This window comes from Bartonella sp. M0192, assembly GCF_016102305.1.
Classification (GTDB): domain Bacteria; phylum Pseudomonadota; class Alphaproteobacteria; order Rhizobiales; family Rhizobiaceae; genus Bartonella; species Bartonella apihabitans.
On record NZ_JACFOU010000001.1, the window covers coordinates 1155931 to 1271273 of the forward strand.

The 115343-nt window shown below is 44.8% G+C and carries 103 protein-coding genes, 1 tRNA gene and 1 riboswitch (1 of these 105 running past the window's edge); of the genes, 47 read left to right on the plus strand and 57 right to left on the minus strand.

The genetic code is table 11. The annotated features are described in order from the left end of the window. Together H3S82_RS05060 and pepN are read right to left on the minus strand one after the other, a co-directional pair. A protein-coding gene (locus H3S82_RS05060; RefSeq protein WP_198232250.1) for a PAS domain-containing sensor histidine kinase crosses the window boundary here: on the minus strand, positions 1–1357 show its 5' portion. The gene continues 968 nt to the left of window position 1, outside the view; 1357 of the gene's 2325 nt are visible here — the first part of the coding sequence; the start codon lies at positions 1355–1357; its stop codon lies beyond the left edge, outside the window. A 288-nt stretch (positions 1358–1645) separates the two neighbouring features. Beyond that, a complete protein-coding gene (gene pepN, locus H3S82_RS05065) occupies positions 1646–4273 on the minus strand; it encodes an aminopeptidase N (RefSeq protein WP_198232251.1) in 2628 nt (875 codons plus the stop codon). A gap of 303 nt (positions 4274–4576) precedes the next feature. Between pepN and H3S82_RS05070 the strand changes: the two genes are divergently transcribed. Then, a complete protein-coding gene (locus H3S82_RS05070) occupies positions 4577–5491 on the plus strand; it encodes a DMT family transporter (RefSeq protein WP_198232330.1) in 915 nt (304 codons plus the stop codon). Between the two features lie 17 nt (positions 5492–5508). On the opposite strand, the gene H3S82_RS05075 is transcribed toward H3S82_RS05070, so the two are convergent. The 12 genes from H3S82_RS05075 to H3S82_RS05130 all read right to left on the minus strand — a co-directional run bounded on the left by H3S82_RS05075 (position 5509) and on the right by H3S82_RS05130 (position 17608). After that, entirely contained in the window at positions 5509–6339 is an 831-nt protein-coding gene (locus tag H3S82_RS05075; RefSeq protein ID WP_198232252.1) for a uracil-DNA glycosylase family protein, read from the minus strand. Between the two features lie 334 nt (positions 6340–6673). After that, positions 6674–7783, minus strand: a complete 1110-nt coding sequence (locus tag H3S82_RS05080) for an acyl-CoA dehydrogenase (protein ID WP_198232253.1) — start codon at positions 7781–7783, stop codon at positions 6674–6676. Positions 7784–7957: 174 nt separating this feature from the next. Next, on the minus strand, positions 7958–8974 hold the full coding sequence (locus tag H3S82_RS05085; protein ID WP_198232254.1) for an endonuclease/exonuclease/phosphatase family protein: 1017 nt from the start codon (positions 8972–8974) through the stop codon (positions 7958–7960). Positions 8975–9476: 502 nt separating this feature from the next. Continuing rightward, positions 9477–9998, minus strand: a complete 522-nt coding sequence (locus tag H3S82_RS05090; RefSeq protein WP_198232255.1) for an O-acetyl-ADP-ribose deacetylase — start codon at positions 9996–9998, stop codon at positions 9477–9479. Between the two features lie 137 nt (positions 9999–10135). Continuing rightward, positions 10136–10921, minus strand: a complete 786-nt coding sequence (locus tag H3S82_RS05095) for a hydroxymethylpyrimidine/phosphomethylpyrimidine kinase (RefSeq protein WP_246785238.1) — start codon at positions 10919–10921, stop codon at positions 10136–10138. Next, positions 10891–11496, minus strand: a complete 606-nt coding sequence (locus H3S82_RS05100) for a thiamine phosphate synthase (RefSeq protein WP_198232331.1) — start codon at positions 11494–11496, stop codon at positions 10891–10893. Before H3S82_RS05100 ends, H3S82_RS05095 begins: the two co-directional genes overlap by 31 nt. Continuing rightward, positions 11496–12266, minus strand: coding sequence for a thiazole synthase (locus H3S82_RS05105; protein WP_198232256.1), 771 nt, complete (start codon positions 12264–12266; stop codon positions 11496–11498). The genes H3S82_RS05100 and H3S82_RS05105 overlap by 1 nt, the downstream gene beginning before the upstream one ends. A 5-nt stretch (positions 12267–12271) precedes the next feature. After that, complete coding sequence (gene thiS, locus H3S82_RS05110; protein WP_198232257.1) at positions 12272–12469, minus strand: sulfur carrier protein ThiS; 198 nt, start codon at positions 12467–12469, stop codon at positions 12272–12274. 5 nt (positions 12470–12474) lie between these two features. Beyond that, positions 12475–13437: an FAD-dependent oxidoreductase gene (locus tag H3S82_RS05115; RefSeq protein WP_198232258.1), complete on the minus strand. Its 963-nt coding sequence runs from the start codon at positions 13435–13437 to the stop codon at positions 12475–12477. Between the two features lie 159 nt (positions 13438–13596). Continuing rightward, positions 13597–13723, minus strand: a riboswitch (TPP riboswitch). A 156-nt stretch (positions 13724–13879) separates the two neighbouring features. Further along, complete coding sequence (locus H3S82_RS05120; RefSeq protein ID WP_198232259.1) at positions 13880–14245, minus strand: DUF423 domain-containing protein; 366 nt, start codon at positions 14243–14245, stop codon at positions 13880–13882. Between the two features lie 5 nt (positions 14246–14250). Beyond that, on the minus strand, positions 14251–15372 hold the full coding sequence (locus H3S82_RS05125; RefSeq protein ID WP_198232260.1) for a pyridoxal phosphate-dependent aminotransferase: 1122 nt from the start codon (positions 15370–15372) through the stop codon (positions 14251–14253). Between the two features lie 979 nt (positions 15373–16351). Next, on the minus strand, positions 16352–17608 hold the full coding sequence (locus H3S82_RS05130) for a porin (protein ID WP_198232261.1): 1257 nt from the start codon (positions 17606–17608) through the stop codon (positions 16352–16354). Between the two features lie 591 nt (positions 17609–18199). Here H3S82_RS05130 and H3S82_RS05135 point away from each other — a divergent pair. The 3 genes from H3S82_RS05135 to H3S82_RS05145 all read left to right on the plus strand — a co-directional run bounded on the left by H3S82_RS05135 (position 18200) and on the right by H3S82_RS05145 (position 24473). Next, positions 18200–18290, plus strand: a tRNA-Ser gene (locus H3S82_RS05135). A 1315-nt stretch (positions 18291–19605) separates the two neighbouring features. Beyond that, a complete protein-coding gene (locus H3S82_RS05140) occupies positions 19606–21735 on the plus strand; it encodes a DUF262 domain-containing protein (protein WP_198232262.1) in 2130 nt (709 codons plus the stop codon). A gap of 5 nt (positions 21736–21740) precedes the next feature. Next, positions 21741–24473: a DUF262 domain-containing protein gene (locus tag H3S82_RS05145; protein ID WP_198232263.1), complete on the plus strand. Its 2733-nt coding sequence runs from the start codon at positions 21741–21743 to the stop codon at positions 24471–24473. Positions 24474–25559: 1086 nt separating this feature from the next. Here the strand turns inward: H3S82_RS05145 and H3S82_RS05150 are convergent. Next, a complete protein-coding gene (locus H3S82_RS05150; RefSeq protein ID WP_198232264.1) occupies positions 25560–26438 on the minus strand; it encodes an MFS transporter in 879 nt (292 codons plus the stop codon). Positions 26439–27397: 959 nt separating this feature from the next. On the opposite strand from H3S82_RS05150, the gene H3S82_RS05155 reads away from it, so the two are divergent. The 3 genes from H3S82_RS05155 to H3S82_RS05165 all read left to right on the plus strand — a co-directional run bounded on the left by H3S82_RS05155 (position 27398) and on the right by H3S82_RS05165 (position 29699). Continuing rightward, entirely contained in the window at positions 27398–28408 is a 1011-nt protein-coding gene (locus H3S82_RS05155) for a putative FMN-dependent luciferase-like monooxygenase (protein WP_198232265.1), read from the plus strand. A gap of 42 nt (positions 28409–28450) precedes the next feature. Continuing rightward, entirely contained in the window at positions 28451–29035 is a 585-nt protein-coding gene (locus H3S82_RS05160) for a CMD domain protein (RefSeq protein WP_198232266.1), read from the plus strand. 61 nt (positions 29036–29096) lie between these two features. Beyond that, positions 29097–29699, plus strand: a complete 603-nt coding sequence (locus tag H3S82_RS05165) for an alkylhydroperoxidase domain protein (protein ID WP_078039295.1) — start codon at positions 29097–29099, stop codon at positions 29697–29699. 47 nt (positions 29700–29746) lie between these two features. Here H3S82_RS05165 and H3S82_RS05170 read toward each other — a convergent pair whose 3' ends face one another. The 6 genes from H3S82_RS05170 to H3S82_RS05195 all read right to left on the minus strand — a co-directional run bounded on the left by H3S82_RS05170 (position 29747) and on the right by H3S82_RS05195 (position 36347). Further along, a complete protein-coding gene (locus H3S82_RS05170; protein WP_198232267.1) occupies positions 29747–30532 on the minus strand; it encodes a heme ABC transporter ATP-binding protein in 786 nt (261 codons plus the stop codon). Beyond that, positions 30529–31608, minus strand: coding sequence for an iron ABC transporter permease (locus tag H3S82_RS05175; protein ID WP_198232268.1), 1080 nt, complete (start codon positions 31606–31608; stop codon positions 30529–30531). Before H3S82_RS05175 ends, H3S82_RS05170 begins: the two co-directional genes overlap by 4 nt. Positions 31609–31738: 130 nt before the next feature. Continuing rightward, positions 31739–32587 carry a hemin ABC transporter substrate-binding protein gene (locus tag H3S82_RS05180; protein ID WP_246785239.1) on the minus strand — a complete coding sequence of 283 codons (849 nt, stop codon included), beginning with the start codon at positions 32585–32587 and terminating at the stop codon, positions 31739–31741. Between the two features lie 102 nt (positions 32588–32689). After that, entirely contained in the window at positions 32690–33733 is a 1044-nt protein-coding gene (locus tag H3S82_RS05185; protein WP_198232270.1) for a hemin-degrading factor, read from the minus strand. A gap of 14 nt (positions 33734–33747) precedes the next feature. Beyond that, positions 33748–33918: a hemin uptake protein HemP gene (gene hemP / locus H3S82_RS05190; RefSeq protein ID WP_078039299.1), complete on the minus strand. Its 171-nt coding sequence runs from the start codon at positions 33916–33918 to the stop codon at positions 33748–33750. 233 nt (positions 33919–34151) lie between these two features. Beyond that, complete coding sequence (locus H3S82_RS05195; protein WP_198232271.1) at positions 34152–36347, minus strand: TonB-dependent hemoglobin/transferrin/lactoferrin family receptor; 2196 nt, start codon at positions 36345–36347, stop codon at positions 34152–34154. Positions 36348–36831: 484 nt separating this feature from the next. On the opposite strand from H3S82_RS05195, the gene H3S82_RS05200 reads away from it, so the two are divergent. Then, on the plus strand, positions 36832–37506 hold the full coding sequence (locus tag H3S82_RS05200; protein ID WP_198232272.1) for a hypothetical protein: 675 nt from the start codon (positions 36832–36834) through the stop codon (positions 37504–37506). Positions 37507–38060: 554 nt separating this feature from the next. On the opposite strand, the gene H3S82_RS05205 is transcribed toward H3S82_RS05200, so the two are convergent. After that, complete coding sequence (locus tag H3S82_RS05205; RefSeq protein ID WP_198232273.1) at positions 38061–40130, minus strand: transglycosylase SLT domain-containing protein; 2070 nt, start codon at positions 40128–40130, stop codon at positions 38061–38063. Between the two features lie 320 nt (positions 40131–40450). Between H3S82_RS05205 and dapA the strand changes: the two genes are divergently transcribed. Further along, on the plus strand, positions 40451–41335 hold the full coding sequence (gene dapA, locus H3S82_RS05210; RefSeq protein ID WP_198232274.1) for a 4-hydroxy-tetrahydrodipicolinate synthase: 885 nt from the start codon (positions 40451–40453) through the stop codon (positions 41333–41335). A 21-nt stretch (positions 41336–41356) separates the two neighbouring features. Continuing rightward, a complete protein-coding gene (smpB, locus tag H3S82_RS05215) occupies positions 41357–41833 on the plus strand; it encodes an SsrA-binding protein SmpB (RefSeq protein WP_198224995.1) in 477 nt (158 codons plus the stop codon). A gap of 426 nt (positions 41834–42259) precedes the next feature. Here smpB and H3S82_RS05220 read toward each other — a convergent pair whose 3' ends face one another. Continuing rightward, on the minus strand, positions 42260–42958 hold the full coding sequence (locus tag H3S82_RS05220) for a uracil-DNA glycosylase (protein ID WP_198232275.1): 699 nt from the start codon (positions 42956–42958) through the stop codon (positions 42260–42262). After that, positions 42958–43551, minus strand: coding sequence for an NYN domain-containing protein (locus H3S82_RS05225; protein WP_077970916.1), 594 nt, complete (start codon positions 43549–43551; stop codon positions 42958–42960). The genes H3S82_RS05220 and H3S82_RS05225 overlap by 1 nt, the downstream gene beginning before the upstream one ends. A 196-nt stretch (positions 43552–43747) precedes the next feature. Here H3S82_RS05225 and rpoZ point away from each other — a divergent pair, with 196 nt between their 5' ends. The 5 genes from rpoZ (at position 43748) to hemN (ending at position 49479) form a co-directional block, all read left to right on the plus strand. After that, on the plus strand, positions 43748–44152 hold the full coding sequence (gene rpoZ, locus H3S82_RS05230) for a DNA-directed RNA polymerase subunit omega (RefSeq protein ID WP_077970917.1): 405 nt from the start codon (positions 43748–43750) through the stop codon (positions 44150–44152). Positions 44153–44285: 133 nt separating this feature from the next. Continuing rightward, positions 44286–46514 carry a bifunctional (p)ppGpp synthetase/guanosine-3',5'-bis(diphosphate) 3'-pyrophosphohydrolase gene (locus H3S82_RS05235; RefSeq protein ID WP_198232276.1) on the plus strand — a complete coding sequence of 743 codons (2229 nt, stop codon included), beginning with the start codon at positions 44286–44288 and terminating at the stop codon, positions 46512–46514. A 138-nt stretch (positions 46515–46652) separates the two neighbouring features. Further along, a complete protein-coding gene (pyrE, locus tag H3S82_RS05240) occupies positions 46653–47231 on the plus strand; it encodes an orotate phosphoribosyltransferase (RefSeq protein ID WP_077970919.1) in 579 nt (192 codons plus the stop codon). An 87-nt stretch (positions 47232–47318) separates the two neighbouring features. Beyond that, positions 47319–48071, plus strand: a complete 753-nt coding sequence (locus tag H3S82_RS05245) for a helix-turn-helix domain-containing protein (RefSeq protein ID WP_188317769.1) — start codon at positions 47319–47321, stop codon at positions 48069–48071. Positions 48072–48144: 73 nt separating this feature from the next. Then, positions 48145–49479, plus strand: coding sequence for an oxygen-independent coproporphyrinogen III oxidase (gene hemN, locus H3S82_RS05250; RefSeq protein ID WP_198232277.1), 1335 nt, complete (start codon positions 48145–48147; stop codon positions 49477–49479). Between the two features lie 131 nt (positions 49480–49610). On the opposite strand, the gene H3S82_RS05255 is transcribed toward hemN, so the two are convergent. Further along, a complete protein-coding gene (locus tag H3S82_RS05255) occupies positions 49611–50807 on the minus strand; it encodes an MFS transporter (RefSeq protein ID WP_198232278.1) in 1197 nt (398 codons plus the stop codon). Between the two features lie 175 nt (positions 50808–50982). Between H3S82_RS05255 and H3S82_RS05260 the strand changes: the two genes are divergently transcribed. The 9 genes from H3S82_RS05260 to panB all read left to right on the plus strand — a co-directional run bounded on the left by H3S82_RS05260 (position 50983) and on the right by panB (position 58157). Then, positions 50983–51594 (plus strand): DUF2062 domain-containing protein, encoded by a 612-nt coding sequence (locus H3S82_RS05260; protein ID WP_198232279.1) that lies wholly within the window; start codon positions 50983–50985, stop codon positions 51592–51594. Next, entirely contained in the window at positions 51591–52001 is a 411-nt protein-coding gene (acpS, locus tag H3S82_RS05265) for a holo-ACP synthase (protein ID WP_077970926.1), read from the plus strand. Before H3S82_RS05260 ends, acpS begins: the two co-directional genes overlap by 4 nt. A gap of 71 nt (positions 52002–52072) precedes the next feature. After that, positions 52073–52852, plus strand: a complete 780-nt coding sequence (gene lepB / locus H3S82_RS05270) for a signal peptidase I (protein WP_370541275.1) — start codon at positions 52073–52075, stop codon at positions 52850–52852. 8 nt (positions 52853–52860) lie between these two features. Then, positions 52861–53568, plus strand: a complete 708-nt coding sequence (rnc, locus tag H3S82_RS05275) for a ribonuclease III (protein ID WP_198232280.1) — start codon at positions 52861–52863, stop codon at positions 53566–53568. Continuing rightward, a complete protein-coding gene (era, locus tag H3S82_RS05280) occupies positions 53561–54466 on the plus strand; it encodes a GTPase Era (RefSeq protein ID WP_198232281.1) in 906 nt (301 codons plus the stop codon). The genes rnc and era overlap by 8 nt, the downstream gene beginning before the upstream one ends. Before the next feature lie 2 nt (positions 54467–54468). Beyond that, positions 54469–55200, plus strand: coding sequence for a DNA repair protein RecO (gene recO, locus H3S82_RS05285; RefSeq protein WP_198224981.1), 732 nt, complete (start codon positions 54469–54471; stop codon positions 55198–55200). A gap of 690 nt (positions 55201–55890) precedes the next feature. After that, entirely contained in the window at positions 55891–56379 is a 489-nt protein-coding gene (locus H3S82_RS05290; protein WP_077970936.1) for a heme-binding protein, read from the plus strand. 97 nt (positions 56380–56476) lie between these two features. Further along, positions 56477–57319 (plus strand): pantoate--beta-alanine ligase, encoded by an 843-nt coding sequence (panC, locus tag H3S82_RS05295; protein WP_198232282.1) that lies wholly within the window; start codon positions 56477–56479, stop codon positions 57317–57319. A 16-nt stretch (positions 57320–57335) separates the two neighbouring features. Further along, on the plus strand, positions 57336–58157 hold the full coding sequence (panB, locus tag H3S82_RS05300; protein WP_077970940.1) for a 3-methyl-2-oxobutanoate hydroxymethyltransferase: 822 nt from the start codon (positions 57336–57338) through the stop codon (positions 58155–58157). Positions 58158–58229: 72 nt separating this feature from the next. Here panB and H3S82_RS05305 read toward each other — a convergent pair whose 3' ends face one another. The 3 genes from H3S82_RS05305 to H3S82_RS05315 are packed head-to-tail and all read right to left on the minus strand — an operon-like array spanning position 58230 to position 60241. Continuing rightward, a complete protein-coding gene (locus tag H3S82_RS05305; RefSeq protein ID WP_078039312.1) occupies positions 58230–58745 on the minus strand; it encodes a tyrosine phosphatase family protein in 516 nt (171 codons plus the stop codon). Continuing rightward, entirely contained in the window at positions 58745–59365 is a 621-nt protein-coding gene (locus tag H3S82_RS05310; RefSeq protein ID WP_198224973.1) for a YfbR-like 5'-deoxynucleotidase, read from the minus strand. The genes H3S82_RS05305 and H3S82_RS05310 overlap by 1 nt, the downstream gene beginning before the upstream one ends. Beyond that, positions 59366–60241: a folate-binding protein YgfZ gene (locus H3S82_RS05315; RefSeq protein ID WP_198232283.1), complete on the minus strand. Its 876-nt coding sequence runs from the start codon at positions 60239–60241 to the stop codon at positions 59366–59368. A 65-nt stretch (positions 60242–60306) separates the two neighbouring features. On the opposite strand from H3S82_RS05315, the gene H3S82_RS05320 reads away from it, so the two are divergent. Next, the gene (locus H3S82_RS05320) at positions 60307–61644 is read left to right on the plus strand and encodes a dihydroorotase (RefSeq protein WP_198232284.1); all 1338 of its coding nucleotides are present in this window, start codon (positions 60307–60309) and stop codon (positions 61642–61644) included. A gap of 9 nt (positions 61645–61653) precedes the next feature. Next, positions 61654–62358, plus strand: coding sequence for an HAD family hydrolase (locus tag H3S82_RS05325; RefSeq protein WP_198232285.1), 705 nt, complete (start codon positions 61654–61656; stop codon positions 62356–62358). A gap of 91 nt (positions 62359–62449) precedes the next feature. Here the strand turns inward: H3S82_RS05325 and H3S82_RS05330 are convergent, their stop codons facing one another. The 3 genes from H3S82_RS05330 to H3S82_RS05340 all read right to left on the minus strand — a co-directional run bounded on the left by H3S82_RS05330 (position 62450) and on the right by H3S82_RS05340 (position 63845). After that, on the minus strand, positions 62450–63124 hold the full coding sequence (locus tag H3S82_RS05330) for a hypothetical protein (RefSeq protein WP_198232286.1): 675 nt from the start codon (positions 63122–63124) through the stop codon (positions 62450–62452). Positions 63125–63132: 8 nt separating this feature from the next. Then, a complete protein-coding gene (locus tag H3S82_RS05335; protein WP_198232287.1) occupies positions 63133–63390 on the minus strand; it encodes a hypothetical protein in 258 nt (85 codons plus the stop codon). 83 nt (positions 63391–63473) lie between these two features. Continuing rightward, the gene (locus H3S82_RS05340; protein ID WP_077970952.1) at positions 63474–63845 is read right to left on the minus strand and encodes a TIGR02301 family protein; all 372 of its coding nucleotides are present in this window, start codon (positions 63843–63845) and stop codon (positions 63474–63476) included. A gap of 350 nt (positions 63846–64195) precedes the next feature. Here H3S82_RS05340 and H3S82_RS05345 point away from each other — a divergent pair, with 350 nt between their 5' ends. The 4 genes from H3S82_RS05345 to rarD all read left to right on the plus strand — a co-directional run bounded on the left by H3S82_RS05345 (position 64196) and on the right by rarD (position 68310). Continuing rightward, entirely contained in the window at positions 64196–64987 is a 792-nt protein-coding gene (locus tag H3S82_RS05345; RefSeq protein WP_198232288.1) for an SOS response-associated peptidase, read from the plus strand. A gap of 102 nt (positions 64988–65089) precedes the next feature. Then, complete coding sequence (gene cysS, locus H3S82_RS05350; RefSeq protein ID WP_198232289.1) at positions 65090–66595, plus strand: cysteine--tRNA ligase; 1506 nt, start codon at positions 65090–65092, stop codon at positions 66593–66595. Between the two features lie 45 nt (positions 66596–66640). After that, on the plus strand, positions 66641–67309 hold the full coding sequence (locus H3S82_RS05355; RefSeq protein ID WP_198232290.1) for a DUF421 domain-containing protein: 669 nt from the start codon (positions 66641–66643) through the stop codon (positions 67307–67309). Positions 67310–67347: 38 nt separating this feature from the next. Continuing rightward, positions 67348–68310, plus strand: coding sequence for an EamA family transporter RarD (rarD, locus tag H3S82_RS05360; protein ID WP_370541227.1), 963 nt, complete (start codon positions 67348–67350; stop codon positions 68308–68310). A 94-nt stretch (positions 68311–68404) separates the two neighbouring features. Here the strand turns inward: rarD and H3S82_RS05365 are convergent, their stop codons facing one another. Then, positions 68405–68980: a TIGR00730 family Rossman fold protein gene (locus H3S82_RS05365; protein ID WP_198224955.1), complete on the minus strand. Its 576-nt coding sequence runs from the start codon at positions 68978–68980 to the stop codon at positions 68405–68407. A gap of 150 nt (positions 68981–69130) precedes the next feature. Between H3S82_RS05365 and H3S82_RS05370 the strand changes: the two genes are divergently transcribed. The 4 genes from H3S82_RS05370 (at position 69131) to pssA (ending at position 73698) form a co-directional block, all read left to right on the plus strand. Next, positions 69131–70138, plus strand: a complete 1008-nt coding sequence (locus H3S82_RS05370; RefSeq protein ID WP_198232291.1) for a LysM peptidoglycan-binding domain-containing protein — start codon at positions 69131–69133, stop codon at positions 70136–70138. Then, positions 70135–72015 carry an ABC transporter ATP-binding protein/permease gene (locus tag H3S82_RS05375; RefSeq protein WP_077970966.1) on the plus strand — a complete coding sequence of 627 codons (1881 nt, stop codon included), beginning with the start codon at positions 70135–70137 and terminating at the stop codon, positions 72013–72015. Before H3S82_RS05370 ends, H3S82_RS05375 begins: the two co-directional genes overlap by 4 nt. 120 nt (positions 72016–72135) lie before the next feature. Then, positions 72136–72834, plus strand: a complete 699-nt coding sequence (locus H3S82_RS05380; protein WP_077970969.1) for a phosphatidylserine decarboxylase — start codon at positions 72136–72138, stop codon at positions 72832–72834. Positions 72835–72840: 6 nt separating this feature from the next. After that, complete coding sequence (pssA, locus tag H3S82_RS05385; protein ID WP_198224951.1) at positions 72841–73698, plus strand: CDP-diacylglycerol--serine O-phosphatidyltransferase; 858 nt, start codon at positions 72841–72843, stop codon at positions 73696–73698. 461 nt (positions 73699–74159) lie between these two features. Here pssA and H3S82_RS05390 read toward each other — a convergent pair whose 3' ends face one another. The 10 genes from H3S82_RS05390 to rpsF all read right to left on the minus strand — a co-directional run bounded on the left by H3S82_RS05390 (position 74160) and on the right by rpsF (position 84410). Beyond that, positions 74160–74912 carry an SDR family NAD(P)-dependent oxidoreductase gene (locus H3S82_RS05390; protein WP_198232292.1) on the minus strand — a complete coding sequence of 251 codons (753 nt, stop codon included), beginning with the start codon at positions 74910–74912 and terminating at the stop codon, positions 74160–74162. Next, positions 74912–76402, minus strand: coding sequence for an amidophosphoribosyltransferase (gene purF / locus H3S82_RS05395; RefSeq protein WP_370541228.1), 1491 nt, complete (start codon positions 76400–76402; stop codon positions 74912–74914). Before purF ends, H3S82_RS05390 begins: the two co-directional genes overlap by 1 nt. A 92-nt stretch (positions 76403–76494) precedes the next feature. Continuing rightward, the gene (locus tag H3S82_RS05400) at positions 76495–77073 is read right to left on the minus strand and encodes a CvpA family protein (RefSeq protein WP_198232293.1); all 579 of its coding nucleotides are present in this window, start codon (positions 77071–77073) and stop codon (positions 76495–76497) included. Between the two features lie 139 nt (positions 77074–77212). Further along, positions 77213–78613: a DNA repair protein RadA gene (gene radA / locus H3S82_RS05405; RefSeq protein WP_198232294.1), complete on the minus strand. Its 1401-nt coding sequence runs from the start codon at positions 78611–78613 to the stop codon at positions 77213–77215. Positions 78614–78618: 5 nt separating this feature from the next. Next, the gene (locus tag H3S82_RS05410; RefSeq protein WP_198232295.1) at positions 78619–80121 is read right to left on the minus strand and encodes a replicative DNA helicase; all 1503 of its coding nucleotides are present in this window, start codon (positions 80119–80121) and stop codon (positions 78619–78621) included. A 295-nt stretch (positions 80122–80416) separates the two neighbouring features. Further along, on the minus strand, positions 80417–81775 hold the full coding sequence (locus H3S82_RS05415) for a cyclopropane-fatty-acyl-phospholipid synthase family protein (RefSeq protein ID WP_198232296.1): 1359 nt from the start codon (positions 81773–81775) through the stop codon (positions 80417–80419). 245 nt (positions 81776–82020) lie between these two features. Continuing rightward, positions 82021–82629, minus strand: coding sequence for a 50S ribosomal protein L9 (gene rplI, locus H3S82_RS05420; protein WP_198232297.1), 609 nt, complete (start codon positions 82627–82629; stop codon positions 82021–82023). Between the two features lie 22 nt (positions 82630–82651). Further along, positions 82652–83632: a hypothetical protein gene (locus H3S82_RS05425; RefSeq protein ID WP_198232298.1), complete on the minus strand. Its 981-nt coding sequence runs from the start codon at positions 83630–83632 to the stop codon at positions 82652–82654. A 119-nt stretch (positions 83633–83751) separates the two neighbouring features. Further along, complete coding sequence (rpsR, locus tag H3S82_RS05430; RefSeq protein ID WP_075870048.1) at positions 83752–84000, minus strand: 30S ribosomal protein S18; 249 nt, start codon at positions 83998–84000, stop codon at positions 83752–83754. Next, positions 84000–84410, minus strand: a complete 411-nt coding sequence (rpsF, locus tag H3S82_RS05435; protein WP_077970990.1) for a 30S ribosomal protein S6 — start codon at positions 84408–84410, stop codon at positions 84000–84002. Before rpsF ends, rpsR begins: the two co-directional genes overlap by 1 nt. Before the next feature lie 337 nt (positions 84411–84747). On the opposite strand from rpsF, the gene H3S82_RS05440 reads away from it, so the two are divergent. The 8 genes from H3S82_RS05440 to gmk all read left to right on the plus strand — a co-directional run bounded on the left by H3S82_RS05440 (position 84748) and on the right by gmk (position 92721). Then, positions 84748–85332: an undecaprenyl-diphosphatase gene (locus tag H3S82_RS05440; RefSeq protein WP_077970991.1), complete on the plus strand. Its 585-nt coding sequence runs from the start codon at positions 84748–84750 to the stop codon at positions 85330–85332. An 86-nt stretch (positions 85333–85418) separates the two neighbouring features. Then, the gene (gene fabD, locus H3S82_RS05445; RefSeq protein ID WP_077971008.1) at positions 85419–86363 is read left to right on the plus strand and encodes an ACP S-malonyltransferase; all 945 of its coding nucleotides are present in this window, start codon (positions 85419–85421) and stop codon (positions 86361–86363) included. A 15-nt stretch (positions 86364–86378) separates the two neighbouring features. Continuing rightward, on the plus strand, positions 86379–87116 hold the full coding sequence (gene fabG, locus H3S82_RS05450) for a 3-oxoacyl-[acyl-carrier-protein] reductase (protein WP_077971010.1): 738 nt from the start codon (positions 86379–86381) through the stop codon (positions 87114–87116). A 366-nt stretch (positions 87117–87482) separates the two neighbouring features. Then, positions 87483–87719: an acyl carrier protein gene (locus H3S82_RS05455; protein WP_075870044.1), complete on the plus strand. Its 237-nt coding sequence runs from the start codon at positions 87483–87485 to the stop codon at positions 87717–87719. Between the two features lie 105 nt (positions 87720–87824). Further along, the gene (gene fabF / locus H3S82_RS05460) at positions 87825–89087 is read left to right on the plus strand and encodes a beta-ketoacyl-ACP synthase II (RefSeq protein ID WP_078039331.1); all 1263 of its coding nucleotides are present in this window, start codon (positions 87825–87827) and stop codon (positions 89085–89087) included. A gap of 559 nt (positions 89088–89646) precedes the next feature. After that, positions 89647–90627, plus strand: coding sequence for an endolytic transglycosylase MltG (gene mltG / locus H3S82_RS05465; RefSeq protein ID WP_369459127.1), 981 nt, complete (start codon positions 89647–89649; stop codon positions 90625–90627). Between the two features lie 495 nt (positions 90628–91122). Next, on the plus strand, positions 91123–91995 hold the full coding sequence (locus tag H3S82_RS05470; RefSeq protein ID WP_198232335.1) for a YicC/YloC family endoribonuclease: 873 nt from the start codon (positions 91123–91125) through the stop codon (positions 91993–91995). Between the two features lie 57 nt (positions 91996–92052). After that, positions 92053–92721 carry a guanylate kinase gene (gene gmk, locus H3S82_RS05475; RefSeq protein WP_198232299.1) on the plus strand — a complete coding sequence of 223 codons (669 nt, stop codon included), beginning with the start codon at positions 92053–92055 and terminating at the stop codon, positions 92719–92721. A gap of 1122 nt (positions 92722–93843) precedes the next feature. Here the strand turns inward: gmk and rsmA are convergent. From rsmA to lptF, 6 genes are all read right to left on the minus strand, one after another. After that, positions 93844–94674: a 16S rRNA (adenine(1518)-N(6)/adenine(1519)-N(6))-dimethyltransferase RsmA gene (gene rsmA, locus H3S82_RS05480; RefSeq protein ID WP_198232300.1), complete on the minus strand. Its 831-nt coding sequence runs from the start codon at positions 94672–94674 to the stop codon at positions 93844–93846. Further along, a complete protein-coding gene (pdxA, locus tag H3S82_RS05485) occupies positions 94664–95686 on the minus strand; it encodes a 4-hydroxythreonine-4-phosphate dehydrogenase PdxA (RefSeq protein ID WP_198232336.1) in 1023 nt (340 codons plus the stop codon). The genes rsmA and pdxA overlap by 11 nt, the downstream gene beginning before the upstream one ends. Positions 95687–95688: 2 nt before the next feature. Continuing rightward, positions 95689–96660, minus strand: a complete 972-nt coding sequence (locus tag H3S82_RS05490) for a peptidylprolyl isomerase (RefSeq protein WP_077971023.1) — start codon at positions 96658–96660, stop codon at positions 95689–95691. 107 nt (positions 96661–96767) lie between these two features. After that, positions 96768–99131 (minus strand): LPS-assembly protein LptD, encoded by a 2364-nt coding sequence (locus H3S82_RS05495; RefSeq protein WP_370541230.1) that lies wholly within the window; start codon positions 99129–99131, stop codon positions 96768–96770. Continuing rightward, entirely contained in the window at positions 99132–100223 is a 1092-nt protein-coding gene (gene lptG, locus H3S82_RS05500) for an LPS export ABC transporter permease LptG (protein WP_077971026.1), read from the minus strand. Continuing rightward, a complete protein-coding gene (lptF, locus tag H3S82_RS05505) occupies positions 100220–101410 on the minus strand; it encodes an LPS export ABC transporter permease LptF (protein ID WP_077971028.1) in 1191 nt (396 codons plus the stop codon). The genes lptG and lptF overlap by 4 nt, the downstream gene beginning before the upstream one ends. A 339-nt stretch (positions 101411–101749) precedes the next feature. On the opposite strand from lptF, the gene H3S82_RS05510 reads away from it, so the two are divergent. Genes H3S82_RS05510 through H3S82_RS05525 form a run of 4 tightly spaced genes read left to right on the plus strand, consistent with a single transcriptional unit; the run spans position 101750 to position 104113 of the window. Continuing rightward, positions 101750–103237 carry a leucyl aminopeptidase gene (locus H3S82_RS05510; RefSeq protein WP_198232301.1) on the plus strand — a complete coding sequence of 496 codons (1488 nt, stop codon included), beginning with the start codon at positions 101750–101752 and terminating at the stop codon, positions 103235–103237. 2 nt (positions 103238–103239) lie between these two features. After that, a complete protein-coding gene (locus tag H3S82_RS05515) occupies positions 103240–103689 on the plus strand; it encodes a DNA polymerase III subunit chi (protein ID WP_198232302.1) in 450 nt (149 codons plus the stop codon). Then, positions 103689–103856, plus strand: a complete 168-nt coding sequence (locus H3S82_RS05520; RefSeq protein WP_188317772.1) for a hypothetical protein — start codon at positions 103689–103691, stop codon at positions 103854–103856. Before H3S82_RS05515 ends, H3S82_RS05520 begins: the two co-directional genes overlap by 1 nt. Continuing rightward, complete coding sequence (locus H3S82_RS05525) at positions 103853–104113, plus strand: hypothetical protein (RefSeq protein ID WP_198232303.1); 261 nt, start codon at positions 103853–103855, stop codon at positions 104111–104113. Before H3S82_RS05520 ends, H3S82_RS05525 begins: the two co-directional genes overlap by 4 nt. Positions 104114–104126: 13 nt before the next feature. Here the strand turns inward: H3S82_RS05525 and H3S82_RS05530 are convergent, their stop codons facing one another. Both H3S82_RS05530 and H3S82_RS05535 read right to left on the minus strand, forming a co-directional pair. Then, entirely contained in the window at positions 104127–105416 is a 1290-nt protein-coding gene (locus H3S82_RS05530) for an MFS transporter (protein ID WP_198232304.1), read from the minus strand. A gap of 642 nt (positions 105417–106058) precedes the next feature. Beyond that, positions 106059–107945, minus strand: coding sequence for an ABC-F family ATP-binding cassette domain-containing protein (locus tag H3S82_RS05535; RefSeq protein WP_198232305.1), 1887 nt, complete (start codon positions 107943–107945; stop codon positions 106059–106061). A 233-nt stretch (positions 107946–108178) separates the two neighbouring features. Here H3S82_RS05535 and ndk point away from each other — a divergent pair, with 233 nt between their 5' ends. Further along, positions 108179–108601 carry a nucleoside-diphosphate kinase gene (ndk, locus tag H3S82_RS05540; protein ID WP_078039347.1) on the plus strand — a complete coding sequence of 141 codons (423 nt, stop codon included), beginning with the start codon at positions 108179–108181 and terminating at the stop codon, positions 108599–108601. Positions 108602–108742: 141 nt separating this feature from the next. Here the strand turns inward: ndk and H3S82_RS05545 are convergent, their stop codons facing one another. From H3S82_RS05545 to H3S82_RS05575, 7 genes are all read right to left on the minus strand, one after another. Continuing rightward, positions 108743–109594 (minus strand): YbaY family lipoprotein, encoded by an 852-nt coding sequence (locus H3S82_RS05545; protein WP_198232306.1) that lies wholly within the window; start codon positions 109592–109594, stop codon positions 108743–108745. A 241-nt stretch (positions 109595–109835) separates the two neighbouring features. Beyond that, a complete protein-coding gene (locus H3S82_RS05550; RefSeq protein ID WP_198232307.1) occupies positions 109836–110309 on the minus strand; it encodes a molybdenum cofactor biosynthesis protein MoaE in 474 nt (157 codons plus the stop codon). 3 nt (positions 110310–110312) lie between these two features. Then, positions 110313–110564, minus strand: coding sequence for a molybdopterin converting factor subunit 1 (gene moaD, locus H3S82_RS05555; RefSeq protein WP_078039350.1), 252 nt, complete (start codon positions 110562–110564; stop codon positions 110313–110315). Between the two features lie 9 nt (positions 110565–110573). Continuing rightward, the gene (pgsA, locus tag H3S82_RS05560) at positions 110574–111155 is read right to left on the minus strand and encodes a CDP-diacylglycerol--glycerol-3-phosphate 3-phosphatidyltransferase (RefSeq protein WP_077971038.1); all 582 of its coding nucleotides are present in this window, start codon (positions 111153–111155) and stop codon (positions 110574–110576) included. A gap of 173 nt (positions 111156–111328) precedes the next feature. After that, positions 111329–113341, minus strand: a complete 2013-nt coding sequence (gene uvrC / locus H3S82_RS05565; protein ID WP_198232308.1) for an excinuclease ABC subunit UvrC — start codon at positions 113339–113341, stop codon at positions 111329–111331. 2 nt (positions 113342–113343) lie between these two features. Further along, a complete protein-coding gene (locus tag H3S82_RS05570) occupies positions 113344–114108 on the minus strand; it encodes an SDR family oxidoreductase (RefSeq protein WP_198232309.1) in 765 nt (254 codons plus the stop codon). 717 nt (positions 114109–114825) lie between these two features. Beyond that, positions 114826–115311 (minus strand): hypothetical protein, encoded by a 486-nt coding sequence (locus tag H3S82_RS05575; protein ID WP_198232310.1) that lies wholly within the window; start codon positions 115309–115311, stop codon positions 114826–114828. Positions 115312–115343 lie beyond the last annotated feature (32 nt).

A 115343-nucleotide genomic window follows, 5' to 3' on the forward strand; every position in this document is an offset into this window, starting at 1 on the left:
CATCATGTTCAACCGACATTTCATTGATGGCAGGTTTTGCCATTGCTTCGACTGTTGCCCTTTGAACACCGGGCTGTAGCATATGATCGGGCAGGGAAGCATATTCGCGGAATTTGCTGTTCGACATAACGAGACGCCCGTCCGAATCCCACAAAACAAAGGATTCGGAGATGTTTTCTATTGCATCGCGAATGCGCAGATCAGCTTGTGCTGTTTGCTCGGCAAATTGATGTTGTTCGCTTATGTCAAATGAAATGCCGACGAGGTGGGCTTCTTCCTCTTGGGCAACTTCGGCACGAATACGCATCCAGACATAGTGGCCATCGGCATGCCGCATAGGAAGATTGATATCAATGTGATCTTTCTCTCCACTCATCAAATCGCGTGCCAATTCGTAAAGATCGGCATCCGCCGGATTGATGATGGACGTGATTTCAGAGATGGACAGAAGTGCGTCTTTCGGTTTGAAACCGAGCATTTCATACATGGAACGCGACCAATAAACACGTCCGCTTGCCATATTCCAGTCCCATAGGCCGCAACGTCCGCGCATCATCGCCATGTCAATGCGGTTCTGGATTTTTTCGGAAATGAGATCGGTATCGCGAACCCGTGCAGCTTGTGCATAATAGGCATAGAGAATGGCTAATATGACCCCGACTGTTCCGGCAAAAATAGTAATATTGACCGATACGGATTTACGCCATTCAAGGTAAATTTCGTCTGTTTCCTCACCGACGAAAACGCCGTATTTTCCTTGCGCTGCCTGATCGAATGCAGCCAAAGAAGCTTTTCCATCAATCTTGACTTGCATCACTCCGGCACTGCGGCCGAGAACGAATAAAGCCTGACTGTCAGCGACAGAATCTGTGAGCGGGTGATTGATGTGTGTTTCCAGTCCGGAAGCGGCAATAACAACGCCCTGATCATCCACAATGGCGATACGCGCTGCATTTGTGATCAACCCTTGTGTGCGGAAATCGACAAGGATGTTTTCGAGATCATTGTTCGACAAGTCGGTAGTGTCCTTGCCGTCATTTGCTTTGCCGTAAATTGCACGATCAATTGAACTTGCAAGATGTCCGGTAGAAAGCATCATCGCAGATCGTGTATTTGTATCAATACTTTGCCGCCATTCATAAAGAAGCACGAGACGTGTTGCCGCGAGTATGACGAGAAAAACAAGGATAATCAGAGGAATGGCACGACGCAGCCATGGCTCAATGGCGAGCAGCCTTTTATAGGCTGGACCTGAGAGCAAATCGACATGCGCTGACCCGGCCTTGCGCTTTTTCAGCGAAGGTTTTGAATCAACAAACGTCCCTGTGGGCGCGTTAAACGCGTCCAAATGCGCCATTTCTGGCCCCCTCTAACATTAACGGATAAACTGGCGAACTGATTCGGTACGCAAAACACCCGAACAAGTCCAATGAATCAAAACTGATTCGTCCTGTCCAGTATTTTCTTTGCGTGGGACCTTTTTTCATTAATCAAGCTTAGAATAAAAGCTTTAATAATTTTTTAACGCTGTCATAGCGTACTCAAAGAAAAAGACCGTTTTAACGGGTAGTAACAAGGAATATTCCAGAAAATTTTCGAGAAAAAAGCGGGGAGAAATATCTTCTCCCCGCCAGAATTTTAATTGTTAGCCGAGTGTACGGCTTACGATGTCGGAAACGTCGACTGAAAGTTTTGGCTCTTTCAATATGCGTTCCAATTGTTCCTTGAGCTTGCTTTGGCGCTTCGGTTCCAGTTGTTTCCATGACCGCGTGAGCGTTGCAAGGCGAGCAGCAAGTTGTGGATTTTCTTTGTCCACAGTCAGGATAATATCGGCGAGTAACTTGTAACCCTCACCGTCAACCCGATTGAAGCCCGTCTGGTTCGAAGCTGCAAATGAAGCTATCAGTGCACGCGTCCGGTTCGGATTATCAAGCGAAAAGAGCGGATGTTTCATAAGCTCTTTGACATGTGCCAGGGTTTTCTCGCCCGGAACTGTTGCCTGAACGGAGAACCACTTATCCATAACAAGCGGGTCTTTGCCATAACGCTTTTCAAAATCGGAGAGTGCTTCTTTAGCTTCTTTTGTTTCATTGAAGAGATGAACAAGAATGGACAGTCCCCCCATCCGGTCTGTCATATTGTCAGCCTTCTTATATGCTTCGAAAGCACGTGTCGGAGTGTTTTCGGCAAGTGTGAGATAATTGAGGACAGTGTTTTTCAAAGCGCGTTTACCAGCCGGTTCGGCTTTTGGCGAATAATGACCTTCGGTCTTCATCTTGTCGAAAACGTGCAACATTTTCTGTTTCAGATGATCTGCCAAAGATTTCATGAAAGATTGGCGAACATTGTAAATGCGGTCGGGATCGACATTTTTGCCTATCATACGTGCAAGTTCGATTTCCGAAGGCAATTGCAGGCATAGCGAGCGGAAAGCAGGTTCCAATGTGTCATCGTCAAGAAGCGCTTCAATCAGTGTTTGAAGTTTTTCAGGCATAGCCGGTTTTTCAGCTGATTGATCGGCAATTGCATTAACCAGAGCCTTCCCCATTAACTGGTTGAGTGACTCCCAGCGATTGACTTCGTCGGCATCAAAGCGTGCACGGAAAGCAAGGTCATCATCGCTTTCTTCCATCTTCAGATTGATTGGCGCCGAAAAACCGCGCAGCAGTGATAAGACCGGCTTTTCTTTCAGATCACGGATATGAACGGTCTGCTTTGCTTCAGACAAAACAATAACATTATTTTCAATGTGGTTATCGGCCTGATAAGGCATATCTTTGCCGTTTTTGCCCAAAAGACCGAAAGAAAGCGGAATAACCATCGGTTTTTTATTCGATTGACCGGGAGTGTCGGGAACAGTTTGTGTCAAATCAAGTGTCAGGACACCATCTTTATAATGGCTATCAACGGTTACCGTCGGTGTTCCTGCCTGTTCGTACCACAGCATGAATTGTGATAAATCGCGTCCTGAAACATCGGCAAAACACGCGATGAAATCTTCAATTGTGCAAGCTTCACCATCATGGCGTTGGAAATAAAGATCCATGCCTTTGCGGAAAAGCTCGTCGCCAAGCATGGTATGAACCATGCGTACAACCTCTGCGCCTTTTTCATAGACGGTTGTCGTATAAAAATTGTTGATTTCACGATATTGCCGTGGGCGGACAGGGTGGGCGAGCGGCCCTGCATCTTCAGGAAATTGCGCAATTTTCAATACACGAACATCGGAAATACGATGAACAGGGCGGGAGCGCTGGTCAGACGAAAATTCCTGATCGCGATAGACCGTGAGCCCTTCTTTCAAACAAAGTTGGAACCAGTCACGGCAGGTAATACGATCGCCTGTCCAATTGTGAAAATATTCGTGTGCAATAACGCGTTCTATGCCGGCATAATCGAAATCGGTTGCTGTGTTCGGGTCGGCAAGGACATATTTATCATTGAAAACGTTCAGCCCCTTGTTTTCCATTGCGCCCATATTGAAGTCGGAAACAGCAACAATATTGAAAATATCAAGGTCATATTCGCGCCCGAACTTTTCTTCATCCCAACGCATTGCGCGTTTGAGTGAATCCATCGCATAGGCTGCACGTTCTCTTTTTCCTTTTTCGACATAAATTCCGAGTTTTACTTTCCGCCCCGACATAGTGGTGAAACTGTCGTCATAATGGTCAAGAGCGCCGCCAACGAGGGCAAAAAGATAGCATGGTTTGGGATGCGGATCTTCCCAGATTGCATAATGGCGCCCGCCTTCAACTTTGCCGGTTTCGACGAGATTGCCATTGGAAAGAAGTACAGGCTCATTCTTCTCATCAGCTTCGATCCGTGTTCTGAAAACCGAAAGAATATCAGGACGATCATAAAAATAGGTGATCCGGCGGAAGCCCTGTGGCTCGTTCTGTGTGCAATAGACGCCGTTAGAAAGATAAAGCCCCATTAATTGGCGATTTTTCTTGGGATTGATTTGCGTGGTAACCTGAAGAATAAATTTGCCTGAAGGGGGATTGTGAATTTCAAGTTTATCAGGTGTTGCCGAATAGTCTTTAGGCTCGAGCTTCTGACCGTTGATTGCCACTGACAACAATTTCAATTCATCCCCGACAAGAACCAATGGTGTTCCGGCTTTGGTGTTTTTACGTGGTGAAAGGGAAAGCTTCGATTTTACGATTGTTTCGGTAGGATGAAGCGAAAAATCGAGCTCGGTGTTGGAAATTGCGTAATCGGTGGGCTTGTAATCTTCAAGACGATATACTGGAGTGTCAGATTTGGTCATAAATCGTGCCTTTTTATAGAAGTTTATCATGAAGGTAAGCATATTTTGTCGAAACGACAACCGGCTCGAAAAGAAATCTCTGTTCATGCACACCAATGTGAATGGGAAATAGCATTTGCCCAACCTTCAATACGTTTATTTTGGTAACCAGCTTGTATATGAATGAAGAAAATGTCTCGTGCAAAGCAAACGGCAATTTTATTCGTTTAGTCTTATTGACTGCCGGATAAATGCTTTACCGACAGGAGAGAACTCGTGGAAAAACAGTCACCGGCTATTCCGGATGCCCCATCGGGAAATGTCATGCTCGGAATCTGGATGAAGATTTTATCGGTGGTCTGTTTTGTCGTTATGTACAGCTTTTTGAAATCGGCAAAAGGTGTTCCGGCAGGTGAACTGAGCTTCTTCCGGTCGTTTTTTGGTATTGTCCCGATCATCCTTTGGGTCATGTCATTAAAACAGCTTAAAACGGTGCTTTACACCAAAAATCTGACCGGACATGTTTTTAGGGGAATGTTCGGTACTTTTTCAATGCTATTCAGCTTTTATGCTTTGACCCTTCTACCGCTTCCTGAAACAGTTGCCATCGGTTATGGAGAACCGCTTATACTTGTGGTTCTATGTGCAATCTTTCTTCATGAAAAAGTTTATTTTTATCGTTGGAGTGCGGTTATTGTCGGCCTTATCGGTGTGTTGATCATTGTTTGGCCACGTCTCACTGTTCTCGGGTCAGCAAATGCCGATGTCGGAGCTTCAATTGGTGCGCTTTCCGCTCTTGGAGCGGCAATTATGGCAGCCATTGCTATGTTGCTTGTCAGGAAACTCGTGTTTACCGAGAAGACAACAACAATCACCCTCTATTTCATGATAACATCAAGCATTATATCGTTGATTACAGTTCCGTTCGGATGGGTCGTTCCGAATTTTTATCAAGCTTCCATGCTTATTCTGGCCGGGCTTTTCGGTGGTATTGCACAAATTTTTATGACGCAGGCTTACAGACATGCCGAACCTTCAACGGTTGCACCTTTTGAATATACGTCAATGTTGTTAAGCCTTTTGAGTGGTTATTTTATTTTTAACGAAATCCCGACGCTTGCAATGTTGTTCGGTGCGTGCCTCGTCATCGGCTCGGGTATTTTCATTATCCTTAGAGAATCCCATGTCATCGGGAAAAACCATACACGCCACCGTGCACTTTCGCATAAACACCGTTGAGCGCAAATTCGGAATGCTTAAACCTGCTGGTCAAGTGCATTGCGGATTTCCAGAAAATCTGCCCAGGCTAGTTTCTTCTGGCTTGGCGTGCGCAATAAATAGGCCGGATGGAATGTCGGCATCACCGGAATAGTTTTCCCGTTTTCCAAGTGATGCGAGAGCCATTGTCCTCTGGTGCGGATAATACCGTTTTTGACACCGGTCAGAACTTGCATTGCAGGTCCACCCAGAGCGACAAGAATTTCCGGCGCAGACAATTCTATCTGCCGTTCGATAAACGGACGGCAAAGTTCGGTTTCCATCGGTGTCGGAGTACGGTTACCAGGTGGCCGCCAAGGTATAGTGTTGGCAATATAAACGTCTTCCCGTTTCAAGCCGATTGCCGCGAGGATGCGGTTGAGCAACATACCGGAACGGCCGACGAAAGGAATGCCTTGCAAATCTTCTTCCCGGCCCGGAGCTTCGCCAACGAGCATAAGCTTCGAATGTGGTGTGCCATCAGCAAAACAGGTGTTTTTTGCTGTAAGTTTCAGTGTGCATCCGTTGAAAGATTTGAGCGCTTCGAAGAGTTCATCAAGATTTTTGGCGTTGCGGGCAAGTTCATTTGCTGTTGCAACTTGTCCTTCAACAGAAATGCGCTGAGGAGGAGCATGGCGGGGAGTGTGGCGAACATTTGCTCTTTCCTGAGGAACAGCTGTTTCACGCGCGGCGGCTACTTGTTTTATAATTTCCGCCGATTGTTTGAAACGGTCGATAGGTTTGTCATCAAGTGGCGTGTCAACGCCGGCTTCTGAATAGAAGCCAAGCAATTCTTCATATGAAATCGTGCCGTTTGAACGCTCTGACATTGTAACCTTTAGTCTTTCATAGCCAATGAATAGACCAAGCAATAGAGCTCTTCAAGACCGGATATCAGTTGCCTGACTGGCGGTGAGATCAGGCGACAGGAAAGGGTTACCCCCGAGTTTAAAGTTTAGGCAAAAACTACTTTAAGAGGAGAAGCCCTATTTAAAATTTCTCCTGTTGCAAATGAACGGGAGAAAGCCTGGCCAAGTCAGAGCGGGAACTTGAATCGTTCTTAAGAATTTTGTTTTTCAAAAAAGCATGTGATTTTTTATATTTCAATGCTCTAGAAAATAACACTGGAATATGAAGCTGTGATAGATCGCGCCGCAAATCGAGTTACCAGAGAGGCTCTCCGTGTCTTGCCATTAAAAACTCCGCAGCCTGCAAAAGACGGCCATCGGGAGCAATGTGCCGGATAAACATTGATAGATCACGGCGCATTCGTTCGATCGGACAACGTTCGATAAAAGCTTCCATACCAAGCGATTTCTCGCAAAGGTTAAGAATTCTTACGCAGACATCCTCCATCTGATCATGTGCGAGAAGGCAGGCCAAAACAGCATCGTCGACATTTTCCTTCGTCGGTTTTCGTGTTGCTTCTTCAACAAGACAAGCAGTTTTAAAAAGCATGGCCGAAGCCGCCAATGTTTCGGAACGTGCTTTTGCAAGGCGTGTTAGCTGGAACGGATCATCAAGCCGGTTTTTGCGAATAAGCATTTCGCGCCACGTATCAATAATCGCTTCTGCACCGCCAAGATGAGCGACACTATGGCGCCAGACGCCACCTATATAGTGTGGTTCCTGATGAAAATCCCCCGGTTTTCCAAAAAGATCACCTTCTTTAATTTCCATATCGGAAAAATCGAACGAACCGGTCAGCGTCGGACGCATGCCGGAAGCATCCCAATATTCGATATTTTGTCGTAAGGTGTCGGTGACATCTACCACAGCGAGTTGATCGGCATCTCTTTCGTTTTTTCGAAGACGTATAATTGCCAATTCAACCATTCCCAATCCGGTTACCAGACGTTTTACTCCATGGAGCCTGATTTTTCCGTTCGGCAAAGTGGTAAATCTCAAAGGTTGATTGAGACTGGCACCCCAAACTCCCAGAAGAGCACCTTCCTTGACCTTGGAAAAAATGGTTTTTCTCAAACGGTTTTCGGCATAGAGCTCGATAAGACGCACGGCATGAAGATGCCCCTCGAAAAGGCGTGCGAGTGACAGATTGGCTTTGCCAAGCCTGCGTAAAAAATCGAATGCGGCTTTGGTTTCATCTTCATTTTTTGTCAAAGCCCAATTGCTGCCGCCAAGTTTTTTGGGCAGACAAGCACGAAGTGCGCCACTTTCATTCAACCGTTGCAAGTCGACCGTCAGCCCGTATTCTTCTACATGATCGGCACTCTCCGAAATGAGGTCGAACAGGGCTTTATTATCCGTGGACATAGGTTTTTCCATAAACATTTCAGAAAATTTCGTTAGGAGAAAATGCTCGGAAGTTAAATGCGCAAAGGCTGAAGAAATTCAAAAACAAAACGGAAAAAGGGGAATTTAGTCGGGATTTGGCTTTGTTTTTCTCGAAACTTCATGGAAATGTCGGAATTTGGCAGATTGGTTGTATCAAAACCGGTCAGAATTGAAACTGATTTCCACAAGTACTGGCAGGTGATCGGAACCGAAAAAAGAAAGACGTTTAACGCTTATAGGTTCGATGTCCTCGGAAAGCAGAATCTGGTCAATAGGAAGTCCCAAATAAGGCCATAGACGAGCGGGGAAGCTATATGAAAGCCATGTTGCACCGATGCCTGAAATGTGCCGTGTACCGGTCAGTCTTTCCATTCTGGAAACGGTATTGCTCCACGTTACACTATTGAAATCGCCTGCAACAATCATTTGCGAAAATTTGTGCTTGAAGTCGGTTCTGAATGCACCGTTTTCCAGTTCGTCTAATTGTAAATTCTGCCCGAATGGCCACGGCCAGGCAAGATGGACAGAGATGACATCAAGGGGAGGGCGATTTGGTTTGTCCGACAGGAATTCTATTTTTGCTATATAACCATGGGTGGTTGTCGCATCGTAACAGGTAACAACGGGAGAATTGGTAAAACTGTAGCGGGATAAAAAACTATCTGACAGGATAACGCCTGTCGCGCCTGCGCGGTCATTGTCGGCCAAGCAACCGATAATCGTCAAATTGTTGTTTTGAAAAAATTCGCGCCATTTTGTGGAAGCTTCTTGTATCGTGATAATATCAGGCTTTTCTTTTTCTATGAGAGTCAGGAATTTTTCCGGAGTTTGATTGTCAAAACGCAAATTGGCTTGCAACAGTTTGAAGGTCGAGCTTTTAAGCATTCCGGAATTTGGTGAAACGCCGTCATCATTCAAGCTTAAACCGATAAGGGCAGCCGCAAATATTATCGGAAAAACCGCTTGTTGCCGAAGTTTTGTGAAAACAAGAGGAAAGGTAAGTAAAATAGTAAAAAATGCGAGTGGAATGCGGATATTGGCAAGTGAATCTAAAAGCGGATGAAAAGCTGTGAATAAACTCGCAAATAATGGCAAAGTCGACAAAACGACGACAATAAACCAAATAAGGGCAAGAGTCTGACAAACGGATTTTCCGGAATGTTTACCCATTTTGATTGCCGTCTAAAAAGCGGCACAAGCCAACCATTAATTCGTCGATTGACTTGTAAGGGGAGCAAAAATCGGCTTTGCATAGGCCGGAGTCTTGGCATGAAACAAAGCAAATGCGCCTAAAACCGCCACAAAAACCAAAGTCAAAAACAATATAGAACAGCGACGAATCAGCATAATTTGGCTCCCTTCGTTAACCATATTGCATAAATTATTTCATTTGAAACTAGTTATCTTTCATGAGGAAGCGAGATTTATTATTATATCAACTGTTCTGTTGTTTTCGGGCAATACCGTTTACTGATACCGTATTGATCATAAAATAGGTGGCGTCTTTTCCAAAAGGAACTATCCCTTTTTATCGCTTTATATCGCCAAACCCCAAAAATTTGGACTCTAAACAAGTAAAGTCGGGTTAGCTTTCATGTGAACTTTCCCGAAAAAAACGTCTAACAAATACACATGTGATCTGGCACACATAGTTGATAAAATTGACTATGTGTCATGATAAAATGTGAAGCTGATCGCGATAGATATCCATCATATCTTTGGAAAAACAACAAAAGATGACCCTTTGAGGAAAGTCATTCTTTTTTAAAAATTGACAAGTGGTGAAAACAGCAATTTTTGCAGCTTCCTTATGAGGATAACCATAGACACCGGCAGAAATTGCCGGAAATGCGATCGATTGGAATTGCTTATTTTCCGCAATCGCAAGTGAATTCTCGTAACATGATTGCAGTTTTTCCGCTTCATGGTCAACGCCGCCATACCAGATCGGTCCGACTGTGTGGATAATGTAGCGGGCGGGCAGGCGATAACCGTTTGTGAGCTTTGCTTCACCTGTTTTACAACCATTAAGCGCCTTGCATTCGGTAAGTAGTTCGGGGCCTGCAGCCTTGTGGATTGCGCCATCCACTCCACCGCCGCCAAGAAGAGTTGTGTTGGCCGCATTAACAATGGCATCGACATCAAGCTTGGTAATGTCACCACAAATGACGGAAATACGATTTTTGTCTATCATCAATGATTTCCCCTTCATTTCGAAATATCGATTGCTTCGATTGTGATCCTTTTCAAGCGAAGTGGAAATAGCCAAAAATTATTAGAAAAATCAGTAAAAACGAGCCTGAAAATCGTGCAGTGATTGAGAAGACCTGGTCAACTTTTTGAAAAAGAAGCGGCACGTTCCCGCAATAATTGATAGACATAGTTTTTGGCAGTTTTGACAGCATCTTCCAATGATTTACCTTTGGCTATCTCGCAGGCAATGGCCGTTGATAAGGTGCATCCTGTTCCTCGCATCGTTGCGTTGAGACGTGCATTCGAAAAATTGGTGGTACGGGAAGAGGAAACAAGGCTATCGATTGCAATCTCTCCCGTTTCATGCCCGCCTTTTGCAAGAACATATTTGGAGCCGGAGGCTAACAGTTTTTTTGCCTGCTCGATCGTTTGGGAATGATTTTCGGAAAGGTTTTTACCGGTTAAAGCGGCAAGCTCGGGAAGGTTGGGCGTGACAAGATAGCAATATTTTAACAACTTTTCTTTGATGGCTTTTACGGTTTTGTCGTCTGCAAGGACACCCCCCGATGAAGCACGGATGACCGGATCAAGTATAACCGGAATGTCGGAAAAATTGTCAAGAACGATGCAAATTGCCTCGACGATTTCAGGTGATCCCGTCATTCCCACTTTAATAGCCGAAATTTTATCCGACCGGAGTGCAGCCAACATTTGACCGCGGATAATGTCTCCATTCATCGGCAGCTTTGTTTCGACATGGTGGTCATCCTGCACATTGACGGAGGTGACAGCAAGCCCTGTTCTGACAGAAAAATGGCTTGCTGTTTCGATATCACGGACAATCCCTGCGCCACCCGTCGGATCGGTTCCGGCAACGATGAGTATTTTGGGCATCAGCGCCATTTTTGTGTTGCTTCCAGCCATTGTTTTACACGGTCTTCGGGATTTTCGTTCATGGCAATATCGGTTACCACAGCAGCACTATCGGCACCGGCTTCCAACACAGCCTTGGCACGTTCCGGATTCAATCCGCCGATTGCAACCAGAGGAAGATCACCAACGAGCTTTTTCCAGCGGGTCACTTTTTCCAACCCTTGAGGTTGCCACTTCATCTTTTTCAATATGGTTTGATAAACAGGCCCTAAAGCGACATAATCCGGCTTCACGGCAAGCGCTTTATTGAGCTCGCTTGCATCATGTGTACTGACGCCGAGCTTCAATCCTGCTTTCTTTATTTTGTCGACATTGGCATCAATAAGATCTTCCTGCCCGAGGTGAATAAAATCACATTTTTCCTCAATTGCCGCTTTCCAATAATCATTGATGATCAACTGACAATGAAATTGTTTGCAAACAAGTTTTGCTCTCTGGATATGCTGGTGAAGAACCTCTAAAGGCACATTTTTCATGCGCAATTGCACCAGTTTAACGCCAAGCGGTATCAGCTTCTCAATCCAGTCTGCACTGTCAACGATAAGATAAAAGGGGTCTAGTTTGATCAAAATACTGCCTTTCCAAACACCGGTGTTGAAGGAACAGCAACATCTCGTGGCTCCAACATTCCGGCTTTATATGCACTTTGCCCGGCTTTTATAGCATTTGCAAACGCCTCCGCCATCAATACCGGATCACCAGCCTTGGCGACGGCTGTGTTGAGCAATACACCATCATAGCCAAGTTCCATGGCTATTGCCGCATGAGACGGGCGACCAATTCCGGCATCCACAATCAAAGAAAGCTCCGGAAAATTGGCGCGGATTGAACGCAAGCCATCAACGTCCTTTGGTCCTTTTGCTGATCCGATAGGGGCACACCAAGGCATAATCACACGACATCCTGCATCAGCCAGCTTTTCTGCAACAATGAGGTCATCTGTGGTATAAGGAAAGACTTGAAATCCATCTTCGTTAAGGATGCGGGCAGCTTCGACCAAAGCAAACACATCCGGTTGCAGTGTGTCGGCATTGCCGATCACTTCCAGTTTAATCCAGGGCGTTTTGAAAATGTCGCGCGCCATATGCGCCGTTGTGACAGCTTCTTTTACTGTAAAGCATCCGGCGGTGTTCGGAAGAATGGATACGCCGAGAGATTTTATAAGGGAAAAAAATTGCCCCCCTTGTTTTCCACCAGCCGTTTCACGACGCAGAGATAATGTTACAACCTCTGTATGGGAAGCACGAATTGCATCTTCAAGAATTTTTGGCGATGGATATTGCGCCGTTCCTAACAGAAGATGGGATGAAAATTTTTTATCATAAAGTTCAAGCAACTTGCTCAACCTCCCTGCATAGGGCTTAGAATTTCTATTCTATCGCCGTTATTCAATTTGAAATCTTCGCGCTCGCTTTCACTCACAAGCTCGGCATTGACGGCTGTTGCCAGCCAATCGCCTTCATAATCGAGCTCGTTCAAAAGAGCCGAAAGCGTTTCAGCGCCTACATTTTTTTCTTCGCCATTAACGAATAACTGCATTTTAATCAGCCCATCACAATTTCAGTCACCTGACGGGCCATCTCCGGCGAGATGAGGTATCCGTGGCGGTGCATTCCGTTGACATAAATGTGGTTGCCGTCCTGTTTTACTCGCGGAAAATTATCTTCATAGGCAGGGCGAACGCCAACGCCGATTTCCACAATATCGGCCTCACCAAAGGACGGATGAATAGTGTAGGCGGCATTCAGAAAATCCATCATCGAATGCGCTGTAATCGGCCTATCATCATTGCTTTCGATCATAGTTGCGCCAATCATAAAAATTCCGTTGTCTCTGGGTACAATATATAACGGAATTCGCGGGTGAACGAGCCTGATCGGTCTTGAAAAGGAAATTTCGGTATTGTGCACAAGCAGCATCTCGCCACGAACGCCACGCATGTCTTTATCCTGTCCAAGACGGGCGATACCTGTTGCATCGACAATAAAATCAAAACCGTCTTCACTTGCTCCGACGTCAACAAAATGAGCGTTCATATCTGCCAATTTTTGTTTCAAAGCCAACAGCGCTTTGCGAGGATCAATATGGCCTTCGGTTTCGTAAAATAAACCGCGGTTGAAGCGACCCGCAAGATCGGGCTCCAATTTTGCAATTTCATCTCCGTCGATTATGCGATGCCCGCCCGTGCGTTCTGAAAAACGGTTCAATTCTGCGGCATCTCTTTGAGGCGCAACAACGAGGGTACCATTATGTTTTACGAGATCGGGGAGAGTCTCGGCCCACCATTTCATTGTCTGTAACCCCAGTTCTTCGACGCGTGCTTCGGCACTTTCGCGTTCGCAATAGGGGGCAAGCATCCCGCCGGCATACCAGCTTGCAGCTCCACGGGGAGAATCATCCGGAGCCGAGATCGTTATTTCAGCTCCCGCTTTTGCTAACATATAAGCGCTGGTCAAGCCGGCAACGCCACATCCTTTGACAAGTATTTTCTTGTTCGTTTTTTGCATTCGCATCATCCACAATCAAATGAGGTTGCAAGGAAAATTTGCAATCCCGTTAAGCCGGAATGAACCAGCTGTGTGATATCCAGAATGTAAATTCTTGGAACACAACATAAAACCGGATCGGAATGATTGAAAATCAAATGACTGCTCTTCGTCGAGCAGGTCAAATATAACCACCATCCCTCCGCCAGTCCTAACTGGTTCAGGTTCAATGGGTCACTGTAATGATCTGACTTAAATCAATCTCAATACAGACTCTCAGCCCCAAATGGCTCCCCAAGGTTGGTGCGCATGTTTGGCTTAAATGGTTATTTTGTCAACATCTATAAAACGTGATTGATGACTCTCTAAAAAGAACGCAGCTTATCGTTGAACATAGAAGTCCCAAAATACGGCATTCAAGGTGTTTAAAATGCAAGAGAAGTTTTGATAAGCAATAGAGATGTTAAACGTCTTCTTTTTCGAAAGGCAAAAATGCGGCAATGATCAGCAAAAGCCAGCCGAGAATGTTGATTGTGCCTCCGAGCGGGGCAGCATAAGGAAAGAGCCGTGTTTCGGCAAATTCGCGACACATGATATCCAAAGCAAAAAGCGCGACGCCAATAATGATAAGAACACCAGAAAGGCGCATGACGATATTTGTTTTTGTGGCAACCGAGAGGCCTAGAAGCGCTGCTGCATTGCCAAGAAGGACGGGTGCCACTGCTTCGTAATAGCCGCCGATATGCGAGGCAGCCGCGTAAGCAGCAATACCACCGGCGCCATAAAGGCCGGAAAAGCCGCATAATATACGTTTATTCAAATCAGACATATTTTTCACCCCTTATCTGCCGCAATCAGCGCGTATGAGAAAGCCTCTGCAAAGAGGTCCAGTTGTTTGCGAGGACCAACACTCACCCTAATGAGCCGATCAAGAACAGGCACAAAAGGTTTTCGTACGAATATTTGCCGTTTTATAAGTTCATTTAAAACATCTGTCGCAAATTTCCCGTCACGACCACAATCAATGGCAACGAAATTGGTTGCAGACGGCAAAGTTTTTAATCCGTTTTTTTCAGCGATTGTTACAATTTGCTGCTTTGCCGTTTCGATTTTCTTGATGACATCCTCGAGATATTTGCGATCTGACAGAGCTTGCAAGGCTGCAATTTGTGCCATTTTATTGACAGAAAAATGGTCACGAATTTTATCGAACATGTTGATCAGCTCGGAAAACCCGATTGCATAGCCACAGCGCAATCCGGCAAGACCATAAGCTTTAGAGAAGGTACGCATCCTCAAAACATTGGGCCATAATTTTGACATGGCAGGCAATTCGTTTTTTGGCGCAAGTTCGCCATAAGCTTCATCAAGAACCAATAGTGTAGTTTCAGGCAAACTCTTAATAAAGGCTTCAATCGCGTTTTCGTTATGCCATGTCCCCAAAGGGTTATCCGGATTTGCGAGATAAACAATTTTTGCTTTATATTTATGCGCTGCATCCGATAGAGCCTGAAGATCAGCCTTGTCATTTAGATAGGGGACTTCCACGAGTTTTCCGCCAAAACCTGCTACGTGATAGTTGAATGTCGGATATCCGCCAAGCGAGTTGATAACAACATCACCAGGCTCGATATATTGGCGTACAATCAACCCCAGAAGAGAATCCACTCCGGGACCGATGGTTAGCTCATTCGGCTTTAGGTCGTACAGCTCTGCGAGCGCATTGGTGAGATCGTAATTTTCAGGGTCACCATATTTCCAAACTTCATTAGGAGAGTTTTTAAGAGTCTCAATGACGGAAGGTGCAGGCCCAAAACCATTTTCATTGGCACCTAATCTTGCACGAAATAAATGCCCCGTTTTTCGCTCGATAGCTTCAGGACCTGTAAAAGGAACAGTCGAAGGTAATGAAGCGACAAGAGGCGTGACAGCCGGAAAAACATATTTGTCTGACATAGTCCAATCCAGTTACAGCGGGCGATATGCTACAAAGCTTTCTAAAACGACTAGCATAAAAAGGTTCTACCGTAGATATCAATAAATCGTTATGCCTATGATTTTAATCCGGAATTTTGAAAATTGAAGTTGTTTTTCGGCAATGGCATATTGCAACGAATGATATTCATTTTTTAAATATCAATTTATATAAAATATATAATGAAATATCAAATATTCATTATTAAAACATTATAATGAAATAATATATTTTATGAAATATATATAAAACGTTTATTTATAATTAAAAAATGAATTTTTATTCGTTAATTTTATTGCATTTAAAAATTAAAAATAATATAAATTTAAAAATTAAAATAAAAAAATATAAAATAAATTTTATATAAAAAATAATGATTATGAATGAAAACCTTGTGCGTTAGTTATTTTCATAATGAGCTTATCGGTTAGATTATCGGAGTGAATTTATTTGCGCTATACATGCCAGACATTAAGAAAAATTTTCCGCTTCTTCAAATGTGAAATGAACGATCTGGCAATTTATTATTGAGGCGCGATGATACTCTCGGTTTTCTTTAATATCGAAAGGTGGTCATCGACATCACGGTGGTTATTTCTATCACAATTTGAATATGATCAGGCGCAAATGGTCGGGTTTGTCGATAACTACGAAAATTCAAACTGTGTATTGAGTCCAATTGGTAGAAGATCTGAAATGATGATCAAAAAACAAACCGATTTTCTCTAAATCGCATCACAACAAATGTTGAAAAACAAATTGCCTGAAGGACCGGCATTCAAGCCGTGTTTTCCTATAACAGGCTTGTAACGCTCAAAATCAAAATGATCGAACGTGATTTAATACTCCAATCCGATTAATGACCCAATTTGATTGGTTTTTGACATAAAACTAAAATTATCTTTGACATAAAAAAACCGGTGGTAAAACCACCGGTTCTTATTTTTATTCTTTCAAGAATTAGAACGAACGTTGGATACGAAGCATACCCTGGAAAGCATCCTGACCTTTCAAAGAGTCAACAACCTTTTCAGTATTGGCAGCGTTACGGGCGCTGTAGTCATTTTCCCAAGAAATATATGACAATTCAGGAGTAATGACGAGACCCGGTACCAATTCATATTTTACGTTAACAGATGCAGCGAATGTATCTGTATCGTCGTAAGCAACCTGAGCGTTGAAGCTGGTCTTCTTGTTGAATTTGAAGGTTGTACCACCCCAAACAGCCCAATCGCCGCCCCAATCACCATAGATCGAGTTGACTTGGCGATAAACGCCTATTTTAGTTAAGCCATTTCTTGTACGTGTAGAAGAATTGGATTCATAACCGTATGTGTCGTCTCTATCATAGTAATCGTCAGCAGATTTATATCCACCCATGACCCAAACGCTCCACTGATCGGTAACGTTCAAATCCAAACGAGCCTTGGCAGCCCATTCTTCATAATAAGCATCATATGCGCCAACAACAGAAACACCACCCCAGCCTTGAACGAATTTCAAGCCGCCAACGACATTTGGTGTGTAATCATCAATTTTGCTGCTCAGTTTATGTCCTTTGACATTTGCAATATCAGCATAATCGTTGTGGTATCTATAGCCGTAACCGTCGGCGTCACTGTTGCCCTGTTCAACACCCAAGATAGCGGAGAAGCCGTTTCCTGCGTTGAAGGTGTAGCTGATGACGTTGGTACGTGAGTAAGCCATCGGGTTCAGGACATCATCATTGATGACATTACCATAATAACCTGTCCAATGGTGGAAAATCGATTCATCAAGACCTACGCGGATGCCACCGAGTTCGATGAATGCAAAATGGAGCTGTCCTGAAGCAGTATCGCCCTTTTCGTCCCATTCTGCACCTTCGTCCCACTGCGAACGCAATTCAACGAATGTGCGCAATGTGCCGAGTTCTGTTTCAGAAGCAGTGTGGAAACGGAGTGTTGCACGTGTACGCCAAGCGTAAGTATCACGGTCGATGTCACCACGCTTACGGGCATAAACATTGTCACCACCCTTGATGTCGGCACGGACATAACCCGAAATGCGCATGCAGGTTTCAGTACCAGGGATATAGAAATATCCTTCACCATAAGCGTCACAGACGCGTACATATTCAACGGGTTCCGGCTCTGCAACGACAACGTCGGCTGCACGAGCGCCAGAAACTGCAATGAGAGCTGCAGCGGAGCCGAGAAGAAGGCTCTTAATGTTCATATCTGACCTCCAGTCAAAGTTAAAATTGGGTCGGGTTCACGAAGTTCAGAAAGTTTGAATCCCGATCCCCTTAACCGAAAAAGTCGCACGCAAGCGCTCCTTCTTCATGGATCGAACATACCTGACGATATTTTTGATTCAACCGTGAAAAAGGAAAAAGCGGGGTTTTGAAGCGAGTATCGTCACGTCTTGTTGCAAAAATGACACAAAAAGATAGGGTTTCAGATGATTTGTTTGTGAATTATTAACCATATTTTTTGTGTTAAATTAACTTTAACCCAAAACTTTGACCGGTGATAAACCATTTTTTGAGTCGCTGTTGCTCTTAATCAAAAAGCGGCGGTTTGGTTATGTTTGAGCAACACTATGCGATTTATTGCTAGGCAGAAGGTTTTATAAATCTCACTTCGCGTAACGGAGGCTTTTCGTGAAAACGAGATTTTCTCACTGTCTTTTGTTCAAATGATCTCCTCTGTTCGAACGAACTTGGAGGAGGCAGCGGAACCTTCATTATTATATATTATGTATAAAAATCGATTTTTTGAGAAAATCGCTTGAACTTCCGTGAAAGAATGTTTATTGGCTGCTCTCGGAGAGGTGGCCGAGTGGTCGAAGGCGCTCCCCTGCTAAGGGAGTAGAGCTCAAAAGGCTCTCGAGGGTTCGAATCCCTTCTTCTCCGCCATTTTTTAGTTAAATTCTCCGCTATGTTCCGAAATCTCTGCAATATTCCGAAAGAGATAGAGTTGGAATAATATATCATGCCGGTTGAGCATTCTCGCTTTCCCTTGATACTGGCTGGCAATAAAATTTGTAACGAATTTATAAATGTCGCCGTTCTGTTCGTCTTGAAATGGAATTTAATCGGCACTTATTTTCTTATGTAGCTTTTTGTACATATTTTTGGTGGTAACCGGTTCGAATTTTCATCACATACGGATAAAAGCGGTGATGCAATCAAGCGGTGCTTTACGTCGGGGACTCTATTTAAATCCGTCAAGCCGGAAAACATTTATCCGCCAGACATAAAAATTGGGACAAAGATCAAATTTATCATATGAGTGCTACATTGCATTTATTACCTCGCAAAATCATCTCTTTGTCTCTTGGCTCCCCATGCTGTTTTTATTATCGATTGTTATCCGCATTTAAGAGCCGGAATTTCTCCGGATTTTCTTTTGCAACAATTGCCGATATCGACGGACAGTCTGAAAGAACAGATAAATAGGGGAACTCGAACCTCCTACCATTAGAGGATTTCATACGGAGTAGAAACCAGAAGAGGTGCGTAACGAAAATAGAACATTTTTCGAATGCTGTTGTTTGTAGCAGTTTGCAGCCATTGATCTATTGTTACGAAATCAACCAGTTTTGGTGAAGAGAAACGAATACAGCTTGGTTCCCGTGGCCGACTTTTTTCGGTGCTGTAAATAATAATCAGCCATACTTTTTTAAAAACTCTTCACTGCATGTTAGGAAATTAAATTATTGATCATTCTTTCTCCTGATTGAATTCCAAGATTAGCAGGGGAATTTTCATCAATGTCAACCCACTTCCAAAAGTGAGCTTGTTTAATTTTAATTAAAAGTATGAAAAATCAATAAGCAGGATATTACCCCGCGAGTAGGACTCAAGAATTAAATTTATTCGAAAATTGCGTTTTAATTTAATTTTTTAATGGAAACTCCATTCGATTTTATCAGATATTAAAAATATAGATAATTATTCTGGTAAAAACTTAATTAGTTTTTTTAATTTATTGAATATAGAATATATATACGAAAATTAATAGATATTAATATTATATTTTAATTTTAAACATAAAAAATAAAATTTAATGTAAATTAAAAATAAATGATAAAAATCGCTTACGGATAATATATAGAATTATAATTCGAAAAATTTTGCGTAATTTTTTTTGGAGTAATTGCGTAGCGAGACAAAACAATATAAATCTCGATCATATTTTTAATCTGTTAAAAATTGTCAGAAATTCAATATGCATACAGAGCAAAACACTGGAATTATAGACCACAAACATTCCAAACAACCATCTGGAAACAGTGGCGAATTACGCGCCCTCATTGAATTGGAGGGGAATTTTATTATTCCGGGTTATCAACGTGGTTACCGATGGAATGACCAGCAAATTTATGATTTTTTAAATGATATTTTCGAGTTTTACGAACAATTCAAGAATGGAAAAGAAAATAAAATCTATTTTCTTCAACCTGTTGTAGTTATGGAGAACTATAACGAGGGAACAGATAATGATGAAAAAGAAAACGAACCCGAAATAAACATTGTTGACGGGCAACAACGTTTAACAACAGTGCTTTTACTAAACGCAGTTCTGTTAAATCCGTCGAACAACTATGTTCCAAAAAATATTGATTATCGGAAGTCAATTAAAAAACAACTAGACCGCGACGCCATTTATTATGAGTTTTTTGACAAAGCTATTCATTACATTTTTTCCAACGAAGTCGAGGCAAAAAACGACAAACCACGTCGCAATATTAATAAAAACAAATTTATTAACTATACATTAACCATTAATACACGGAATGAAAGTGATGAATTTTTAAAACGTATAGCAAAGGGTATAGAACCGACCGAAAAGGAATGCGATAGTATCGATTTATATTTTCTTTTTAATGCTCATGATAAAATAAGACAATATATTGATGAGAAGAATAAGAAAGGCATCAATTGGATAGAATTTTATAGGATATTTGCTAATCAGGTAAAAGTACTTTGGTACGCGATTGATAATAGCGACTCCAGCGGTGAAATAGCGGCATTTACACGTTTGAATAGCGGAAAAATTCCCTTGACAAATGCCGAGCTAAGCCGCGCAGCACTCCTCAATCCTGCTTATTACAAATCGAAGGATAACAAAGACGATAATCAAAACTTGCCGGATATTGAAACGGAACGTGGCTTGATTAGCATTGGGTGGGATAACCTCGAATATGAGTTGCGAAAACCGGAATTCTGGGGCTTTCTCGGTTTTTCGGAAAATGACTGTTCGTCGAATGTTAAAGATCAACGAAACAAGAGCTTTGAAGACGAACGTTACCAAACGCGCATAGATTTTCTTCTGGATTTTCATTTTTCCCAAAAAAACAAAGATAATACCAAAAATAAAGATGAAGATAATACCGAAAATAGCAATCGAGATAGAAATCTTCCTCCTTTTATAAAACTCGAAAAAAAATTGAAAGACGCTAAAAAGAATAATTTTTCTACTAATAATGTAAAGCAGATATGGGAATCAATCCAGCTTGATCTATGGAAGTTACAAACCTGGTATGACGATAATGACCTTTATCATTGGATTGGTTATTTATTTGCTGAAAAACGAATGAATCCTGACCTGTTTTCGAAATTTAAAGATCTGAAAAAAGACGAGTTAAAGGAAGAAGTTAAAGGTTACATCGCAAGTTTTTATCGGGATTTGGATACAGCTCTGGAATATACTTACGATACCAATGAACCGGGATGCGAAAGGCTCCTGTTTTTATACAATGTAGAATATGTGAGAAGTATGAAAACAACCGGCACAAAGCACCGATATGACTTCTCGGCCCATCATCAAAAGAAATGGACAATAGAGCACATCAACGCGCAAAATGTTGAGGGACTCAACACAAAAGAACAATGGTTGATTTGGTTAAAAAGCCATCGGGGAGTGTTGGACAGTCGTGTTCAGATTGAGGAAAACAAGAAAAACGAACTGATCGGGCGCGTGAATGAATTGATCGATAAGCTCGAACGTTCCGAGCAGTCAAAATCGTCAGACCTGAGAGATGAGTTTTTGAGGCTGTCGAATGAGATAGTGGAAAAAATCAATGATGTCTATGGCATCAAGGACTTACACGAGCTGTCGAACCTCGCGCTTCTTGACGGTTCGGCAAACAGTGTTCTGAACAATTCGATTTTTCGTGTCAAACAGAACAAAATTATTGAAGAAATGAAACAAGGCAATTTCATTCCACCCGCTACACAAGCTGTATTCTTGCGCCTGTTTAGCATGGAAGAACAAGATCATCTATATTGGACAGCGAACGATCGCAAAGCATACCTCGGTGACATCAAAGAAAAACTAACGTACTTATTGGGATGAAAATAATGGGGAGTGGCAAGGTTCAAAGCTTTTATCAACTTTTGCAAGAAACTGAAGTTGTTATCCCGATGATACAACGTGATTATGCGCAAGGACGTCTTACCGAAAAAGTGAAGTCTATTCGCCACGACTTTCTGGATGCACTTTATAAGGCGTGTAAAGATAAAAAACCGCTACATCTCGATTTTATCTATGGGGAGGAAGATGAAGGATTTTTCAAGCCATTTGATGGGCAACAACGGCTGACTACATTGTATTTGTTGCACTGGTATGCGGCAGTAAAAGCGGAAAAATTAGCCGAGGAAAAGGAATTTTTTAACCGCTTTGGTTATGAAATTCGTGAAAGCACGAGGGTATTTATTAAAAAGCTTAATAATGAAGTCGTTTTTTCATCGGAACAGCTTTCCGACGGCAACGATATTTCGTCAATTATTAAAAATGCTCGCTGGTATGTTTCCAGATGGGAATTGGATCAATCAATATCCGGTATGCTGGTCATGCTGGATGCGATCCATAAGAGATTTAGCGATATTCCGGATCTTTGGAAAATATTAACTGACGAGCCACCGCTTATCACATTTTTTTATAAGCCATTGCAAGACCTGTCTTTGTCAAGCGATGAGCTATACATAAAGATGAACGCGCGCGGCAAACAGCTGACCGAATTTGAAAATTTCAAAGCAAAATTTGCGGAACTGCTGAGAGAAAAATCCTCCAAAGGAGAACTGGAAACCAAAACGCCATTGGACGAGATCGAAAGATGTTTTGATACGACATGGATACAAGTTTTTTGGGATAATGTTCGTCCACGCGGTAACGCCGGCAAAACTCGTTCAGACGGTAACGTCGACGAAAATGATGAAGCGATTTTATGCGACAAAGCATTTGCGCGTTTTTTGCGTTATATCGGCACCATTTTATATCTCTTGGCTGAACAGGAAGTCCCTTCCGAAGATAAAAAAGCAATAGATTCGCCAGACGATTTCCGAACCATGAAATTGTTCGAGATATTTAGACATGTGGTAGAAACAAAATCTTTTTTGTCGGATATAGACGGTAATAATATTGACGGGTTAAAACGTTTACTCGACGGAATAAATGACCTTGGTAACGATGAAATAGACAAGATATTAAAAGAAATTTTTTATAAAAAAAAGATGAATATTAAAGATGAAGACGAAAACGGCGGATCGTCTTTAAAAATTGCTCTCTATAACACAGACGAAAATTTATTTGAACATTTAATCGATCCGAATAAGGAAGATACAGTTGCTACACGCCTTCTTTTATTTGCGTTTTTATTATTAATATGGAGAAAAATTTCTCATGATAAGGGTGCCAAGTTGGCGATTAATGAGGATGATATAATAACGATGCGGGAGGCGCTGCGTCCCATTCGCAATCTTCTTGAGAATTCAGCCTCTGAACTTCGATATGAAAACTATGCGGATCAATTACGTGAACTGGTGAAGCTTATTTTAACTGATCGTTTAAGTGAAAAAGAGGATATTGTTTCACCCGATCTGTTGAGCATTGTTCCAAGGAACCAAGTTGACAATGAAAACGAATGGATCAAGGACACCAATTTCAATGTTTATCAAATAAATGAAGAAGCGGTAAAACAGAAACTTCGCCGACAACATAAGGGCGATAAAAAATTTCTGAACGCACTGAACCGGCTAGAAAATCATGAATTTTTTCGTGGTAATTTAGGCGCATTTTCTCTGTGTGAACAGCAGGAAACAGAAGGGCATGAACAGGCGGAAAAGAGTGTACGGAAGGAGCCGGAAAAGTTCATTTGCTTTGATCCCAAAATTATCGAGGCAGGAGATAAACTTTTCAGCCAATTTGCAGAAAATTCCGAAAGTGAGCTACTAAAGAATTCGTTATTGTGTGAGGATGATTATGCATTGCCAACGGGATCATATTTTACTTATGGAGCTTTACAGGACATCCCTCATAAGCAGTCTACCTGGAATTCAATTTTTAATAGAAGCTTATACAATCAGCGGATAAAATGTCGGCGAGCAGTCACAAAATTATGCAACTATATTGCAGAACAGGATTTTCTTTATCAAGAAGATCTTGATAAACAAAAAATAGAAGAAACGTTAAAAAATATACTTGAAGTTAAAAGAGACAACTGGCTTGAATATTGCGAAAAATATCGAAAATTTTTCTGGAGATATTATTTAGTAAAATATTCAAATTTTTTTATACCGAAGGAATCGAAGTATAAAATGTTGAAAGAGGAAATATATGGACATATATTTACTAGCAAGGTATATTTTAAACATAAGGTAAAAGTATATTGGAACCCTTTTCTGTTTTGTGTTGCAAAGATATTAATAGAAGCGGGTAAAAAAATAGAATTTTTACCATGTAACCTTCTTGATCAAAGACCGAAAAACGATTTTGAGGATGAAGGTCTGGAAATAGAAAAAGGAGTCTATCTCCATGGAGACGATACGGGTTGGCGGATATCATCTTCACCGACTGATAGCGCTGGCTGTGACGCAGATCTAAAAAATCGCTTCAAAGACGAAAATGATCTCGCTCCGTTATTCAATAATGATGATGTTGTGTCGTCGGACAAAGATAAAGGCATTATTGTATTGAGGAGGGAGGATAAGGATGTGGATTTTAAGATTGACGGATGGGACGAGACATGTCGATTTTATGACAAAGTCGATCGTATTGATTACATTGTCAACTTTTTCAAAAATCGTGTAAGTTAAACAATAATGATAGAGATCATGGCATAAATTATTTTCATTCTCAAAAAATATTCCGGATGCGCTTTGTCCAAATCCACTAGAATTATTTTGTAGATTTTGGAAACCAAGTATTTTGGATGATTTGCTGTTTTATTGAAAAGATATCGGAGTATTTACGTATATGTCGGGATTTTTATATCGTGATTTTTGCTGCAGGTAACTGCGGGGCCATGATCTTGAATTAATTTTCAGTTGTCGCTCTCACTTTTTCCATTCTGCCTGTTTTCAACGGACTTCAAGTCGAGAAAATTCATCTAACCCGTATATAGTCTGTTGTGATTAAGCTTATCTCCCGAATTTTCGGTTCAACAGTGCTTACGTGACAGGATGGCGGAAAGTATACTCATTCTTTCGTTGATTACCTGCTTGCCGCGGAGCCCTTTGTCATATCAACCAACAACAGTTTACGGAGCGCGTGTTAATGCCACTCCACACCGTTAATTCCACGCGTTATATCTGGCGAAGCCAATGAGCCCTTGATTGATAAAGAACAGTGACCGGCTTTGCCAAAATCGATCCGGCTTATTTTTAAGTGAATGTTGCTAACAATAAGTTTTTGCTCGTTGCATCTTTTCCTTGTGAGAAAACCATGGCGCGGTGTGTGGTGATTTTACGGATTGAAACAGAATGGACTTAGATAACGTGTTTATTTGTGAGAATTTTTGAAACCGCGCCGTTCTGATAAAGTATCAGTTAAAAGCGCGGTTATTCAAAATGATAAAGCAACAGGGAATAAAGCCCGGGCGCGCTCTGACGTTTGGTACTATCCGTCGACAGAAGACTTAGTTTTACTCGTCCATAGAAGAATAAGAGCAATAATGATAGGTAGCATAAAATAAGCGGGTAGTGCTGCCGGATTAACCCCGTACGAAACAAGAACGCCACCAATTAACGAGCCGATCGACCCTCCGAGGTACACGGATGACTGGTTTGAACCGACCGCCAGATTACCATCGACTTTATCCTCTCTGATTTTTAATAGCTCGTTGTTCTGGGGGACTTGCAGCGCCTAGCCAACCGCACCCCATATAACGAGGGGCAATGCGATCAACGGCAGATAGATATGTGACAGTAAAGCCAAACCGATAAATGATAGTAAAAGCAATCCGAGAATAACGAACAGGATTTTTTCAGATCATAGTCATCGACAAAATATCCGATCAGAATGCTTCCACAGACGCCCCCTAAGCCCCAATACCATAAATAAACCGTCACATATGCCCCTTTATTTACGGCGCTCACGAATGGAGATAGGAAAGTATACATTCCCAAGCTCGATATTGCTGCAAAAAGAGAGATCAATAAAACTCTCACAACGGGCCATTCGGATAAAAGGGCAAAACGGGATTTTTCGGATTTTATCATTGTTGATGGCAAAGTCGGTAAACATAGATATAAACCGATGAAAGCAGTACCGCCAAGAATGCTTACGATTATCATAGCGCTTCGCCAACCGAAATGATCGGCTATAATGAGCGAAGCGGGTACACCAATGACAGTTCCAATGGCCATACCCGCCATTATTGTTGAAATGGATTTGCCCTTTTTCTCGTTGCTGCTTAGTCGGGTCGATGCTGTTATTCCGCAGGCAAGAAACGTACCGGCAGAGGCTCCCGCTATAGCGCGAAGAAGAATTAAAAAATAAAATTCCGGAACAATCACACAAGCGGCATTGGCAATAACAAACACACCAAGATAAATACAGACGTTGTTTTTAAGATCACGATGCCCCGTCATTCCCACTAGAACAGGAGACAAAAGACCATATGGTAGCGTAAAAGCGGTTACCAACTGTGCAGCCAAGCCAATTGAGACGCCAAAATCGTTGCTAATCAGAGGTATCAAACCGGCAGTCATATAAGAAGAAAGCCCCAAGGCCAATGCCGACAAAGATAAACAGATTGACGATATTCTGACAGATGACATGTCACAACGCTTCTTCTCATTCCGGTATTTTTAGCTTTTAGCGTTGGGCGTATTAAAAATAATGAGGGCGGAACGGTTATTACTTGAAATAGCGAATGATATTTTAATCTTTCACAGGAAGATACCGCGCTATCGGACCTCTCTCGAAGGGAGACTTCGCTTATATGTTCCAGAGCAGTGATACCATTACAAGTGCATCAATTTGTAAAATCAAATAGTTTTTACTTAACTTTATTTATCAACTTTAACGGGAACTTTTGTAAAAGATAACTCACACATATGGTCAGATGACACCATAAAACCTCACAGAAAGTAAAAACCAACAAAGGGAGTTGATGAAGGAATGGCATGAATTTAATGATATGCGCGTTTATCATTATTCGATAAAGTTTAACGCGAAATATGATGTTTCTATCGTCAGCTGGAGGTCTAAAGAGGCTGGAGACCTCTGAAATTAGAGACGGAGCTGGTGCTTATTCGGATCGGGAAATTTTAAGACCCTATGCCGCATATTGTCTTTAATGTGCCCCGAAAATAGTATTTTCTAAATTGAATTTGATAACATTATCATATGACAATAAATCGTATTATGCTGTCTGAATTTTTAAAAATAAATAATAATTAAAATATATTTTTATTGTTTATTTTGATATTTTATATAAAACATTATATATATTTATAATTTTAAAAGATAATTTTCAACTTTGAAATTTTTATATGATTTTTATATCATCGTTTATTGAAAATATAACATTCAAATAGTGAAAGAGGGAAGGGACGTTCGGTCGGCACGAAAGCTATCTGAACTGGTTTGAGACGAATTTTCTAACAATCTTAAAAATTATGCCATTTAAATTTTTATCCAAGCTGAAATCGGAAAATCCATTCTTTGTCGGTCACGTGCCAAATGTTTAGGCTTTTTGTCGGAAAATGTTTCATTTTTGACAATGGATTTTATAATGGCAGATCATCAAAAAAAGCTCGGATTCTTTTCACGTGTTCTGGATGCTGTACCTGCGGGCGAGCGTTACAGGTTGGCTGAAGAACAAATAATTTATGCTGAAAAGTTGGGCTTTGAAACCGCATGGGTTGCTCAGCACCATTTCCATCCTCAAGAGGGTGGGTTACCGTCTCCTTTTGTCTTTCTTTCCAATATTGCAGCAAAAACAAAGAAGATAAGACTTGGTACCGGTGTCATCACTTTGCCAATGGAAAGTCCGGTAAGAGTGGCCGAGGATGCTGCCGTATTTGACCTGTTGTCGAATGGTCGGTTGGAATTGGGATTTGGCACAGGTGGAACACGTGAATCGTTTGAAGTTTTCGGCGTTGATCCGGATAAACGTGGCGAAGTTTATGCACACCATCTAAACGCGTTGCGTCAGGCCTTTGCCGGCGAAGATCTGTTGGATGGTAACCGGCTTTATCCGGCAGCTCCGCATTTGTTGCGGCGTTTCTGGATGGCTACCTTTTCACCTTTTGGAGGCAAACTTGCGGGCGAAAAGGGAGATGGGTTGATGTTGTCAAGGACACAACCGCGCCCGGCAGATAATCCCGAAGCAACGCTTGATGAAATACAAAACCCTATTATTGACGCTTATCTCTCTGCATTACCGGCAGGCGTAAAACCGCGCATCATGGCTTCTCGAAGCTTATTTGTATCGCGCAATCGTGCCCATGCTCTCGAATTGGCTGAAAAAGGATTAAGAAGCGCCGCCGAGCGATTGGGGAAAGCACTAACGAATGTTAAAGGGAGCTCGCTTGAAGATCTTATTGTCGCGTTTGACCAACATGTTGGAACGCCGGAGGATGTGATTGCATCGCTCAAAAAAGATACCTCGCTCAATCGCGCAACAGATGTTGTTTTTCAGGTCCACTCCATCGACCCGCCTCATGAAGAGATCTTGAAATCGTTAGAACTGACGGCAAAAGAAGTTGCTCCTGCATTGGGCTTGAGCCTTGCCTCACATTGAAGTGAAATATGCTACCGACTGTCCGCTATAAGGAACCAACAAATGTCCCAGTATGATATAATTGACGAGCTTGTCGGCTCGCCGTTAGAGCTACGCAAGCGTCGGCCATTTACCAAAGATCAAGCGCAAAAGAGTTATGAAGCGCTGTTTTCAAACGTCAAGGACAGCGACTTTGCTTTGAAAGATCGCCTTGCGATTGCAACTTTTGTTTCCCGACTACATGGTTTTGATAATGCAATCAATTTTTATGAAAATGAATTGAAAGAATTACAACCCGATTGGGCTAAAATTATAGAAGAGGCGGCAAACGCTGCAAAAAGCACAGGGCCATTCGGCAGATACCCCGATGGCCCTCTCACAAATGAGAATACGGTTGGAAAAAGCTGGAGTGCGGATGCAGAGTTAAAAAATTCCTTGGGAGAAAAATTGGCAGCCGCATTGAGCCATAGTCATCTTCTGGTTTTTCACCCACGCGATAGTGAGCCGACCCATCTTGAAGCTCTCAAGCAAGCCGGTTGGAACAATGATGAAATCGTCACTCTTTCGCAACTGGTTGCTTTTTTAAGCTTCCAGTTAAGACTTGCTCTGGGGCTACAAGCTCTGTTTGCCTTTAAAAGCGCAGATTAACGGCAATTTTTGTTGAAAAGCTTCTTAATAACCGCACCTCTACAATTGGAATTGAGCGAAAATGAACACAAAGTCAGATAATTCGACTAAAGAAATCAAAAGACCCAACGTCTTTACGCGCGACAATCTGGACTGGGTTCCGTGGATCGAACCGGTTGCAGAAGAGAGTTTGAGCGAACGCCAGCGTGACTCCTTGGTCGAAGCGGCTCGTGCAAAATCGGATTATTTCCGGTTATTGGCACGCGATCCCGACATATTGGAAGCGCGAACAAGGACAGATAAGGATATTTTTTACAATACTGTCGATGGCTTGCCCCGTGCTGAACGGGAACTTGCAGCCGCAGCAACATCGCGGTTTAACGGCTGTATTTATTGTGCTTCTGTGCATGCCCGACATGCGGCTGTTTATTCCAAAAAACCGGCCGATGTTGATGAACTTCTTGATAAGGGCATATCTGCCGATTTGGGAGAGCGCTGGAACGCTATTGTTAAGGCTGCTACCACGCTCAGCCAAACACCGCCGGCCTTCGGAAAAACAGAGATCAAAGCTCTTCGTGCAGCAGGTCTTGATGACGATGAAATTTTTGATGTTATTCACGCCGTCAGCTTTTTTAATTGGGCTAATCGGCTGATGTTGTCTCTCGGAGAGCCGAAAATCGGCTAAATCGGGATTTGTTCTTGATAATTCTTCCGTGAAAGTAACTTTTCTCATCAAAGAAAAGAGGATTGGGGGAGAACAAAAGGGATACCATCTGCCGGAATTTTTCCGACGGTCAATTTGCAATGATATACGTCGTGCAATAATTGCGTTGTCAGGACTTCGCGAGGTGCTCCCTCTTTGACGATGTGGCCGTGATCGAGAACGATTATTTTGTCGCTATAGTGCGCAGCCAGATTGAGATCGTGCAGAATAGTGAGAACGCCGCCACCAGCTTTTGCAAAATCACGGGCAATATCCATCACAATGAGTTGGTGGCGAATATCCAGACTGGCAACCGGTTCATCGAGCAGTAACCAGCAGGGTTTATCGTCAATGACCGGTTCCCAAATTTGGCAAAGCACGCGCGCAAGCTGGACGCGTGCTTGTTCGCCGCCTGACAGTTCCTGATAAAAACGCCCTTCATAGCCGCTCAGGTCGACTTTTTCCAAAGCCATTTCCGGCAAATTTTTTTTGATTTCTCTTGAATATAAACTGGCGGAAAGGCCGAGCTCGACGACTTCCCGAACAAGAAACGGAAAGCTTAACCCCGTGGATTGTGGAAGAACGGCTCGTATCAAAGCCATTTCGTCGGGTCTTTTCAGAGCGATATCAGCGCCATTAAATTTTATTTTGCCACTATATCGGAGTTCTCCGCTCAACGCTTTGACAAGCGTGGTTTTTCCTGACCCGTTGGTTCCGATAATTGAGGTTATTTGTCCGGCATGCGCCTGTAATGTCAAAGAATGAAGTATTTCGACTTTACCCAGAGTGAGTGAAAGATTTTCAACCTCGATCATTGCTCCAGAGCTCCCCGTCTTTTTAACAGAATCCACAAGAAAAATGGTCCGCCGATTAACGAGGTAATAATGCCGATCGGCAGTTCGGCCGGTGCTACAATTATTCTCGAAACGGTGTCGGTAGCGATTAGCAATGAAGCCCCAAAAAGTGCGGAACATGGAATAAGGTAACGATGGTCAGGGCCAATTGTAAGGCGCAATATATGGGGCACAATGATGCCGATAAAGCCGATACTTCCACTCACTGCAACGGCACCCCCGCACATGAATGCAACAACAAAAATTGTCATGTGTTTTATGCGTTGCACCCGAAACCCCAAATGTCCGGCAACCGCTTCATTAAGAGCCAAGGCGTTCATTGCACGAGCAAGGAACGGAGCCAGAATCAACCCGATAATGATAAAAGGCGATGCAATTGCTACGCGTGACCATGTTGCACCGGCAAGGGAACCGAGATTCCAGAATGTAATATCACGGAGCTGGTTATCATTCGCCATAAAAATGAGAATACCCAATAATGCGCCGCAAAATGCCCCGAGCGCTATTCCGGCAAGAAGCATTGTCGCAATTGATGTTTGTTTGTTACGGGTTGCTATGAAATAGAGTATGATAGTAGACGAAAGCCCGCCGACAAACGCTCCGGCTACCACATTAAAACTTCCAAGAAATTTGATGGCCGGAATAGGGAGCGAAGACGAAACCACGATCATCAACACCGCTCCCAAAGCAGCACCTGAGGAAACTCCCATAATGCCGGGGTCGGCGAGCGGATTGCGAAACAATCCCTGCATTAAAGTACCGGAAACCGCCAGTGCCGCACCTATCAACATGCCCAGAATAACACGCGGTGGTCTGATATTGACAAGGACAAGATAGTCGCGCGTCTTGATAATTTCATTCAAGCCTGATTGTCGGATCGAGGTCAAAAAATTCATAACCGAAACATCATAGGCACCGATTACAAGCCCGCAATATATCGTTATAAGCAGAACAAATATAAGCAAGATAATTGCCATTTTTCCTCTATGGCTGCGGTCTCCTTTAACGGGGCGGATTTTAAAAAATGCAGATATCATTGCTGCTTCTTTCAAGGTTTCGGGGAACGGATAAAACAATCACCCGAAAGCCGAAAAAAGTTGTTCTATTGTTTCGAAGTTTCATCCACGTCATAGATTTTTAAATAGAAATTGTTGGGTAGGGACGGGGTCATTGTCCGTTTTTATATAGCGCATCTATAACTTCACGAACCGCCAATGGCGTACGGGGTCCGAATCCGAGGAGATAGAGGCCATCCATCTGTTTTATCGCTTTGTGTTTAAAGGCGGGCGTCGTTTCTACTGCAGGTATTTTATAGAGATCTTCAACAGTTGCACTTATGCCCGAATGCCCCATCATCAAGATCAGATCAGGGGAGGAATTAATAATCGCTTCATCTGTTAGCAACTTGTAACCATTATAGCCGTCAATGGCATTCCGGGCGCCGGATAATTTGATTATACCATCGGCAGCCGTATCCTTTCCGGCAGCCATCAATCGGCCGTTTTGTACGGTAAGAACAAACAAAATGCGCTTTGCGTCACTATGATCTTTGATAAGCTGGTCATTTTTCGCAAATTCCCGCTCGACTTCTTTTATCAAAGCTTCAGCTTTGTCTTGCCTATGTAATGCCTGACCGATTTTTTCAATCTTTTCTCTGACACCTTCACGCGTGAAATGTTCAGGTACTTCCAGCATGGGGATTGAAGCATTTTCCAGAATTTCGACAGTGGAAGCCGGCCCACTGCCTTGATCAAGTAAAATGGCGTCCGGTGCGAGGGATAAAATGCCCTCCGGCGATAAATTACGCATATATCCGACATCCGGCAATTTTTGCACTTCATCCGGATAACTGCTTGTTGTATCGCGCGCGATGAGTTGCTCTCCAGCCCCCAAAGCGTAGACAATTTCTGTTACGGCACCGCCAACAGAAATAATTTTGGCACTTTCGGGAAAAACATCGGCTTTTTTTGCGCTCGCAGATTGCGGTGTTGTCGTGACAGCAAGAAATATACACATCACCACGCCGAGCCGGCTTATTACGGAATATGACAGCCAAGGGCAAAAACGAAAGTTAGAATGAAGAGAGAAATAATTCATTGTTCTGTCAGTGCCGTGTTATTATGCGACCGCCGTTTCCGGTGCCGGTGGCAAGCTCGCGAGCAAAGCGCGCCAATCTTCCCGTTCTTGTTCTCCTGCACTTCGTTTTCCAAAAAATTGGATGATCATTTCACCATTATGATCAAACACTTCAAGAGAACTCACATAGCCGTCGCTGGTTGGCTTTCTGACGTGCCAGATACGTGAAATACCGGATGTGAGGAGATGAAGATGGAATTTTTCATCAAGAATATTGAACCAGTCGTCGAGTTTTTTCAATTTCTCGACTGTGCCGGTGAATATCTGGATACAGCCATTATTGCCAACAAAACACATAATAGGCACACTGTTATCTACCGCACCATGAAGTAAAAGCTCTACCGAATTCGATCTCACCTCGTTGGCAAATTCACTACCGACGATTTTCACAGCCTCATGGCGACCGATTTTTAATTCCTTCAATATATCATGGAGTTGGTGCACGTCTGTCATTTGTCGCCAACGATTGCGAAATTCTTCTATATCGGCATTATGAGGAGGATGATCGCTCGAAGGATTAGGGACTAAAACCTCGATAGGTGCTTGTGGAGCGTCGACTTTAAAAAGATCAGTAAACTTATTCCATTCGTCAATATTCGTCGCCATTTCCGGATAAAGTTTGAAAACTGCCGAACCATAGGCATCGAAAAATTGAAGGCTTTTTACCGCGCGGTCATGAACCTGCATGTCTCTGACAAACGAAAATTTCCAATTTTTCTGAAAAATACGAAGGTCTATTTGACCGAGTGTCATTGAAACGTCATTACCGGGAAACACATTCTGGAAATGCCCCTTTTTCTCGCTCACGGCATAGTCATTGCGGGTGAGCGCCATGATTTCTCCGAGCTTGTGGGCATTTTTCAACAATAGCGGAATATCAACTTTCAATTGTTCGGCTTGACCGACTGTCGTGAGTGCCGAGACCAGTTCGGCTTCTGAAATACCGATTGATTTGGCAAATTCCCGATCACGCAAATCCTTGTGTTTTTCACGTAAAGAAAGAATTCTTTCGCTCTCCATAGCCATGAATGTTCGCCCTTCTATTTATTCAGAATAAGTTTACCAAAACGGGTAATTTTCAGCCGATATGTGGCCCCGTCATGAAGAATAAATATTTCATTATTCGCGCCGAATAATGCTTTGCTATCAATCGTTAACGGTGCCGCTTTCAGTCGCCCGTCCGATTGCCTTTTGGTGTTCGTTCCCATCATATTTTACCCAATAATTTTAAATATGATAATATTTATCATGTTTTATGGGGAAGTGCGACATATTTGTGAATTCGGAATTACAAAATGCCTTGAGTTATTTTTAGCTCTCTCTTTACCCATGTTGTTCTTCAAACGTCAGACAACCTTTTCGTGACATTTTCCGAACATTTAGCGTGTAAAATTGATAGAGAGATGCATCTTTCCTATTCATTGTCCCGATGTTTCTCACTCTGCTAGAATTTCTGGGTAAACGATATTTTGAATGTTCGACCCGGCTGGCTATAAGCATCTTTTGGTGACGATGGCGCTGATGGAAGATCGACAGCATTCCAATAACGTTTGTCGAATAAGTTGTAGATACCGGCTTGCAATCGTGGACCTTTTTTACCAACAGGTTCCCACCAACCGGTGAGATCAAGAAGGGTATATCCGGGGGTTTTTGCAAAATCGGAGTTTTCTTCGACCTTATTGCGTTTGCCTGCGGCTGTCAGTGAAAGATCGGAACCCCATTGTTCACGCGAATAGCCAACTCCGATAACGCCCTTCAAAGCAGGGATTGAATTCAGGTGTTCATCATTATCTGTGTCTTTGCCTTCGGCATAGGCGATTGCAAGATTGCTATGCCAGCCGCTAGAAAAAACAATATGACCTCTTGCTTCGACACCCGAAATCCGGACATGGGCCCGATTGATATAATTTAAACGTTGCAGCATGAAATCACGATCGGCACCGAGATCGATCTCGTCGATAAAATTGCGATAGTAATTGGAAAACAGACTGATAGAGCCACCGAGATTGTCATCGCCGAGATGGGCTCCGATATCGTAGCCATTGCTTGTTTCCGGTTTTAGATCAGGATTGCCGCGCGTATAATAGAAGCCGGGATTGGTGTAGTTCAGATAAAGTTCTGTAACACTGGGAGCGCGAAAGGCTTGAGCCCATTGCGCATATAATGTCACCTGTTGGACTGCATCCCATTCCAAGCGCAATTTCGGCGAAAGATGAGAATCGCTGTTGCTTGATGGGTAACCGTTAAAACCTGCTGCGTGCTCATAAGTATAAGTGTCTTGCGGGCGATGGTCATACCAATCATATCTCAGTCCCGGAGTTAACCGTAAACGGTTATTAATCATGCCGATTTCATCTTCAACAGATAAACCGAATATAACACTGTCGGTATCGGGAGAATCCGATTGGTTGGTGTGCATGAATTTACAGGCCATAAAAGGCCCTTTGAAAGGGGGCGGGGGGCAGTTATCGTGACCAGCAGCATATTGCTGAAATTTTGAAGACGAAGCTTCGGTTGCCAACCGAAGAGTATGGGTAGCCGAACCCGCGTCGAACTTTTTTAAACCCGCGAGATTAAGTCCGTAATCGGTATCGCGAATAAGATTGTCGCGCATATAATACCCCTTCGGGATAGATAAGCGGTCAGATTCCGATTTTTCATCATTTCGCTGTCGCTGCCAGTATAAAATGGCGTGGCCTTCATCGATAACGCCACCACCATTATAGTCATACGACATGGATAGGCGTTCCCGACGTTTTTCGTCTTCTTCTGTACCGGAACCGGGACGATAGGTTGTCGTCGAAAGGTTGTATGTATCGATATCTTTCGAAAGATTGAAACGTTCTGCGGTGAAGCCCAAACGCTGGCTTCCATCAATATGTTGGTAAAGTTTGAACAGCAAATTATCCTGATCAAAATTGGCAGGGTTGTTTTCTACTCTGTTTGTACCGTAGCCGCCTCCGTTACCGTTATTTTCGCGCTGTTTGCCGCGTGCGTATCCTCCCTGAAAGAGGGCATATGTCTGTTTGGCACGCATGGCGAAGGCTTCATTAATGCGCCAGCTACGATCGGTCGAATCGTAACTGCCTTTGGTCAGGCTTGCCCAATTTTTCTCGAGTGTCAGAAGATCCTCCGGGTCAAGCGTCCGGAGTGCCACAACTCCGCCCAAAGCGCCTGATCCATAAAGGCTGGAATCCGATCCGTGGATAATATCCAATGTCGAAAGCGAAGAAAAATCGAACATAGAGATGCCGCTTTTGACTTGTCGGGAGCCATCATAAAGCCAAGGAAGACGAATTCCGTCGATTGTCGTCAAAACGCGATTTTGATCAAGTCCGCGAATATTGAAACTGTCGCTATCCGAATTGTAACTGATAGATGGATCGAGACGATCAATGTCATGGACATCATCCACCTGTTTTTCAATAATATCTTCAGCCGTTTTACGAGTTGTCAAAATAGTCGGGCTGTTCCGTTTTAAAGAATTTGATGGTGACTTGACAATGACAGGATTGAGGAGCGGTGTATTTTTAGCCGTATCATTATCAACGTTTTCGGCAAAAACCGATAGCGGCATTGCGATTATGAGTCCCCCCAACGCAACACATGTTTTCAGTCTTGTCCCAATTTTCAGCAACATGCCTAATCCCTCGCTTTTGAGTGCTATCTAGTCAATAAAAAGCGCTTGGCTTGCTAGGCTTATAGGCTGGCTGGCTGAGCAAAATATCAACGCCCCGAACGTTGATGTTTTCGGTTATATAAAACATGACAATATTAATCAAGAAAAATTTGTGTTAAGCTCCTCCTGTCGGGGAGGGCGTGCATAAGCAATTTTTAGATGACAAAATTAAATAAATTCAAAAATACATTAATTCATAAAATATTTTTATTTTTAAAAAAATATATAATGAATTTTTATTAATTAATAAAATGAGTATTGTTATAATTTATATTAAAAAACTAATATTATCCCATGTATTATAAAATATTTTCTATATCATTTTACGGGAAACGGTTTTCTAAGAATTTATTTATAATCATTCAAATTGGGTTAAAAAGCCATTGTATGGGAAAAAAGCTTTGATTAAAACGGTTAACGGTGAGACCTCTGTCGGGAAATGTTCATGGTAATTCGTAAATTCTTCTGGCCTTTCATAACTATTGCTGTGTTTGTGGTTGTGATGGCAGTCTGGTTTGGTGTCGGCGGGCAGGAAAAGCATCTGTCGGAAGAGCTTGGGCAATTGCGCAGTGAAACAAACTGGCTATCTTATGACATTGACGGATTTGATGTCACTTTGCATGGATATGCTCCCGATAGCGGAGAACGTGACAAGGTGCTTGCCAAGGTTAAAGCCTTGAAAAATATCGGAACTGTCGAATCCGACATTATTTTGCTTTCAGACCAGACAAATAATTATCTTATGCTTGTGGTCGATCAGGATAGCATTACAATTCGCGGAACTATCCCGATTGGGCTTGCTCGATTTGGTTTGATCAACCAGATATCTGCCATAAAGCCGGGAATGATGGTGTATGACGAACTGGATGTAGGCGCCATTATGCCTGAAAAATTCAAACAGGCTTTTTCTTTCTTTCTGGATATATTGCCGGATATGACGACGGGTGTCATTGCCCTCAAAGGTGATAAATTGACGCTAGACCGCGCTACGCTCTATAAACTAAGAGACCGTCAAACTTCGGATAAAAATATTAAAATACCGGAAAATTACCAATTGGATGATAGATGTATCTGGGATAAACCCGAAGGCGGTTATTGGCAAAATTCTTGTTCGGAATGAAAAATCGGAGCCTAATTATCGAAACCGGCTTTGCTTGGCGCGGATAGAAAGAACTAAAGCATAACGATTATTTGCCAAACCATTTTGATAAATATTTGCTTCAACTTGGCAGTGTCATAACCGTTACTTCAAAGATGGTAGGTGTCAGAACCAATCCGTTAACAAGCCGGAATCCCTATGACCTCGATAATCCTGATAACCAATATAATCCATGTTATTATGTCGGTGCTGGATATGTTTTCATTTCATGACAAGCTCATTCAATCAGGGCTATAGTCTATACACGGTCTCGTTCGTATATATAGTATATAAAAATCATGATAAATTGCGATACAAAATAAACATTTAAGTAGCGGCTACCCAATGAAAAATATGATTATCTGAACACGTCTTTATTAAATACACTATTTTAGTATAATTATTTTATAAAAAAATTTAAGAAATAATTTTGACGAGTTTTACCAACATTATGAGATATATTATTTCATAAATACTCGGATTTATGGTCTATTGCGCCGATTTGACGGAATTGAAGAGCGAAATTCATTTATTCTTCAACTGTGACGACCGGCGGTTAGGTCAACATTAATATCGGCAGTGCCGGTAAGGCGTGCTTTATAAACCTGATAGTTTTCCATGACACGCATGACATAGTCGCGGGTTTCTGAATAAGGAATACGTTCGACCCAGTCGACAACCCAATCGACCGATTGCCCGCGCGGGTCACCATAGCGACCGATCCATTCATTGGCGCGTCGTGGACCGGCATTATAGCCGATAAAGGTCAGGATATAGGAGCCGTTGAAGCGGTCAAGTTGTTCGCCGAGGAAATGTGCACCTAAAGTCGCATTATAGCCGGCATCGGTTGCCAATTTTTCCGGTTGCCATTTTATCGAATTTTTGATTGCAACCGCTTTTGCCGTTGTCGGAAGAAGTTGCAACATGCCTTTGGCACCCGCACCTGAAACCGCATCGGTTTTAAATTCGCTTTCTTGCCTTGCAATGGCATAGGCAAGTGCCTTGCCGGAAGCCGAAATATTGGCCGTTTCGGGAATTGCTCCGACAGGGTGGGAGAGGGATCCGACATCCATACCCCTGATGACCGCACTTTTGCCGATCTTCAAGCTCGTATAATGGTCGCCTTTACGCTCTGCCATAACAGCGAGCATAGCAAGCTCACCCGGGCTATCAAGTTCCTCTCCGAGTTCACGATAAAGGACGCCTGCGCGATCGGAATATCCGATCGCTTCAAGTCTCTTTATAGCCATAACCGGTTCGCGTGATTCAAAACGCTGGCGATCACTTGCGGTTGGCTTCGGATAAGGAATTTCAAGCCTCTGTTCTCCAAGTCGGGCAGCCGAAAGTTGGCCATAAAAAGTAGTGCCATAATGGGCGGCGCGGCGGAAATATTGGATGGCGTTGCTACGATTTCCTTGTGCTTCGGCAGTTCTGCCCATCCAATAATACCCACGGGAGGCCGCAACCGGTCGTGAGGAAATTTGCACAATACGGGAAAAGTGTTGCATTGCCGTTTTATTATCACCTAAAAATCGCAGAGCATACCAGCCGGCATGAAATTCTGCGTCGGCTGCCAGTGTCGGACTTTCGGCTGAATGGGAGGCGGCCAGTTGATAGGCGATTTTCGGCTTGTTTTCATCAAGCATTTCGCGTGACAAAACACGCCGTTCAATCCACCACGCATCCGGGTCGACAAGCGTAAGTGCATCTTTCGGCGCTTTTAACATGAGCTTTGCCGCATCATCACATTGACCCGAGCGGCGCAAATATTGAATTTGGGCAAAAAGATAAAGCGAATCTTTGCGGAAGCTTTTATCAACGGCTGCAAGTTTTTGGCGGGCATTCGAGTCATTATTGGCAACAGCCGCATAACCGGCATAGAGAGACTGGGCATTTGCCAATTTTGCTACCCGTTCGGCAGAAGAAATACGATTGGCATAAAGCATTGCGCGCATGCGTTGGAGATGATCTGCCGGAAGCAATGCCGCGCCGGCTTTTTTCAACACGAGCTGTTCTTCCTGTGCACTGAGTTTTGCTTTATACCACCAAGGTGCAATGATTTGCCGTGCGCGTGCCGTTTGGCCGGTTTCAATCAGAGCACCGCCAAGGGCTGCCATGCCTTGTGCGGTTACAGGAACATAATTTCCAAAGCCGCTGATGATTGCTTGCGGGGAATTCATTTCACTGGCAAGCGCACGTTCTGAATTGCGGCGCATTGCTGTCATGCCGGGCCAGTCGTGCAATTCTTGCGCTGCGTTGAATATTTCGGAGCTCGGCACACCGGGAACACCGGATACACCGATTGCCCAAGTCAGAATGTGCCGATCCAGACTGTTTTTCGGCATATTGTTGCGGATTGCTATGGCATTCGATGCTTGTTTGCTGTAGAGCGCGTCGAGCCCCGATTTAAGACTTCCCGTGGCTATGCTGTTGACTGTCCGCGGAATGCCATTTGTTACAATAGCATCGGATTTTATCGTGACAGCGCTTTTCGATGTTGCAATGGACGGGCGGGCAAGTGGCACAGGCGCTTGACTTAAAGCCGAAGTCGCATGACTGTCAAAAATCGTGGAAAGCATGGTACTTGCCGCGAAGAATGAAATCATCGTTTTTTCTAGAACAGCTGATGTGTGATTGTGCATCATACTTCCAAAGACCCAATTTCCATCATTTTTGTAAGAGCATAAGTGCCAACTGTGAAAGACGGGTTAACGATTTTCTTCCTTTCGCCTATCAATAAAAAGAAAACATGTTATCGAATTTTTGTCTTGTTAAACTCTTTTGCAAGAGCGAATTATTTCGCTCGACCAAGACATGTCGGTAAGTTAAAATCAACTTGCGTCATTCGTATGGCGATACTATGGTTTAAAAGGCTTATTGAAGGGGCAAATGCCTTAATACCGAATATATAATCAGGGAGTTTACCATGCTCAAGGGAGCACTGACCGCACTTATTACACCTTTCGACAAAAACGGTAATGTTGCAGAAAAAACACTGTGTGATCTTGTCGAATGGCAGGTCAAACAAGGCATTAACGGTATTGTCCCCGTTGGAACGACCGGAGAATCGCCGACACTAAGCTATCAGGAACACAAACGCGTCATCGAACTATGTGTCCGGCAGGTCGCAAAACGTGTTCCGGTTATTGCCGGTGCCGGATCAAACAGCACAAAAGAAGCGGTTGAACTTGCAGAATTTGCAGAAAAGGCCGGTGCAGACGCGGTTCTGGTGGTTACTCCTTATTATAATAAGCCGAACCAGCGAGGAATGTATCAACACTTCTCGACTGTTGCTAAAGCTATTTCTATTCCGCTTGTCATCTATAATATTCCTGGCCGCTCGGTAATCGATATGACGGCCGATACAATGGCCAAGCTCCACCATGATTGTAAAAATATTATCGGTGTCAAGGACGCAACGGGCAAGATCGAGCGTGTTAGTGAGCAGCGCGAAAAATGTGGGAAGGATTTTGTTCAACTTTCAGGCGACGATAGCACGGCATTGGGATTTAATGCGCAGGGCGGTGTTGGCTGTATTTCTGTTACTTCCAATATTGCTCCTAAACAATGTGCCGAACTTTTTCAGGCATGCCGCGAAAACAATTTTGCCAAAGCACTTGAATTGAACGACCGCTTGATGCCGCTCAATCGTGCTCTCTTTTTGGAGCCGAGTCCTGCCGGTGTCAAATATGCCGCTGAAAAACTTGGTATCTGCACAAGCGTTGTCCGTTCGCCGATTGTACCAATCGAAGATACGACAAAACATATTATTGATGCTGCTTTGAAACATGCAGGTCTTGTCAACGATTAATAGCTGGCTATTTGGTAATTCATGAATAAAAAGAACACTTCCTCGGCCTATAAAGTTGTCGCTGATAACCGCAAGGCACGTTTCAATTATGAAATTCTGGACACATTGGAAGCCGGGGTGGTTCTGCAAGGTACAGAAGTCAAATCTCTGCGCTCGCATCACGGAAACATTGCCGAAAGCTATGCAAGTTTTGAAAATGGCGAGTTCTGGTTGATCAATTCCTATATCCCCGAATATACGCAAGGAAACAGATTCAATCACGATCCACGTCGATTGCGAAAACTCCTTGTTTCAAAACATGAAATGTCACGTTGGGCAAATGCCGTAGCACGAGAAGGAATGACGATTGTTCCTTTGAAACTTTATTTCAATGATCGTGGGCGGGTCAAACTGGAGATCGCGTTGGCCCGAGGCAAAAAGATTCACGACAAACGCGAAACGGAAAAGAAACGTGACTGGAATCGTGAAAAAGCACGCCTCATGCGTGAACGCGGTTAATGGTCTATATAACTCGAAAATTTGTCTGATGCGCTTGTTTATTATCTGATGCGCTTCTGTAAAAAGGTTTCATTCGCGGCTTTTCGTTTTTTAGATAGAAATCAATCCGCCTTGAAAGAAAATTAACTGACAAGAAACGGATGCCGGAAGAAAACCGGCCATTGGACGAGCCAAAAGACTTTTATAAGAGCACGCAATTGCCAACAGGCAAGGGGCGGCGCCAACAGGCAAGGGGGCACTTTAGCCTGAAACAGTCGAATGACGTGTAATATTCATATTCAAAAAGCGGTTTCGTCTTATCTAAAGACAAGACTTTTACTCAAAAAAATTGCCGCTTCGACGTTCCAAAGCAGGAAGATCGGTAGCGGACAAACAGCGTTTACGTTAATACAAAGCAAATCAATTACATTCGATCATTAAATCAGACTAGTTTTGATCAAGATAATCGCGTACTGCCGAAAAAATTTCATGAAACATCATCTCGGTCAGTCGGCCGGTATTGGTGTTATATCTTGAACAATGGTAACTTGGAAAAATGCGCAAATGTCCGATATCTGTGACCTTGCCATGTCCGAAGGGGTGCTGCGCAATTTTCGCACCAAGGGCGCGGACAGTTGATTGATGCGCAATTGATCCCAACGTTACAACGGCCTTTAATCTTGGCAAATTTTCAAGAAGCGGCGCAAAAAAGTGCCGGCATTGGTTGATTTCCGCTCCTGTCGGCTTGTTTTCAGGTGGAACACACCGCACAGCATTGACAATTGTTGTGTCAATAAGCTCCAAACTATCATCAACTCTTGCTTCAAAATTACCGCGGGCAAAGCCATATTTTTTTAACGTCGAATAGAGAAGGTCACCGGCATAGTCGCCCGTGAAAGGTCTGCCAGTGCGATTCGCACCTCTTAGTCCCGGCGCCAAACCGACTATGAGAAGTCGGGTCGAATCGGCGCCATCACAAGGCAAGAAAGGCTTAACCGGTCCATTATGCCAAAGTGGTTCCTTTTTTCGCCATTCTTCACGAAAATCGCGCAACCTCGGGCATAGGCCACAGTTTTGCAGAGGCTCCGGACAAATCCCCGCAATTTCTTTATTCCCCGCTATTTCTTTAATCAAAGTCCGAAGCATCAGTAGAGTTCATCGTCGTCCGTGTCATCGTCACTGCCGACCGGATATTCTTTTTGCGGTTTATCTGAAGGAGCACGACCAATTTCAGGCTTCAAGGTTGTAAGATCGATGAAGTGGTCAGCTTGTCTCCTGAGTTCATCTGAAATCATTGCCGGTTGCGTTGTCAGTGTCGAGACAACACTTACCTTGCGTCCGCGCCGCTGAAGCGCTTCAACAAGGGAACGAAAATCACCATCGCCGGAAAAAATGACAAAATGATCGACAGTGTCAGAAAGCTCCATGGCATCAACTGCGAGTTCGATGTCCATATTGCCTTTTACTTTACGCCGTCCTGCCGGATCGGTAAATTCGCGAGCATTTTTGGTGATTACACGATAGCCATTATAATCGAGCCAGTCGATCAAGGGGCGTATTGACGAGTATTCCTGATCTTCGATCAGGGCTGTGTAATAATAGGCTCTGAGCAAATAGCCGCGTTTCTGGAAAGCTTTTAAAAGTTTGCGATAATCAATATCGAATCCGAGTGTTTTCGAGGTCGCGTAAAGGTTCGCTCCGTCGATAAAAAGGGCTATTTTTTCTCTTGGGTCAAACATAATTTTATATCCATTTTACCATAAAGGTCTAATTAACAAATTATTACCGCTAGATATGTCAGCTCTGTGGGCACTTGCCAAGAGAGGTTTTTGGAAAAATTATCAAGTGAATGCGGTTTTTCTTGTTTTTTGATTTCAAATTGTATATGCCAAAAGCAATTCCATCAATTTGCGAACTCTGAGGAAAGGGGCATCTATGGCCCGCGTTACGGTAGAAGATTGTATTGATAAGGTTGATAACCGCTTTGAACTGGTGCTTTTGGCAGCCCATCGTGCGCGCCAAATATCGCAAGGCGCTCAGATCACTGTAGATCGAGACAATGACAAAAATCCTGTTGTGGCTTTGCGCGAAATTGCTGACGAGACATTGTCACCGGCAGATCTCAAGGAAGATCTCATCCACTCGTTGCAAAAGCATGTCGAAGTGGACGAGCCAGAGCCGGAACCGGCTTTGATTGGTCATAGCGAAGAGGCCAATGATGTATTCGGTTCGAATGGCGAAAAGTCGGACGACAAGGTCTCATTCGATCATATGTCGGAAGATGAACTTCTTGCCGGTATTGAAGGCTTGGTCGCTCCGGAAAAAAATGACGATTATTGATCATTTTTCCATATTTTAACTGTGAATATGCGCTTCCGGTTTGGCAGCGCATATTTTTTGTGCTTTTTGCTTGTTGTATTGTTATTTTTAGTTACATGATATGCATATCGCTTAAGAAGGGGAGTATGCCGGAATGATGCGTCAGTACGAGCTTGTCGAGCGTGTCCAGCGTTACAAGCCTGACGTCAACGAAGCATTGCTCAATAAAGCCTATGTTTATGCCATGCAGAAGCATGGTTCGCAAAAACGTGCGTCCGGTGACCCTTATTTCTCCCATCCTTTGGAAGTGGCCGCAATTCTCACAGATATGCATCTTGATGAAGCAACGATCGCTGTGGCGCTGCTCCACGACACTATTGAAGATACGAGTGCCACACGTGCGGAAATCGACCAACTTTTTGGCCCCGAAATCGGCAAATTGGTTGAAGGGCTGACGAAACTTAAAAAACTTGATCTGGTTTCGAAAAAAGCCATACAGGCCGAAAATTTAAGAAAGCTTTTGATCGCTATTTCGGAAGACGTTCGGGTTCTCCTCGTCAAGCTTGCCGACCGTTTGCACAATATGCGCACTCTTGGTGTAATGCGCGAGGAAAAGCGCCGCCGTATTGCAGAAGAAACCATGGATATCTATGCCCCGCTTGCCGGTCGTATGGGTATGCAGGATATGCGCGAAGAACTCGAGGATCGCGCTTTTTTCTATCTTAATCCCGAAGCTTATCGCGCGGTAACCGATCGGCTGGCCGATCTTTCGGAGCGTAATCGTGACCTGTTGTCGACAATTGAAAAAGATTTAACCAAGCTTTTTGCCGAATATGGCATAAAAGCCTATGTGAAGAGCAGGCAGAAAAAGCCTTATTCGGTTTTTAGAAAAATGGAAACCAAAGCGCTCTCATTCGAACAATTGTCGGATATTTATGGTTTCCGTGTGATTGTTGATAGTGTCGCCGATTGTTATCGTGCTTTGGGTATTATCCATACAACCTGGCCGATGGTCCCCGGACGATTCAAAGATTATATTTCAATTCCCAAACAGAATGACTATCGTTCGATCCACACAACCATTGTCGGGCCATCACGCCAACGCGTTGAACTACAAATCAGAACACGGGAAATGGACGAGATAGCCGAATATGGTGTGGCGGCTCATTCGATCTATAAAGACCGCGGTTCCAATAATTCCCCGAGCAAGCTCGAAAATGAAACCAATGCCTATGCATGGTTACGCCAAACGATACAATCATTGTCCGAAGGGGATAATCCTGAAGAATTTCTCGAACATACAAAACTGGAATTGTTTCAGGATCAGGTTTTCTGCTTTACCCCGAAGGGGCGCCTTATTGCCTTACCTAAAGGGGCAACGCCTATTGATTTTGCTTATGCTGTCCATACTGATGTCGGCGACTCCTGTGTCGGCGTAAAAATCAACGGACGCATCATGCCACTCATGACAGCGCTTAGAAATGGCGACGAAGTCGAAATTATCCGCTCGAAGGCGCAGGTACCACCGGCTGCCTGGGAATCACTTGTTGTTACAGGTAAGGCACGTGCAGCCATCAGAAGGGCAACGCGTGTGGCTGTTCGCAAACAATATTCTGGTTTGGGAACGCGTATATTGGAGCGGACATTCGAACGTGCCGGCAAGCAGTTTTCCAAAGAGGAATTAAAAAAGGTCTTGCCGCGCTTGGCACGGCTGGATGTCGATGATGTTCTAGCGGCTGTCGGACGTGGAGAATTGCCTTCTTCCGATGTTGTCAAAGCAGTCTACCCCGATTATCAGGATAACCGCGCCCAACAAAAGCCGAACGTCAATCCGCGTGAAGAAGGTTGGTTCAATATCCAGAATGCACAGGGTATGCTGTTTAAAGTACCTGAAGGCGATAAGAGCAAGCCGGTTGGTCCCTATCAGGAAGACCATGCTTTGCCAATTCGTGGTACACATGGTGATGTTCCGGTGCGTTTTGCGCCGGAAGGAGCGGTTCCGGGTGACAGAATTGTCGGAATTATGCAACCAGGAGCCGGTATCGTCATTTATCCTATACAGTCACCTGCTTTGAAGGCTTTTGATGACCAGCCGGAAAGGTGGATTGATGTGCGCTGGGACATTGATGCGGCAATGACAGAACGTTTTCCTGCCCGTATCAGTGTATTGGCAATTAATTCTCCCGGGTCATTGGCCGAGGTCTCGCAAGCAATAGCGGGCAATGATGCGAATATACAGAATTTGTCAATGGTACGAACCGCACCGGATTTTACCGAAATGATCATCGATCTAGAAGTTTGGGACTTAAAACACTTGAACAGAATTCTTACTCAACTTAAAGAGGCTGCATCGGTAAGTACGGCTGAGCGTGTCAATGGCTGAGTAATCCGGGGTTGAGTAATCGGGTGCTGAGTAATCGGGTTCTAAGCGGTTGCTCGTGATAGATGGAAAAATTGTCGGAATTTTATCGACTTGAAAATGCGAGGCGAATTGTTTCGCCTGAATGACTGAGGTTGATCTATGAATACGCAGGATGTGCTGGATATTTTTAAAAAAGCGGGTGCAATATTGGAAGGTCATTTCATTTTGACCTCCGGCCGACATAGCGCAATCTACATGCAGAAGGCAAAGGTCTTTATGCATGCCGATATGACTGAAAAATTGTGTCGCGCTCTTGCTGATAAAATACGCGAAAATGTAAAAGGCAAAATAGATTACGTTGTAGGACCTGCTATTGGCGGACTTATCCCTTCTTATGAAACGTCCCGTCATTTAGGCGTACCGTCTATCTGGGTCGAGCGTGAAAACGGAAAATTCAGATTGCGCCGGTTCGACATTCCAAAAGGTTCGCGTGTGGTCATTGTCGAAGATATTGTAACGACAGGCCTTTCCATAAGAGAAACCATTGAGGCTATGCGTGAAGCAGGGGCGGAAATTCTGGCTGCGGCCTGTATCGTTGACCGGTCGGCTGGAAAAGTAGACGTAGGTGTGCCGCTTATTCCACTTGCCGAATATGCAGTTCCTTCTTATCCGGCCGATCAAATTCCGGCCGAGTTGGCTAAAATTCCGGCAATAAAACCGGGGAGCAGAAATATATAATTGTTTTCTTTAAATGTCGCCTTATCTCATTTATCATAGGTTGAGTAAAAGCGGGCCGGTCAACAATTATCATTGATGGAAGAAGATTTGATTTCAAGCACTGACGCACATTGTCCGAATTGTTCGGGCGAAATCAAAAATGGTGAGCGTTGTCAATTATGTATGGTGCATGATTTGGCAATGTGCGCCCCGTTGCACGACGATGACTTGAACGAACTTGAAAGTTTGAAAAATCGTGAAAGCTTTTCGTCCGGAGCTGCCATTTTTCAGGAAGGGAGTGCACGCGAGAAGATTTACACGATTGTCTCGGGTGCTGTCCGGCTTGTCAAAACGTTGAACGATGGTCGTCGCTGCATTACCGGATTTGCTTTTGCCGGTGATTTTTTAGGCTTTGTCGAAGCGGGGTCACATATTTTAACAGCAGAAGCCATTACGCCGGTTATTGTTTGTTCTTTTGATCGAAGAATGATTGAAAACTATTTACGCCAACACTCCGAAGTGCGTGATCGTGTTCTTGATATGGCAAAGAATGCTTTGCAGCGTTCTTACGAAAACCAGCTTATTTTGAGCCGTTTGTCACCTGTCGAAAAAGTCGCGCGGTTTCTTTTTGATATGATAAGGCGGATGGAAAACAATCGCTTACGCGCTTCACCTCTTACTTTGTTGATGAATAGAACAGACATTGCCGATCATCTCGGTTTGACAATCGAAACTGTCAGTCGCTGTTTTTCAAAACTCAAAGTGCAAGGGGTAATAAAACTCCTCTCCGTCAATCAGGTAGAGATCGTTGACCAGACATTGTTGAAGCAGATTGCCGCGATTACCGGCGAGGTTGAATAGTGTCTGATCTATAACTATGTGTTAGAGAATGTGAAACGAAGAAATCTGCAAATCCAACATGGAAGGATAAAAGATGAAAACGGAAACACTGTTGCATTACGCGACATTGGCGGTCCCCCGTTACACGTCCTATCCTACAGCAGCAGATTTTGTTACTGTTACCGATCAGCAAAGGGCAGCTTGGCTTGGCAAGATAAAGGCTGACGAGGCTGTATCAATCTATATCCATGTGCCATATTGCAGGCAACTTTGCTATTATTGTGGTTGTCATGCCAAAGCCACGAAGAAAGATGATGCAATCGTCGGCTATGCTGAAAGTCTCGTGAAAGACATCAAGCTGCAAGCGCAACATTTACATGGCAAACCCCGCATTGTGCATTTGCACTGGGGTGGCGGAACACCGTCCATTCTGCCACGTCAATCGTTTCTTGCGATTATGGAAACCTTGCATGAATTCTTCACTTTCGATGAAAAAGCAGAACACGCCATAGAGCTAGATCCGCGCACTGTTACCCGTGATCTCGTCAAGACATTACTGGAAATAGGTGTCAATCGTGCAAGCCTTGGTGTTCAGGATGTCAATCCACAAGTTCAAAAAGCAATCGGCCGCATCCAGCCCGCATCAGTGGTTAAACGTTCCGTCGATAATCTCCGCGAGGCAGGTATCAAGCATATCAATTTTGATTTGATCTATGGGCTTCCACTTCAGACAATCGAGACGCTGAATGATACATGCCGGACAATCGGAGACTATCGTCCTGATCGTATCGCTTGTTATGGTTATGCTCATTTGCCGAAAAGGCGTGCCAATCAACGCCTGATCGATGCGGCATTGCTTCCCGGTCCGCTTGAACGTTTTCATCAGGCTGAAGCAGTTGAAAAAAATCTTGTCGCTATGGGGTATATTCCGATCGGTATTGATCATTTCGCACTTCCTGAAGACCATTTGGCGGTTGCGGCAAAACACCATAATCTACATCGTAATTTTCAAGGTTATACCGATGATGACTGTCCGGTTCTCATCGGGTTCGGTTGTTCTTCAATATCGGAATTTCATGACGGATTTGCCCAGACAGTCGCTGGAATTGCGCAATATCGCCGTACAATTGATGCAAATGAAATGGCAACGGTGCGCGGCATTGCTACAAATGACGATGACCGGCTCCGCGCGGTCATGATTGGCGAACTCATGTGCAATTTTAAGCTGGATCTTTCGAAATTTGGCGGAAAAGCGAAATTTCAGGATGCTCTGGACCGCCTAAAACCGATTATTGCCGACGGGATTGCCGTTGAACATGATGGTGTTATCGAGATGACAGAAGAAGGTCGGCCTTTCGTTCGGGCGGTTGCGAGCCTGTTTGATGCATATCGCCAGCAGAATATTGCCCAATTCAGTGCAGCCGTTTAGATTATCCTGAAAATTTTGTTGCCGGAAATTTTGTTACCAGTAATTTTGTTGCCAAGAATTTTGTTCTAAGACAAATAGCCGGTTGGCATATAGCCCGTTGCGGAAATAGCCGATTGCGAGAATTGCGTTTGTCAGGCTCGTCCGGTGCGTATTTTCGGAAGAAAAACCGCAATAAGGCCAAGTGCCGGCATATAAGAGCAAATTTCAAACATTGTCTGCGAACCGACAATATCCATGACACGACCGAGTGCGGCAGCAGATAAAGCTCCAATTCCGAATGAAAGACCGAAAAACAGCCCCGCCACCGTTCCGACTTTTCCTGGCATCAGTTCCTGTGCGAAAACCACTATTGCCGGAAATGCCGACGCCAGAATCATTCCGATAATAACGGTGAGAATTGCCGTGAAAGGCAAGCTCACATAGGGCAGAATGACGGTGAAAGGAAATACGCCCAGAATAGACACCCAGATGACGGTTCTGGCACCGATACGATCACCTATGGGGCCACCGAATATCGTGCCGATTGCAATTCCTCCGAGATAGAGGAACAGCAAAAGCTGGGCCTGATGGAGACTGACACCGAATTTTTCCATTGTGTAGAACATATAATAGTTCTGCATGCTGGCCATGTAGACATATTTGGCAAACATTAAGCCGACAAGAACGAATATGGCATTACGAACTTTGGCTTTGGGCAAGTGATGTTGATTGGCAGACGTTTTTTTGGTCAAACGTCTTTTGAGGTTATTGGCATACCAATGGCTTACAAAAGTCAGAATTATGATACCGAAAAAGGCAAGAAGGGAAAGCCAGCCGATGCGTTGTTGCTGGCTGATAAATGCAGCCGCTATCACCGGTCCGATTGCCGAACCGCAATTGCCGCCAACTTGAAATATAGACTGTGCGATGCCATATTTCCCGCCGGACGCCAGACGGGCAACACGTGAAGCCTCGGGGTGGAAGATGGATGACCCCAGTCCGACAAAGGCCGAGCCGATCAATAGAATGTAATAATGATGTGCATTGGCGAGCAAAAGCAGCCCGACCATGGTTGAAGCAGAAGCAAAAGGTAAAGAATAGGGACTTGGCTTCTTGTCTGTATAAAAGCCGATAAGAGGTTGTAGAACCGAGCCGGTCATTTGGTAAACGGCGGTGATAATACCGATCTGGAGAAAGGTCAGGCCATAATTGTAACGCAAAATGGGATAAATGGCGGGAAGCATGGATTGCATGACATCGTTCAAAAAATGTCCACAACTCACAGCGAAGATTATGGAAATAAAAGTAGTTTCCACTTGTCCGGCGGTACCGCTTTTCGGTATGGTCATGTCCTCTTCTCTCCCATGGATGAAGATTTTTTAACTTTTAAAATAATGGCCAGCAAGCTAAAAATCTGTAGGGTAAAGTGATTGTGTTGTTGAATAGAAGCGAAAAATTCAGGTTAGGACAATAATTTGAATATTAAAGATTGTCTCGTGCTGTCGGGGCGTTTATGAAGACAAAATGCTTTTTCGCCGAAGAAAACCTGTAAGTTTCTTGGAACGGATACGTGTGTGGTTGTGGCCACGGCGGTCATTTTCTCGTTCATTGAAATATTACGGAAAACGCTTGTTACGTATCTCTGCAACGCCGCATCAGGTGGCGTTGGGATTTGCTATTGGTGTTTTGGCTGCCAGTTCCCCATTATTCGGGCTTCATATCATTCTCGCAGGGGTGGTAACCTGGCTTTTGCGTGGAAATGTAGCGGCAGCCATTCTCGGCACAATGCTTTCCAATCCGTTGACATTTCTGCCGATTGTGATGCTTGATTATAAACTTGGACATTTCTGTTTTTCGTTTTTTGGCAATGCTGACGAAATACCATTGGCTGAAATACGTGCAATGTTTGAAGGTCTTTCAGTTTCTCAAGCCTGGGGAATTCTGCTTGAAGCGTGGGACACAGTCATGAAGCCCATTCTTTTTGGAGGATTGATCCTCGGATTGTTTTTGGGAAGTTTGGCCTATATTTGTGCTTATCGCGCAACCGCCCGCTTTCAAAAACACAGGCAGGAAAAAATGGCCGAAAAGGTGCGTGTGCGGCTTGAGAAGGAAGATAAACAAGGTGCTTGGCAGTGATTCTTGGTATTGGCAATGATATGATTGATATTCGCAGGGTTGAAAAAACTCTTGCGCGTCATGGCAGCCGTTTTACCGAACGGATTTTTACTTCTGTCGAAAGAATAAAATCGGAGGGAAGGAAAAATCGCGTTGCCTCATATGCCAAGCGTTTTGCAGCAAAAGAAGCTTGTGCAAAAGCGCTTGGCACCGGCATTTCTCGCGGCGTGTGGTGGAAAGATATGGGGGTTGTCAACCTGCCAAGCGGAAAACCCACAATGGAGCTCACCAATAATGCAAAAAGATTTCTTGAAAAAATGACACCCGAAGGGCACAAAGCGATTATTCATTTGACAATTACGGACGATTTTCCTTGGGCACAGGCTTTTGTAATTATCGAGGCGGTTTCTTTTCAAGAGATTGCTTGAAGTACGATATAAATAGAATTCATATTGAATAGAGCAATCTTTATTATAAGGGCGAAACAGAAATGAACGAAATGGAAAACACTCTTTCCCCCAAGACACAAAAGAGTGGAGGAGTTGGCGAACTTGTTTCTATCGTCATACAGGCGCTCATTATTGCAGTTCTGTTTCAAACACTTCTTTTCCAGCCCTTTAGAATCCCTTCCGGCTCGATGCGGCCGACTTTGCTTGTGGGCGACTATCTTTTTGTTTCAAAATATAGCTACGGTTATTCACGTTACTCGATTCCTTTTTCACCGAATCTTTTTTCCGGACGTATCTTCGGGGGTGAGCCAAAACGCGGTGATGTTATTGTGTTCCGCCCGCCGAACAGAATAAACGATTATTATATCAAGAGACTTGTAGGCCTGCCCGGTGACAGGATACAGGTTCGCGATGGTACGCTCTACATTAATGACGAAGCAGTACCGCGTAAACTCGTGGGACAAATTACCAATGCGGATGTGACCGAAGTCGCAAGACCGGTCGATGTTTACCGCGAAACCATGCCGAACGGGGTGACTTATAATACACTTGATATGGAGTATTATCCCCAACTGGACGATACCAAAGTGTTCGAGGTGCCCGAAGGCTATTATTTTATGATGGGAGATAATCGTGACCGCTCGGACGATAGCCGGTTGAGTATCGGTTATGTGCCTTATGAAAATCTTGTCGGCCGCGCCAATATTATTTTCTTTTCGATAGGAAACGGTGCAAGTGCATGGCAAATCTGGCGTTGGCCAGCAGATATAAGGTGGGACAGATTGTTTTCGTCTGTGAAGACAATCAAATATTTTCCGCCTGATAAATAGGTATCAAGATGAATCATCAAAAAGTCGAAAAACTGGAACAGGCGACAGGTCATAAATTTCTGAACGAAGAGCGTTTGAGACGCGCTTTAACACATTCGAGTGTTCAGGATCAGACACATGGCAATTATGAACGTTTGGAGTTTTTGGGCGATAGGGTGCTGGGACTTTTAGTCTCGGAAATGCTTTTCGGTTTTTATCCGCGTGCCAGCGAAGGAGAGCTTTCGGTAAGATTGAACGGCTTGGTCAATGCAGTAACTTGTGCAGCAATTGCACAGGAAATCGGCTTGCCCGATATCGTTTATGTCGGTGCGGAAATGAAAAATCTTGACGAGCGGCGTTTGGCAAATATGCATGCCGATGTCGTAGAAGCATTGATTGCAGCGATGTATCTGGATGGTGGCCTTGATGCGGTACGTCCATTTATACGCCGGTATTGGGAAGAACGCGCCCGCCAGTCAGGTGCTGCTCGCAGAGATGCTAAAACCGAATTGCAGGAATGGGCACATACCCAAAATGGTGCGCAGCCGCAATATCGTGTTGTAAAACGCCATGGGCCCGATCATGACCCGATTTTCGATATAGAAGTCCGTGTCGCGGGTTTTGCCCCCGAAACGGGGAGGGGGCGCTCGAAACGTGAGGCCGAGCGCAACGCAGCAGGAAAACTCCTTGTGCGTGAAAATGTCTGGGAAGAAAGCGAAAGCCAGAATAATGAATAATGATAATAAGACACATTCCGGTTTTGTTGCTTTGATCGGTGCTCCGAATGTCGGTAAATCCACACTTGTCAACAGGCTCGTGGGAACCAAAGTTTCGATTGTCACCCATAAGGTGCAAACCACACGTGCACTTATTCGCGGTATCATCATTCACAACAATACCCAGATTGTGCTCGTCGATACACCGGGTATTTTTACTCCCAAACGGCGACTTGATCGGGCGATGGTCACAACAGCATGGAGTGGCGCGAAAGATGCCGATATTGTCCTTGTCCTTGTGGATGCGGCAAAGGGACTGGACGAGGAAACCGAAGAAGTTTTTGCGTCTCTTTCCAAGGTAAAACAGGAAAAAATACTGGTCATCAATAAAGTGGATTCGGTACCGCGTCCTTCGCTTCTTGAACTTACGAAGAAGTTGAATGAAGGCCAAACATTTTCCGAAACCTTTATGATCTCGGCTTTAAAGGGAACCGGCTGCGATGATCTTCTTGATTATCTTGCAAAAAAGCTACCCGAGGGCCCATGGTATTATCCCGAGGACCAGATATCGGATATGCCGATGCGTCAATTGGCAGCCGAAATTACCCGCGAAAAGCTTTATATGCGGCTGCATAATGAATTACCCTATGCTTCCACGGTGGAGACTGAAAGCTGGGAAGAGCGGCCGGACGGATCGGTAAAAATTAACCAGATCATCTATGTCGAACGCGAGGGGCAGAAAAAGATTGTTTTGGGCACAAAAGGCGAAACGATCAAAGCAATAGGGCAGGCTGCCAGAAAAGAGTTGATGGATATCCTCGAACAAAAGGTGCATCTCTTTTTATTCGTCAAAGTGCGCGATCATTGGAGCGATGATCCGGAACGCTATCGCGAAATGGGATTGGACTATTCAAACTAACAATGGAATGGAAAGAACCGGCGTTTATTCTTGGTACCAGACAACATGGTGAAACGAGCGCCATAGTTGAAGTGATGACCCGCTCGCACGGTCGTCATATGGGATTGGTCAAAGGCGGAAGATCCCGCAAGATGAGCGCTGTTCTCCAGCCCGGAAACAGGGTCATTGCCGATTGGTGGGCAAGGCTCGACGAACATCTGGGAATCTTTAAACTCGAACCGGTTGATTTTAACGCTTCCCGTATGATGGTGGAACCGCATGCATTATACGCATTGCAATTGGCGGCAGCCCATATCAGACTCCTTCCCGAACGGGACCCTTATCCCGCCCTTTACGATATATTCGAGCTTCTGATCAACAATATCGACGACGAGCTTATTACCGGCGAATTGATGGTGAGATTCGAAATAAAGTTGCTGGAGGCGACGGGGTTCGGCCTTGATCTGTCAAAATGCGGGGCGACAGGAAAGCATGAAAACCTCAAATATGTCTCGCCAAAAACGGCACGAGCCATTTGTGAAGAGGCAGGGGAACCATGGAAAGATAAATTATTGCCGCTTCCGGAATTTTTGCTAAAAAGTTCGGAGCGCCCGAAAAATTTCGAAGACATCAAACAAGGCTTTTTTTTAACCGGATATTTTTTAACCCGTAATGTTTGGAATGCTCGCGGTATTGAACCACCGAAGGTGAGGGAGGGTTTTCTTGAATCACTTTCCCGTTTTTTAAATAAATAAATGGTTGGAAAGACCAACGGCATTTGAGAGGATCACTTTCTAAAGCAAACGCTAAGCAGAATGGGACTGTGATAATCTTGCCTTGGTTTTTGCAGATACTCATCAAAACAAGAAAGCGAAGCACCGAAAACTCTTGATAATGTTCATCCGGAACGACATGAAGAAAATTCGAAAAGGTGGCGGCAGACCGGAATACGGATGGGCTGCGAGCAGTTCTGATTGTGCGTTGGACCGAAGATAGTCAATTATGGGCGGTTTTTATTTTTTTTGTCTCGTGTTTTTGTGAAAAAAAGACATAAAAACAGCCGAAAACGTTTGTTGGATAGAGAAAAATTTATTTTAAATGTTTGATAGAGGAAATGGAAAAATTTTAAAAGCTCTGTGACATTTTTCTAAAAATATTTTTAGTGCGTCTTGTCCGAAAGTCTGTGTTTTGAGGTAGAGTTCAAGAAAAACGGCAATCTGGCCGATTGCCTGTCTAGCACTATTTAACTGATTTATATGGCTTGATAATGTTTATCTATCTAAAATCGAAATCGCGATCGTTTTTCTTTCAACCCTCTATTCAATCGGATAATCATGAAATCTCGGAGTTTTGATTATTGCAGCCACATAAAACCAGCTTATTGTTGCATCAAATCGCTTTCCTATTATTTTAAGTTCGTAAACATCACTGTTATGGAAAAAACAATGAAAAAACTGCTCAAGAAATTATTCTGTTTGGCGCTTGTCGTGCCGGTCTTATCCTCTGTAGCCATAGCCGAATATACGACATCAATGTTATCGCTTGATGACGCACGTGCATTGATTACCAAAGGACATGCCTCTGCAGATAGTTTGAAGGTGAATGTCTGCATGGCTGTCGTTGATCCGAGTGGCAGTCTGATTGCTTTTGACCGTATGGACCGCGCGCCTTATGGGTGTGTCGATGCGGCTATAGCAAAGGCCAAATCGGCTGCTCTCTTCCGTGTTAAAACGTCGGTTAATATGCAACGCGTGAATGGAGACGAACCGGCTATTGCAAGTATCCCTCATATGGTTCCTCTCGGCGGTGGTGTACCGGTCACGAATAATGATATTGTCGTCGGTGCGGTCGGTGTAAGCGGTGCTACCAACGCAATGGAAGTCAAGATTGCCGAGGCAATGGTCGCCGGATATGGTGTTATACCGACAAAATAAGCCGGTTCGGAAAAGTCTTTGAAATAATATCATTGCGATCGCGGACGAATGGGCTCCCCGACTGAACGGAATCCTTATTTAATGGACTCTTTTTCTCATGCAGATATTCGAAACGATTGATGATATCCGCCGCCAATTGATGGACGATAGACGAAAAGGTCTGGTAATAGGGCTCGTTCCAACCATGGGCGCTCTTCATCAAGGACATCTGTCACTGGTGGAAAAAGCGCAAACAGTCTGTCAAAAAACAATTGTGTCTATTTTTGTCAATCCGAAACAGTTCGGACCGGATGAGGATTATGAAGCTTATCCTCGCGATCTCGAAAGCGATTGCGCTCTCCTCGATAAAGCGGGTGTTGATTATGTATTTGCCCCGTCAGTAGACGAGATGTGGCCTTCGGGAAATATGACGTGCGTTGAAGTCGAGAGGTTATCGGACATATTGATTGGCAAATTGCGGCCCGGCCACTTTCGTGGCGTAACCACCGTTGTTGCCAAGCTTTTCAATATTGCTCAACCTGATTATGCTTTTTTTGGCGAGAAAGACTACCAACAGCTTGTCATCATCAGACATATGACCAAAGATCTCGGTTTTCCTGTAAAGATAGTGAGTGTACCTATCCTGCGGGATGAGGATGGTGTTGCAAGCTCCTCGCGCAACCAACTTCTTACACCGGACGATCGGAAAGCTGCTATCGTCGTTCCGCAAAGCTGGAAAGCTGCTGCCCATCTCTTTGAAAGCGGAGAACGAAAAATAGAAGCTCTCCGTTTTGCTGTTTTAAATATATTGAATAAGGAACCACGCGCCGTTTCGGAAGCGATAGATTTTCGTGATGCAGAAACTCTGGAAGAAGTCAAAGATAGCATTGATAAGCCGACTGTCCTGTTATTGACGGTGCGTTTTGGTTCTGTCAGATTGATCGACCAATATGTTTTTTAAAAAAAGGTGACAGAGATTGAGCCGGCAGAATGAACAAAAGCGGGTGACAGTACCGGCAATCAAAGCGAGAAAAGGCAACGACCCTATTGTTTCGTTGACTGCCTATTCAGCCAATTCTGCACGAATTGCGGATCCTTATTGTGATTTTCTGCTTGTCGGAGATAGCGTGGGTATGGTGGTTCATGGCTTTGAAACGACTCTGCCGGTTACTGTCGATATGATGATTCTTCACGGACAGGCAGTTATGCGTGGTTCGAAACACGCACTTGTGGTTGTTGATATGCCCTTTGGCTCTTATGAAAAAAGTCCCGAGCAAGCTTTTTCCAATGCTTCCCGTATTCTTTCCGAAACTGGTTGCGGGGCAGTCAAAATCGAGGGCGGTGCCGAAATGGCAAAGACCGTCCACTTTCTTGCGCGTCGCGGCATACCTGTTATGGGACATGTCGGCTTGATGCCACAATCTGTCAACAATTTTGGTGGATTTAAAACGCAAGGTCTTCACCAAAGTGATTGGCCACGTATTGAAGGTGATGCATCAGCCATCGCCGAAGCGGGCGCTTTTGCCATTGTTCTTGAAGGTGTTGTCGAACCATTAGCGGCAAAAATTACACGCGATCTGTTTATCCCGACAATCGGCATTGGTGCTTCCAACCAATGTGACGGGCAAATTCTTGTGATGGAAGATATGCTGGGCTTTGGTGCATTTGTACCGAAATTTGTTCGCCGTTATGGCAATCTCGAAGAGCAAATGGCCGAAGCTATCAAACATTATGCAAGTGACGTGAAAACACGCTCATTTCCGGCTGAAAAAGAGACTTATTCTAAGCCCGAAGAATAGACGATTTTGCTATTGATAAAGGCAAAAGTGGAACCCCCGAATTTTGGAGGATAGATTATCTATCCCGAACCATTAAGCCTCGACAGGCAGAATAAAAGGCGTTCCTTCAAATGCTTCCGCGCCGCGGCCTATATCGGCAATCGCAGAACGCATACGCCCGCCACGATCAAGAATTTTATCAGCAAGCGAAACCATTAATTTGTTCGGTGTGGCGGTTGACGAGTTTTCCCGCAAAAGTCGGGCAATCGACGCTTCACTTTTTTGCGGCTGAAGTGCGCAGGCAATGACAAAAGCCGCTGCCGTCGAGCGCGAAATCCCCATAAAGCAGTTTATCAGGAGCGGATGGGCACGGTTCCAGTTTTGTGCGATTTCAAGAATTTTATAAATTTCGGTTTCACTCGGGGCAATAAGCCCTTCCTGCGGCTCGTTAATGTCATTGAATTCAAGAAAATAATGACACTCTTCTTCAATCATGGCCGGGCGATCCATAGGCGTGCCCTTGTTCATCAAAGTGATGAGTTCCCGCGGTTGGTGGCGAATTGCAGTCTCTGTGAGTTTTGAAAGAGGGGAAACGATCAGGTAGGCCATCAATGTGCTCTTTCTTGTTCGATTACATTGAAACGAGCCAAAAACGCGCCTTCAATTTGGGGTGTCGGTCGCGCAATCAAATCAAGTCCTTGCGGGGTTATCGTTTCCGGTTCGCCAAAATAACGGATTGCTTCAGCTTTGCTGAAACCGGCAAGAGTGCTTGCTTCAAAATAGGCTGCTATACGGTCGGCTTGTTTCAATTGTTTTACGATTTTTACCCGAAGTTCGGTCGGAAGGCCGAAGCGGATGCGGATTGCATCTTCGAGCCTTTTTTCGATCATTTCATAACTTCCCCCCATCACGGCCTTGAAGGGAGAAATCATGTCACCAATGACATATTCGGGCGCGTCATGGAGAAGGGCGAGTTGTTTTTCATCAGCTGTGGCTTCGGGAAACAAGCGACGGTAGATTTTCTCGACCAGCAAAGAATGTTGGGCAACCGAATAGGCATATTCGCCTTTTGTCTGACCGTTCCAGCGGGCAACACGCGCAAGACCGTGAGCAATGTCGGTAATTTCGACATCAAGAGGAGAGGGATTTATAAGGTCAAGCCGGCGCCCCGACAACATACGTTGCCAGGCACGTGCTTCTCCTGTCCTTGTTATTTCGGCATCAGCCATTTATTCACCTTCCGACACATCTTCCTGAAAACCGTAATTCATATTGGGGGCAATTGTCAGAGTGACTGGCACATTTTCCACGAAAAAAGGAATGTTTTTGTCAATGCCGGTCTTTACCTTGTCAATCCGCACAATTGCCGAGGCATGTTTGCCGACGACTGTACCGAGATTGCCAACGGTTTTTCCCTCACATTCGATAGAGCCAGTGGCGGGTAAATTATCTTCACCTTCGACGACCAACATCCTGCGGCGGATAGTGCCTCTATGGTGCATACGGGAAACTACTTCCTGACCGATATAACATCCTTTTTTATAGGAAATGGCACCGGTTTGATCAAAATTGATATCGTGCGGGAATACATCGCCAATTTTGAAATCTTTCCCACTCTCGGCAATTCCATATTTTATGCGCAGAAGATCCCACTGATCGGAGGAGTTTTGCGAAAAGGGGAGGGCGGTCATGTTTTTCCCGTAAAAGCGGGTGACTTTTTCTTGTGGTGGAAACCGTTTATCAGCAAAACTTGAATCACTTTCTGAAGTAAGTGAATCACTTTGCCAAGAAATCCCTATAACCGATTCAGGAGACTCACTAATTTCAACTTTTGACCGCAAGCGATAAAGGCTTAGGCGTTTTTTAAAACTGTCGGCAAGGTCGGCCGAAATATCAATGACAAAACCGTCGTCAATGCGACCGATCAAAAAATCGAAAATCACTTTACCTTGCGGCGAAAGCAGCGCACCGGGCCACATTTCTCCGGCACCTATTTTTTCGACATCAGTAGTGATCAACCGTTCCAGAAAATGCGTTCTATCTTCGCCTGTAATCGTCAATACACGGCGGTTTTCGAGGGTGAGAGAGCAGTGATTTTCGACCATTTTCCTTGCCTTTCTTCTCGCATTTACGTAATCGGTATAGTTATGGGCTGCAAGGAGCAAAAGTAATGTCGAGAACATTTGATAAAATTTTTAAAGGCGGAACAGTTGTCAATCATGACGGTATCGGTCAAAGGGACATTGGCGTTGTTAATGGACGCATTGCCGAAATAGGCGATCTGTCGGCTTGTTCGGCTGGTGAAACGGTTGATTGCACGGGACTTCATATTCTGCCTGGTATGATTGATAGTCAGGTGCATTTTCGCGAACCCGGTGGCGAATATAAAGAAGATCTTGAAACCGGTTCACGTTCTGCCGTATTGGGCGGAGTGACAGCAGTCTTTGAAATGCCGAATACCAATCCATTGACAACAAGCGAGGCTGCCCTTGCCGACAAAGTGAAACGCGGCTACCACCGGATGCATTGCGACTTTGCTTTCTGGGTCGGCGGAACACATGAAAATGCCCGCGATGTCGGTGAGCTCGAACGTTTACCCGGTGCTGCCGGTATAAAGGTATTCATGGGGTCATCAACTGGTAATCTGCTGGTTGCCGATGATGAAGGTGTTACCGAAATCCTGAAACACACCCACCGTCGGGCGGCATTCCACTCGGAAGATGAAGCACGGCTTAACGAACGCAAACATTTGCGTGTTGAAGGTGACCCGACATCCCATCCGGTTTGGCGCGACGTGGAAGCAGCACTTCGTTGCACAAAAAGGCTTGTAAAAATTGCCCATAAAACCGGTGCACGCATTCACGTTCTTCATGTTTCAACAGCCGAAGAAATCGAGTTTCTCAAAGACCATAAGGATGTTGCCACTCTGGAAGCAACGCAACATCATTTGACTTTGACAGCGGATGATTATGCCCGCCTTGGTACACTCATCCAGATGAACCCGCCAATCCGTGAAAGCCGCCATCGTGCAGGCATATGGTATGGCGTCAGACAAGGCATTATTGATGTTCTCGGTTCCGACCATGCACCGCATACATTGGAAGAAAAGCACAAAACCTATCCGGCTTCTCCTTCCGGCATGACCGGTGTCCAGACCACAGCTGCCATTATGCTTGACCATGTTAACGCTGGCAGGCTTTCGCTGGAACGTTTTGTCGATCTCACTTCTCATGGCCCCAATCGTGTTTTTGGTATCAGCCGCAAGGGGCGCATTGCCGCCGGCTATGATGCTGATCTCACAATCGTCGATTTGAAACGTGAAGAAATTATCCGCAACGAACAAATCGGATCGAAAGCCGGTTGGACACCTTATGATGGCAAGAAGGTCAAGGGGTGGCCGGTTGGCACGATCATTCGTGGGAAAACTGTTATGTGGCAGGGCGAAATCGTTACACCATCGACCGGTGAGCCGATCGAATTTCTGGAATGCCTGCACCACACGAACTGATTATGCAGAATGGGTATCAAAACTGTCGGCCTTGATGCCGACGATACGCTTTGGCATAACGAGAAAACATTTCGGGAGGCTGAACAATATTTTGTTCAGCTTCTTGGACGTTGTGCCGATAACGAAATAATTGAGCGTACACTTTTTTCGACAATTGCTCGTAACCTCGGCCTTTACGGCTACGGTTTCAAATCATTCACACTTTCAATGATCGAAACAGCGGGTCACCTTTATAACGAGGTTATCCCGTCTTCAAAGATGAGAGAGATCATTTCGCTTGGTCAATCCTTGATGGATAAACCGGTAAACTTGATCGACGGTGTCGTTGAAGGGCTTGAAGCACTCCATAAAAACTACCGTTTGTTGCTGATAAGCAAAGGCGACCTCGTCGAGCAAAGTCGAAAGATCGAAAAATCGGGATTAAAAAGCTATTTTGATGCCATCGAAATTGTCAGCCATAAAGACAAAACTGTTTATGAAGAACTGCTCAAACGTAACAGAGTGGATAGAAACGAATTTGCAATGGTCGGTAATTCGTTGAAATCGGATATTCTGCCCGCTCTCGAAGCAGGTGCCATTGCAGTCTACATCCCTTATGATATTACCTGGGTTCATGAAATGGCAGAGGAACCGTATGACAATGCCCGCTATTTCAAAGTCGACAAGTTTGCCGATCTTCCCGAACTTTTAAAGATAATCGACCGCAAAGGGTAAACCGTTCTTTCCACCACATGGAACAGTGAAGCTTACAAAGTGGGAACAACCGCTTTAAGATTATTGTTATTCGGTTTGTTGAAGAAAATGATTAGTCGCCGGTAACAAAAAACCGCCATTTACCGTCAGGTGTAATACCAATTCTGAAAAAGGAATATGTGCCGATTTCTTTCATTTGTTCAAGATCACCGGCCGTCATAATCTGGAATAGCTCGACAAGTTGTTGCTTTGAAAGATTATCAATCGGCATGGCAACGAAATAGGGCCAGACGTAAATTTCCTCATTGTCTTCGTCGTCAAGATGCGCATAACCGGAATTGAGAAGGTCAATCATGATGGCCATGGTTTCAAGCCCATCACCATCACCGGAAAGTTTTTTGATATAATCTATCGGGTCCTTGACATTATCGGAAACGGAAAGTTGCGTCGGGTCGCTACTGGTACCCAGTAACGGTTTCAGATTGTTGACATCACCACTTTTTGCCGCATCAATAATTTTTTGCCGCATCAGTTTTACTGGCGCGGGCAGTTTTTCGATATCGTATTCAACCTTTGGCGGCGTATCGTCACTGTTTGTTTTTTTGCTTTTCTTCGCTTCCGGTAACGGAATAGGATTAGCAGCGTCATCTACTTTCGGGACATCGGTGTGCACTTTTATATCGTCATTGGTCATATCTGTTGACGCAACGCTAACAGAATTGGCCACAGGCGAAGCGAGTGTCAAAGCCCCCAGGAGCAAACAAAAAACAAATGATTTCAATGGCATAAAATCCTTTATTGAATCGTTTTATGATCGCTAAGTTCACCCATTACGACTTTGTCGCGCATGTGGGATAGAAAGTTGAGCACCTGTTTTTCATTACGCGCCTGTAGTAAATATTTAAGCGCGGTATCAAAGGCCGCTTCGGCCAGAATTTCCGGCTCGATACCATTGGAAATACCGCCAACCCAAGCTTCGGATTGAAATTCATGGGCTGCGTGTTTTTGCTCTTCAGCGATAATGGCCGAAAGATCAGTATTCGTTTGGCTCATCAGTGAACTCGTTCTATCAGTGCTATTTAGTGAAATACATTAGCACAATTTCGCCGCCTGTCAGTCTTAATAGTCAAAAAGGGTTAATTGCCATAGCGGTTCAAAAGCTCATGTGAAAGGGCTGTTCCTTCCTTGATATAACGGCGATCAGCATCAACGGCTGCTTTTGTGCATGTGTGATAATTATCCGAGAAAGCGCGATAAGCATCGTTGAAGCTTGCGTAAAGTCGTGCACGACGCGTTGGTGTCGGGTTTTCGGCTTTGATCAGCTCTTCCATTTTGTCGCGCCACAGGGATGTCTTCTCTCCGCATAGATTGCGCAGGTAATGGAGTGAACCAAGTATTTCGGCAAGCCGTAACATTTTGGCATCATATTGGGGAACCGGCTCGGCATCGGCCGGCGCAGCAGCAAAAAGAAAAGCCATAATGACAAGAGTTTTCAAATACTTGTTCATGTTTTCGGACTCATTTTGTTATTCAGACAAAAAGCTATCATGATAAGGATATTTCTATAGGTCTTTTTGAAGCTTATAAGCAATGCCAAAACGTAACCGGAGATTTTGAAAGCCGGAGTTTTTGTCGATCAAGTCCTTCATCATATATTTTGTTTTTGGTAGCTCGACCGGCTATGGTGGTTATAAATTTCCTGACTTATCCAGCGAAGAAAGATTGGTCTTTTGTCTTTACGATACATATTTTCCAGTGACGGTAAGAATATTCATGCAATATCAATTGCCATTTTCCCTTTGGAAAAGCCGGTTTTTGATCGCAAAAACGTTAAACTGATGAATTAAGAAGGGTAGCCATGTGTGGGCGGTATGAGCTTGATGCCTCGAAAAACGAGGTTGCGAATGCATTTGATGCTTGGATAGAAGAAGATTTCCCGAAACGCTATAATATTTCGCCTACACAACCGATTTTGGTTATCAAGGCACCGGAAGCCTATCGCGATGCTTTATCGAACAAACCCAAACATGATGCCTTACTTGTGCGCTGGGGGTTCATTCCTTCCTGGACAAAAAATCCTGATCAATGGCCGCTAACATTCAATATACGTTCCGAAACAGTAGCGGTGAAAAAGTCTTTTACCAATGCGCTTCGTCATCACCGTGTCATTATTCCGGCAACAGGTTTTTATGAATGGAAAAAACAATCTCGCGGCAGATCACAGCCTTATCACGCTGCACTTGACGACCACTCTATAATCGGTTTTGCCGGTCTCATGGAAACATGGAGTGGTAGCGAAGGCTCGCAAATCGACACTGCTGCTATTTTGACAACAGAGGCAAAATCGCCGCTCGCAGAAATCCACCACCGTATGCCCGTCATTGTCAGGCGGGAAGATATTGATAGATGGCTTGATTGCCGGAATTTTCGCCCTGCCGATGTTGTGGATATTTTAAAAAATACACCAGCCGAACACCTTCATGTTTATCCTGTGTCCGATAAAATCAATAATGCTGCTTATTCAAGGAGCGATGTGAAAGAAAGGATAAATCCTGTCGAAGATTCCGGCGACAAAGCTCAACAGCAAAACAATAAGGATCAAAAACGGGGGAAAAGTCCAAAGAATAAAGACCAGTTTGATCTTTTCTAAATGCGTCACTGGAATATTTAAGGATAATTAGGGTAAATGCCTTAACTGTTTTTGAATAGCTTGCCAAAGTTTTGGCCTTACCTGACAGACGAAAGACGATTGATGACCAATTTGCATTTTTATAACACGTTGACGAGAACAAAAGAGGATTTTCATCCGATAGACGCCAATAAAGTGCGTCTTTATGTTTGCGGCCCTACAGTTTATGACTATGCCCACATCGGCAATGCGCGTCCGGTCGTGGTCTTCGACGTTTTGTTCAGGTTATTGCGTCATGTTTATGGAAATGACCATGTTATCTATGCTCGCAACATTACGGATGTGGATGACAAAATCAATGCGCGTGCTGCCCGCGATTATCCGGAACTGCCGTTAAATGATGCTATCCGCATTCTAACAGAAAAAACCAACAAGCAGTTTCAGGAAGATGTTGCAGCTCTTGGTTGCTTAACGCCTACAACGCAACCACGTGCGACAGATAATCTCGATAATATGCGTGCAATGATCGAACGGTTGATCGAACGTGGTCACGCTTATGTTGCAGAAGATCACGTATTGTTTTCTGTTTCCAGTATGGGAGATCATCCCCGTTATGGTGCTTTGGCCCGCCGCTCGCTTGATGAAATGATGGCTGGCGCCCGTGTTGATGTTGCAGCCTATAAGCGTGACGAAATGGATTTCGTTTTGTGGAAACCCTCGAAAGAGGGGGAACCGGGGTGGCCTTCACCTGCGGGAATTAAAGCCAAAGGGCGCCCAGGTTGGCACATTGAATGTTCCGCAATGTCTATGGCAAAATTATTGGTACCCTTTGGGGGTGGTCTTCAATGCGATAATCCTGCCAATAATGTTTTCGATATTCATGGTGGCGGTATCGATCTGGTTTTTCCCCATCATGAAAACGAGATTGCCCAAAGCTGTTCGGCCTTTGGAACAGAGCGCATGGCAAATTTATGGATGCATAATGGTTTTCTACAGGTCGAAGGGCAGAAAATGTCCAAAAGTCTGGGCAATTTTATTACCATTCATGATGTGTTGGAGACCGAACTTGCCGAACTATCTTCCGATATTGATGAAACGATGCGTCATCAATGGGTGGGATTAAGTGCGCGTCTTTCCATGTTGCAAACGCATTATCGTGAACCGTTAAACTGGACAGCCCAGCGCCTTGCGGACTCGGGTACCGAACTCTATCGCTGGTATGAACTGCTACGCCAGAAAAACGTTCGTTCTTCAACTCCGGCACATCCTGCAGACGAGCTTGTCGATGCTCTGGGAGAGGATCTCAATTGCTGGAGTGCCATCACGTATTTGCGCCAATATTATAAATCGCAGGATGCTAAAGCACTCAAATCCGGCATGGAGCTCATGGGGTTGTTGCATGATGATTGGCTGGATGACGAAGACTGTTCACTGTTTAATAGAAAAAGCGGGATAGATAGCGAGTATGTCGAGAGCCAAATTGCCAAACGCTTGTCGTTTATCAAAGAGAAAAATTGGGCTGAAGCAGATCGTATTAGAGACGAGCTTGGAAACAAAAATATATCGCTGAGGGACGAAAAAAATCCGCAAACAGGCGAACGCGTGACACATTGGGAAATCAAACATTAATCCCGCCAGAATTCGCCACTGGCAATGATGAAGAAGGTCTCAGAAATGGATTACCTTTTGGGTTATGGCTATGTGGCACTCAAGCTTTTTATAGGACTTGCAGTTTTTTTGCTGGTGCTTCGAACAAGCGGTCGGGGAAGTCTCAGTCAAATGACCCCGACGGATTTGATCAGCAATTTTGTTATGGGCGGTATTATCGGCGGCGTCATCTATAATCCGAAAATCACTGTTATCCAGTTACTGATTGTTTTGATTATCTGGCAATTACTGGTTATCGGGCTGAATTACCTCCGTCGACATTCGGTGTTTTTTCATAATCTTGTAGCAGGTGGCGATGTTGCACTGGTGCTTGACGGAAAATTCCAGATGGATGAAATCAAGCGGCTCAATATTGATGTGAACGACTTTGCAACCATGCTCAGAATCAAGGGTTGCGCACTTCACGAAGTCGCTTTTGCGCGTCTTGAATCAAATGGAAGTCTTTCGGTTATCCGCAAGGAAGAAGGCAAAAACGCAACGCTTGTGGTCAAGAATGGTAGCATTGTTGATGGCAGTCTCGACGAAATAGGAAAAGATGAAGCCTGGCTCGAAGAGCAGTTAAAGAAGAAAAAAGTTTCCATTGATGATATCTATGCCGCCGAGTGGTACGAGGAAAAAAGCCGTAACGGCAGAACGCGCACTGGACTTTTTATTGTAAAAGGGACTACTTCCTGATTTTTACGAGATTCTAAAAGAGCGGGACCGTTTGACAAATGCTCATGACAAAACCTGTTTCAAAAGAGACTAAAATATTTCCTGCCAATATTTCAGGTTTTTTGGCGGCACTGGGTGCCTATGTCATTTGGGGCATCTTTCCCCTTTATATGAAAGCGGTTGCCCATATTCCGGTTATGGAAGTTGTCGTTCACCGTGTTTTGTGGTCGCTTCCTATTGCTTTTGGTATCATTCTTGTGATCGGGCACGGTAGAGCACTTTGGAGTGCATTAAAGCAGCCGAAAATGGTGGCTATGGCCTGTCTCACATCGGCGTTAATTACCGCCAATTGGAGCATCTATATTTGGGCAATCGCCAATAATCATGCTGTTGATGCTGCGCTCGGTTATTATATAAATCCGCTCGTTAATGTCCTGTTGGGGCTCATTTTCTTACGCGAGAGACTTAATCGCTGGCAATGGTGTTCCATCATGTTAGCGATTGTTGCTGTTCTCATTTTAACGATCAATGCCGGCGGCCTGCCGTGGATTGCGATCTTGTTACCGCTCACTTTCGGGTTTTATGCTTTTTTCAGAAAATCCTTGCCCATCGGACCGACAGAAGGGTTCTCACTCGAAACATTGATTATGACTATTCCGGCGCTCATCGGGTGGGGCTATTTTATTGCAACGGGCCAAGATTATTTTTTCCACGGTACATGGAAAGATGTGGGTCTGCTCGTATTGGCTGGTCCCTTTACCGCAATTCCGTTTATCCTGTTTGCAGTCGGTGCGAAGATGCTGAATTTGACGACCTTGGGGCTGATGCAATATCTAACGCCGACATTCCTATTTTTAATCGCAATTTTCGTTTTTCACGAACCATTTTCAACAGTGCAACTTTTTGCCTTTTCATTGATCTGGCTCGGTCTTGTCATTTACACCGCAGCCAGCCTTTCGACGATGAAACATAGACAACCAAAAGAAACGATAATCGAACTTAAAAAACATCCGCAAAAATAAGAGATATTTCGACCAAAAAGAACCGACAAATTCCGACAATGGAACGTCGTTCAACTTTAGCCTTGATAGAAGGGCATCGAAAAATTTTAACGCCTTATAATGGGTGGGATTCCTGATTCCTTGAAATGGCAGTGACAATTTTTTCAATGTCATCAATAACAAGCGGTTTCAGCTTGTGATTGGAGTGGATGAAGCCTTGTCTCGCCATATGGTCGAGAAGGGCAATCATCGGGTTATAAAAGCCATCTATGTTGGCAAAGGCTATCGGCTTTGTATGCCGCCCAAGTTGTGCCCATGTCATGATCTCGACAATTTCTTCCAGTGTGCCAATGCCACCGGGTAGGGCGAGAAATGCATCGGAGCGATCAAACATCAGTTGTTTGCGCTGGTGCATTGTTTCGGTAACAATGAATTCGTCAAAGAGATCATCATTTTTATTCCGCGCTTCCTTTTTGATAAGAAAATCCGGAATGATTCCTACGACTTTTCCACCATTGCTTTTTACCGCCCGCGCAATTGTGCCCATAATGCCGCTCGTTCCTCCACCATAAACAAGCGTAATGCCGGCTTGAGCCAGCAATTGGCCAAGCCGGTTGGCCGATTGGACATAATCGGGATTGTTGCCCGATGAAGAACCACAATAAACACAGATAGAATTGATTTTTGTCATGGGGGATGTTTTGCCGTTTAATAAAATTTTCGTCAAGGAAAAACCTAAGATTGAGGAAAAGGTTCAATTGAACCAGTTTGGTATTCCGTTTGTGTGGCAAATGGAATAGGACATAAAAAGTTTTTTATTGTGCTTTAAACAGGATTGTTCATGGCATTCTTTTTGTCGATGAAAAAATTTGCCGTAACTTTGACGCTCGACTTTATCGCGGCGGTTATTTTGTTTGTCGGCACTCTTCATGCTGATGAATTGAAAAATAATGGACAGCCCGATCAACTTGAAAGTCCGAGTTTCGAGAGTTTCATGTTGAACGATGAAAGCTTTGCCGTCATCGTCGGAAAGGCTCCTGCAAATGCCAAAGTCGAGCTCATCGACGGAGCCCGAAAACTCGGCGAGACAAACGCTGACGACAAAGGCAGCTTCACCCTGACTTTGCAAAAAAAACTCGGGAAAGGTCAATACCATTTTGTCTTAAGAGCGACAGACCAGTCGGGAAAATCATTCACATCGGTTGAAACTGTAACGGTTATCATATCCCATAAAGTCCCGGATGGCATGGCTGCTTTTATGAACGATCCGGCAGGCGCCTCGCGGTTTATTTCCAATGCACCGGGAATAATCGAAATCGGCAAGAAAACGCATAATAATTTTGATGTAACAAGAATTACCTATAAAAACAGTATTCTGACGATCAGCGGTCGGTCTGAAAAGAACATGCAAATCATCGCAACACTCGGAAATATGCGCCTTGGCAGTGACAAGACAGACATTAACGGGAAATTCGAGCTCTCCCGTTTTGTGTCACTTTTTTCCGGTGACCATGTTTTTCGCATTGATTTGTTTAATGACGGCGGAGAAAATGTCGGTTCGTTAGCCATACCGTTTCGTATTGACGAACGCCATCACCCTGTGAACCAGCTTTATCGTGATGGCAAGCCGGTAAAAACCGTAATTGTCGAAAAGGGAGACAGTTTATCGTCTATTGCCGAAAAAGCTTATGGATCAAGCCGTTATAGCGAGGCAATATATTCGGCTAATTCTGCTATCTTAAAAAACCCTGACCATATCACGAAAGGGCAGGAATTGATTTTGCCCGAGATAGACAACTCGCAAAAATCCAAAGCAGCAAATGCCCAGACCGATTTGAAAGAAAAATGACAGAACCAAACAGAGCAAAAACCGTTTCGGCCGATTCCGGAAATACATTTCGTACAATCCTCAATCTTTGGCCTTATATGTGGCCATCCGATCGTCCGGATCTAAAGCTGCGCGTTTTATGGGCAGTTCTTTATCTCGTTTTGTCAAAACTGGTTCTGATCTCGGTTCCTTATTTTTTCAAATATGCCACAAATGCTCTGAATGTCGATTATACGCCACCTTCATGGCTTCCGGCTGTTTTTGCCGCGCCATTCATGATGGTTCTCGCCTATAATGTGGCACGAATTTTACAGGCCGGTTTAAACCAGTTACGCGACGCTTTGTTTGCAACAGTCGGTCAGCATGCTGTCAGGAGATTGGCCTACCAGACTTTTGTTCACATGCATGAACTGTCTTTGCGGTTCCATCTTGAAAGGCGAACCGGCGGTTTATCCCGTGTGATAGAACGCGGCACGAAAGGCATCGAGGCAATTGTCCGCTTTTCAATATTAAATACGGCACCGACTGTACTTGAATTCGCGCTCACTGCCTTGGTGGTCTATATCAGTTACGGCTGGCATTATATGAGCGTTGTCGCAATTACTGTCGGCCTCTATACATGGTTTACGATCAAGGCAAGCAATTGGCGCATTTCAATTCGGCGTCAGATGAACGAGTCGGATACCGAAGCAAATACGAGGGCAATCGACTCGCTTTTGAATTACGAGACGGTGAAATATTTCGGTAACGAAGACCTTGAGGCAAAACGTTTCGATAGCTCTATGGCAGGCTATGAGAAGGCAGCCATCAAAACGTGGATTTCACTGGGATGGCTCAATTTCGGTCAGGCGGTCATATTCGGCGCCGGCATGGCAACAATGATGCTGATGTCGGCATATGAAGTCATGCATGGCACACAAACGCTTGGCGATTTTGTATTTATCAATGCGCTGCTCATGCAGCTTTCGATACCGCTTAATTTTATCGGTTCGATTTATCGCGAAGTCCGTCAAGGTTTGACAGATATTGAAGCCATGTTTGATCTTCTGGATGTCAAACAGGAAGTGACCGATGCACCCGATGCAAAGCCATTGATTGTTAAAGAAGGCGAAATCCGCTTCAATCATGTCGAATTTTCTTACGATACAAACCGGCAAATTCTAAAAGATATAGATTTTTCAGTACCGGCCGGAAAAACTGTTGCCATAGTCGGGCCTTCAGGGGCGGGAAAATCAACAATTTCAAGGCTGTTATTCCGCTTTTATGACGTTCAAAAAGGCTCGATTATGATTGACGGGCAGGATATCCGTTCAGTGACGCAGAAAAGTTTGCGCAATGCAATCGGCATGGTGCCACAGGATACAGTGCTTTTTAATGATACAATTGCTTATAATATCCGTTACGGTCGTCCGGATGCTTCTGACGAAGAAGTGAAAAAAGCGGCTGAAATGGCGCAAATAGGGGATTTTATTGCCCAATTGCCTGATGGTTACCAGTCAATGGTTGGCGAACGCGGGTTGAAGCTTTCAGGCGGTGAAAAACAGCGTGTTGCTATTGCCCGCACGATTTTGAAAGCTCCGCCAATTCTGATACTTGATGAAGCAACATCCGCACTTGATACAGCAACGGAACTGGAAATCCAATATGCACTTGATGTTGTAAGTCGCGGACGCACGACCTTGGTCGTCGCTCACAGGCTTTCCACAATTATCGGGGCGGATGAAATTCTTGTTTTAAAAGGCGGACGCATTATTGAACGTGGCAAACATGATGAATTGCTCGCCAAGGGTGGCCTTTATGCTTCAATGTGGCACAAACAGCTTGAAGCTTCCAAGGCAGAAGAACAATTGCGCAAAATTCGCGAGGAAGATGAGTTGGGCATTGTCTCCCCTCATTGACAACGGTCTTGCGTAGAATGATGAAACAAACTATCGCTTTTTTCGCATTGATTGGATAAATAGGAACCGGCTTCGTATTGAACGGGTGGGTACGGTGTAAGATAAATGGGGTATACGCGTATGAGCATTGTTAGATCGGTTCGTAACGGTTTTGCGCCCATCCACAAGGAAGGGTACCCGTTTATCGTCGGATTCTTCATTTTATCGCTGGTTCTCGGCTGGATGTGGGATCCGCTCTTCTGGTTCGGTTTGGTGCTTACTATCTGGTGCATCTATTTTTTTCGCGATCCGGAACGGGTCACGCCGATTGATATGAATCTCGTTATGAGCCCGGCTGATGGCCGCATTTCCTTCGTCGGTATGTTTATGCCGCCCAAAGAACTTGGCCTGGGCAACGAAGAGATGATGCGGGTATCGGTGTTCATGGATATATTTTCCTGCCACATCAATCGCATTCCGATGGATGGTGTTGTGAAATCCATCGTCTACCGTCCGGGAAAGTTCGGAAATGCCGAACTCGACAAGGCGAGCGATCATAATGAAAGAAACAGCCTTGTCATTGAAACAGCCCATGGCGATATCGGTGTTGTACAAGTGGCTGGTCTTGTTGCCCGTCGCATAGTATGCTGGTCGAAAGAAAATGAACCTGTGGTCGCAGGCAAACGGTTCGGTCTTATCCGCTTTGGTTCCAGACTTGATGTTTATCTGCCAGCCCATGTAAAATTACGGGTGGCAATCGGGCAGAAGGCTATTGCCGGTGAAACTGTTTTTGCTTCCTTTGACAAAAGCGCGACCATAACAGACTTTAGACTGGATTAGATTTTAATGGAGAGCTCTTCGCCTTTTTCTTCATTCGACCCCGAGGGACATAAAAATGATGATGTGAAGCCGCGTCGATCAATTTCGATACGCTTTGTTCTTCCAAACGTCATCACAATTCTGGCGATATGCGCCGGTGTCAGCAGTATTAGGCTCGCTTTTGAACATCGTTTCGAAACGGCGATTTTAATGGTTTTGCTTGCTGCTGTGCTCGATGGTGTGGACGGGCGGTTGGCGCGTCTTATGGGCGGTGGATCTTCATTCGGTGCGCAAATGGACTCTTTGGCCGATGTGGTAAACTTCGGTGTTGCACCGGCATTGATTGTCTATTCTTTTCTCCTCAATCAGGCTCATCAGGTAGGCTGGATAGCTGCACTTGTTTACTGTATTGCCTGCTGTTTGCGCCTTGCCCGTTTTAATGTGATGATTGATAACAAACATATTCCGCGCTGGCAGCGGGAATATTTTGTCGGTGTACCGGCTCCGGCGGGTGCGTTGTTGGTATTGCTACCAATTTATCTTGGTTGTCTCGGGCTTGAACCGGGGGCTGGCTGGGCGCTGGTTTTCAGCCTTTATACAGTTGTTATCGCTTTTCTGCTCATCAGCCGTCTGCCTGTCTGGAACGGTAAAACAATTGGTCAGCAATTGCGCCGCGATGTCGTCATACCCGGTATGCTTGTTGTTGTGATCTATGTCGGCTTTCTTGCCACTTACACGTGGCAGGTACTTCTCGTTACAGCAATCGGCTATATGGCATTCCTTCCATTCAGCTTGATGGCCTATCAAAAACGCTCGGTTCGTGAAGCACAAAAAATAAAAGACGGCGCTGCAACCGAGGATGAAGAAGAGGAAGACAAGGACTAGATTACCAATCCGATTTCTCGTCTTTATCTAATTTATTTCATACATGATGAATTCTTGCATCTTGATGTTTTGATTGAACTGGCTGTGTTCTACATCGGGCTGACAAATCCGAAATCTGAAAAACCGGCTTTCAGGCTCGAAAGTCTTTTTTGTTTTAAGACAGTTTCCGGAATTTGCGCGGAATCTTCAGGCTGTCAAAATTCATTACGCGACGTGTACCGGTCGGAATTTATAGGATTGTCATAAAATATTTCCGCAATATGTGCGTGATAAGAACTGCTGCAGTTGTGGGCGTTAAAAAGTGCAGGGGGTTATAAAAACCCCATTTTTTCGTGAGGTTCTTTCTGCTGACGAAAAATGCATTGCGCGATCTGCGCCATTTCTGGACGCGGATAGAGTTTTCAGAAGATAACCATGCAGGAAAAACTGTTCGGCTTTTCCTGCCTTTCATTCCGGTTTTTCTAATCAGGAACATGATAGGTGAGAAAACGGTTTTTACGAGCGTCAAAAAAACCGCCGGTCTCTTCAAGGTCGGGGGAAGCAAGTTGAACAATCTTGGCTGCAATTTCTTCCGCAGATGGCAATGTGTTCGGGTCTTCTCCCGGCATAGCTTGCGCACGCATGGCAGTGCGCGTTGCTCCCGGACTTGCCATATTCACCTTTACAGAGGTGTTCTTCAATTCGTCAGCCCAACAGCGTCCCAACACTTCAAAGGCAGCCTTGGAAGCCGCATAAGGTCCCCAAAAAGCTCTTGGTTTATGCACAACACCGGAAGAAAAAAGAATTGCACGCGCACAATCCGCCTTTTTTAAAAGCGGTTCGACAGCGCGGATCAAACGCCACTGGCTAATGACATTGATTTCAAATACATCTTCAAATGTTTTTGCTTCGACATGCGCAACCGGTGAAATGGACCCCAAAACACCGGCATTGGCAGCCAGAACATCCAGTTTATGCCAACGTTGGTTAATCTCGTTTCCCAACCGGTCAATGGCTTCCATATCGTGGAGATCAAGCGGTACCAATGTTGCAGTGGAACCTGCTTTGACGATTTGGTCATCAAGCTCCTCCAAGCCGCCTACAGTTCTCGCTAGAGCAATGATATGAGCGCCGCGTTTTGCAAGTTCCAATGCAAGATGATAGCCGATACCTCGTGAAGCACCGGTTACAAGAGCAACACGCCCCTTAAGGTCGAATGTTTGATTTTTTTCCATTATCGTCCACAATTCAAAACAGCGAGTTTATGAACATTATCGGCATTTTCTTCGTCGACCAGACGTGTCGGATAATCGCCGGTGAAGTAATGGTCGGTAAATTGCGGATCGGCATTGTTTCTCACCTCACCTCCGACAGCCATATAAAGCCCGTCGAGAGACAAAAATTGTAACGAGTCAGCACCGATAAATTCACACATAGATTTCAAATCAGGAAATTGATTGGCAAGGAGTTTCGATGCTTCAGGGGTATCGATGCCGTAAAAATCGGGATAAAATATCATTGGACTTGCAACGCGTATATGGACTTCCTTGGCTCCTGCGTCGCGCAGCATTTGTACGATTTTGATGGACGTCGTGCCCCGAACAATTGAATCATCAACCAGCACAACGCGTTTTCCTTCAATAACAGGGCGGTTGGCTGAGTGTTTGAGTTTGACACCAAAGGCACGGATTTGTTGTGTCGGCTCAATAAATGTCCGGCCTACATAATGGTTACGGATAATACCGAGTTCGAATGGAATGCCGCTTTGCTGTGCGTAACCGAGTGCTGCCGGTGTGCCGCCATCGGGAACAGGGACAACCACATCACCATCACAAGGAGCTTCTTTGGCAAGATAAATACCCATATTTTTGCGCGCATTATAGACACTGCGTCCACCAATAATCGAATCAGGGCGGGCAAAATAGACATATTCAAAAAGACAAAGTTTTTCCGGTTTTTTATCTTTCGGCTTGATCGTCTTGATTGTGACGTCACCGTCTTTTTGTAATTGACAGATGATGACTTCACCATTTTCAACGTCGCGGATATATTTTGCGCCGATAATATCAAGGGCGCAGGTTTCGGAACAAAAAATCGGTTTGCCATCAAGTTCACCCATGACCAGTGGCCGGATGCCGGTGGGGTCGCGAGCGGCAATGAGCTTTGAACGGGTCATCGCGATCATTGCAAAACCGCCTTCGATCTGGCGGATAGCGTCAACAAAACGTTCGGAAGATTTTGCGTGACGCGAGCGGGCGATGAGATGAAGAACAACTTCCGAATCGGAGGTTGATTGGCAAATTGCACCCGAAGCAATGAGCTGGCGGCGTATTGTGAGCCCGTTGGTAAGGTTGCCATTATGGGCAATAGCAATGCCTCCCACTTCGAGTTCGGCAAAGAGCGGCTGAACATTGCGCAGTGCCGTCTCTCCCGTGGTCGAATAACGTGTGTGACCGATCGCCCGGTTACCGGGGAGATTGGCCAAGGTTTGCGGGTTGGTATAATGGTCGCCAACAAGCCCCATATGCTTTTCCTGATGGAATACATGTCCATCATAAGAAACAATACCGGCTGCTTCCTGTCCACGATGCTGCAAGGCGTGGAGGCCGAGTGCCGTTAGAGTTGCCGCATCATCATGCCCCAGAATTCCGAAAACGCCGCATTCTTCGTGCAAACTATCGTCGTCGAGAGAAAAATCCGGTTCACAAAAGACCTCTTTTGCCATTTTGACCATCCCATAGAGATATCTAAGAATATTCTTTGTTAGAACATATAATATAGGTAAAATGGGTGGCATTTAAGGCCACCCATTTAAATTCAGTCACCCGATTGAGCCGGATTATCACCGATGCTATTGTCAGTATTGGACGGCTCATCTTTTTTCAGAACACTGGAAGCTTTGTCGAAAATCCAGTCAGGATCCTTTGGCAATAAATCCCAAATTTTATTACTCATAGAATCAAGCATGGGTTTGGTTTTTGCGTCCTTGAGCCAAGGCGCCTGATCTTCCGGCTTGATGAGCTGGTTAACAAGCAACATGGCGATCACCATAATGAAAAGTCCACGAACAACGCCGAAAATAAATCCTACCGTGCGATCGAGCGCACCGATTCGGCTATCTATAATAACATCGGCAATTTTCATTGTTATGATTGACACAATAATGAAAACAATAACGAAAATAATTGCCAGACTTGCAATGAGTGCAATGGTTTTATTGGAAAGATAAGCTTCTACAAAGGGCAGGAGGTTTTTGTAAAGAAGCACAGCCGCGATAGCAGCAATGACCCATGATGCCAAGGATAAAACTTCACGTGAAAAGCCACGCACCATCGCCAAAAAGGCGGAAAAGAGGATCACTACAATAACCAGGCCATCAAGGGCTGTCATGAACATCAGGCTTGTCCTTAAGTTCGCTTCAATCGGCAAAAGACAATAAAAGTGGCGTCGATTACATCTTCATTGCCAGTTTGGAAAACCAATATCAATATTTCCTGTATTTTAAAAGTGCCAAGCCAGCCATTTGTCCACAAACTCAATTCTGCGCTGGAGGCGTGCTGCGCTTTTTTCCGGAAGCAATTGCAGCCACAAGTTCGGGCAGGTCAGAGAAACTTTTTTGCCTGAAAGACGGCGATTTGATGGTCTCGGTTGTGCCGGACGGTTGAATTGCCCCTTTAAAACCGAGCTTGTCGGCTTCTTTCAGTCTTTGACCTGAATGCGAGACTGCGCGCAGAGCCCCCGACAAACTGACTTCACCGAAAAATACGTAATTTTGAGGCAGCACAATTCCTGCAAGAGAAGAAACCAGCGCCGCTGCGACCGCAAGATCGGCTGCGGGCTCTGAAATGCGGTATCCGCCGGCAACATTGAGATAAACATCGTGCTGCCCGAAACGTACGCCGCAATGGGCTTCAAGAACTGCAAGAATCATGGAAAGCCGGTTGCTATCCCATCCGACAACTGCCCGTCTTGGTGTCCCCAGCGAAGTTGGCGCAACGAGTGCCTGAATTTCAACAAGGATAGGCCTTGTCCCCTCCATGCCCGCAAAAACTGCGGCACCGGGTGCATTGCTGTTGCGCTCTCCAAGAAACAATTCGGAAGGATTGTTAACCTCCCGCAAGCCATGGTCCGACATTTCAAAAACACCGATTTCATCTGTCGGACCAAAGCGGTTTTTCACGGTTCTCAAAATTCTGTATTGGTGTCCGCCTTCGCCTTCAAAATAAAGCACCGCGTCGACCATATGTTCGACAACGCGCGGGCCGGCAATTTGTCCATCTTTTGTGACATGACCAACAAGCACAACAGCAGACCCCGTTTTCTTGGCAAAGCGTATCATCGCTTGTGCACCGATTCTTACCTGTGTCACTGTTCCCGGAGACGAATCAACCGTTTCGGACCAAAGCGTTTGTATGGAATCGATAATGACCAAATCAGGCTTTTTGGCATTAGTGAGCGTTGCGAGAATATCTTCAACATTGGTTTCGGCAGCAAGCTCAACAGTTGTGTTGGCCGCACCCAAACGTTGCGCACGCAAGCGGATTTGCGCCACCGCTTCTTCACCGGAAACATAGATAACGTGATAGCCTTGACGGGCAAGCGCTGCTGCCGCTTGTGTCAAAAGTGTCGATTTTCCAATGCCCGGATCACCGCCTACAAGAAGTGCCGAGCCCCTCACAAAGCCACCACCTGTAACACGATCAAGCTCGACAATTCCCGATTTTACCCGTGGTGCGTCTTCAATAGCGCCCGAAAGCGATGTGAGTGCAACAACGCGCCCTTTACGGCTGCTTTTTGCTGGCCCCCCGCCAATGCCGCCGCTGGTTCCTTCTTCGACAATGGTGTTCCATTCGCCGCATGCATCGCATTTTCCAGCCCATTGGGAATAGACTGTGCCACAATTTTGACAGACAAACTGGGTGCGTGTTTTTGCCATTACGATCAGCCGAATTGATCCGGTAACTTGTCACTTTCAGCAAGATCTGAAAAGCGGGTATATTCAGCCTGGAACGCCAATCTTACAGTTCCCGTCGGTCCGTGACGTTGTTTTGCCACAATCACCTCGGCCTTGCCAAAGACTTCTTCCATCTCTGCTTGCCATTTCAAATGTTCTTCACTACCAAGCTTAGGCTCTTTGTTTTTGATATAATATTCATCGCGATAAACAAACAGCACAACATCGGCATCCTGTTCGATAGAACCGGATTCACGAAGATCGGAAAGTTGCGGGCGTTTGTCATCACGTGCTTCAACCTGACGGGAAAGCTGCGACAAGGCAATGATTGGTATATTGAGCTCTTTGGCAAGCGACTTCAAACCGGTCGTAATTTCGGTTATTTCCTGCACACGGTTTTCCGAAGCGCGTTTCGACACGCCAGTCATCAATTGAACATAGTCAATTACCAGAACATCAAGGCCATGCTGGCGTTTAAGCCGACGTGCACGGGCTGAAAGCTGCGCAATCGAAATGCCACCGGTCTGGTCGATATAAAGCGGCGCTTTTTGTAATCTCGTCATTGAATGGAGCAGCTTGGCGAACTGGTCTTCGGTAATATCACCACGACGGATTTTTGACGAAGATACTTCAGCTTGCTCGGAAATAATACGTGTTGCCAATTGTTCCGACGACATTTCAAGCGAGAAGAAACCGACGATTCCACCTTCATTTTCTTCTGCCGGAAGGTTGTTTTCCTTCGCTTTGATAAAGGCATTGGCAATATTGAAAGCGATATTGGTTGCAAGCGACGTTTTACCCATGCCCGGACGACCGGCAAGGATGATAAGGTCGGAACGTTGCAAGCCGCCCATTTGCTCGTCGAGTTTCTTGAGCTGTGTCGGAATACCCGAAAGCCGAGAGGTACGTTTTTTTGCCGCTCCCGCCATATCGATGGCTTTTTTTACCGCATCATCGAAACTTTCAAAGCCACCGCCATATTTGCCGGTTTCGGCAAGTGTGAACAGTTTTTGTTCGACATTTTCGATTTGTTTCGAAGGGGTAAGATCAATCGGCGCATCATATGCGGTATTGACGATGTCATTTCCAAGATCAATCAAAGAGCGTCGTGTATAAAGGTCATAAATGGCACGGCCATAATCTTCTGCATTGATGATGGTGACTGCTTCCGTCGCCATGCGAACAACATAGGTATAAACGGTCATGTCACCGATTTTTTCATTAGCCGGAATAAACGGTTTGATTGTAATCGGATCGGCAAGCTTGCCATTTTTGATCATCTCGCTCAAAACAGCAAAAATCGTTTGATGCAATGGCTCGAAAAAATGTTCAGGCTTCAAAAAATCGGATACGCGGTCAAGCGCATCATTATTGATGAGAATTGCACCGAGAAGAGCTTGTTCCGCTTCGATATTATGCGGAATCTGCCTGAACGGGAGTGCCTCGTCACCATTGGTCTGCCCGATATTGAGAACTTTTGCTTCTGACATTAGTCTATTGCTGCTCGCCTGAATTTTATTGAATTGGAAAACCCCACCACTTTAACCCATTCAGGGTAGGGACTGCCACTTTTTTTTCCAGATAAATGCTCTTTTATGCGGTCGGATCAATTTTTTACGATGGCTTTTCTCTGGTGTAGTTAGGATTATCCTATGTAGCGTAAATCCGGAAAGCGCATTTCGAACGCCGAAAACGCTTGATATATCCGGATATACAGCATTTTCCGATAGATCAGATCGGATTGCCCAATATTGAGCAAAACAGGGGAAACCGACTTTGCACAGGCTATTTCTTGTCTTTTTGAGAGCTCGTTGTCTTGCGGCGCGACTTGGGCGCTTGGGGAGTGGCACCAGCATCTTTTTTTTCAACAGTTTTTGTCGCGGATTTTACATTGCCTTCAGATTTTTCAAGATTGGGGTCGGCATCAATTTTTTTGAGTCTGGCTTCTTCCTCGCCAATGTAATCACGTGTCAAGGGGACCGCATCCTGCTTGTGAGCGAGCTGGATCTGGAAAACCATCATGCCTTGCCAGCGGAAAGCGCTTTCTGATGCCGCAAGATAAAATTCCCACATCCGGCAAAAACGTTCGTCATAAAGTGCCTTGGCTTCGTCCCAATGTGCAAGAAAAGCTTCGCGCCAAGCTTTCAATGTTTCGGCATAATGCAAACGCAATATTTCTATATCGGTGATAATCAGACCGCTTTTTTCAATAACGGGAATGACTTCCGATAATGCAGGAATATAGCCACCGGGGAAAATATATTTGGCAATCCACGGATTGGTAGCACCCGGTTCACCGGAGCGGCCAATCGAGTGGAGAACAAAACGTCCATCCGGCTTCAACAATCTTTTGACGTGGTCGAAATATTCTTTGTAATGGCCGATACCGACATGTTCGAACATACCCACCGAGACGATTTTATCAAAAGCATCATCAAGCTTGCGATAGTCGAGCAGAAAAAATTTGGCTTTATCTTGTAGTCCCATATCTTTGGCGCGCTGATTGGCGATGCCATGCTGTTCATGAGAAAGCGTGACACCTGTGACATTTGCACCAAGAACCCGTGCGAAATAAAGCCCCAATCCGCCCCAGCCGCAACCGATATCGAGAAGTTTCTCGTTTTCTTTTACCTGAAGCTTTGCCGCCAGATGGCGCTTTTTTGCAAGTTGTGCTTCGCTAAGGCTGACATTCGGATTTTCAAAGTAACCGCAGGAATATTGGCGATCGGGATCAAGAAACATCTCGTAAAGTTTGCCGGACAGATCATAATGGTGTTCGACGTTTTTTGCCGAACGACGTAACGTATTCATCTGTACGAATCGTTTTGTCGCCGTGCGAATGAAGGAAAATGCTTTCATCCACAATTGGTTTTCTGCGATCGGACCCGTGCTTTCGAAGATTGTCTCCAGCAACGAATAAATATCGCCTTTAATAAACTCGAACCCGTCATTCATGTAGGCTTCGCCCAGTTTCAAAGCAGGGTCGAGAGCAACTTCGCGTTCCCATTTTGCTGATGTAAAGCGTATTTGAATTGGCTTGCCCGTCTGGTCACCGAACTGGTATGTGACCCCTCGTGAATCAGTAATTGTCAAATTACCTTTCGTAATAATGTGGCTGGCAGCCGTCTTCAATAAAGCAAACATCTATCGAGTCCCATCTTTCAATCAATAATTTGGCCGACTTTTATGCACAAACAAGCGTCTAACAAAGTTCACGAAAATCTATTCCGTCCAACGTGGCGTTTATAGTGCCAATTTGTAAAAAAAACACCCGACCAGAAGATCGGGTGTGTTCATTTTTTTTTGACATGTCAAGGAACAACTGTTCCAAATTACTGGGGCAGTGCGTCGCACTTATAACAATTGTGTCCCGAAGAACCGATAAATGCTTATTCGGATGCCTTTTCCTCGGCGTTTTCCTCAGCCTTTTTCTCGGCTTCGTGTTCGGCACCTTCCTCGTCGAAAACTTCTTCCGAGAGCGGTTTTTCCTCAATGCCATAGATTGCTTCAATCGAAGTCAAATCTTCTCCGGCAGCCTGACGTTCGGCTTCTTCGGCAGAGCGGGCAATATTGACGGTGACATTAACCTGTACTTCAGGGTGAAGATTAACCGCAACATTATGAAGGCCGATTGTTTTGATCGGGTGATTAAGTTCTACCTGCGTGCGAATAATTGTGAAACCTTCCGAAGTGATAATATCGGCAATGTCACGGGTCGAAACAGAACCATAAAGCTGTCCGGTTTCACCGGCAGAGCGGATAACAACGAATGTCTTGCCGTCAAGCTTGTCGGCAACCTGTTGGGCTTCGCTCTTGCGTTCAAGATTGCGGGCTTCGAGCTGTGCTCTCTCACTTTCGAATTTCTTTTTGTTGGCCTCGTTGGCACGCAAGGCTTTTCCCTGCGGGAAAAGGAAATTGCGGGCAAAGCCGTCTTTCACAGAGACAGTATCACCCATTTGGCCGAGACGGGCAATGCGTTCGAGTAGTATAACATCCATTTTGAATTCCTTTCAGCTGCATTTATTGTTTGGGTTGGCCGTGTCGACGGCTCACTTGAATGGTTGTCCAGATTCCCATCAGAAGAAGAATGAGCGATACCGGAACAGCGAATATGAAAGTGCAAAGGGCAATATAGACGAATCCCAATATAAAAATGCGTCCACTAATGCCCCGTGTCAGATTGTGTAAATAGGCAAGTCCGGTCATCGAAATTGCCAATGTAAAAGTCGTGTTGAAGACCAATGCACACAGATTGAGAAATGTCCCCAATTGGAAAAACGTGGCGCCAAAGGCGACAATAAAAATGATCAGTGCAGGCAATGGCAGACGAAATTTTTTCGGCCAGTCATCGCGCGGGCGGGCGAGCCGTTTCATGCGTTGTGCACCGACAAGCGCAAAATACAAATTTCCGGTTAGAAAGAGCACCCCGTAAGTGGCCAGACTACTCGATAACAATGGAACGATATTGTTTACCAGAAAGTCGTGGAAGGTGACGATGTCGGCCTCGCTTGCAGAATTGGTTTCACGCAAGGAATTTGTGACGAAACTTGCAATTTCACCGGCAATGATCGGCGTGGTCGGGTTATTATATAAGATTGTGCCAATGAAAACACATATAATAGAGATAAAGCCGGTCAACAAAAATATGACTGACGAAAGCGGATACCATTTGATGGCATGACCATCCTCGTCCATTTCGGCAAGCCCTAATAGCCAGGATGCATAGACGGCGGGAAGGAAAAACAGCAATGTAAAGCCAAGCCCGATATAGAAATTTTGCGCAAATATCAGAACGATTGCTGCTGTAACAAGAGAAATGATGCTGGCAGCCGTGCCCCAACCAAAGGCCACGATGAAAATCGGTAGCGACATAAAGCAACCGAGTAACAATGCAAATGGCGGGAAAACCGTAAAAAAGCTCATAATAGCCGTTGCAAGGACAGCAGCAAACAGCCCGCCCAAAATACCTGCCGGAAATGTATAGGATTTTTTTTGCAACATTGATTCGCTGTCCTGCCTTTGCAGTTAGGGGCTAAGATGACTGCTCCAACTCCGGTTTTATTTGAACCTGCACCGAAAGCAGGGGAAAAGCAGCCGGTCAAGCCGGCTGCCAAAATTACTTATTTCACAACATAAGGCAGAAGGCCAAGGAAACGGGCGCGCTTGATGGCTTTTGCCAATTCACGCTGTTTTTTCTGGCTCACTGCAGTAATGCGTGAAGGAACGATCTTGCCGCGCTCGGAAATATAGCGCTGAAGAAGTTTCACATCCTTATAGTCGATCTTTGGTGCGTTCGGACCTGAAAACGGGCAGGTCTTGCGACGGCGATGGAAAGGACGACGGGTTGGAATCTGACTAATATCAACCATTATTCATCTCCTTCATTATTGTCATCATCGCGTGAGCGACGCGAACGACGGGGACGCTCGTCATCTTTACCATAACGATCATCACGGTCACGGCGGGATAGCATAGCTGACTGGCCTTCCTCAAGCTCGTGAACGCGAATGGTCATATAACGGAGAATGTCTTCATTGATGCGCATCTGACGTTCAACTTCTGCAATGGCTGCAGCGGGAGCGTCAATATTCATCAAAGTGTAATAGGCTTTGCGATTCTTGCGAATACGATAGGTGAGGGTGCGTAATCCCCAATTTTCAATACGCCCGACTTTACCGCCATTGGCCTCGATAACGCCCTTGTAGAGTTCTACAAGCTGGTCAACCTGTTGCGGTGCAATATCCTGTCGGGCAAGGAACACATGTTCATAAAGAGCCATTGTTTTGCCTTTCTTCGGTTAATCTTTGTCGACTTCTAGCGCAGAGCCTCTGCGACTTGCCTTTTCGGTAAACCCGAAGAAGAAAGGACGCGTGTTTCGAGACATTCGAGAGCGGAGACACGGGAGGCTTGAAACTTTAATGTTTCCTGTCGCTTGAAAACGCGACCCTCCGTTCAACCCCCGGCCAAATGCCGACAATGAACGGGCGGTTTCTACAGTCATTTTGTAAAAATAGCAAGAAGGAAGCGGTTGAAAACTGTTTTTTATTTGGAAGAATGATGATGTCGATATATGAGTGGCGAAATTGCAAACTGCCAAAATTCGGAGTTAGGCCAAAATGGCATTTCTGGAAAATATCGATATTCTCATTTTCAACTTTCTCGCTGCAACGCCTCAAACCCCGACAATTATGGCATATTTCGGGATAATTTGCGCAAAATTCCTGATTTATTTCATCCCCTTTCATTTGATAATATTGTGGTTTCTGGGAGGGCGCGGAGAACGCCAGACTGCGCTTGCAATTTTCTTCGCCGTCGTGATCGGTTTATTTTTTAGTTTCGTTATAGGACATTTGTGCTATCGGCCCCGCCCATTTGTGGCCGGAATAGCGAAAGCTCTGATAGAACATAAAGAAAATGCCTCGTTTCCCAGTAATCACGCGCTAATTTTCACAATTTACGTAACCTCTCTTTATTTCTATCGCTATAAGCACGTGGCGCGATTTGGGCTTGTAATCGGATTATTGACGTGTTGGGCACGCATTTTTACAGCTGTGCATTATCCGTCGGATATTCTGGGGGGTGTAGTTCTTGGACTTGTTATCGCAATGTTTGTCATTCATATTGTTATGCCATTTGTTCCCAAATTTGTTTATCAGTTACCTTATTCACCAAAAGGAAGAGGAACGGATTTGGATGTCTAGTCAACCATGTCCGGCTTGACTTTTGTTGCTTTTATAGGCCAAGACCGGATAATATTTGTTTTTTTTGAACCAAGGAGTGCACTCTAGTGGTTTATGCATTTACTTTCCCCGGTCAGGGGAGTCAGTCCGTTGGTATGGGGAAAGCGCTAGCAGAGCAGTTTGCCGAAGCACGGGCTGTATTTGAAGAGGTAGACGATGCATTGGGCGAGAAGCTGTCGTCTGTCATGTTCGAAGGACCTGAAGATGTGCTGACTTTGACAGCCAATGCACAACCGGCACTAATGGCGGTTTCCATGGCTGTTATCAAGGTGCTGGAAAAAAACGGCCTCGATTTGAAATCCAAAGTATCGTTCGTGGCGGGGCATTCTTTAGGGGAATATTCGGCGCTCTGCGCTGCCGGAACGTTCAGTCTTGCCGATACTGCGCGTCTCTTGAGAATTCGTGGAAATGCTATGCAGGCAGCTGTCGCTGTAGGCGAGGGCGCCATGGCCGCAATTATCGGTCTTGAAGAAGAAGTCGTTTCGGAAATTTGTAGTTCGGTTCTGGGCGAGGGGATTTGCGAAATTGCCAATGACAATGGTGGTGGTCAACTGGTTATTTCGGGAGCTACAAAAGCCGTTAATGCAGCGGTAAAGCTTGCAACCGAAAAAGGAGCAAAAAGAGCAATTCTTCTTTCGGTTTCTGCGCCGTTCCATTCAAGCTTGATGCAACCGGCTGCAGATGCGATGCATGATGCACTTCTTGACGTCAATAAATTGGCGCCGGTCGTTCCTGTTATTCCAAACGTTTCTGTAGAACCGGAAACAGATCCTGAAAAAATAATCGAGTTGTTGGTTCGTCAGGTAACAGGCCGTGTCAGGTGGCGTGAAACCATCGAATGGTTTGCGGCCCATCATGTCGATACGCTTTTTGAAATTGGTTCCGGTAAAGTGCTGACCGGACTTGCAAGAAGAATAGACCGTAATCTGAATGGCATGACGGTCGGCACTGCGGAAGAAATAGAAAATGCGCTGAAAGCGCTAGGGGTATAATCAGGGAATTTGACAATGTTTGATTTTAAAGGGCGCAAAGCGCTTGTAACCGGAGCAACCGGCGGCATTGGAGAAGCAATTGCTCGTCAACTCCATGAACGTGGCGCTATTGTTGGACTTCATGGTACGCGTGAAGAAAAGCTTAAAAGTCTTGCTGAAGATCTGGGTGACAATTGTTTTGTTTTTCCCGCCAATCTGTCGGAACGTGAAGAGATCGCCAAATTGGCTGAAAAAGCCGAAAGCGAGATGGAAGGGATCGATATTCTGGTCAATAATGCCGGGATTACCCGTGACGGGCTTTTTGTGCGAATGAGTGACAAGGATTGGGATGATGTACTGGCGGTTAATCTGACCGCCGTATTTCTTCTCACACGCGCCCTAACGCATCCGATGATGCGCCGGCGCTATGGTCGTATTATTAATATTTCTTCTATTGTCGGCGTTATCGGCAATCCTGGGCAAACAAACTATTGTGCAACAAAAGCCGGAGTTATCGGATTCTCGAAATCCTTGGCGCAGGAAATTGCAAGTCGTAATGTAACTGTCAACTGTATTGCTCCAGGCTTCATTGAGTCGGCCATGACCGATAAGCTCAACGATAAACAGAAAGAGACAATTATGTCGGCTATTCCGATGAGAAGAATGGGGACAAGTAAAGATGTGGCGGCGGCGGCAATTTATCTTGCGAGCGATGAAGCTGCATTTGTTACCGGCCAGACATTACACGTAAACGGTGGTATGGCTATGATCTAATAGAGCTTTGCAACGAGACTCGCATGCATATTCGAAGAAAGCGGGCGAACATTGTCAAAGCGGAAACGCATTATTTTATGCCAAGTCTGTGATTTTTTTAATTTTGCTCGAGGAGAAACACAGGATTTTGGCATAAAATTAAAATAAAGACGCGAAATTCGTTAAAATATCTTTGCGTCTTGGCGCCGAGCATGGTAATTGGCGCCTTTAAGGCCGGTTCATAAAACCGGTTAATCCCTTGAGAGGGATATCCACAGGATGCATTTGAAAACCTAAAAATCATAGGTGTAAATGCATCTATTGCTTGATTAGATGAGCCCGTGCCGCTAACCAAGGCAGGGAAACAACAAAAGTCGAGGATCCGACATGAGTGATACAGCAGAACGCGTCAAGAAAATCGTCATCGAACATCTTGGTGTTGATGCAAATAAAGTAACCGAAAACGCAAGTTTCATTGACGATCTTGGTGCCGATAGTCTTGACACCGTAGAATTGGTCATGGCTTTTGAAGAAGAATTCGGTGTAGAAATTCCGGACGACGCTGCCGAAACCATTTTGACCGTTGGCGATGCAGTCAAGTTTATTGACAAGGCTTCGGCCTGATTTCTTTGGGAGACAGAAACGATATAAAGTTTTTGTCTCCATTGCTTTTTTACTCGTAGAGAACGGGTAATCCGGTTTGTTTGTAGAAGATTGGGAATTGGAAGTATGAGACGTGTCGTCATTACCGGTATGGGATTGGTTTCTCCACTGGCCGGCGACGTCGAGCATAGCTGGAAGCGGCTTCTCGAAGGTAAGAGCGGCGTTCGCCGTGTTACCGAATTTGATGTCGATGATCTTCCGTGTCAAATTGCCGGGCGTATCCCGTTGGGTGACGGCTCGGATGGCACGTTCAATGCCGATCTTCACATGGAACCCAAGGAACAACGTAAAGTTGATCCGTTTATCCTCTATGCAATGGGCGCAGCCGACGAGGCACTTGATGATGCAGGTTGGCATCCAACAAGTGACGAAGACCAGATTCGTACCGGCGTTATGATCGGTTCCGGTATTGGTGGTGTCGAAGGCATTGTCGAGGCCGGATATACGCTGCGTGATAAAGGGCCAAGGCGCATCTCGCCATTTTTTATTCCAGGCCGTCTTATCAATCTGGCATCCGGTTATGTTTCGATAAAGCATCAGTTGCGTGGTCCGAACCACGCTGTGGTAACGGCCTGTTCTACCGGTTCTCATGCCATTGGTGATGCCTCACGGCTGATTGCTCTTGATGATGCCGATGTTATGCTCGCCGGCGGAACAGAATCGCCCGTCAATCGTATTTCGCTCGCGGGTTTTGCAGCGTGTAAGGCGCTTTCGACAGGCCGCAATAACGATCCCGAACATGCATCACGCCCTTACGATATTGATCGTGACGGATTTGTAATGGGAGAAGGTTCTGCCATCGTCGTTCTGGAAGAACTCGAACACGCGAAAAAACGTGGGGCAAAAATCTACGCGGAAGTAATCGGCTATGGTTTGTCTGGCGATGCCCATCATATTACTGCGCCATCCGAAAGCGGTGAAGGGGCTGAACGTTGTATGCGGGCAGCTATAAAACGTGCCGGCATTGACCCTTCCGAAATTGACTATATCAATGCGCATGGTACGTCTACAATGGCCGACACAATCGAACTCGCTGCTGTTGAACGTGTCATGGGAGCACATGCATCCGAAGTTTCGATGTCCTCGACCAAGTCGTCAATAGGCCATCTTTTGGGTGCAGCTGGTGCTGCGGAAGCTATTTTCAGTGTTTTAGCTATTCGCGATAACATAGCACCTGCTACGATCAATCTCGATCATCCATCTGTCGAGACCAAAATCGATCTCGTGCCGCACAAACCGCGGGAACGCAAGATAGATACTATTCTATCGAATTCGTTCGGTTTCGGGGGAACCAATGCGTCATTGATCATGCGCCGGTTTTCAAAATAATAAATGTTGATGTAAATCTACACGATTTGGCACGCCTTGAAATTTCGCCGCAATCTTGAGATAAGTGGAAATGACAAGCCTTTTATAGTAAACAGGATGTGCGTTTATGTCTGACGAAGAAAAGAAGATGACATCCGATTCTAGTAAAATTTCGTCATCCGGGTCAGAACAACAACCATCGCAATCTGAAGAGGCAAAAACACCTTCGGCGAAAGATCATTCCTTGATCGTTGAGGATTCGCCACAAGACGAGACCAATTCGGGCCAATCTCCGCTGGATCAATCGAAACCCGAAAACTCGCCCGCGCAATCAAAAACAGAAGCGACAGGAAGCCCACAATCATCCGAGCAAATATCGGGGAGCCAATCACCTCTTCCTGAAAAAGATCAATCTTCCCCGCTTGACGCTGTCCACGAAAAAAATAACGGGGCAGCTTTATCTACGCCAAGTGGCAACAATGGAGAGGGAATAAGTAGCGGTGACAATGATTCTCGGCAAAATGACGAAAAAAAAGTAAAGGCCAAACCAAGCCGTTCCAAAGTTGCGCGTAATCCGCTCATTATCCTTGGTAATTTCTTTCTGATGCTGGTTATTGTCATTATTCTGGCGGTCACGATACCGGTTTATGTCGGGAAAAATATGTTTATCTCGGCTGGTCCGCTAGCCGAAGACCATGTTGTTCTTATTAATCAAGGTGCGGGAATCAGAGAAATTGCTTCGATACTTGAAAAACAGGGTCTGATAAGGTCAGCCGACATTTTTGTTTACGGAGTAAATTATCAAGGTAAAGCGCGGCTCCTGAAAGCGGGTGAATATGCTATTCCTGCCCATGCTTCTATGAAGACGATCATGGATATATTGGTCAACGGAAAATCAATCGAGCATTCATTCACCGTTCCTGAAGGGTTGACTGTTGCGCAGGTTTTTGACCGCCTCGCAGCCAATGATATTCTGGTAGGCGAGTTGCCAAAAAATTTCCCTCCCGAGGGTAGTCTAATGGCCGATACCGTCAATTTTACGCGTGGTACGACTCGTGAACAGATAATAAAGCGGCTACAGGACGGCCAACAAAAGCTTATAGCCGATATATGGGCGAAACGTGCACCCGATTTACCGCTCAAGAACATCAATGAATTTGTGACACTTGCCTCGATTGTCGAGAAAGAAACCGGCATTGCATCTGAACGACCGCAAGTCGCTGCGGTGTTTTTTAACAGACTTGCAAAAAATATGCGATTGCAATCCGATCCGACGGTTATTTATGGGCTGTTTGGCGGAAAAGGAAAACCATCCGATCGACCGATTTACCAGTCCGATCTCGATAAAGAAACGCCATATAACACGTACAAGATTAACGGTCTTCCCCCCACACCGATTGCCAATCCCGGGCGTGATGCTCTGGAAGCAGTCGCGAATCCACCAAAAACGGACGCGCTTTATTTTGTCGCAGACGGTACGGGCGGGCATGTGTTTTCGAAGACGCTGGATGAACACAATGCAAATGTACGCAAATGGCGTGCATTGCAAAATAATAATTAAGTTTTGCGGTGAAAATCGGTCATAACCTTTTGGCAAGCTGACGTCCGATATGCTTTTGGATTTAATCCGAATTTTTAAAAGCAAAACTTTTCATTTTGTTTGAACTTCTCCTCCCTTTTTCTTTGCATTGTCATCTTTTAGAGGAAAAACGGCATTGAACGCTGATTGGGCAGTAGAAAATTATTATTGTCATCAATAAAAAAACGCGAAAGTGAAACACGGGTCATAGAGGCCGTTCTGCGGATTGCCTGTTTTTCAGGAAAAGTAAATTTATGCCGGATTTTGCCAAAAAAGTTGGAGAGTAGCATGTTTGAAAGCCGGTTTTCGAACTTGGCACTTTGACGATACGACCTGTTGGTCTATAGACAAAAGCTTGAAAATAGGCATTTTTCTTTCTATCAGGCAGTTCCGGACATAAATCGTTTTTGACGAGAACGATTTCAAACCGATGTTGACGATTTTGAATATTTGAGGAGTTTTTTTACATTGCAGAGTATGACGGGATTTGCCAGAACAACTAAATCGGCCGGAAATGCCAACATTGTTTGGGAAACGCGCTCGGTTAATGGAAGGAATCTCGACTTGAGATTCCGCTCGACCATTGCGATTGACACAGTGGAATACGAGTTGAGGAAAAAAGCTGGCGAAGTCTTTTCGCGTGGAAATATAAGCTGTTCTTTGAATGTGACATTTGAAACGGGTGATAATCATCCGGTTATCAATCAGGATTATCTTGATTGGGTACTTAAATTATCTGCCGAGCTTGAAAAAACTCATGGAATCCAGAAGCCGACGATAGATGGTCTATTGGGGTTAAAGGGTGTGCTGGAATATGGAACGCCGACGGATGAAACGTTGGAAAACGACGTTTTAAAGACAGCGATCATCGAAACTTACGAAAATGCCCTTCAAGAGCTCCGGTCTGCCCGTGAACACGAAGGAAATAGCCTCCAAAATATATTATCGGGTCAAGTAGATAAAATTGAAAATCTCGTTAGCAAGGCAAGGAATGACCCTTGTCGCTCGCAAGAAGCTATCAAAGAGCGGTTGAAGACACTTGTTGAATCGCTCATTGTTACAAGTGACAAACTCGATCCACAAAGATTGGAGACGGAAGCTGTTCTTATTGCCACCAAAGTCGACGTTCAGGAAGAGCTTGATCGACTCGACGAACATGTAAAGGCAGCGCGATATCTATTGGCTCTGGATGAACCTGTGGGCCGACGACTGGATTTTTTGGCGCAAGAATTCAATCGGGAAGCCAACACTCTGTGTTCGAAAGCCCATACAGCTTCCCTTTCTGCCGCAGGATTGTCCTTGAAAACCGTTATTGACCAGTTTCGTGAACAACTGCAAAATGTTGAATAGGGCGGACAGAAGAGGGATATGCGACTGTTTCGAGATAATTGATGAGGACATTATAGAATGGAAAATACAACTGAACGCGCGCTCAACCTGAAAAATACCGGCAAACGGCGCGGTGTATTATTGGTTTTGTCTTCGCCTTCGGGAGCCGGAAAGTCCACTTTATCTCGTTTATTGCTGGAAGACGGGCATCTTGGATTGTCTGTCAGCGTTACCACGCGCGAACGTCGACCGAGCGAAGTCAATGGCGTTCATTATCACTTCATAACCCGAAAAGAGTTTGAACAAAAACGCGATAATAACGAGCTTATAGAGTGGGCGGAAGTTCACGGACATTATTATGGCACATTGCGGGAAACCGTTGAAACGGCTCTCGCAAGCGGGCGGGATATGCTCTTTGATATCGACTATCAAGGGGCGAGACAATTACAGGAAAAAATGCCGGATGATGTTGTTTCGGTTTTTATTCTGCCCCCTTCAATGAAGGAGTTGAAATCACGATTAAATCGTCGAGCCGAAGACTCACAAGATGTAATTAATTTACGGCTCCATAATGCGCGCGGTGAAATCGAGCACTTCAGATCTTATGATTATGTCATTATCAATCAGGATTTGGAACAATCATTTGCATTGATAAAAGCAATTCATCTTGCCGAGGCTATAAAACGCCGACGCTGTCTCTATATCGATTCGTTCGTAAAGAGCTTGCTGGAAGAAAAGATCGAATGAATTCTTGAAGAGATAATCTTTACTTAGAAATCTTAACCCCGAAGACGGAATTTCGGTGAGGCGCTTATAACTTTCTTTGTCCCGAGTTTTCGCGATGGCATCAAGATATTTCATTCGCACGCGATGATGTAAAAACGCGATTTTCCTCTTCAAAAGGGGAAGAAAAAAATCAAAGATTTCTAGCTTTTTTGTCTGTCCATTTGAAAATTTTCCGGCTTAATCTTCTGCTATGACGGTACTCTGATTGTGAGAATATGAGTGTGATGTCTTGGGCTTTGTCAAATGATGACAACCGTGTGTTCGAACAAAAGTCCGGTTCTGTGTCGTCTGTTCCCTCGAACAATTAAGATTTTCGCTGCCGTTCATATCCTTGATAATTCTATCCGGAACAGTAACGCGTTTTTCAGCGGACAAACTGCGAAACGATGATTGGCTCATAGCAGTGTTTCGAGGAATGAACATTCCTTTCCGGAAATGACGTTGGAGGAAGGCACCTCGTGTATTCCTGCATTGTGTGGAATAGCAATAAAAAATACTGTCGATCAGAAGGACTATATGGCGTTTGCGACATTCGCATGAGCGGCGCAAGCTTTACCTCTATTTTTCGAGCGTCCTTTAAAAAGGCAGGATAGCGATAAAGCGAACGGTTGACGGATGGTTGAACCAACAATGGAAATGGCTGCCCGTTTAAAACCTCGTTGGTCAGAAAGAGAAGAGAACTGATGAACGATGAGATGAGACAACTTAGTTTCACAAAGCGTCAACACGCATGTTTAGCAAGGACTATCTTTCGGTTCATCTAATCAATCTCCTGCCGCTGATAGGCCGGATATTCTATGGCAGCAAAGATATAGGCGATAACCATCCAGATTGCGCAACGAAAATATTTTTCGCCTTGAAATTCAATAAAGCTTTGTGTTGCTGTTATTATAATTTGGTTTCAAAATTGTTCCGGTTACGCTTATTCACCTTGTTCACGTTTTCCTACTTGTCTTGGCAGGCAAAAATAGAAATAAATGAAAACTTTCAACGTCATTTTCTGTCGAGTTCTGATTTATCAGCTCTAAACGATGATACATAAGAGGGTGATTTTTGCTCGCGGTCTTGAAAATTGATTTATTTTCAAGTCTCTAGCGCTTTGGCAAGGGCGACGAATTCTTTTATTTCAAGTGTTTCAGCACGCCTTGTTCCGTCAATTCCGGTTTTTTCCAATAACAACTCTCCGCCAAGAGATTTCAGACTTTGGCGAAGCATTTTGCGCCTTTGTCCGAATGCCGCTCTGGTGACTTTTTCCAGATTGCGTGATGAACAGGAGAGCGGATTTTGATAAGGAACGATGTGAACAACAGAAGATGTAACTTTGGGCGGTGGTGTGAATGCCTGTCTTGGAACGTCGAATGCTATTCGTGCAAGAGACCGCCATCCGGTAAGAACGCTGAGCCGCCCATAATGAGGTGTGTCAGGAAGAGCGACAATACGTTCAGCCACTTCTTTTTGAAACATCAATGTCATGGATTTATAAAACGGTGGCCACGGCTCGGTCAAAAGCCAGCGGGTTAAAAGTTCTGTTCCGATATTATAAGGAAGATTGGCAACGATAGCAGGTTTTTCGTTTGTGTTGAAAAGGGCATTAAAATCCTGTTTTAAAGCATCTCCCTCTATGATGCGAAGTTTATCCGGATAAATCTCGGAGATTTCTTTGAGAGCACCAACACATCGTGTATCGCGCTCTATAACAGTAACAATCGCCCCTTGAGCCAATAAAGCGCGTGTTAAACCACCTGGGCCCGGACCGATTTCCAGAACCGGTTTGCCAGAAAGATCACCGGCTTGCCGGGCAATTTTGGATGTCAAATTAAGATCGAAAAGGAAATTTTGGCCAAGCGATTTTTTAGCCTGTAAACCGAATTTCGTGATAATTTCCCGCAGCGGTGGAAGTGAGTCAATTGTCATGATGGCGGGCATTTGTTGCAAGCGTTTGAGCAAGTTTTAATGCAGCAATAAAACTGTCCGGTGAAGCTATTCCTTTACCAGCTATGTCAAAGGCTGTTCCATGATCCGGTGAAGTACGAATAAAGGGTAATCCTAAAGTAACATTCACCGTATCATCAAAGCCGATTGTCTTAACCGGTATGAGTGCCTGATCATGATACATACATAGTGCAACATCATAATTTTTTCTTGCTCTGACGTTGAACATCGTATCCGAGGGGAAAGGGCCGGTAACATCAATGCCATGGGAACGCAATATTTCTATTGCCGGTTCAATTATAGTACTTTCTTCTTTTCCCATTGCCCCCCGTTCACCTGCATGAGGGTTAAGACCGGCTATAGCAAGTCTCGGCTTATTGATCCCAAATCGTTCACGCAGATCATGGGCGACGATGAGACCGGTATTAACCAGAAGGTCTTCCGACAGAGAACCGGAAACTTTTTCAAGTGCAATATGGACTGTTACAGGTATTGTTTTTAACTCTGGCCCCCAAAGCATCATGACCGGTTGATATGTCTTCCCATTCATCTGTTTTGCTAGATGAGCCAAATATTCTGTATGACCAGGGAAATGAAAACCGGCATCATAAAGCACATTTTTCGCTATCGGGCACGTAACAAGTGCTGAGGCTTTATGGGCATTAACAAGGTGGGCACCCCGTTCGATTGCCTCGACAATTCCGGCGGCGTTTTTTGAAGACGGATGACCGGGTTTACCGGATTGGCGGTTATCGAGCTTGAGGACCGGAAAATTATCATGAAACAGCGACACGACACCTGTCAGGGCGTCGGGTTCAACGATTTTCAAAGGAACATTAAACTTTAACGCAGATATGGTCTCATTTGTCATATCCGGATCAGCAAGGACGAAAAATGGCGGTATATCGCGAGATTGGCGCAATAACCATGCCTTCAGAGCGATTTCCAATCCAATGCCGGTGGGATCACCACCACTAACCGCAAGTGGTGGCATCATCAGGGGTTCTCGATGCGGGCTTTTTCCCGCAGTTCCTTGAGGTATTTTGCACTGAGATCTTCAGCTTTTTTGTCTCCGGATTTTTCATTGTCCTGAACAGTGAAGACCAGTTGGGCCACCTTATCATCGGAAACTTTTTTAATATTGCAGACAGCAAGAGCTTCAACACCTCTTGGTGTTTCTTGCGGTGGTGTCATACGACCGGCAGGTGTTGCTTTGACCGCCTTTTCCCACTCTTCAGGTAATTGTGGTTCAAGGACACGACCGAGATTGCGGATTGTGACATCAATCATACCGGTCGCTTGCTGCTTGAGATTTGAGCATCCGGAAAATTTCGAACGGAACATTTCGGCATCTTGTTTGCGTTTTCCCAATATAGCACTACGCCGGTTGTTGGGAACAACAAAGATCACTTGCTGCAACTCATATTCATTGGCGGTGGGTTTTACTCCGCCATTTTTCAGCATACGCTGGACTGCTTCCTGCTCGCTAACCATACCGCCTTCTGCACGAAAGCGGGCACTGACAAGGCGCCCCCATCCCATTTGGACACGAATATAATTTTTGAAATGTTCCGCAGTGACACCGGCTTTGCCTAACATGTCTGTCAACTGAGCCACAGTCATATGGTTTCGTTCGGCAAAACCGGCAAATGCTTTGTCGACTTCATCATCGCTGACGTCCATATTGCGCTTTTTCATCTCGACGCGTTTGAGCATGTCTTCAATGAGCTCGTCTTTAGCCTGAGCTGCAAGATTGCCGGTTTTTCTCTGCAGTCTAAGAAATGCCGCTCGTCTTTGTATGTCGTAATTGGTTATGGCATTACCGTTGACGATAACAGCAACTGCAGTTAATCCGGAACTTTCTGTTTGGGAGGCTTTTGGAGCGCAAAAAGCGTCAGCCGACAAGAAAGTTGCGCCAAGCATCGACGCAATGATTAATGCCAAGGAGCGTGTTTTCATCTTTTTCATTGTTTCCAGCTTCCACTTTTTGCCGATTATTTTCCAAACAGTTTACAAATTTGAATATCACAAAAACAGTATTTTACCAAAAAAACTGCCTGTAACTTGCAATATTGTTACATGGCTTTGCCAATATCTGCCACAGTGCGGAAGGACAATAGAAAGCCGAATGTGTGCTTAGGCTCGTTTTCCCAAGGGTTACGTGTCTGGGAATAGCCGAGATTGAAGCCAAAACATTCATCAAGATAATTCAAACCTGTGCCCAATCTCACAAATGTATCGGAAACGAGGTCGTAACTTGAATTGGCATGAACCGACCAATGGTCAGTAAATTTATAATTGCCGTAAAGACTAACTTCTTGACGATCCTGTGCATAACCATAATCCGGCTGGCTTTGGATATACGCATATTGCGATGAAAGCGATACCCGCTTCCAGTTTTGTGAAGCTTCGACCTCACCACGACGGATTGAACCGGTCTCATCATCAAAACGGCCGCGCGAAGCAATGGCAAAACCATTTTCATTGCTTGCACCGATCATCGCAACATAGTCGGAACGGGCAGTTTCAAGTCCTGAATCGGCACCGACGCTGACAAAGTCTTTTGCATTGAAAGAATTTTTGCCAAAAAGCTGGAAGGATTGGCCGGCCAAACCATAAAGTGACCAACCATTATTGAAGTTACCCGAATATCTCAGACCGACATTGGAACGTGTTCCGCCTTCTGCACGGTCATAACCGGAAAACTTGTCACGTTCAAACAATGTCGTGGCATCAAAAACAAAGCTTTGAGCATCTTCATTGGGAAGGCGACCGGTATATTGTTCATTATTTCTAATGAAAATTTGCGCGATAGGCTCGATGACATGGGTGGAATTACCTGCTGTAAAGAGCAGGGGATAACGCAAGTCCAAGCCGGCCGTTGCAATGCCGCGGAACGCGCCTGATTCTATATCCATTTTGCTATAGCTACCGTCCGGCATGTAACCACCATAGTTACCATAGGCATCGGTACCTATACCATCGCCGCGCAATGCCAGAATTGGCGTGAAGACCAGACCACCTTGACTGATCAGACTTCTTTTCCATTCAACATCTGTTGTCAATCGGAAGTCTGTGCCGGACATGCCAGCCAGTCGTGCGGTGTTAAGAGGACGACCTTGCCAATCGGCAAAGGCAAAATCTGCCTTATCACGATAGATGGATTGTAAATTTGTATGGAAAGTAAATTCACCGCCATAGACCGATTCGTCCGGAGTGAAAGAATAATCTATACGCGGAAGAACCCATGGCTGGCGGGTGTAACGTTCGCTCGGATTATCTTTGAGCATCGAATCTTGCACTTCAAAATGATAAAAGCGCATATCGAAATAGTTTCGGCCGGCAAGTCCATTCAAATAGATTTGCGAACGGAACACATCGTTCCTGTAACCTTCAAGATCATAGGTGCGACTAAAATTCCTGTCAGACTGTGCAAGAATATCCCATCCATATGTCCAGCTTGAATTGATCCGGAAATCACCCTTTGTCGCCACCATATAACGATTATCGTTATTGCTATCGATCGTATCATGGTCGAAATCATCCGGATTAACCTGATAGATATGGGCAAAACGAATATTATATGTACCTGTCTCCAGACGGTGGCGCCATTCGCCTTCGGTTAATAGACCCTGATTTGTATATCCGGTTGCCGACAGCGTGAAATCATAATTCGGAGCCAAATTCCAGAAATAAGAATTGCGAACTCCGAAACCGAGATCATTCGTAAAAACGAAATTAGGTGTCAAAAGACCGGTTTTACGCTTCACCGTCGGATCCGGCATCTCGAAAACCGGGAACCAGGCAACAGGCATGCCGAAAAACTCGAAATGGCTGTTTTCAAAACGCATGGTTTTTGTGGCACCATTCCATATGATCTTTTTCGCTTTAATCTGCCAGAGCACATCCTTATCCGGCTTATAATAACAGGGCTCGCAGGCCGTATAGGCACCGCGGTTGAATACCGTCATTTGGCCGCCACTACGTTCTGCGCTCACTGCTGCAAATCGGGTATTGTCAGGCGTTTCAGCTCGCAGCGAATTGACAAAACCTTCCCCCAGATCTTCGGTCATATCAATTTGTTGCGAATAATATTTGCTGCCATCCGGTTGGACAATTTCCACATCGCCTTCGGCTAGGACACGATTTGTCTTCTGGTTGTAAACGACCTTGCGTGCAACGATTCGGTTTCCGTCATATTCAATCTGCACATTTCCCTGGGCAGTGACTGTATTGGCGTCACGATCGTAAACGAGCTCGTCCGCCGAAAGTAACATGCGTGCATCCGGATCAGTTTTATGAGTGGCTGTCATGGCACTAAAATCTTGTGCAGAGGCAACATAAATTGCGCCCACTCCCAGAGAACACCCTAACGCGGTGCCGAGTGCCAGAGCCCTTAGGCTGTTCGAAATTTTCATTCCACTTGTCAATTGTCTCACCTAGCCATCCTCTTTATGCAACAAAAAGGATATACCAAAAAATAACGCAATAACAACCGGCACCCAAGCAGCAATTACCGGAGGCACATAAGCCGCCTTACCGAATGCCTGCACAAGAACCGTAACCACATAAAGCACGAACCCGGCAATGATTCCACCCAAAATCATTGTGCGAGATTGTCCGAATCTTACAAATTTCAATGTAACAGTTGCCGCGATCAATGTCATCGCTATAAGAAGCGCAGGAAGTGCAACCAATGATTGTAGTTGCATATCGAAGGAATTGGCCGAATATCCGAATGAACGGGCGACCTCTATTTTGCGGGGCAAATCATAATACGGAATCGTTGCCGGATCCGCCAATTTTTCTTCGACAAATTCCGGCCGCAAATTGCTCGGAATCTTTAATTCTGTAAACAATTCAGGCTCATGACCAGCTCTATAACGGCCGCCATTTTCAAGCACCCAATACCCCTGAACAAGGTGGGCACGTGATGTATTCAACCAATCTTTGATCGTTTGATCATCGTTATATTCGACGAAAGTCGCATCAATCAGTGTCAGCCCGCCATCCGCAACAGATTTTGTACCTATGGTTGTAAGCCCGAAGTCGGTACGTTGCGTTAACCATGGCACACGTTCTTTATCCACAGGTGTTTCTACATTCTTGCCTTTCCACTGGGAAAGAATTTTTTCCGATTGTGCTGTTCCCCATGCTGCAACAGGGTTGACCACTACAACGCCGAAAAGACCGAATAAAAAAGCACCAAAACATAAAGGCGTAAGAAATTGCCATGCCGATACGCCTATAGAACGGGTTACAACGAGTTCCATTTTTCTATTGAGAGAGATCAGCGTTGCCATTGCGGAAAACAACGCTACAAACGGAAATAATTGTTGCATGTTGAACGGAATGCGCAATGCCGATATTGCGAGCGCTCCGAAAGGCGAATAACCGGGTAAACCTGCAAGTCTTCCGGCATTGATCGTAAAATCGATCAAAAGAGAAAGAACAAAAATTCCCAGCAAAAAATAGACAGTTGTCTTTACATATCGCGAGAAGAAATACCGTCCTAATGTCCATCCAATCATGATGCGCCCCCATTTACATCAGATTGTTTATGGCGAAAAATTCTATCTTTCAAATGTTTTAGGCCATTCCATATTTTGTAACCGAATTGATCGGGCAATGTCATTTTACGATTTGTCAGGAACAAAAATAGAATAAAGCAGCAAACGCCGATCGGCAAAATGTAGAGAAGCGGTATGTAAGCGAGATCATTATCGGAACGGTCGCCAAAAAAATAACCGATAGCATAGACAATAAGTGAAAGGGAAATCGCCGAAAATGATGCAGAGATGCGCGCCTGACGTTGTGAGCGTGCGTCACCGGCAACTGCCAAGGCAATCAAAGCAAAAACAATAGGGTAAAGCCAGTCGGTAAAGCGGCGATGCAATTCGGCAGTGTATTGCAAAGGCCGTCTCTGATAATAGGAATCATTGGCATCGGGGTGAAAAAGATAAACCAGCGGACGATCTTTCGGAAATATCGTTGGGGTTCCGTCACTTGCTGTGAAATCGCTCAGGTTGAATGTATAGGAGCCGAATTTGATAATCGACATGGTTCCGGCTTTATTGTCACGCCTTTGCACTTCGCCATTATTGAGAACAAGAAAATCTCCAGTATTATTGCTGATAACCGAACCATTGACGGCGTAATAATAGAGGTCGGTCGTCGGATCACGTTGGTCGGCTATAAAAAGCCTCCCGATGGTACCATCGTCATGGCGTTCCCCGATTTCCATATAGAGATTGTCTGTCAGCTCACGAAAATTTCCTTCTTGTATGAACACATTGATCAGGTCCGAATGTGTTGTTGCCATCATTTCCCGCATTGTGATACGTGCTTGCGGGCTTATGAAGTTTGTGATGACAAAGGAAAATATTGCAGCAAGAACAGCGAGGAGCAAAATCGGTTTCCAGACGGTGCTGCGAGGTGCTCCCGACGCATTTATCACCACGAGCTCTGAATCCTGATTCATTGTCGATAATGTCTGGGCAATGGCGATAACGAGAGCGAACGGAATAACGAGCGGAATGACCGAGGGGATAAATAGGGACGAGAATTGCAGAATAGTAAAAAGAGTCTGACCACTGGTGGTTAAAAAATTGATTCTGGACAGAACCTGAACAGTCCAGCTGATTCCTACAGCAGCAAGGAGAACTGCCATAAACAGAACGAAAACACGTCGTAGGATGTATAATTCAATAATGCGCATTGATGGATAATACATCCTCATCACTGATGTTCATAATAACCACGAGTCTATGGAACCGAGTTCCATGTTTGAACCGCTCTATTTCTTTTTTCCCTTGATAGCATGACGAGTCTAACAAGAGGCAAAAAAAAATAGTTAACCGTTTCTTAATGATTTCTTTTGCCACAAGTGACGGATAAGTTGCAAGATAGCAAGGGCTATCTTGCGGTAAACGGGATAAAAAAATACATTCAGTGCCAACTAGTCACACTTTGCCGTTAAAAGGTATAAAAGAAAACTTGATCATTATGGATTTTTTCAAATCCATATTTTGCAGTAAACAGATGGCAGGAGTTATGAATGCAAAAAAATATCGTCATTGAAAGCAGTACAATTTCTGCACCGAAAAAAAACGTTGTTGTCGTTCTTGTTAACGAAGACGGTAAAAGTGCTTTTGAAGTAGAAAAAATGGTTGGAAAAGCACTTGTCGACAGAATTATGAAAGTGCGTCATTTCAAGGGCGACAAGTTGGAGCTCGTCGACGAAGTATGCGATGGGAAAAAGGGTTTTGATCGGTTGGTGCTGCTCGGGGTAGGAAACGTAGCTCGGCTTCAGGGAGATGACTGGGTAAAGCTCGGGGGCGCCACATTTGCCGCTCTGAAAGATAGCGAAGAAGCAGATATCTATCTGACTGTAACGGGAGAAAAATTGAAAGAACAAAGCATTCTCGATTTTATTCTCGGAATTCGGCTGCGTGGCTATGCGTTCGACGACTATAAAACTGTTTTGAAAAATAAAGAAAAGAAGGCGAAATCCTGCAAGATAACTCTTCAACTGGAAGATGAAAAAGCGGGAAAAATACTTCTGGAACGGGCAAATTCACTTGCAGACGCGGTACTTTTTGCGCGTGATCTGATCAACCAGCCGGCCAATATTCTCGGAACCAAAGAATTTGTAAAAGAAGTTGAAAAACTTGAAAAACTTGGCGTCAATGTCGAAATTCTCGACGAAAAAGATATGAAAAAACTGGGCATGGGCGCTCTTCTTGGCGTCTCTCGTGGTTCGAAACGTCCACCTTATCTGGCGGTTATGCAGTGGCAGGGCGGAAAAACAAAAGATCGTCCATTGGCTTTCGTCGGCAAAGGGGTAGTTTTCGATTCAGGCGGAATTTCTTTGAAATCCAGTGGCGGAATGGAAGGAATGAAAGGCGATATGGGGGGAGCCGCCGCCGTTACCGGTCTCCTAAAGGCTGCAGCTTCCCGAAAAGCCAAAGCCAATATTGTCGGTGTTATCGGACTTGTAGAAAATATGCCTGATGCCAATGCCCAACGTCCGGGCGATATTGTTACGTCGATGTCAGGCCAGACAATCGAGGTTATTAATACCGATGCAGAGGGTCGCTTGGTTCTGTCGGATGCGTTGTGGTACACCAAAGAACGTTTCAATCCGAAGATTATGGTCGACCTTGCAACGCTAACCGGTGCAATTATGGTTGCACTTGGTAGTGATCATGCCGGACTATTCAGCAATCAGGACGATTTGGCTCATAATCTCATCAAGGCAGGGCTTGAAACCGGCGAAAAACTCTGGCGGATGCCATTGAATGAAACTTATGACAAATTGGTCGATTCGAAAGTGGCGGATATGAGAAATAGCTGTGGGCGTCACGCCGGTTCCATTACTGCCGCCCAATTTTTAAAGCGTTTTGTCGGAGATACAGCCTGGGCACATCTTGATATCGCCGGTACAGCAATTGAATCCCCCTTGAACGAATATAATCAGTCCTGGGCCTCGGGTTTTGGTGTTCGTTTACTTGATCGTCTTATTCAGGATAGCTACGAGGGTTGAAAGTGGCAGAAATACTGTTCTACCACCTGACACAGTCTACGCTCGAAGACGCCTTACCTGGACTTCTTGAGCGATCACTGGCTCGCGACTGGAAAGTGACTATCCAGTTTATGACTGACGAACGGCGCGATGCAATGGATTCCTACCTTTGGGTCTATTCGGATGATTCCTTTATCGGTCACGGCACTGAAAGGGATAAATACCCGAATCTCCAACCGATTTATTTGACCGTAGGGGAAGAAAATCCGAATGGTTCACAAGTTCGTTTCATGCTTGAAGGATCAAATTGTTCTGAACCCGACAATTACGAGAGACTTGTTGTCATGTTTGACGGTCATGACGAGGATCTGTTGGCTCAAACGCGCCAACAATGGAAAACTTATAAGGCTAAAAATCATAAATTGACTTACTGGCAGCAAACCGAAGACCGCCGATGGGAGAAAAAAGCCTGATGCGTATAACTCCCGTTATTCTAATTTTTATCGGCCTTGCCGGCCTTATCTATCCGGAAAAATTTTTAGAGGATGGTTCGGGCGGAGGACGTTGGGTTTTTGTCATTATTATCGCATTGGGCGTTTGGACGATTTTGCGATCTGCCAGACGAAACAGCAGCCGATGAATTTTACGCGCTTGGCACTTCTCGTTTGGGCTGTTTTTTTCGGCTTTGTCATAACGTCATGGATTGGCTCGACACATCTTCTGTCCAGCACTTTTCATATTGAACGTATCGATATTGCGGCAAATGTCATATTCATTACGGCAACGATTTTATCAGCCTTGATACTCAATTTAATCATACCGAAATCTATGTCGAAAAAAATAGCAGTGGTAACATTTCTTCTGCCGCTGCTATTTTTGTTCTTTTTAATAGTTTGATATTTTCAATTTATCAGTGTGAAATTTCTTTGTCTGTAAAGCCGACAAAGCATGTCAGAGAGATGAAGGAACACAATAACAGATAATAACCGATATAAGCGGTGCCGAAATTCTGGACGAGTGTCTCGGCAATATAAGGCGCGAATGATGCACCAAAAATTCCCGCAAGGTTGAATGTCATTGATGCACCGGTATATCTGATTGATGTCGGAAAAGGTGATGCAAGGGCTGCGCCGATCGGACCATAGGTAAGCCCCATCAGGCCGAGGCCAACGGCTGAAAGTATGAAGCTGCCGAACACACCTCCATCCAAAAGATAGGGCATGGAAAAAGAAAAAAGTCCGATAAAAATTGTAACCCAGATCATCAGAGTACGGCGTCCAATACGGTCGGATATCTTTCCTGAAAAAGGAATGAGTAGACCGAAGAATACGGCACCAACCATCTGTATTTCAAGCGCTTGGCCGAAAGTGAGGTTAAGGTGGTGGGTTGAATAGGATAACAAATATGCGCTGCACAGGTAGAACAAGACAAAGGTGGTCATACCGGCGAAACTACCGAGGAAAAGCGCTCGCGGATATTTAACAAAGACGTCGATCAATGGCACTTTGACGCGTTCGGCACGCTCTATTGCTTTTTTGAATTCGGGCGTTTCACTGATGGAAAGCCGTACCCAAAGGCCGATTATAATCAGAATAATTGAAGCGATAAAGGGTATCCGCCATCCCCATTCAAAACGTTGGCCTTCGCTTAAAAAATTCCACATGAACCAGAATGTACCAGCAGAAAGGATAAGTCCGATTGGCGCACCGAGTTGCGGGAACATCGCATACCAGCCGCGTTTTTCCTTCGGTGCATTTTCTGTTGCCAGCAAGACAGCGCCGCCCCATTCACCTCCCAGACCAAGTCCCTGACCGAAACGGCAGAGCGTCAGCAATAACGGGGCATACCAGCCGATGGATGCATATGTCGGTAGAAAACCGATAAGAACAGTCGAGATACCCATTGTGAGCAATGCAGCCACGAGTGTCACTTTGCGACCTAATTTGTCACCATAATGACCGAAGATGATTGATCCTAAAGGACGGGCAAAGAACGCCGCCGAAAAAATGGCGAAAGAACTTAGAAGTGCAACAGTCGGATCACCTTTCGGAAAAAATAACACGGGAAATAGAAGCGCTGCTGCCGTTGCAAAGACATAAAAATCGAAAAACTCGATCGTCGTACCGATCATACTGGCAAGCAAAATCTGCGCAACCGAATTATGAGGTTGTGCATTTTCTTCGATGATAGCTGTTGACATGATTAGAAAGTCTCCACCCAAATAAACGTAATGAAATTATAAAAACAGTCTGCAATAGTTATAAAAATTTCGTTGAACTGTCGAGTCCGGTTCGGATAAAAATTGTTGTGAGCAACCGAACTTTTCCGCTCCTCATATGGAAATAATTAAAAAGCCGAATGGCTGTTTTTTTGATTGACTGGCTTTCATGCAGGCAGCGCGGTTCTCCTGCCAGGTGAAAAATAGCCGAATCTTCCGGTTCACATTTCGGGAGGAAAAAACAAATTGATTTATTGAGCCTGAAAATCACAACGACGAGATTTTAATGGCATTGTAGAAGCAGCACGGGGGCACTGCCTCAATTTCTATTAGAAAAATGTAATTGTGACGGACTTTGATCAAGTCGGTTTTGGCGTCAGAAAGATGGATTAGTCGTTGCATGACCGACAAGCTGATGAATATGAACGATTATCTTCGGTTTCTTGTCTCTGACATTTGATAACTATAAATCTATTATGTCCAATTAGCACAACATAAACGGTCAAAATTGAGAGCAGCACTAAGCGAGAAAAGAAAGGAGCCGCCGTTCAACAATTAATTTTGTAAGACCGGTCACAAAATTTTATGCGACTTTAATTCCATTTAATGGATATTAGATCTTGGTTATTGAATGGCGGTTTCGTAATCGGCACTCATTTTAAGCCAGCGATTTTCCGCATCTTCAAGCCTGCTTACCGCATCGGCACGTTCTTTGGCGAGTTCCGCAGCTTTTGCGGGCGATTTTGCATAAAGATCCGGTGCTGCAAGTTCTGCGTCCAGACGTGCAATCAGTTTTTGCAGCCGCTCCATCAGCGCTTCTGTATCGGTTATCTGTTTCTTGAGTGGCGCTAATCCGGCACGCTTTTCAGCATTTGCTTTACGCTGTTCATTCTTCGATTTAGGAGCCAAAGCCGCTTTCTCTTGTTTTTCAACGTGTCTGGATTTTGGCAGACCCAATATTTCATTGCGATAATCGTCCATATCACCTTCATAGGGATGGACTTTGCCATTACGTACCAGCCAAAGCCGGTCGGCTGTCGCCTCAATCAGATGGCGATCATGTGCAATGAGAATAACGGCACCTTCGAAATCGTTGAGAGCCATGACAAGAGCTTCGCGACTATCAATATCAAGGTGGTTGGTCGGTTCATCAAGAATAAGAAGATTCGGCCCTTCAAAAGTAGCAAGCCCCATAAGCAAGCGGGCTTTTTCTCCACCCGAAAGCTCCTTGGCTTTGGTCATCATCTTTTCAGTCGCAAGCCCCATACGCGCAACCGCAGCGCGGATTTTTGCCTCCGGTTGATTTGGCATGAGACGGCGCACATGTTCGATAGGATTTTCTTCCGGCCTCAAATCATCCATTTGATGCTGTGCAAAAAACGCCACTTTCAGATTGGGCGACACTGTCATTGTGCCAGCCTCGGCTTTAAGGCGACCTGCGAGCAATTTAGCCAGAGTGGATTTTCCGTTACCGTTCGAACCTAGCAGGGCTATTCTGTCATCATTGTCGATTCTGAGGTCAAGACCTTTCAATACCGGTTTTCCCGGTTCATATCCGACATCGACTTTTGACAGTGCGATAATTGGCGAGGCAGCTGTCTTTTCCGCCGAGGGAAATGAAAAAGGTTGCACATGTTCATCCTGCCAAATGCTGATAGGTTTCAGTTTCTCCAATGCTTTCAACCGAGATTGCGCTTGTCTTGCCTTGGTTGCTTTGGCACGGAAACGCCGTACAAAATCCTCCATATGTTTGCGATGGGCTTCCTGTTTGGCTGCCTGCTTCAATTGTAGTTCTTTTGTTTGCGCATGTTGGCGTTCGAATTGATCATAATTTCCGCGCCAGAGTGTCAGTTTCTTGTTTTCAAGATGGAGAATCGAGGTCGTTGCGCTGTTAAGAAGTTCCCTGTCATGACTGATGATAATGACCGAGTAAGGGTAACGACGCACATATTCAATAAGCCATAATGTACCCTCGAGATCGAGATAGTTTGTCGGCTCGTCAAGCAAGAGAAGATCGGGTTCGGAAAACAGAACGGCTGCAAGTGCAACGCGCATGCGCCATCCGCCGGAAAAGGATGAAGCAGGGCGTTTCTGTGCTTCTGCGTCAAATCCCAATCCTGACAGAATGCTTCCAGCACGCGCTTCGGCAGAATGGGCACCGATATCGCTAAGACGGGTGTGAATTGCAGCAATTCTCATGGGGTCGGTTGCTGTTTCCGCTTCCCGCAATAACTGGCTGCGTTCTTTATCTGCTGAAAGAACGATAGAAATAAGAGAGTCTTCGGTGCCGGGAGCTTCCTGTGCAACTTGTCCGATGCGGGTATCTTTAGGGATGGTCACATCGCCGGTTTCAGGGGCGAGTTCGCCCATTATGACGCGAAAAAGCGTTGACTTGCCAGCCCCGTTATGGCCGACAAATCCGGTTTTCGACCCCGTAGGAAGTGTTGCACTGGAGTGATCAATCAGAAGACGTCCAGCGACACGGACCGTAATATCGTTCAAAATCAACATAATCACAGGCTTTTGCATGGGTTTTGTTATGAACGCAAGAAAAATCGTTTGGATCCCGAGTTAATAATTGCGTCAACTGAAAGCCGGATTATTTATGCATAAAAAATGGAAGCTCTATGTCAAAATGTTCCTTTAATGGAAAAGGGTTTGACAAGAGAGAAGTGTTTGACTTGGCAAAAACCGCTTATACGTCTATAGAGACGCAACTGGAATTTATTTTTAAAGGTGGCGAAATGGCTATAGAACGTACTTTTTCTATGATTAAACCGGATGCAACACGTCGTAATCTGACGGGTGCCATTACAAAAATGCTTGAGGAAGCGGGTCTACGCGTCGTCGCATCCAAGCGTGTCTGGATGAGTTTGCGTGAAGCAGAAGGCTTTTACGCTGTTCATAAAGACCGCCCGTTCTTTGGCGAATTGACTGAATTCATGTCATCAGGTCCGACTGTTGTTCAGGTACTTGAAGGTGAAAATGCCATTGCCAAAAACCGTGAGATCATGGGAGCCACAAATCCGAAAGATGCTGCTGAGGGGACAATTCGCAAGACATTTGCTTTGTCGATCGGCGAAAATTCTGTTCACGGCTCGGATTCACCAACAACAGCCAAGGAAGAAATTGCATACTGGTTCTCCGGCACTGAAATTGTCGGCTAATTGTTAGAACAACAACAATTATAAAAACAGATTAAGCCCGGCATGAGTGCCGGGCTTTCTTAATTCTGTTTACAAGTCTTCGGATTATGTCAGAAGAGGCGATAGGTAAGCAGGGCCAACTGGTTGGTTAGAGCAGAAGTTTTAGAGTTCCGGCACGAGGCGGGCTACATAATTTCCGTTCTCGTCTTTCAAAATAAGACGACCGAGATCGTCGAACATAAATGTTTTTGCTTTGGCAAGCATTTCAATGAAACGGTTTTCCTGCTGCGAAATTGCCTCTGCACAGGCCATAAAAGTCATGGCAGGCGGGTCAAAAGCGATGATGCCACGATCATTATCGATTGAAACCGAGCTGGTATAACGGTTACAACCACCGCTACCGCTGACACGATATTTTGGTAAACTGTCAGTTGTTTTATCTTCCGCTTTGTTGTTCACAGAAACGGTCAGATTCGAGTTGTCGATGATACCCGCACTGAACATATCCTCCACTTTCCACTCTCTGCCGGAGATTGTTGTTGAAACCGGTTTTGGAGTGGTTGTGGACTGGTTGACCATGCCAAGTACCAGTTCATAACGGGCATCTTTATCTTCCGGATTGATCGGTTTTCTTTCGTCGCTCACAAACCATAAAATATCCCCGACCGCAATGCGGGCTTGAAGTGCATATTTATGCTGTGGAACGATATTGGCCTCGTTCAATGGCAAATCGAATTCAATAGGAACAGAACCATCGGGTTGTTGGGAAATTTCTGCCACAACAGGGAAAGGTCCGCCCTCATTGGTCACATCGACAAGCTGAACAACAAGATAAGCATGCCGGGGCAGGGTAATGCGCTGCAGATAAGTAACATCGCCATGAATAGAAGGGGACAGAGAAGAGCTATAGGCTGGAACAATTGTATTCATAATGAAAGAGGGGATTGTAAGGAGTGAAACTCCGGCCAATGCAGTTGCACCAAATGTAAGAGCCGCAAAGATATTCCGTTTCATAAAGTGATATAACCTTTGTTGATGAACGATCCATTGACTGCCAACGATGCTTTTTATGGAGAGCTATTGATGAGCTTCGTTCAGTGACCGATAGAATTTAACCCTTTTTTTCGGGAAAAAATAAGGCACAACGGTGATTCTTCCACCACAATTATATTTAACAGGCGATAGTTTCCAAAATTCCGTATAACGTGACGAACAAGAGTTTGCATCCAATATTATTTGGATCGATTTTTATCTTCTATTTTTGAGGTCGGATTTTTTGCCATTTCTCCTGTGTATGAAGATCTGCGTCTTTTGCTTCAACCCAGTTTTGTGGCGTACCATCTACAAGATGTTCTTTTTTCCAGAACGGAGCTTCGGTCTTCAGAAAATCCATAATGAAATTTGCTGCATCAAAAGCTTCTCTGCGGTGAGGGGAGGCGGTGACAACCAGAACAATCTGTTCGCCTACTTTGATCGTTCCGTAACGGTGAATGACGGTAACCCCGTTTAATGACCATCGAGATGCTGCGTCATTTACAATCTGTTTGATGCGTTTCTCGGCCATTCCGGGATAATGCTCTATTTCAAGAGCAGAAAGACGCCCGCCTTCGCTTCGGCACAAACCACAAAAGGACACAATGCCGCCAATGGAAGGCGAAAGGGTGCGGATTTTTTCAACCTCGCTTCCCATATCGAAATCTTCCGACTGCACAACAATTTTGAATGCCATGGCTCAACCACCTGTCATCGGCGGGAAAAGCGCGATTTCATGCGGCTTCCCAATCAGACTATCATGATCGACATGTTCTTCGTCAATAGCCACACGGATAAGCTCGGGCTTTTCCAGCGCATAGGCATAATTTTCTCCGAGAGTTTTGAGATAGGAGAGAAGATCGTCTACCGTTTTGACGTTTTCCGGCAATTCAAGAGTTTCTTCTCCGCGACCGATACGTTCGCGAACCCAGGCAAAATACTGTAATTTCATGCGTATCCTTCAATCAATCACGTGTTTAAGACCGGCACGGAAATAATCCCAACCCGTCCATAGAGTAAGAATAGCGGCGACCCACAACATGACAAGTCCGAATTCGGTTGCATAAGGAATAACTTTGTCACCAGCAGGGCCGGCAAGCAGAAAAACAATGGAAAACATTTGCACAGTCGTTTTCCATTTTGCGAGCCTTGAAACCGGCACACTTACTTTGAGAGATGCCAGATATTCACGCAATCCCGAAACCAGAATTTCACGGCAAAGAATGATGATTGCAGCCCAGAGAGCCCACCCCGCAATTGTACCATCGGCGGCAAGCAATAAAAGACACGCCGAGACAAGAAGTTTATCAGCAATCGGGTCAAGCATACGACCGATATTCGAGGTTTGTTTCCAGACGCGGGCAAGATAACCGTCGAAAAAATCTGTAATAGAGGCAACCACAAATATGACAACCGCCCACCAGCGTGCCGTATCGGTCGATTGTAGACGGCCTTCTACGAAAAAGCACAAAACGACAAGCGGTACAGCAACAATGCGTGCATATGTAAGGATGTTTGGCAACGATAAAGTATGATTTTTCATTCTGCCGTAATCAATCCTTTTAATGTCTTATGACTGCTTTAGGGCGAAACATAGAAAGCGGCCAATTGATTGCATTTTTTAAAAATTAATCGAATATACCTTTTTAACAAAAAGGCCATCGATTGAATCGAGATACATATATAAATTAGCGATAGAATTGACAGAAACAAGCATTATCTTTCATTAAAATGATCGTGAATTTGTTGAGCTGTTGCTGCTGATATTCCTTCGACTTTCATTAAATCTTCTACGGCTGCGCCGGCAACGGCTTTTGCAGTTCCGAAATGTCCAAGCAAAGCACGTTTACGCGCCGGACCGATGCCTTCCACTTCGTCGAGCGGGTTCTTCATCATTTCTTTTTTACGTTTTATGCGATGGGTACCGATGGCAAAACGGTGAGCCTCATCACGTAGCCGTTCGAGAAAATAAAGAACGGGGTCGCGCGGCGGTAACATGAAAGGTGGACGACCGGAGACAAAAAACCGTTCCCGTCCTGCCTCGCGATCGACACCTTTTGCAACGCCGATAGCAGTCACAACATCGTCAATGCCGAGTTCTCTCAGCATCTCGTGCACAACTGTCATCTGGCCTTCGCCACCATCAATCAGAATAATATCGGGCCAGGCCGGAAAACTGTCATCATTGCTGGCATTGTCATCGGCTTCGGGCGTCGGTATACCATGCTCTTTGATGAGCCTTTTGAACCGCCGGTCGATAACTTCCTTCATCATACCGAAATCGTCACCCGGTGTAATATCGGTCGAGCGGATATTGAATTTTCTATATTGGTTCTTGATAAAACCGTCGCGTCCGGCAACGATCATACCGCCTACCGCATTGGTTCCCATGATATGCGAGTTATCATAGACCTCGATACGGCGGGGTACTTTTTCAAGACCGAATGTCTCGGCAACTCCTTGCAACAATTTGTCCTGCGTCGACGTTTCGGCGAGCCTGCGTCCCAGTGCTTCGCGTGCGTTGGTCAAGGCATGTTCAACCAGTGACTTTCTTTCGCCCCGTTGCGGCACAGAAATTGTGACTTTGCGTTCTGCTTTTTCGGAAAGAGCTGTGGCGAGCAACTCTTCTTCGTCGACATGGTCGGAAAGCAGAATAAGTTTCGGCACCGGTTTGTCATCATAAAACTGGGCAAGAAAAGCACCAAGCACTTCAGGAGCAGAAATCGAAGGGTCAGCTTTGGGAAAATAGGAACGATTTCCCCAATTCTGTCCTGTTCTGAAGAAGAACACCTGAATGCATGTCATGCCGCCCTGTTGGGCAATCGCAAAAACGTCCGCTTCGTCAACTGTTTGCGGGTTGATTTCCTGATGACCCTGAATATGGGACAAGGCCGACAAACGGTCGCGATAAACGGCGGCCCTTTCAAAGTCGAGTTTATCGGCTGCCTCCCGCATGATTTTTGCCATATTGTCTTGAATAGCCTGACTTTTTCCCGAAAGAAATGCTTCCGCCTCGTCGACAAGTTTCATGTAATCGGCATCGCTGATTTCATGTGTACAAGGTGCTGAACACCTTTTGATCTGGTAGAGCAGGCAGGGTCTCGTGCGTGATTCCATGACAGAATCGGTGCATGTTCTGAGTAAAAACGCCCTTTGCATGGCGTTGATTGTTCTTGTGACCGCACCGGCAGAAGCAAAGGGGCCGAAATAATCTCCTTTGCGAGACCGTGCACCCCGATGCTTATAGATAGCAGGAGCGCGTGTGTCGCGCGTAATGATAATATAAGGAAAGCTTTTATCATCGCGCAGCAGAACATTAAAGCGTGGGCGCAACCGCTTGATAAGATTGGCTTCTAAAAGAAGCGCCTCAGTTTCTGTGCTGGTGACCACAAATTCCATATAATGGGTGGCCCGTATCATGCGCGCGATGCGGTTATTGTGTCCATGCCCACGTGCATAATTCGACACGCGTTTTTTCAAATTCCGCGCTTTGCCGACATAAAGCACGTTACCATCCTTGTCGAACATCCGGTAAACGCCCGGTTTATTCGGCAAATTTTTAACAAACTCCTGAATGAGCGGTGCACCGGTGAGCTTCAGATCATCATTTTTGAAGCCACCTTTATCCCAGATAATATCGGGTGTCAGAGAAGCCGAATGACGATCTTCATCCGATTTCGCTTCCTGATTTTTAGCGGCCTCAGTGTTGGGTTCGTTCAGGGATTTCATAATTATTCAATTCGTCCTGCAATATCGGGCGTTTGCCACATAAGATGCTGGCCGCCATCTAAAGCAATCATTTGTCCGGTTATTGACGTTTGCCACCAAAAATAACGTATCGTTGCGCCAAATTCGGACAATTCCGGTCCATGTTCAAGCAAAACAGAACGCGCCTGTCTTAAAAAATCTTCTTCGTCCTGCCTTGGACTTTTAAGTGTTGGTCCCGGACCGATGGCGTTAACGCGGATACGGGGGGCAAGTGCCTGAGCGAGTGTTTTGGTCAATGTCCAGAGTGATGATTTGGATAGGGTATATGACAGAAAATTGGGATTAAGTTTTAAAACGCGCTGGTCGATAATGTTGACGATTAACCCTTTCAAATTGTCCGGCAATAGAAAAAACATGCGGTCAGCCAAAAGGGCAGGGGTTTTTAGATGGATTGAAAAATGTTTATCCCAGACATCCATATCAAGTGCGCCGATGTGGTCATCAAGAAACAGAGAGGCGTTGTTGACAAGGATTTCAACAGGCCGTCCCATTTTCTCTGTTACCGTTTCCAAAAGGCCCTTGCCATGCGTTTCCAGAAGATCGGATTGGAAAGACAATGCTTTGGCTCCGAAAGCTTCCAGTTTGTGCACGAGCTCGGCGGCTTCCTTTTTCCCTTCATTATAATGAATCGCGAGATCGAAACCATGTTTCGCCAAATCAAGCGCCATTGCGGCACCTAAACGTTTGGCACCGCCCGTAATCAGAACGACAGGACGCTTCTTTTCCATTTGATCAAACAGTTTCCGTTGACAATTTTTTGTAACGCTCGAACTCTCGCCAAGTTTAAAACCTTACAGTTCAAAATGGCGATATTTTCCGCTGAAATCAAGGCTTGTAAAATCACAAAACAAATCAATCATTTGCTGAGAGAAAAGAATTTCCAAGTTTATGCAGCCATATCACGCTCATAGCACATTATTATAAATGGAATGCTGCTTTCATCGACAGATAATTGTAAAACTTACAAGACTTGGAAAATGAGCCGCAGAAAAAACGGTGCGAAAGGCTCGAAAAAAGCTCATCTCTTTCCTGAATAGGTTGGTTGTTTGTAACCAAGCGCCTGAAAGTGATGCACAGCCATCTTCTTTTATACTTTATCGCATTTATCGCACTTCATTCCACTTTTACCTTTCGAGGAGGAAAAAAAGTGATGTTGTGTAGTACTATGACAGAATTCGGCGAAATTACTGTGCTTGTAGGTAGCAATCATATCGGGTTAACTTAGAAACTGCTTCTAACCGGAAACTATTGCATGAGCGCTGATAGCAGGGGCATTCGTTCGGGAAAGCTAATCCCACGAATTTTCTAAAATCGATTATCTTGAAGTCAGCCCGTCAAAACGTTTTTTAGAAGCTGCATTGTCTTGCGACAGCACAGCAGAAAAGAGATTTTTCAGCAGACGTTGCTTTAGACGAAGAGTGGAAGATCAGCGACGGGCTTTTTGATTATTTGACTGCGCGACAGTTACCGTCCTGAATTCGCCATTTGTCGAAACCTTCAACACAAAATTCGACATTATAGCCACCGACACCGGTAAAGCCTTGGCCATATTCCACCATATAATAAAGCGGATAGCTCGACCCGTCATTCATAATAGCTGTCGCGCGGCAAAATTGACGGGGAATATTAAGCTTTGTTACCGGATTTTCGCCCCGTGTCATTTCAATATCTCTCACCTGATCGATATGAACAACCGGCAAACCGGGGACATTATGCACTTCATGGCGGAACTTGTAACCAACTTCCCAGAGGATGCGTTTATAACCACACACGCCTGCATCGTTCACTGCAGAAGCTTGCGTTTGAGGGGCTGATGATGCCGCCAAGTCGGCTGCTGTTGCAGAATTCACGCAGGCATAGAAGCCAAGCCCGAAAACCGAGAAAGACAAAACTTTGCGAAAACTTGCGTTAAAGAACGATGACTTTTGCATGATTATTCCACGTTGACCATTTCTGGGCTCAA

Excerpts from the sequence above, each read along its gene's own strand:
- pepN (WP_198232251.1), bottom strand. The coding sequence starts at position 4,273 with ATGACCAAATCTGACACTCCAGTATATCGTCTTGAAGATTACAAGCCC.
- H3S82_RS05070 (WP_198232330.1), top strand. The coding sequence starts at position 4,577 with ATGCTCGGAATCTGGATGAAGATTTTATCGGTGGTCTGTTTTGTCGTT.
- H3S82_RS05075 (WP_198232252.1), bottom strand. The coding sequence starts at position 6,339 with ATGTCAGAGCGTTCAAACGGCACGATTTCATATGAAGAATTGCTTGGC.
- H3S82_RS05080 (WP_198232253.1), bottom strand. The coding sequence starts at position 7,783 with ATGTCCACGGATAATAAAGCCCTGTTCGACCTCATTTCGGAGAGTGCC.
- H3S82_RS05085 (WP_198232254.1), bottom strand. The coding sequence starts at position 8,974 with ATGGGTAAACATTCCGGAAAATCCGTTTGTCAGACTCTTGCCCTTATT.
- H3S82_RS05090 (WP_198232255.1), bottom strand. The coding sequence starts at position 9,998 with ATGATAGACAAAAATCGTATTTCCGTCATTTGTGGTGACATTACCAAG.
- H3S82_RS05095 (WP_246785238.1), bottom strand. The coding sequence starts at position 10,921 with ATGGCTGGAAGCAACACAAAAATGGCGCTGATGCCCAAAATACTCATC.
- thiS (WP_198232257.1), bottom strand. The coding sequence starts at position 12,469 with ATGCAGTTATTCGTTAATGGCGAAGAAAAAAATGTAGGCGCTGAAACG.
- H3S82_RS05115 (WP_198232258.1), bottom strand. The coding sequence starts at position 13,437 with ATGCAAAAAACGAACAAGAAAATACTTGTCAAAGGATGTGGCGTTGCC.
- H3S82_RS05120 (WP_198232259.1), bottom strand. The coding sequence starts at position 14,245 with ATGTCTGATTTGAATAAACGTATATTATGCGGCTTTTCCGGCCTTTAT.
- H3S82_RS05125 (WP_198232260.1), bottom strand. The coding sequence starts at position 15,372 with ATGTCAGACAAATATGTTTTTCCGGCTGTCACGCCTCTTGTCGCTTCA.
- H3S82_RS05130 (WP_198232261.1), bottom strand. The coding sequence starts at position 17,608 with ATGAACATTAAGAGCCTTCTTCTCGGCTCCGCTGCAGCTCTCATTGCA.
- H3S82_RS05140 (WP_198232262.1), top strand. The coding sequence starts at position 19,606 with ATGCATACAGAGCAAAACACTGGAATTATAGACCACAAACATTCCAAA.
- H3S82_RS05145 (WP_198232263.1), top strand. The coding sequence starts at position 21,741 with ATGGGGAGTGGCAAGGTTCAAAGCTTTTATCAACTTTTGCAAGAAACT.
- H3S82_RS05150 (WP_198232264.1), bottom strand. The coding sequence starts at position 26,438 with ATGTCATCTGTCAGAATATCGTCAATCTGTTTATCTTTGTCGGCATTG.
- H3S82_RS05155 (WP_198232265.1), top strand. The coding sequence starts at position 27,398 with ATGGCAGATCATCAAAAAAAGCTCGGATTCTTTTCACGTGTTCTGGAT.
- H3S82_RS05160 (WP_198232266.1), top strand. The coding sequence starts at position 28,451 with ATGTCCCAGTATGATATAATTGACGAGCTTGTCGGCTCGCCGTTAGAG.
- H3S82_RS05165 (WP_078039295.1), top strand. The coding sequence starts at position 29,097 with ATGAACACAAAGTCAGATAATTCGACTAAAGAAATCAAAAGACCCAAC.
- H3S82_RS05170 (WP_198232267.1), bottom strand. The coding sequence starts at position 30,532 with ATGATCGAGGTTGAAAATCTTTCACTCACTCTGGGTAAAGTCGAAATA.
- H3S82_RS05175 (WP_198232268.1), bottom strand. The coding sequence starts at position 31,608 with ATGATATCTGCATTTTTTAAAATCCGCCCCGTTAAAGGAGACCGCAGC.
- H3S82_RS05180 (WP_246785239.1), bottom strand. The coding sequence starts at position 32,587 with ATGTGTATATTTCTTGCTGTCACGACAACACCGCAATCTGCGAGCGCA.
- H3S82_RS05185 (WP_198232270.1), bottom strand. The coding sequence starts at position 33,733 with ATGGCTATGGAGAGCGAAAGAATTCTTTCTTTACGTGAAAAACACAAG.
- hemP (WP_078039299.1), bottom strand. The coding sequence starts at position 33,918 with ATGATGGGAACGAACACCAAAAGGCAATCGGACGGGCGACTGAAAGCG.
- H3S82_RS05195 (WP_198232271.1), bottom strand. The coding sequence starts at position 36,347 with ATGTTGCTGAAAATTGGGACAAGACTGAAAACATGTGTTGCGTTGGGG.
- H3S82_RS05200 (WP_198232272.1), top strand. The coding sequence starts at position 36,832 with ATGGTAATTCGTAAATTCTTCTGGCCTTTCATAACTATTGCTGTGTTT.
- H3S82_RS05205 (WP_198232273.1), bottom strand. The coding sequence starts at position 40,130 with ATGATTTCATTCTTCGCGGCAAGTACCATGCTTTCCACGATTTTTGAC.
- dapA (WP_198232274.1), top strand. The coding sequence starts at position 40,451 with ATGCTCAAGGGAGCACTGACCGCACTTATTACACCTTTCGACAAAAAC.
- smpB (WP_198224995.1), top strand. The coding sequence starts at position 41,357 with ATGAATAAAAAGAACACTTCCTCGGCCTATAAAGTTGTCGCTGATAAC.
- H3S82_RS05220 (WP_198232275.1), bottom strand. The coding sequence starts at position 42,958 with ATGCTTCGGACTTTGATTAAAGAAATAGCGGGGAATAAAGAAATTGCG.
- H3S82_RS05225 (WP_077970916.1), bottom strand. The coding sequence starts at position 43,551 with ATGTTTGACCCAAGAGAAAAAATAGCCCTTTTTATCGACGGAGCGAAC.
- rpoZ (WP_077970917.1), top strand. The coding sequence starts at position 43,748 with ATGGCCCGCGTTACGGTAGAAGATTGTATTGATAAGGTTGATAACCGC.
- H3S82_RS05235 (WP_198232276.1), top strand. The coding sequence starts at position 44,286 with ATGATGCGTCAGTACGAGCTTGTCGAGCGTGTCCAGCGTTACAAGCCT.
- pyrE (WP_077970919.1), top strand. The coding sequence starts at position 46,653 with ATGAATACGCAGGATGTGCTGGATATTTTTAAAAAAGCGGGTGCAATA.
- hemN (WP_198232277.1), top strand. The coding sequence starts at position 48,145 with ATGAAAACGGAAACACTGTTGCATTACGCGACATTGGCGGTCCCCCGT.
- H3S82_RS05255 (WP_198232278.1), bottom strand. The coding sequence starts at position 50,807 with ATGACCATACCGAAAAGCGGTACCGCCGGACAAGTGGAAACTACTTTT.
- H3S82_RS05260 (WP_198232279.1), top strand. The coding sequence starts at position 50,983 with ATGCTTTTTCGCCGAAGAAAACCTGTAAGTTTCTTGGAACGGATACGT.
- lepB (WP_370541275.1), top strand. The coding sequence starts at position 52,073 with ATGGAAAACACTCTTTCCCCCAAGACACAAAAGAGTGGAGGAGTTGGC.
- rnc (WP_198232280.1), top strand. The coding sequence starts at position 52,861 with ATGAATCATCAAAAAGTCGAAAAACTGGAACAGGCGACAGGTCATAAA.
- era (WP_198232281.1), top strand. The coding sequence starts at position 53,561 with ATGAATAATGATAATAAGACACATTCCGGTTTTGTTGCTTTGATCGGT.
- recO (WP_198224981.1), top strand. The coding sequence starts at position 54,469 with ATGGAATGGAAAGAACCGGCGTTTATTCTTGGTACCAGACAACATGGT.
- H3S82_RS05290 (WP_077970936.1), top strand. The coding sequence starts at position 55,891 with ATGAAAAAACTGCTCAAGAAATTATTCTGTTTGGCGCTTGTCGTGCCG.
- panC (WP_198232282.1), top strand. The coding sequence starts at position 56,477 with ATGCAGATATTCGAAACGATTGATGATATCCGCCGCCAATTGATGGAC.
- H3S82_RS05305 (WP_078039312.1), bottom strand. The coding sequence starts at position 58,745 with ATGGCCTACCTGATCGTTTCCCCTCTTTCAAAACTCACAGAGACTGCA.
- H3S82_RS05310 (WP_198224973.1), bottom strand. The coding sequence starts at position 59,365 with ATGGCTGATGCCGAAATAACAAGGACAGGAGAAGCACGTGCCTGGCAA.
- H3S82_RS05315 (WP_198232283.1), bottom strand. The coding sequence starts at position 60,241 with ATGGTCGAAAATCACTGCTCTCTCACCCTCGAAAACCGCCGTGTATTG.
- H3S82_RS05320 (WP_198232284.1), top strand. The coding sequence starts at position 60,307 with ATGTCGAGAACATTTGATAAAATTTTTAAAGGCGGAACAGTTGTCAAT.
- H3S82_RS05325 (WP_198232285.1), top strand. The coding sequence starts at position 61,654 with ATGGGTATCAAAACTGTCGGCCTTGATGCCGACGATACGCTTTGGCAT.
- H3S82_RS05330 (WP_198232286.1), bottom strand. The coding sequence starts at position 63,124 with ATGCCATTGAAATCATTTGTTTTTTGTTTGCTCCTGGGGGCTTTGACA.
- H3S82_RS05335 (WP_198232287.1), bottom strand. The coding sequence starts at position 63,390 with ATGAGCCAAACGAATACTGATCTTTCGGCCATTATCGCTGAAGAGCAA.
- H3S82_RS05340 (WP_077970952.1), bottom strand. The coding sequence starts at position 63,845 with ATGAACAAGTATTTGAAAACTCTTGTCATTATGGCTTTTCTTTTTGCT.
- H3S82_RS05345 (WP_198232288.1), top strand. The coding sequence starts at position 64,196 with ATGTGTGGGCGGTATGAGCTTGATGCCTCGAAAAACGAGGTTGCGAAT.
- cysS (WP_198232289.1), top strand. The coding sequence starts at position 65,090 with ATGACCAATTTGCATTTTTATAACACGTTGACGAGAACAAAAGAGGAT.
- H3S82_RS05355 (WP_198232290.1), top strand. The coding sequence starts at position 66,641 with ATGGATTACCTTTTGGGTTATGGCTATGTGGCACTCAAGCTTTTTATA.
- rarD (WP_370541227.1), top strand. The coding sequence starts at position 67,348 with ATGCTCATGACAAAACCTGTTTCAAAAGAGACTAAAATATTTCCTGCC.
- H3S82_RS05365 (WP_198224955.1), bottom strand. The coding sequence starts at position 68,980 with ATGACAAAAATCAATTCTATCTGTGTTTATTGTGGTTCTTCATCGGGC.
- H3S82_RS05370 (WP_198232291.1), top strand. The coding sequence starts at position 69,131 with ATGGCATTCTTTTTGTCGATGAAAAAATTTGCCGTAACTTTGACGCTC.
- H3S82_RS05375 (WP_077970966.1), top strand. The coding sequence starts at position 70,135 with ATGACAGAACCAAACAGAGCAAAAACCGTTTCGGCCGATTCCGGAAAT.
- H3S82_RS05380 (WP_077970969.1), top strand. The coding sequence starts at position 72,136 with ATGAGCATTGTTAGATCGGTTCGTAACGGTTTTGCGCCCATCCACAAG.
- pssA (WP_198224951.1), top strand. The coding sequence starts at position 72,841 with ATGGAGAGCTCTTCGCCTTTTTCTTCATTCGACCCCGAGGGACATAAA.
- H3S82_RS05390 (WP_198232292.1), bottom strand. The coding sequence starts at position 74,912 with ATGGAAAAAAATCAAACATTCGACCTTAAGGGGCGTGTTGCTCTTGTA.
- purF (WP_370541228.1), bottom strand. The coding sequence starts at position 76,402 with ATGGCAAAAGAGGTCTTTTGTGAACCGGATTTTTCTCTCGACGACGAT.
- H3S82_RS05400 (WP_198232293.1), bottom strand. The coding sequence starts at position 77,073 with ATGTTCATGACAGCCCTTGATGGCCTGGTTATTGTAGTGATCCTCTTT.
- radA (WP_198232294.1), bottom strand. The coding sequence starts at position 78,613 with ATGGCAAAAACACGCACCCAGTTTGTCTGTCAAAATTGTGGCACAGTC.
- H3S82_RS05410 (WP_198232295.1), bottom strand. The coding sequence starts at position 80,121 with ATGTCAGAAGCAAAAGTTCTCAATATCGGGCAGACCAATGGTGACGAG.
- H3S82_RS05415 (WP_198232296.1), bottom strand. The coding sequence starts at position 81,775 with ATGTTTGCTTTATTGAAGACGGCTGCCAGCCACATTATTACGAAAGGT.
- rplI (WP_198232297.1), bottom strand. The coding sequence starts at position 82,629 with ATGGATGTTATACTACTCGAACGCATTGCCCGTCTCGGCCAAATGGGT.
- H3S82_RS05425 (WP_198232298.1), bottom strand. The coding sequence starts at position 83,632 with ATGTTGCAAAAAAAATCCTATACATTTCCGGCAGGTATTTTGGGCGGG.
- rpsR (WP_075870048.1), bottom strand. The coding sequence starts at position 84,000 with ATGGTTGATATTAGTCAGATTCCAACCCGTCGTCCTTTCCATCGCCGT.
- rpsF (WP_077970990.1), bottom strand. The coding sequence starts at position 84,410 with ATGGCTCTTTATGAACATGTGTTCCTTGCCCGACAGGATATTGCACCG.
- H3S82_RS05440 (WP_077970991.1), top strand. The coding sequence starts at position 84,748 with ATGGCATTTCTGGAAAATATCGATATTCTCATTTTCAACTTTCTCGCT.
- fabG (WP_077971010.1), top strand. The coding sequence starts at position 86,379 with ATGTTTGATTTTAAAGGGCGCAAAGCGCTTGTAACCGGAGCAACCGGC.
- H3S82_RS05455 (WP_075870044.1), top strand. The coding sequence starts at position 87,483 with ATGAGTGATACAGCAGAACGCGTCAAGAAAATCGTCATCGAACATCTT.
- fabF (WP_078039331.1), top strand. The coding sequence starts at position 87,825 with ATGAGACGTGTCGTCATTACCGGTATGGGATTGGTTTCTCCACTGGCC.
- H3S82_RS05470 (WP_198232335.1), top strand. The coding sequence starts at position 91,123 with ATGACGGGATTTGCCAGAACAACTAAATCGGCCGGAAATGCCAACATT.
- gmk (WP_198232299.1), top strand. The coding sequence starts at position 92,053 with ATGGAAAATACAACTGAACGCGCGCTCAACCTGAAAAATACCGGCAAA.
- rsmA (WP_198232300.1), bottom strand. The coding sequence starts at position 94,674 with ATGACAATTGACTCACTTCCACCGCTGCGGGAAATTATCACGAAATTC.
- pdxA (WP_198232336.1), bottom strand. The coding sequence starts at position 95,686 with ATGCCACCACTTGCGGTTAGTGGTGGTGATCCCACCGGCATTGGATTG.
- H3S82_RS05490 (WP_077971023.1), bottom strand. The coding sequence starts at position 96,660 with ATGAAAAAGATGAAAACACGCTCCTTGGCATTAATCATTGCGTCGATG.
- lptG (WP_077971026.1), bottom strand. The coding sequence starts at position 100,223 with ATGATTGGATGGACATTAGGACGGTATTTCTTCTCGCGATATGTAAAG.
- lptF (WP_077971028.1), bottom strand. The coding sequence starts at position 101,410 with ATGCGCATTATTGAATTATACATCCTACGACGTGTTTTCGTTCTGTTT.
- H3S82_RS05510 (WP_198232301.1), top strand. The coding sequence starts at position 101,750 with ATGCAAAAAAATATCGTCATTGAAAGCAGTACAATTTCTGCACCGAAA.
- H3S82_RS05520 (WP_188317772.1), top strand. The coding sequence starts at position 103,689 with ATGCGTATAACTCCCGTTATTCTAATTTTTATCGGCCTTGCCGGCCTT.
- H3S82_RS05525 (WP_198232303.1), top strand. The coding sequence starts at position 103,853 with ATGAATTTTACGCGCTTGGCACTTCTCGTTTGGGCTGTTTTTTTCGGC.
- H3S82_RS05530 (WP_198232304.1), bottom strand. The coding sequence starts at position 105,416 with ATGTCAACAGCTATCATCGAAGAAAATGCACAACCTCATAATTCGGTT.
- H3S82_RS05535 (WP_198232305.1), bottom strand. The coding sequence starts at position 107,945 with ATGTTGATTTTGAACGATATTACGGTCCGTGTCGCTGGACGTCTTCTG.
- ndk (WP_078039347.1), top strand. The coding sequence starts at position 108,179 with ATGGCTATAGAACGTACTTTTTCTATGATTAAACCGGATGCAACACGT.
- H3S82_RS05545 (WP_198232306.1), bottom strand. The coding sequence starts at position 109,594 with ATGAAACGGAATATCTTTGCGGCTCTTACATTTGGTGCAACTGCATTG.
- H3S82_RS05550 (WP_198232307.1), bottom strand. The coding sequence starts at position 110,309 with ATGGCATTCAAAATTGTTGTGCAGTCGGAAGATTTCGATATGGGAAGC.
- moaD (WP_078039350.1), bottom strand. The coding sequence starts at position 110,564 with ATGAAATTACAGTATTTTGCCTGGGTTCGCGAACGTATCGGTCGCGGA.
- pgsA (WP_077971038.1), bottom strand. The coding sequence starts at position 111,155 with ATGAAAAATCATACTTTATCGTTGCCAAACATCCTTACATATGCACGC.
- uvrC (WP_198232308.1), bottom strand. The coding sequence starts at position 113,341 with ATGAAATCCCTGAACGAACCCAACACTGAGGCCGCTAAAAATCAGGAA.
- H3S82_RS05570 (WP_198232309.1), bottom strand. The coding sequence starts at position 114,108 with ATGGAAAAGAAGCGTCCTGTCGTTCTGATTACGGGCGGTGCCAAACGT.
- H3S82_RS05575 (WP_198232310.1), bottom strand. The coding sequence starts at position 115,311 with ATGCAAAAGTCATCGTTCTTTAACGCAAGTTTTCGCAAAGTTTTGTCT.